We start from the raw sequence: 115343 nt of genomic DNA, 5'->3' as shown, positions 1-115343 counted from the left end.
CCCATTCCAGCAGCTCCGTCTTCCGCTCTGCCGACAGCTGAACGCCCGTCGGGAACTGTCTGCTCGGTGTCACGAATAAGAGCTTCGATGCCCAATCCTGCGGCACAATGCCATCGTCATCGACTGTGCCTTCTATTACTACTCCACCTGCCGCACCAACCGCTCGGCGGATACCGTCATAAGACGGATTCTCCAGCACGACATGATCGCCGGGATTAATCAGCAGCATCGTCAGCAGTCCTATCGCATACATAGAACCGCTCGTAATGAGAATATCATCTTGATCCGCAATAATGCCTCTATCCCTGCGCAGCTCATGCATGATCGCTTCCCTCAGCGGCTGATGCCCTTCCGTCTTGAAGCTGTCCTCTCGATGCCGTTCCAACATCTCACGCACCTGCTCGAACATCACCGTCTTCCACTCATCCAGAGGAAAAGACTGCTTATCCGCCTGTCCAATTGTAAAGGAGATGCCTGCTATCGGTTTATTCGCATCGGCTGTTCGCTCAGGAATAGCCGTCAGCCTCTCCGCCCATGCGGACAACGTTAGCTGAGCATGTGGCGCTGTAGACTGCTGCAAACCGAAGTCCGGCAGACGGTAGGCAACGAACGTTCCGCTTCCCGTATCAGAGCGCACGAAGCCCTCCGCGTACAGCATATCATAAGCCTGATTGACCGCACCGCGAGACATGCTGTACTGCTCCGCTAGCTTGCGGGTTGACGGAAGCCGGTCTCCATCCACTAGCACACCTTCCACAATCTGTTCCCTCAATGCTGCGAATAACGCTTCGGCCTTTCTACCGGTGTCCGCATAATAACGTTCATATGCCAATCGCGTCCGCCCCTCCACCTTAACATTCCCCCCAGTCTTTCAAATTAGAATTGGTCTATAAATACTAGGCTAAATTGGATCTTTCTAGATGTCAATATTCCAGTTAAGCTATCCCATATAAAAGAATAAGGAGTTGCCCGCCATGCGCAGACAAGAATTCCAAGTAGAACACATGGAGGAGACCGAGCAGTTCCTACAAGAGATGAGCTTCGGCTTCCTTGCCACCGTCCTCGAGGATGGTTCACCGGCCGTTACACCTCTGAACTACGTGTATATGAATGGGGCCATCTATTTCCACGGCAGCCGGATTGGACAGAAGATGACAAGCCTCTCCGCTGATCCGAGAGTTTCATTTTCCGTTGCCAAGGAATTCGCCGTCATTCCCTCTTACTTCACCGATCCTGAGCTGGCATGTCCAGCTACGTCATATTTCAAATCCGTTCTCATTACAGGTAACGCCTCTATCGTCGAGGATCTATCGGAGAAAGCGGAGGCTCTGCAAGCGATGATGATCAAGCTGCAGCCAGAAGGAGGGCATAAGCCGATAGAAGCAGCTTCTGCCGAATATCGAGGCCGGGTCAAGGGTGTCGCTGTCGTGCGAATTGATCCCACGTCTATCACAGGAAAGTTCAAGTTCGGACAGAACCTCAACGAAGACAAACGAGAGCATTTCATAGAAGAGCTGGGCAAGCGAGGTCTCGAGTATGATGCTGAGACGATCGAGCTAATGCGCAAGTATTGTCCCCATCATCAAGCTCAATCGGACTAATGATTGCATCTACAAATAAGAGCCCTCAGGCTCACCGATGCAGCTTAGTCGGTGAATCTTAAGGGCTCTTATCTTATTTCCGATGGACTGCGTCCTGTATACTGCTTGAACTGCCTGCTGAAAAAGAAAATATCGCGGTACCCAAGCGCATCCGCAACTTCGGTAACATTCATGCCTGCATGCATCAGCAAATGCTGAGCACGGTCGATGCGAGTTCGGATCATGTATGTCTGCACCGACATCCCGATCATTTCCTTGAATTTCATCGAAAAATATCGTGGTGACAGCTGCGCTCTTTGCGCTAAATCCTCCACCCGGTGGGCAATACCTGGATTTTGGCGCACATAGTTGGCTATCTCATGAATAGCCTCAGTCAATTGATTGCTCGCCTTCTTCTCTACAGGCGTCTGCCTATCCTCACGCAGGAGATGGATCATGAGCTGCTTGAGCACCAGCTGTGCCTCTTCCTCAGCGGCATAGGTCTGGACTAAGAAGAGACGAACATACCGTGAGAGCATATATTCGAAATCGACCGTATCATTCAATTCACGATAGGTTTCCGGTACGTGATCCGGCTTTTCCTTCGTATCGAAGTGAATATAAGTGAGCACAAGCGGCTTTTGCGGATTATGGGTAGCACTCGTATGGTCACCAGGCCGGAACAAGAAACAGCTCCCTTTGCCGACTGCGTAATGGTTGCCGTTCACTTCGACTTCACCTTCGCCGCTCCATACATAAAATAAATCATAATTCGCCATCGGCTTCTCCCGCCGCAGCCACTTCCAGCCCGGCTCGCAAACAATCTTAGCGATAGGCGGCAGTATAACATAGGAATCCGGAGATAAATGCAGCATAAGAACCTCCTTGATTAAGTGCTCGCTGAACAATCCTATTAAAGTGTATAAAAGCAAGGAATGACTCGTGGTAACAAGCTTAATTAGCCTATCCGTCATCATACAACAGCCCGAAACTTCTATGCAAGCTTCTGAGGCTTTAATTGCAAATTACGAAAAAGTTTGAAATTGGAATGGTTTGCTGTGAATAAAAAATGTTATAATAGCACCCGACAAGAACAATTGTATTAACTTTTCGGAAGGATGGGAATGAAGTTCATGAACCCACTTGCTCAGCAGTTGAATGATACGTTGGAAGCAGACCATTCTAACGTATACGCCATGTTGTCCACTCTAGGAAAAGAGATTTATTTTCCGAAGGAAGGCATTCTAAGCCAGTCTGCAGAGGCTAAGGCTAAGGCAAAGAAATTTAACGCTACAATCGGCATTGCAATAGAAAACGGACAACCGATGCATTTGAAAGTGATTCAAGACACGTTGACCTCTTACAACCCGAAGGATCTATATGAATATGCACCGCCAGCAGGTAAGCCGGAGCTTCGTTCCGCATGGCGCCTTAAGATGGTGAAAGAAAACCCTTCAATTGAAGGTAAAAGCTTCAGCAATCCCATCGTGACGAACGCCCTGACACACGGACTCAGCATCGTTGCAGATTTATTTGCAGATGTTGGTGACGCGGTCATTATTCCGGACAAAAACTGGGAAAACTATGAGCTTACCTTCGGTATTCGCCGTGGCGCAGAGATCGTAGAGTACCCGCTGTATAATGATCAGAACCAATTCAATAGCGAAGGCTTACGTGAAGCTTTGTTCGCACAGCAAGACAAAGGCAAAGCAATTGTCGTTCTGAACTTCCCGAACAACCCGACTGGCTACACGCCAGGGCCGCAAGAAGGCGATGCAATCGTCGCTGCTATCCGTGATGCCGCTGAAGCCGGTATTAATGTTGTGGCAGTAACCGATGATGCATACTTTGGCCTCTTCTTCGAAGACTCGGTACATGAGTCGTTATTCGGCAAGCTGTCGAATATCCACCCGCGTGTCCTTGCTATCAAAGTCGACGGTGCAACAAAAGAAGAATATGTATGGGGCTTCCGCGTTGGTTTTATTACGTATGCAGCTTCTTCCGATAAAGTACTTACCGCTCTAGAGCAAAAAACGATGGGTATTATTCGGGCTACCATCTCAAGTGGACCACATCCGTCGCAGACGTTCGTGCTGCATGCTCTTCAATCGCCAGAATTCGAACAACAGAAAGCTCAAAAATACAATATTATGAAATCCCGTGCCAACCGAGTCAAGTCCTTGCTCGATAGCGGCCGTTACGGCGATGTTCTGAATTACTATCCGTTCAATTCCGGGTACTTCATGTGCCTTAAGCTCTCTGGTGTATCGGCAGAAGCTGTCCGCACTCGTCTGCTCGATGAATACGGCATCGGTACAATCGCTCTTGGCGAGACCGACCTGCGTGTTGCTTTCTCTTGCATCGAAGAGCAAGATATTGAGGAATTGTTCGATACCATCTATAAAGCGGTGAACGAGCTAGCAGGCCGCTAATATCTACTACAACCGCAGAAGCAGTTAGTTGAACCCTTGTTGGTTCCGCTAACTGCTTCTTTTTTGCTGCAATCAACTCTCTGCCAAGCTCCTTCATATAGCCGATGCTTATGAGCTTATAGGCAAAGGGTCTTGGACGTCTGCGGATCGCACAGCTACAGTTAGATTAATTAAGCTGTGGAAGGGTCAGAGTCTATGCTACTCTCTTTTTGGTTCATCATCTATAAAGTATTCATCCCGATTGCATTGCCTGTCCTCGGAGGAGTCACTCTACAGCGCTGGAGAAAGCTGGATACAAAGCCACTCTCGACTTATTATCCCCTGTACTTGCAGCGCTCATCTTGTGGCTTCTGCAAGTACAGGGGACCTTGTTCGCCGTTCTGCTCATCTTAGCTTCTATGCCAACAGCGGTTAATGCCGTCATTATGGCAGAGCAATTCCAAGCATCACCGAAGCTGGTATCCCGCTGCATATTATGGACAACACTTATTTCCTTCGTGCTGCTGCCCATCCTTATCGTTATCGTTCAGCCAGCCTGAGAAGCTGATTATTCCTCATCTGCATCGGACTGCAGACTTCGCTTCATTCGCCCAGCGCGAATGAACCAAATATAGACGAATGCAGCCAGCAGAGCGACAAAAGCAGACATAAGCAAGCCCTGCCAGATCAGCAGCATTCCTGCCGGCAGCCAGATCAACACGGAGATAATAAGGAGCGCCCATCTGTCCACCTTAATAAGGCTGTCCGTTCTTTGCGAATCCGGCAGTGGATACACATGGCGCCATACGGAATAACGATGCGTGTGGCGCAAGCCGCTTAACTGCGCAGATACGATTAAGATCGCAGCAATATACGATACAGCAGCTCCCCATCCAGACAACCAGGCTGCTTCTGCGAACCAATAGACGATTAGTGCGCTCAGCAGCAGCAGGCGAATAATGATGCCGCCTATTTCTGTTCGAAGCAGTGATCCCGTATAGAGGTAGACATACGTGTTCGAGAAGCGGAATGGAATAAGCTTCAGCAGCCAGGCTAGATAGGGACGAGAGGCAGCCTTGGATGGCATAGTGGGCACATCGATAAATAGGCCAAAAAACGAATAATAGCTTCGTCTCGTCCTTGACTCCTCCTCAATCAACCTCTCCCATGGCAGCGGATGCTTACTAGGAATACGGTACAGCAATATGAATAACACACAGATTAACAGAATAAAAGCCGCTGCCTGCCAAGGCTCACGAAGAAGCACAGCCGCCCATGCAGCACCCGTTGCTGTATAGCGAAGCAGCCTGAGCATAAGTCGCACATTCGGCCATGCGAGCTGCCGCTCCCGCCATGCTCCCCATGTATTCGCCGCGCGCAGAGCCACTGCGAATACAATTAACATCCATCCACTTGCCAGACCTGGTCCTTGCTTGTAGATTGGCCAATATACCAGTAAGACGAATGCGCATAATACTGCAGTCAGCTTAATGCTGCGGCGGAAGGATCTGCGCAGATAAGCTGCCATCTCTGACTCACGAGGCATGTGGAACACAATATCCGCGGCAGCCAGCCATGTTCGAAGAGGCGCCCAGCACAGAACTGGAAGCATGATAAGCACTCCCACCCATGTAATGGGGAACGCAGGAGGCAGATCTTTTATCAGCTTGAAATAACCAAGCGTCGTGGAAATAACGATAAGCGATACAAATAACGGAAAGCCGCTTTGCCCCATATAACCGAGATACGGTACGATCTCCTTGCGGAATTCCTTCGCTCTCTTCAGCCACACTGCCTCAAGCGATCGATTATCCGCCGTCATAGATTGGTGCCTCCGGTAACCAGCTTATAGAAAGCATCCTCCAGAGCTCCTGCGCGTGCCTCCACACCTGCTGCATCGCAGACCTCCTCCAATGTACCTTGAGCAGCTATCTTTCCTTGATGCATGACAATATAACGATCGCAATAGGCTTCGACAGTTGCCAGTATGTGCGAGCTCATTAGGATTGCCGATCCCTTCTGCTTCACCTCAACTAGCCTGTCGAGCAGTGATCGGATACCTAGCGGATCAAGCCCAAGAAACGGCTCGTCAATAATGTACAATGGAGGCTCCGACAGCAGTGCGTTCATAATCATCACCTTCTGCTTCATCCCCTTAGACAAATGGGAGGCAAATGCTCCGCGTTTCGGCGTCATCTGGAACTCATCCAGCAGCTGTTCCTTCCTCTGATCAAAAGATTTCTCGGCTACGCTGTAAGCCATTCCCGTTAAATGCAGATGCTCCTCAACTGTGAGCTCATCGAACAGTACCGGAGACTCTGGCACATAAGCGAATGCAGAGCGATAACGTTCTACATTCTCCTCAAGCGTGACTCCGCTCACCTTAATATCACCCTGCTGCGGCTTCATTAGACCAAGCACATGCTTGATCGTCGTACTCTTCCCCGCGCCGTTCAGGCCAATTAATCCGACCATCTCGCCAGCCCGCACCTCGAATGTGACATCATGAAGCACAGGACGTCTCGGACTATATCCGCCTGTTAAACCATCAACTCGCAGTATTATTTCATCCATTCCTTCACCTTCAATACGATAGATAGAGTTCTCTTCTACAAGCATACCGAAAACCCAGACAAATTTCAAAAAAATGGGCTCCGTTGTTATACATAGAGCTGCGCAGACGAATGTTCTTTCGATCGCTGTTGTTTCCGAATGACTTGAACGATCAGCCAAGGCTGTCATCCGGAAACAAAGGCGCACACTTACGCTTCTACAGAATCATTCGTCTGCTCCGCTAGCGTCTAACACTCCGTGACAAAAAAAGAATGGCATTGCCGGGGGGATGTCCCCCTAACAATGCCATTTCTGCATTACTGCGAATTAGCCTATTTATTTAATGGTGATTGCTTTCACCGTACCGTTATCGCCTTGCAGCTGTACAAGCTGGTCTTTCTTGATCAGTGAAGCATCACCGCTAATTTGCACGTCAGCTGAGACATTATATATGATCGTATAAGTCTGGCCATTCACAACCTTCGTAATGGCAATTGTGGATAGCTTGCCTTGTGAATTAAGCGTTACTGTACTAATATTTCCAGTTTCCACGAAGACCGTTGATTCCGGTGCGTTCTTCGTTACTTCGATGAAGACGATACGGTTCTGATAGGTGCGGACAAGTACCTCATCTCCAGCCTTGAGTGCGCTGACAGCCGATTTCTTATCATCGCGGAATATGAATACGTTGGCATCAAGATCAAGCGATACTTCCGTTTTATCGGCTTTGACCAATGTCAGTTTATTGCCAGATACGGCACCCTTCAGTGTCCCTGTAATCGCTTGAGCGTCATGATCCGGCAGCTCTTCATCCGTACGATCAAGCAGTGCCGCAAGCTCAGCTCTTGATACCGGCTGGTTAGGACGGAACGTGCTGTCATTGTAGCCGGTAATAATGCCCTTCTCCAACGCCAGAGCAACATATCCAACAGAGCCTGCAGGAATATTCTTGGCATCCTTGAAGTCCAGCTTTGTATTGTTCAAAGCTTTCGCTTCATCTTCCAGTTTAAGCGCTTTAATAAGGATAGTCGCAGCCCACAATCTTGTTGCATTAGCCTGCGGCTTCACTTCTGTCTCGGTCTCTGCGAACAGATCATTCTCGACAGCTACAGCCACATATCCGACTGCCCATGGATATTTCTTCTCGATCAAGCTGCTATCACGGAAATTAAGCTCTGTACCTAGCTCCTCTGTTGATTCAGCTTCCTCGCGAAGTCCCATTAGTCGAACAGCAGCTACCAGCGTTTCGATACGGGATATTTTCTGATTCGGCTTGAACGTACCGTCCTCATAGCCAGTGAATACGCCCTTCGATGCCAGACGCATGATGTGCTCTGTAGCCCATTTCAAATCATCTTCATCTTCGAATTTCCATGTTACCTTGGTTTCTTTTTTATCTTTGTCTTTATCGTTTTTACCGCTCTCTTGCTTGTGATCTTTATCTTTATTGCCACTATTATTCCCTTGATTGCTTCCATTTGCGAATGCCGAAGCTGCTCCGCCAGTCAGCATCAATAATGCAAGTGAAGACATTGCCGTCTTTTTCCAAATTGCTTGTTTCGTCATAAAAGCCACTCTCCCTTATTAACGATTATCGCGGATCATTGCCGCTTGTACCTTCGCCTATACCTTTCGGAGAGGGTTCGTCGTTTTGGGAGGGTGGCTCTATAATTTATTTATTACATGAATTTATTCGGTCTCTTTGCTCTCACGTTTGGCCTTCAGCCATTTCGGTGCGCCTTTATCCTTCTTCTCGCGCTTCCGCTCCTGCTTAGCCTTAGCCGTAACAGCAGGCTTCTTCGCGGTTGGCTTGGCTGCCGGGCTTATTTCTCTTGGTTGCTTCTCAACAGAAGAGACAGTCGCCTGCACGGCATCCCGAGCAGCAGCACCAGCTTCAGCCCGCGGACGAGGAGTGAAGGTGCGGCGCTCTCTCGCTTCAGATTCTGGGCGGGCTTCTCTTGCTTCACGACCTAAGACAGGCTTGTCTCCACGCTCCTCACGCTTGAACGGCGCATTATGCTTAGGCACCTCATCAGGCGAGACCAGCTTGCCCTTGAACATTGCCTTCTCTGGGAATGAGATACCGAGCTGCTTACGGAACTTGTCCATTATGAAATGCTCTTGCGGTGTAACGATAGACACCACTGTTCCCGGACGTCCCATACGTCCCGTTCTGCCCGCACGATGGACATAATGGTCAGCATCAATCGGAGGGTCAAGGTTAATAACGAGAGGCAGACCTTCAATATCCAGTCCCCTTGCCGCCACGTCAGTAGCCAGCAGCAGCTGACAACGACCGTCACGGAACCGTGCCAGTGTCGCAGCACGACGCTGCTTATCCGCATCCCCGTACAATGCTTCAACCGTGAAACCCTCGTAGCTCAGCTTCGATTCCCAGTTCGCGATATTCTCAGTCGTGTTCAGGAACAGCAGCGCAGACTTCGGATTCAGCAGTCTAATAAGACGTCTTGCAGTAGCGGTCTTATCCCGTTTGTCGCTCACCAGATAATAGTTATCGATCGTCTCAGATACACGCTGCTGGGGAGCAATCTGAATCCGAACAGGGTCTTTCATCCAACGTCCTTCGAACCTTGCCATCTGATCGGGATAAGTAGCTGAGAAGAAGGCGATCTGGCGTTCTTTATTCATCGAATGGAGAATAGTCTCCACTTCGCGAGTAGAGCCCAGCTCGAATACCTGATCAGCTTCATCAATAATGACGAACTTAACATCATGCAGCTTCAGCTTGCGCAGCTTCAGCAGCTCATGAATCCGTCCTGGTGTCCCGATTGCAAGCTGCGGACGCAGCTTCAGCTTCTCGACCTGCCTCTTCAGTGCAGCTCCGCCAATCAATTGCTGCACGCGAAGATTAAGCGGCTCCGCATACGATTCCGCGACTCTAACAATTTGCATCGCAAGCTCCTGCGTTGGAGCAAGAATAATGCCCTGCAGAGAGCCTGACGAAGCATTCATCTGCTGCAGCATTGGCAATAAATAGGCAAGGGTCTTGCCTGTGCCTGTCTGGGATCTTGCTGAGACATCATGTCCTTGGAGAAGGATAGGCATCGCTTCTGCTTGGATCGTTGTTGGCTCCATAATTCCACTAGACGCAAGCTTCTCGCTTAGCGCCTGATTAATTCCTAGGTCATTCCATGTTTGCTTACTCATAATCTGTCCTCTCTATTCCAACCACTATTTTCGATTTAACACCCTGCCAAATATTCGATCAATCCATCTCGGGAACAGCTGGTACAGCTTAATGCCAGCTGCAGCCGTCTTCGGCAAATCCACCTCAGCCTTGCGCTGCTGCATAACACGTATAATCCACTTGGCCACATATTCTGGCTTCATCATAAACCAACTAATATTTTTAACGTAAGAGCCGGATGGATCAGCTATTGCAAAAAACTCAGTCGCAATCGGTCCTGGATTAACCGCTGACACAACTATGCCTGTACCCTTCAGCTCCATTCTGAGCGAATTGGTAAATCCGAGCACCGCATGCTTGGAAGCTGAATATCCAGTCGACTTCGACGAACCGATCTTGCCAGCCATAGAGGCTATATTAATAATATGTCCGGAACCTCGCTTCAGCATATAGGGAAGAACCGCTTTCGTACAGCGAACGACGCCCATGTAATTCGTGTCCATCATTTGCTCGAAGCTCTCTACCGGTGCATCCACGAAATATTCGAACTTGCCGAATCCCGCATTATTAAGTACAATATCAATTTTTCCGAATTTATCCACGATGGAATCGACGGTCTGCTGAACCTCCTGCATATTCGTTACATCCATTTGGTACACGGGACAATCCGGAGCAATCGCTGCCGCGTTCTCGCGAAGCTTAGCCGCATTACGCCCTGTCAATATTGGAATTGCTCCATGCTTAGCCAGCATTTGTGCAGTCATGGCACCGATTCCACTAGATGCTCCAGATATGAGCACAACTTGGTCCTTCAACATCGAATATCACCCTTAGGATAAGCGTAGACGGCAATTGCCGCATCATTAAGCTTTATGCTTCAAGTTTACTTGATCGAGCCTTTTTAAGCAAAAAAAAAGCTCCCGAGGGAGCCACTGCCTTAAGCTACTCTGTATGACTATGCTACTAATACTTGAATGTCCAGCTCACCGATACCTTCCATAATCAATGGAATTGTCAGTGCTTGCTTAGTGTCAAATCCCGCTGAGCTCGCCGAATGAATAACCTTTGGAGGTGTAATATCAACCTTCACGCCCTGATTGAACAGCAATGTGCTGGCATTACCGCTAATCATATTACCAAGCTCGGATATTGCACTACGACTAAGATCATCCATCTCGGAAATTGTGAAGCCGCCCATCATGGCCGATACCATCTTCATGGCGACCTCTTCACTTAACCCGAACACAATGTCTCCGTTCATTTGACCGTTTAATCCAATTTGAATCCAAATATAGTTTTCAACGAATTTGATATCCTTCAGGCTCAGCTCTCCTGTGGAAGGCCGAATTTGGATCACCTGTTCTATAACGAGTTTTGCAGATTCAAGAAACGGATTAATATATTCTGCCTTCATATAGAGGAAACGCTCCTTTTCGACAAAATTCGCGTGGTCATGTATTGCTATTATTATACTTAATTATGTAGGACAAGTATACTACTAAAGTAAATATTGATTCTATAGACCTAAGTATTTAGTCATTATTTTGCGGGTAACTTTGTCATAATTAAGAGAAATCTGTAATTTCTATTGGAAAGCCGTGCCCATCCCAGTCATGAGGAGGAACACCATGTCCACGAGCACTTCACTCATCACGATTGATGCATCTGGAATGGTCAAGGCGCGCAAGGGCTTACTTGCCCAAAAGCTTAACAATAGAAAATAGCAGGACAGGAATAGCATCCTGTACTGCTATTATTCAAGTTATTCACTATTAAGCTACATCGCCTGCCGTTTGCTGCCTCTGCGATAACGAATTCTTAACAGTCGAAGTCGCTCGTACAATACATCGACCTGCTTATCGCTGGCCCCCTCCGATCCGTAGATTTGCTGAAGCACAGGCTTCAAATACCGGTCTCCTGCCTGCTCGAATGCTTCCCATATCTGCTGCTGCTCCGTTTCAGGCATATTCGCCAGCTCCCTCGCAATTAACGAATCGAAGTCATACCCTTCCGTCTCAAGCTGCTCAATCCGATCCATGATTTCCCTGCGCGGCATCTCCAGCTCAGATTGAAGCTGTTCAAGCGTCCCGCCTTCATTAATAAAGCTAAGTATTCTCTTCTTCTGCTGCTGCCTCAGCATATCATTCTTATATTTGGTTTCCTTCTGCTTGTACAGCCATTGTGTGAATAGGCTGGGATCCAGCTCATCTACAACCCATTGCAACGGGAAGCCTGTCTTACGTGCATATTTGCTCGTAATTTCGATAATATCCTGCCCGTAAGCCTTGTGCTTACTCTCACCCCAGCCCGGTATTTGCATCAGCTCCTCCGATACATGGGGTACGAATGCGCTAATCATCCACAACATCCGATTCGTCGCCACCAAATAAGCCGATCTCTTCTCCGCAATCGCCTTATTGCGACGCCATTCCCGCAGAACCTCGAACAGATCCTCATTCTTGTGAAGCTCGCCATAGCACTGCAGCATGGATAGCAATCCCCCGCCCGATCCGCGCTTTTCCTCCAGCATGCCATCAATGACGGGTGCATAGCCATCCCCCATCGCAACAGCCACACCATGACGGAAGGCAAGCATCATTTCCTCCCAAGAGGTCCCTTCGAACCAAGTAGCTGGATTGCCTTGCTCCTCGGCCCACATGACAGCCCAAATCCCCTCCTGCTCAATAATCGACAGCCTGGCCGTACTAACATTGCCGTCCGAGGACGGTTTATCGAACGTATTCAAAAAAACGATCTGCACCTGCACTTCACTCCCCTGATTGGATTATAGTGATCAGAATCCTATAAACGACAAAAAGCACCCCTCCTGCAATAGCAGAAGAGGTGCTCCCTCACGTTCAATGATTCGATTAGATTCAATCTATCATACTGCTCTATTTATTACAAGCCTTTTATTGGTGTATAATGGAAGAAATTACGCAAGTGAGTGGAGGCTCAGCACCATGCTGTTACCTGATTTTGATTTTATGTCTGATACAACAGAAGATACCTCGACGAGGTTCGTTACATTTATCGTTCCGAGCATGAAGCGCTTCGACCTTGCTATTATGTCTACCAGCCGCTTTTATGGAAAGAAGCTGATCACTGATCTGCAATCGGGACGTACCGCAATAATCGGGCCAGATGATCTAGAGGAAGAAGGCTACTTGGAGCATACCTTTAAGGTGACAGAAGAAGAGGCTGCAGAGCTCACCCAGTTTTTATATTTTGTGGTCGGAACTGTGAATTTTACCGATTGATTGGGGCACACTGAAGTGGCAAGCAAAAAAGCAATCTGTCATTTCAGGAGGGATTTTGGATGGATGGGTTTATTGATGAGAAACGTAGTGAGTACTCAGATTTAGCTACTGTGGAATCACAGCGCAATGACCTCATTCCGGAAGAATTTCCGGAAGGTCCTTACGGTGCCAGCACCCTGTCAGAATCACTTGGCAAGAGCTCACCCTGGCGTATTGATCAACGGCCCTCTAACCGATTCTATTATGAGAATCGAGCAGAGCATGCTGGCAATGAGCGGGATTATCCCGGTGAAGATGATTATGAATCCATTCATGATGCAATGGATGAGCCTTAACAACCAAGATGCCCTTGCTGGTACACCTATCGCAGGTGTACGCGGCAAGGGCATCTTTTTTTCAAGCCTACCACTTGATCTGATTACCGAACATTAACCCATTGCTTATCAGACGACCTGGAGTCGTGATCTGCTTACCTAGTGCATACAAGCCCGAGGAAGCTCCTCCGTCCATGTTCATCGCTTGATTGGCGCCTAGCTTAAGCATAATATTGCCCCACTGCTTCACCGTAGCACTTGGTACAGTAGCCAGAATGATGGAGCCATCCTTCTTAATCGCAATACCGCTGCGAGCTCCTCCAGCAGTTAATATTTTGGGACTGCTGAATCCTTCTTTGGCTGGATCAACTGCCAGCTTGCCGTCCTTCACAAGACGCGGTCCAGCACCGATTGCAGTATGAACATTACTCCAGTCGATCTCTTGTCCAGCGACATTCGTAAAGGTAATTCTGTAGTCTACAGTCGTTCCCGTCTTGAAGCGGTTCGCAAGCTTCTCCTCGGAGCCTGTGAATACCAGCACGTAGCCATCCTTCGGAATATCGACGTTCGTGTTCTTGCTTACCTTCGTTACAACACCTTGGCGAACAGTGACAGAGGAGCCGTAGGCGAAGCCGATTTTGCTGCCGCGTTTGGGCGTATAGAGAACAGCCGAGGAAGCCCCCTTGGTAGGAGTGCGATTAACGAAATACACATACCAATTATTCGGCGAATTGTAGGAGCCGTTCGTTGCTCCCCTAACTTTAATGCGTAGTGTATCCATCACTGCACTGCCGTCCCATTCGAAGCCGATGCTCGTTCCTGTGTTCCCAATGTGCTCCACAATGCCATCGCTGATCACAGTTCCATAGGGCTCAGGAATGCCGCCATAAGCTTCGAAATAGGTTCCGTTAATAGCAGCGTCAGCCCGATAAGACTTTGCCACCTCCTGCAAGGACTGAACAACACCGACTTTCCGTCCTGACAAGCCAGCTGTTACTGGCATTCCTTTGGGAATTGTGACGGTCTGTACCGAGAAGGTTGTGCCTGATACTGTAACCTTCTTCACCGCATGTACGACCTTACCAACAGCTGAACCAGCTTGTACAGTCAATGGAAGCTTCAACTGACCTGTGTAGCCAGGAGAAGTCACTTTAATCCATATATTCGTTTTACCCGCCGCGACCGGTATGATTACACCGCTATTGTTGACACGCGCTACTGCGCTGTTGCCAGATTCATAGCTGACCGATACTTCGGATGAAAGCTTCAGCTTCTCCGCTAGCGGCAAGCGTTTGGTAACAGCCAAAGATATGGATGCGGTTGGATAGGATACCTTCACCTGCTTCACTGCTGATTCAGCTGCCACCACTTCCTTCATATTCGTTCCTACCCCAGTAAGAGATGCCGTTAAAAAGAATGCAGCGGCAGCGGCTGTTAACGCCGTCCGTCTTATTGTTGATTTCCAAGATGCCTTCATCATCTGTTGATCCTCCTCGTTTGAATTCTGAATGCTAACCCAATTGTCTATATCGACGAATTGACCTTAAGAATGAATATCTTCCAAAAGACAATATAGACGGATATTAGGTAGATCTTCCCATAATATTCGGAGGCGGCCTTTACTATAGGGGGATAGTAGGCCTTCATTATTTCTCTAGTAAATTGAAAAAAAGACCAGCTTCGTTGCCCGACAAAGTCAGAGCAAGCCTTCTGATCCTTCTATTCTAGTTATGGATGATGGCTAGACTGCGAACAAATCCTGCGCTTGCTGTACATGATTCTCCAGCACTTTCACAAGACCACCGAATTCCAGCTCTTCGAACTTTCTTACCGCCGCTTCCAGCTGCAATTCCCACAGACATTCTGTAAGCCCGCATGATACTGGAACATCTAATCTGATTGTAGCCAAATCTCTCGACAAGTGGAGCATATCCAGGTTAGCTTCAATCTTGGATCGAACGCCTTTAGGCAGCTTGTCCAGATTATCCAGCACGCCTTCGATCGTCTGATAATCGAGCAGCAGCTTGAGGGCAGTCTTCTCGCCAATTCCTTTGACGCCAGGATAATTATCGCTAGTGTCCCCCATGAATCCTTTGATATCAATGACTTGATGCGGGGCAAGCTGGCGTTCTTCAAGCAGAAAAGCCAGGTCATAGACAGCGTAGTTCAGCTTGCCTTTTTTCATAATAATGACTTTGACTCGTTCAGCTACCAGCTGCAGCATATCATGATCTCCGGTCAGAATAAGCACCTCGGAATCCACGCTCAATTGCTTCGCCAACGTTCCGATACAATCATCTGCTTCATAGCCGACCAGCCCGACATTCGGAATGCCCATCTCAGCTACGACTTCTTTCACCAGATCGAACTGTGGAATGAGCTCAAGCGGCGCCTCTGCGCGATTGCCCTTGTATTCCGCGTACTGCTCGGTTCTGAACGTCTTGCTTCCCATATCCCAACAGCAAATGACATGAGTGGGCTGGAACGTATTTATCGCATCGAAAAAATATTGGATGAAGCCATAGACGGCATTCGTCGGCAGTCCTGCACTAGTCTTCCGAATATATCCAGTATAAGAGGTGGCATAAAAAGCACGGAACAATACGGCCATACCATCAACAATCAGCACTCTATTTGGGGTTTCAATCAACTGAATCTCTCTCCCGTCTCTACTGCTTCCATTAAAAACTATCCTTTCATTCTACCACGAGCAACTATTTGCATCCACAGTAAGATATTAGAACCCTCCCTAGTTAAAAATTAGAAGAAGACTGCCAGCATGTTGGCAGCCTTCTATATTTATAACCAATATTCACAGCCTCCGCGCGCTGGCGCTTTCACGCTCCTTATGCTGCTCTTTCTGCAACATTCCGGCACTCTCAGCTGCCTTACGCATTAAGCCTGCGAATAAATTCGCCGATCCGCCTAACGGCTTCCAGCAGCCTCGATTCTTCCTCGACAAGTGCAATTCTGACGTAGCCCTCGCCTTCCCTCCCGAATGCTTCTCCCGGGATGACGACTACACCGGTGTGACGCAGCAGCTCCTGCGAGAACCGCCGGGAGGTCCAAGGCTCCGAGCCCTCCCGCTTCAGCTCGGGCAGTGGTGCCCATACGAACATCGTAGCCCTCGGCTTGTCTACCTGCCAGCCTTCCTCAGCAAGCGCCTCGACGAAGGCATTCCGTCTCTGCTCATACAGCTTCCCTGCTTTCGGTGCAGCATTATCGGCCATTGCTTCTCTTAGCGCTACTACGCCAGCTTCCTGCACCGCGCCGAACACGCCATAATCAATGTTTTCCTTCAGCTCGCGCAGCGCACTAATGGCCTCGCGATTGCCCGCAAGAAAGCCGATACGACAGCCTGCCATGTTGAAGCTCTTGGACAAGGAATGGAACTCCACTGCGCAATCGAGTGCACCTGATACCTGGAATATGCTCGGAGGCTCAATGCCATCGAATGCCATCTCCGAGTAGGCTGCATCCTGTACGACTAACACACCATAGCTGCGTGCTTTCGCAAGAACCCGCTCGAAGAAGCTCAAGTCAGCAACGGCAGACACGGGATTGCTCGGATAATTAAGCAGAATGAACTTCGCACGCTCCCATACCGATGCTGGAATAGCCTCAAGATCAGGAAGGAAACCATTCTCCGCCTTCAGCGGCATGAGAACAGCTTCTACCCCCGCAAGCGCAAGTGCCGCGGTATAGATGGGATAGCCAGGATCGGGTACCAATGCCACATCCCCAGCATTACACACCGCCATAGCCAAATGAGAGAGCCCATCCTGAGAGCCCATTAGCGATATCAATTCTGCGTCTGCATCAAGCTGAACACCGAAGCGGTAATCCATCCAAGCAGCAGCCTCCTGACGGAACGCTGGGCTGCCATGAGTGCCAGGATAAGCATAAATATCCGTACGCAGCGCAGCCTTGCTTAGTGCTTCTCTTACTGCCGGGGATGGAGGTTTATCTGGGCTGCCTATGCCAAGGTTGATAATATCTCTCCCAGACATTGCCGCTTCCTGCTTCCACACTCCAACCTCTGCAAAGATAGATGAACCTAGCAGCGATAACCGATCAGACCGCCATTTTTTCAACGTCATAATCGAATCACCCGTTCCACTCTTGCTCATACTGATCTTCCTTATAGCCGATGGTAACCTTTGCTCCATCTGTTACAATCGGACGCTTGATAAGCATACCGTTCGATGCAAGCAGAGCTAGCTTCTCGTCCTCAGTCATCGTCCCAAGCTTGTCCTTCAGACCAAGCGCTTTATATACATCCCCAGATGTGTTGAAAAACTTCTTCAGCTCTAGACCGCTGTTAGCCACAAGCTGCTTCAGCTCTGCAGCAGTTGGCGTCTCCTCCACAATATGCTTTAATTCGAGCGCATTGCCTTTGGCCTCCAAAGACTTAACCGCACTGCGGCAGGTTCCGCATTTGGGATATTGATACATAGTCAGCTTGCTCATAACGTATAATTCCTCCTAAAATATGAAAGCTATCTCTTATCCTGCTTTCTTGCTTCTCAGAGCTCTGTGTCCTCTGCTCTCAGCACCCGCTCCAGATGCTCAAGCTCTGGCGGCAGATCCGCATGCCACTCCATCCACTCCCGTGTAATCGGGTGAGTCAGGCCCAGCGTCTCCGCATGTAGCGCCTGTCTGCCGGCAGCCTTCTCCCATTCCTCTACCCTATCTGAATCTAAGCCATACAGCCCATCACCTATTAGCGGGCAGCCGATATGACGCATATGTACACGAATCTGATGTGTTCTGCCTGTTTCGAGCTTCAAGCGAACCATGGCAGCCGCTCCATTCCCGAATGTGGCGCCCAGCTTATAATGAGTAACCGAAGGGTACCCGCTCGGAGTGACAATCCGAATATGCGGCTGATCTGGGTTCCGATCAATCGGCTCATTGACGGTTCCCTCTACAGGCTCCGGATTGCCATATACATATGCTCGGTACAGCTTCATAATCGTACCGGCCTGCAGTTGCTCAGATAGCTGCTGATGGATGTAAGGAGTCTTCGCAATAGCTACGAGACCCGATGTCTCCTCATCAAGTCGATGCACCGGACGGAAGCGCACCCGCTCCCCTTGCATTTGCCAATGATATACGACGCCGTTCGCCAGCGTCCCCGTATAATGACCATGCGTTGGATGAACAACGATGCCTGCCGGCTTATTGATAATAAGCAGGTCTTCATCCTCGAACACGATATTGAGCGGTATCGGCTGTGGTAGAATATCCTCCGAAATTTCTTTCTCCATTCGAATGGTCACCTGATCGCCAGCCGATACCTTGGCTGTCGTGTAGGCGCGCGCTCCGTTCACCGTAATACCTTGCTCTGTCAGTTTCAATCGTGACAACAATGTACGGGAGACGCCTAGCTTGCGCTCAAGCACGGTCCGAACCGCCATCCCATCCTCGCCCTTGCCTACTACGACTGAGAGCGGTCTGTAATAATCCATATGGTCTGCTTCAATCATTTTTTGGGCTTGCGGAATACTTCCGCACTCCGTACATACTCTGTGTCCGGCACATTAAGCTTCGCATTAGCAACTCTTGCAGCAGCGAAGAAGAAATCCGACAGCCTGTTCAAATATTTGCGCACCTCTGGATTCGCAGGATGCTCAGCTGCCAGAGTGACCACCCGGCGTTCGGCACGGCGGCATACAGTACGGCAGACATGAAGCTGTGCGGACAGAGCACTGCCTCCCGGCAGAATAAATCTTGTAATTTCCGGCGCCTCGTTAATGAATTGATCAATGATACCCTCCAGCCTTACAGCCGGCGCTTCTGTAACTTTGAGAGGAGCGCCTGGCTGCGCATAGGCGAGATCGGAGCCGCAATCGAACAGCTCCTGCTGGATATCAATGAGCAGCTCCGTCATATCAGCCAGCTCCTCATGCTTCGCAGACTCGGCTGCTGCCAGACCTACGAATGAATTCAGCTCGTCAATCGTGCCATATGCCTCTACACGCACATCATCCTTGCGTACTCTGCCGCCAATGAGCGAAGTCTCACCGTTATCGCCTGTCTTCGTATATAATTTCATGGCTTCCCAGCCCCTTCCCCGCAATTGAAATCATTCGAATAGCTCCCTACACTATATCATAAAACAAATCCTCATCGAAGCTGGATCAGCGCCTGGCTAAGCCAGATTCGGCCAAACAATAATATTAGTTAGCTGCCACCAAAAAAAAAAAAGCAGGCCTGGGAACATCCCCGCCCGCCTGCTTGCTTTCATTCATTACGTCCTAGCCCTGCTTCACCTTATGGACGAATTGTCCAATTCGATCCAGCGCCTCAGTAATCTGCGTCACTGATGTGGCATAGGAGCAGCGCAAATGTCCTTCTCCGCCAAGCCCGAATACATCACCAGGTACAGCTGCAACATTAGCTTCCTCCAGCAATCTCTCCGCGAACATCCCTGAGGTAAGTCCGGTAGATTGAATGGACGGGAAAGCGTAGAATGCACCTTGCGGCTCGTGGCATTCAAGTCCGATCTCTCGGAATCCCTTGACAACAAGACGTCGCCTCTGATTATAGGATTCCATCATCCGATCCTTCTCCTCCAAGCCATGAGGAGTTAATGCTTCAAGCGCTGCATACTGACCCATAATGGGTGCGCACATCACCGTATATTGATGAATTTTGAGCATAGCTGCAATAATATCAGAATGTCCGCATGCATAGCCCATCCGCCATCCCGTCATAGCGAACGCTTTGGAGAAGCCGCTCACGAGAATCGTGCGATCCTTCATCCCCGGAATTGCAGCGAAGCTCACATGCTTCGAGCCATACGTCAGCTCCGCATAAATTTCATCAGAAATAACGATCAGATCATTATCTTCTACGATCTTGGCAATCGGCAGCCAATCCTCGTACGTCATAATACCACCGGTAGGATTGCTTGGATAACATAAGATAAGAACCTTCGACTTCGGTGTAATGGCTGCTTGCAGCGATTCCGCCTTCAGCTTGAAATTATCTTTGGCGAATGTCTCGATTCCAACCGCTTTGCCGCCACTAAGTGACGTAATCGGCGAATAGGAAATGTAGCACGGCTCCGGAATCAATATTTCATCACCGGGTGTGATCAATGCTCGAAGTGCCAGATCAATCGCTTCGCTGCCGCCGACAGTTACAAGAATTTCGTCCGCCGGATTGTATTCTACCTTGAACTGGTCATCCAAATATTGCCCAATTGATTCGCGCAGCTCCGGCATGCCTGCATTCGAGGTATATTGGGTTTTGCCTGTCTCAAGTGCATACACCGCTGCTTCACGCACATGCCATGGCGTTACATAATCAGGCTCTCCTACCCCTAGCGTAATAACATCCTTGCGGGTGCTCACCAGGTCAAAAAAGCGCCGAATGCCCGACGGCTTAATGCCCCGTGCCAGAGGAGACAAATAGTCAGCCATCGACTGGCGATTAGCCGGGGTGGAGGTCAATATCTCTTTGTCTTTTATCATAGCCATCACCCTCTTACGGCGAAATCATCAAACGATGGTCACCTTCATGCTCCTCGAAGATAATTCCGTCTTGTTTGTATTTTTTGAGAATAAAATTCGTCTTAGTCGAAAGCACTTTATCAATTGGAGATAATTTATTGGAGACGAAAGAGGCAACCTCTTTCAGGTTTTTACCTTCAATTTCTACAAGCAGATCATATGCTCCAGACATTAGGTAAACGGATTTCACTTCTGGGTACAAGTAAATGCGTTCCGCGATGCCCTCGAAGCCTCTTCCACGCTCAGGAGTAATCTGTACCTCAATAAGCGCTGTCACCTTCTCATCATCCACTTTGCTCCAGTTAACGACTGTCGCATACTTGACGATGATATGCTCGCTTTCCATAGCAGCGATTGCCTGCTTCACATCCTCTACTGGATGATCAAGCATCGTCGCAATCAATTCCGCATCTCGTCTAGCATCTTCTTTCAGCAATTCCAATACTTTCAGCTGTAGTTCGTTCATCGCCAATCTCCTTCCAACACGCCTGCGGTTATACAGATTATATTACATGAAAAGACTTTTATAATCTAGAGTAATCCATGGAACCACTGGGGCTCTGTATTTGAATGAGGTGGACCTTTGATCGTGTAGTCAGGACTCACCTCTCCCCTGCTATTTCACCCCAAAAAGAAAAGACCCCGAAGGGTCTTCAAGGTGCTAGCTATAATAAGGTTGATTCGGTTGATGCTGATGCATCGGCTGCTGGTGCTGCCCATATGGCACGAATTGGGAGCCACCGAGTCGTTGCTGTACGAACTGCGAAGTCTTCTGCTGTGTCTGTTGATACTGCTTCGTCTGCTTGTCCAGATCTTGACGCAGCGCAGGCGAAGAGGTGTTATACATATTTTGCGACTGCATAGTCTGGAACAAATCTCCTTGAAGCTTCAAAGTGCTGTTCAACAGCTGAGTGAACATGGCGCGAGCCTCTGGGCAAGAAGATTCTGTTGCGGCTGTTGCGTACTCTCTAACGACACGCTTGAGATCAGACAGGACCGTGTATGCCAAATCCTCATCGGGTAACATCTGTTGCATATTCTGCTGGTACATAGGACTGAATTCCTCCTTGATCCTGTTATGATTTATTGTTGAGGCTGCGTAGGTGCCATCTGCAAATGCTGCTGCATGGATTGCAGCAGTGTTTGGTAATGCTGCTGATGGATTTGAAGCTCATGCTGACCTGCTTGACGAAGTGTCTGGTTAGAGGCAGACGTCGCAAGAAGCGTACACTGCTTAATCAGCAAATCTTCATTCGACATAGAGTCTGCAATATACTCAACCTCTTTGCCTGTTAAAGGTTGTAACATGTTTGTAGTCTCCTTTATTCCCAATTTAATGAACCCTCTGTATTATGATCGCTTTGGCGGTCGAATATGTACTATGCTTTACCTATTTATCTCCATCTCTCCAGAATGGGTAATGATACTTTTCACCTCAATTACTAGATCCTCGGCTCGCGGCTTCCATGTCCCCTTTGCTTTCAGCTTCTTCCATTTCTGATTATGATAACGATACAGAGTATGCTCCAGAGGAAACAGGTCCATCCCCTTCTCCACACCTGCCAAATACGTTTTTTTTATTTGCTGCTTGGCGGTCTCATTCAATAGAGCAGTCAGCTGCTCTTTCCCTTCTTTCCCATTTATCTCAACAAGATGACCTTTCAAAGATACCACCAATCGAAACCGCGGCTTCCCTTCTGCCCATGAAGCTGTAATATCCGTATGGGCCTGATCAACCATAATCGTAGCTACCTGCTCACTATCCTTATAGATACTTATGATCTTTTGTGAGAATTTCGGATCATCCCACACGATGCCGTCCACTTGGCTATTAGGAAAATACACGGCATGCTTGGCACCTTTGAATGCGAATACACCTGCGATCACATTCAGCTTCAACGGCTTGTCCTGGTTGTTCCAATTATTTGTCGTTCTTTCAATTGCCGGCAATATCGTCGTCAATCCAGGCTCGGTAGCTGATCGAATAAACTTCTGCATCGTTAGCGGACGGACGACACTTCTCTGATCATAGGTAATACGAGGAGAATACAGCGTGCTGGTTAATGGTGTGGAATCAAAAAACGAATCCATATTGAAAATCTCCATAATCGGTTGCTTGGTCCCAAATATCAGCGCAGTAAACCTGGTCGCACGCAATCGATTAAGCCCATCGATAATCTGTTTCATATGCTCAAAGGCATGCTCATGAATAACGACCGTTTTCAAATGATCCAAACTAATGGCATACTGTGAGCTTTTCGTTAAATTGAATATCGCTTTCAGTGTAGAGCTCCCCTCAGCATGACCAATCCAGATCGGCTCAGAGCTTGCTGCTGCACTTTCTTTCTTAGCAACAGAATCGAACGAAATGACTTGTGCATAAGCAACAAACTTCTCATCGACATAATCAATCCCGATTGCTGAGACGTAACTGACATCCTGCAGATCGATTTCGTCCCAGCATCCCGTCGTGCTCATCAGCACAACAACTGCAAGCAGCAGCTTTGTCAGCCTTCTGTGACTAATAAATCGCATAATAATGATCTCCCTTCTGCCTAACGCTTCCATGGCTTCTGTAGAAAAGCAGACATGAGCTCTTTCCATTTAATTGGAGCCATTGGAGCCATGTAGGGGCGCCCGAAGGATTCTAGTGAGCATAGGTAGATCAACAAGAAAAAAATACCGACAAAAAAACCAAACATTCCTAGAACGGACGATATCAGCAGAATGATGTAGCGAATAATGCTAACTGTACCGCCTAAGGACTGGTTAACCAGTGTAAAAGTCGCCACTGCGGTTACCGCGGCCGCAACGAGCATTGTCGGGGAGGTTAATCCCGCGCGTATGGCCGCGTCTCCTACAATTAGTCCGCCAACGACGGATACCGTCTGCCCAACTGGCATCGGAAGTCTGATGCCTGCTTCTCGGAATAGCTCGAACATCGTGAGCATGAGGAACATTTCCATGGTTGAAGATATCGGCAGCCCAATTCGGGAAATGGTAATAGTGGCTAGTAGTGTGAATGGTATTTGATCCGTATTGAACGATGACAGAGCGACCCAGAAGCCTGGCAAGCAAATTGCCAGTGCAAGCCCCACCGTACGCAGGAATCTCTCGAGCGACACGAAATAATAAGGGAGATGCGCATCCTCCGGCGACTTCGTCAGCAGAGTCAGGTTAGCAGGGGCTAGTATAGCTGAGGGGGAGCCATCCACTAATATAGCCACCTTGCCCTTCATAAGGGACTGTACAACATAATCAGGACGTCCAATATAGTCGACTAGCGGGAATAGCGAGTAGGGGCGATCAGAGAGCAGCTCCTCCAATTCAGAAGCGCCATGCAGAGTAGAGATATCTATGCTTCGCAGACGCCTCTGTGCTTCTTCCACCAGCTCCGGCGCTGCCTCTCCTTCGACATACATAAGAGCAATATCGGTCTGCGACTCCCTTCCCAGCTTCCAATACACACAATGCAAATCCGGCGTTTTCAGCCTTCGACGAACCAACGCTATGTTAATTCCTATTCTCTCTACGAAGCCATCCCGAGGTCCTTTTAGCGACAGCTCCATCGTTGATTCTTCCGGCTGTCTGCCAGGCTGACTAGAGATATTAAACTCAAACACAATGCCCCTATCTTTGCATATAGCCAGAACGTTCCCCGAGAACAGGCTTGCATACAAATAATCCTCATCCTTTTTGTTGTCCAAGGGCAGCTTGCTGCCGAACGATCCTGAGAAATGGCGATAATGCTCGCGATTATGCCCTTCCTCCTCTGTCTGCTGAGCTTCAAATTGATCAAGCTTGTCAGCCAGCTTGTCCAGCTGCGGCAGGAATGCAATAAACATCGTTTGCATATCGACCATCCCAGAGCAAGTAAGGACATGGAACAGCTGCTGCTCCTCGCCCGCCACAAACTCTTGAATCATGACATCATCGGAGCATTCCAATTTTTTAATGATGAGCTTTAGCCTCTCCCGAGGACCTAATTCATCTTTTTTCATTTGCTTGTCCTCCTGTGTGAGAGTACTTAGATGTTGCTTTCCTGAAAGACAGCGCCCACAAGAGGAGCAATATAGCTAACAAGAACATCCATCCATAAGAAAAATAGTACACGATTACCTTCTTATAAATGAGCAAGTTCTTGAGCATGAAGTAAGTAGCAATAACCAATAAGATGAATAGAAATGTGGACCCGATCCACGGACGTTTGAGCTTGTGCAAAGGTCCATATTCCAGAATGAGGTACATCGTTACGGATACTCGAATAAGCGCTCCAGACAACCATTGGAATATGGCAAAAAAATCAACATGCTCAAAGTATTTTCCAATCTTAACCATCCTCCATTGTGAAAAAGCCGGGAAACGCAGCAATTCGGATTCCATTGGTCCAAATAACGTAATTGCTCCCATCGTAGGGCCAATCGTCAACAGCATAAGAAATACCGTTAGACCTACAAGATGCCATCTCTTGAACCTTCCACGAAGATGATGCTGAATAAGCAATAGAAACGTTAGCTCCATAAACGCGGTTAAGCTGTACATGGCCCCCTTGAGTACAGGTGAGAAACCCTGCTCGAGAATCGGCATCAAATAATGATAGTCCTTCGCAGGCATGTTGGCTGACATGACAAAGTCTCCGAGAACGACGACCAGAGGCAGTAGAATACAGGACACATAGGCAATGGTTCTTAGACCTGATATCGTTGCATATAAACAGACACTGCAGAAGACAACAGCCGTTACAATTGGAGGTGTTTTGGGCAAATAAGTCGTTGAGGTCCACGAAACGACATCGATTAGCGCACCGAATGCCACTATAAGCATCATGATAAGAATGATAGTCATAGCTATCCAGGAAACAAATCGCGGTGCCCTCCCGCTCATCCATTCATCAAGCCGCTTCCCTTTCAGTTGAATGAGTACTCGATGCAGAGGGAATGCCGCAATAGGCAGCGCGATAATGAGCGATACAGGAACGCATAGCCAAGCATCACGATGCGCAGCATCAAGCAATAACGGAATAACAATAACATGATTAATAAGGCCGACCGTAAGAATCGTCATCATAACGACTGGCCATAGCCCAAATGGCTTGATTATTGTTGTAGACATCGCTGCACCTCCATCCTTTTCTTCCAGCTTTCCCCTCGCCTAGAAAAGTAATGCATCCCATGCAGCGCAAAATGCCCTCCGACTCGCTTAGCAGCGGAAGGAAGGCCATTCACGTTAAGGGATATGGACCGTTTTCACATGGTCGAAATGGAGAAATACAGAATTGCCGCTTGCATTAGCAAGCTCAATCATGCTCTGGTCTACACTCTTTAATACACCGGTCTTATTCGGATTCTCACCCAAATCCAGTACAACAAACTCTCCGATTAATTTGCGTAATTGTTGATCGAACGTTCTGGATAAGGTTATAGGAGAAGGCTTCAATGGGAATTGCTCTGGGGTCAGCGCATAAGGGGTAACGTTGGGATTATAAGGGATCAAGTATTTCAAATGATGCAACGAAATGATGACAGTATGGTACACCGGTGAATAGAAAACGAAGAAGTCATTCATTACCGTTGTCAGATATCCATGGATAGACTGGTTGCCTGAGATATAAATTTCGGAGAACATGCCTTTGGCATTCATGAGAATTTTACGGTAGGATATCGGATCATTGAATGGCTCAATAGGCATCTCCAGCACTTCCGCTATTACGTCATCAGAAGATGATATTCGCAGCTGCTGCAAATGAATAAGCGGCACATAAAAAAACTGGGTTCCATTATGAATAACTAATATGTCCTGGCCAAATTCAATCAACTTTCCACGTATAGGCGTCATCTTGCCTGAAATCTCTAACTCGACCTGCTGGTCCAGCAGCGGATGACGGTTTTTCATACGATCAACCTCCTTTCATCCGACGTCTTATTGACTTGATAGTAGAACCGGGCACAAGCGGGAAGCCGCCGATGCCCGGCAATTCTATCAGCATTATTTCATCGAACGTTTGGAAGAAGTTGATTTCGTAGCCGCGTTTGCACCGCGACCTTGACCACCTGAGCGTCCGCCACTTTGGCTGCCTCCAGAACGGTTGCCACCGGCATTGCTCTTGTTGTTATTTTTGCTATTTGATTTATTGTTGTTTTTGTTGGATTTATTGTTGTTCGATTTGTTGTTGTTATTGTTGTTGTTTCCGGACTTGTTGCCACCTGATTTGCTGCCTGCTTCTTTGATTGTTTTGATGTGGAACAATGGAATTTGCATTACCTCTTTATTGAATACCAACAGGATCGATTCATTGCCAACCTCTGCGAGGAAGCCTTCTACTTTCTCAGGGCCGCCCCAGTTCACTTGAACGAACTTTTGATTCAAGCCTCTAATAACGCCATTGAAGTTCGAAGCATTAACGACATCCCGCTGACGTCCGCCACTGCCATTGCTTGGCATATCCGTAATACTTTTTACGTGGCTAGTACTTACATACACAATTCCTTCAACGTTATCTAGTACGAGGTAATCGCTTTTTACAGCCAGCATCTTACCTTGGAAGGATTCAGGGCCTCCGCGGTTAATTTTCACCGTTTGACCAACTAGATTAGTTAAATACGTTTTCGTGTCTACTTCAACTGTGTTCCCTTGGTTTCTGTTGCTTCTGTGACTTCTGTGGCTTCTGTGGCTTTTATCTTTGCAGCTGTGACCTTGGTTAGCATTCCAGTAATTGCAGCAGTAATTCATTAGTAAATCCCTCCATTAAGTGGTTGTTAATTCGTTTCCTATGACTACCTGACAGTGGACGATGAAGTCTAGTAATGCTATCAACTTAATCTAGCAAGCATCCCTCCAGTACTTTATTCAGTTCATCTGTCATGGAAGACGATTTGTAATATATTTATATGTATCCCGTATATAAGAGGTACTAGATTAATATCTATTTATTCGACAATAAGGTATGAACCTATACGAATTTCATAGAGTCACCTATGTGATCGCAACGGGAGCTATATAAAAAAATGGTGTCACTCCGCCTATAGTCGGAATAGGGTAAATAAACACAAAAAAGCCTGTCGTCTGACGATAGGCTTGATCTTTTGCCCGAGGGGTGGGACTCATCATGGAGGAACTGCCAATTCGAAAAATCAGCATTAGTGAGGCAGATCTAGAAGAGCTGCAGCAGGATGCTTGGAGTAAAACATTCAAGACGGTAACGCTTGAGATCGGCAACAAAACCTATTCAGCCAAGTTCGGCTATCGGGGCGGTCACACTCTAGGCTATAGCAAGAAGTCTTATGAGGTAAGAGTTATTGGAGGGAAAACCTATCATTGGAACGCCGAATTTGATGACCCTTCCATGATCCGCAATGCATTGTCCTTCCATTTCTTCAACCAGATCGGAGTACCGTCACCGGAAACCAAACATATAGAGGTTGAGATAAATGGTATTACACAAGGTGTTTACTTAGAGATCGAGGCCGTCGACCGGAGTTTCTTCAAAAAAAGAGGAATTTCGTATCGTTCAATCGTGTATGCTGTCAACGACAGTGCTGATTTCAGTCTGATTGATCCTATCTCCAACACAACCAAACAATCCTTGTTAGACGGCTATGAGATTGTCCAAGGGTATTCCAAGACCAAGCTTCGCCTTGTCAGCTTCGTCCGCAACATTAATCGACTGTCTGGCAAAAGCTTAGGGACGCTTACTGCCAAAAGACTGGATGTGAATCAATATTTGCTGTGGCTTGCCGGTGCTGTATTAACGGGGAATTATGATGGCTTCGATCAGAATTACGCGCTGTATGAGCATAAGCTGACTGGCAAATACCGTATCATACCATGGGACTATGAAGGCACTTGGGGACGTAACTGCTACGGCAGACCTTGCGGCAGTGATCTTGTTCGATTGCAGGGCTACAACAGACTCACAGATAAGCTCTTCTCCTTCGCTAGCTGCCGCAGACGTTATCGCAGCATCATTACTCGGCTGTTACGAACGAAGTTCACCGAGGAGCAGATCGAAGCGGTCGTCACGGCCATGTATGACCGAATTACACCAGCCATTCGTAACGACTACACACGCAAGAGCAGCTTCCATACGTATCTCGGCGAACCAGCCTTTATTATTAACTATGTCAGAGAAAGACGTACGCTCATAAAAGAAGCCCTAAAAGCATGGAATGCTTAAAGGGCTTCAAGCTTATTCTAGAAAATATCCATGCTCAAATATCTCTCTCCTGTATCCGGAGCTATGCATAATACCCGTTTGCCTTCGCCAAGCCTTCTAGCCACTTGCATTGCAGCCCATACAGACGCACCCGATGAAGGACCTAGCAGAAGTCCTTCCAGTCGGGCTAGACTGCGCATCGTCTGTAGGGCATCTTCATCAGATACCTGAATAATCTCATCATATACGGATGTATTCAATATAGCAGGAACGAATCCTGGACTTGTGCCGACAAGCTTGTGGGGCCCTGGTTCTCCTCCAGACAGTACCGGCGAGCCAAGCGGCTCAACGACGGTCACATGCAAGCCCGGAATCGCTGCCTTCAGCGTCTCGCCCGTACCTGTAATCGTCCCCCCTGTACCGGAGGTTGCTACAAAAGCATCCAGCTGGCCTTCCGTTTGCTCTATAATTTCGGCAGCTGTCGTTACACGATGAATATCCGGATTCGCTTGATTCTCGAATTGATTCGGAATGTAGCTGCCAGGGATTTGCTTCTGCAGCTCCATTGCTTTGCGGATCGCACCCGGCATACGCTCCGCTGCAGGTGTAAGCACGACATCTGCTCCATAAGCTTGAAGCAGCTTAATTCGCTCAGCAGACATGTTGTCTGGCATGATCAAGATCAGCTTATAGCCTTTGGCTGCGGCATTCATCGCAAGTCCGATGCCCGTATTGCCGCTGGTTGGTTCAATTATTGTGCTTCCTGCCTTAATATGTCCGCTGCGTTCCGCAGCTTGTATAAGTGAGGATGCGGCACGGTCCTTCACACTGCCGCTTGGATTGAAGCGCTCCAGCTTCACAAGCACCTCCGCGCTTCCTGCCTCAGTCAGCCTATTCAGCTTAATGACAGGTGTCTCACCAATCAATTCAGTAACACTCGATACAATACGCATAGTCGATCTCCTAACCTAACGGATCTATTTTATGAGCCTTCTCTTTGACTTACGGTTAGAAAAGGCCTCATCAGCCACCAGCCAACAATCGGGACGATACCTACGGCGAACATGAGCCATACGATAGCTGATGGAGTGGAATTGTAAGATAATAACACGAGATAGCAGGATAATCCGATAATTCTGCCCAGTGTAAGCCCCGCCTCACGCAGTACGATGAACTCCACCCGCTCCTTGGCGCTTTGCTCTGTTTGTCCAATCAGATCGAATACTCTTGAGGTCATCGGAATAATGTAGAGCGGCATAAATAGTGAGGTTCCTATTCCGAACAACAACAGCGTACCGAAGCTGACTTTCCAGAACAGCGGCAGGATGACAACTCCAAGCATAATCGTTCCGATCAGCATGGATAGCTTCCGATTGCGCGGCTTTAATCTTTTACCCACGATTAAGAAGCTGATTAATGCCACCAATGAAGTGATGAGCGTGTAATTGCCCAGCTTGCTTTCATTGGAGGTAGCGATATAGACAGTGAGACCGACTAGGAACATGAAGACCCCTTCGCGAACACCTTGGGATACAATAGCCGGGAACATCCGTCTCCATGGATTGCCACGCTCGGTCAGCTGCGCAATCCCATGTCGCCAATTATAGCGTTCACCCTGCTCCTCTCTTTTCTTCAGCCAGAAGCTGAAGACGACTCCTATTGCAAAGATCACGAGCGACAGTGTAAAAATCAACTGATAGCCGCGTTCTCCATGCATCCTCGTGATGAGAAAGCCTGAGGTCCAAGGGGCAATGATGCCGGCTACTGAGCCGAGCAGTCCGGCCCAGCCGTTAAAGCGGTCTCGATTATCCGGCTCGGTAATTTCGAAGTATACAACGTTGAAGGCAATCCAGAAAAACCCGAGTGCCATGCCGTTAAGCATGCCTAACGGGAATACGAATGTCGTCGCCTGCTGCCCTAGCATAAGTACAGTGAAATAAAACGCCCCCGACAGCACGATGCCTAGACGGAGGCTGTTCATCTTGTTATGTTCCTTCACCCATTTGCCAGCAAGCCAGAAGGTTAATCCACTTGTGGCATATTGTCCGAATGCATACCAGCCTATCAACAGGTAAGATTGGCTAGCTTTCCACAGGTATACAGGAACAAATGTCCCTGACAGGGCATTCGCTATTCCGAAGAGTGCTTGTACCGTCAATAATAGAACAGCTTGCGAGCCTAATGCTCCATCTACCTTACGAGTAGAATCCCTTCTTCCTCGTATTGAGGCCGCAGCTGCAGGATATTTGCCATGTTCCAGAACGAATTCCCCCTCAAGGAATCATACAATGAATCCCGAATGAAATACGTTGTGTAACATTCCCTAAAAAGGCTAAGCACATGCCTTTCCTAGGCTTCCATATCCTGCTGCCCTATTCTTTCGGAGCGAGCGCTTCAAGCATGTGATTCCGATCCTCACTGCTGAGAACACTTGAAGTGGTGAAGCAAGAAGGACATACATACCATTTCACACGGAAAGGCGTCTGCAGAAGAGGCTGCCCTACTGCTGTATGAATCGTTGGCTTGAACTGCCCCTCAATCGTCTGCTCCCCTGCTTCAAGCATATACTCTCTGCATGAAGGGCATTCTGGTACTTCCTCTTGCATATCAATCACCTGCTGAAGTTTGCCCTCCGCCGCAATGCGAGACAAATTTCGGCCAATGAAACCGTTCGCTGGATCTAGATTATCGCTATTGTTGTAAGAATCCTCATCCTCTTCTTCATCCCACTGCTGCTCATTGAGTTTCACTTCGGCCTGTTCATCTTGCTCATCACCCAAACCGATTTGCATCGTCCGGTAGCCGCTAAGCTCATTGTCACAATGCGGACAATGCTTCTCTGGTCCAAGCTCCTCATCCCATATAATTTCTGAGGAACACCAAGGACATATCGTTTGCTCTTCCATCTATTAAACCCTCCACTTAATTATTCATGACATACATAATTCCCAGCGCAAAAAAGATAACCGAGCATACCAGCAGAATTCCCCATAAATACTTCACGCTCTGCCTCCCTAACCTACAAAGTCACCGTAGCCCCAATTACATAAGACAGAGCTATCGAGATAATCATTGCAATGAAGCCAACGGCCTTATTGTCATTAGCAACCTCTTCATCAATCCGAAAGACAGGAGTCAAAAACTCGAACAGAAAATAAGCTGCGAGCAGTATAACAAACCCAAATGCACCGAATATCAAGCTTTGGTATACAGAGTCATTCGCCTCAATAGAAAACCTGAAAATATTGCATATCCCAAAAATTTTCCCGCCCGTTGCCATAGCAACCGCTAGATTGCCCTTCTTAATTTCTTGCCAACAGTTATAGCGGGTAACCAGCTCGAATAAGGACAAGAATACGATTAACGATAGAACGACAAGCGACACATATACTAGGGATGCCGCATAAGAGTTGCTGAGCAATCGATCGATTTCATTCTCCATCTTTAATCACTCCCCATACAGAAGTGGAGGCGTCTAGTAGCTATGAGCAGAGCTTATTTCAGCTCTGCTACCGTTACACCAGCGCCGCCTTCCCCATATTCTCCTAATCGGTAGGTCCTCACAAGACTATGCTTTCTCAAATATTGCTGGATACCGGTCCGCAGAACTCCCGTCCCCTTGCCATGGATGATATGCACCTGTCCCATGCCTGCCAAGTAGGATTCGTCAAGGAAACGATCAACCTCCATAATGGCCTCCTCCAGGTTCGTGCCTCTAAGATCAAGCTCAAGCTTGACGTTCTCTTCCTTCGAGCGTTTCAGCGTTGCCCCCTGCTTCGGCTGCTGCTGCTTCAGAACGGTCTGCTGCTTGAGCAGCTCAAGATCATCCAGAGCTACCTTCATCTTCATGATACCGAGCTGTACGGTAGCATCGGAACCACTAATATCTATAATGATTCCTTTCTGATTAAGGCTATAGACCATAACCTCATCGCCTGCTCCAATCTTCGCTGGCTTCTTCACCGCGGAGCCAGCTGAAGCCCGCTTCTTCTTCGTTAGCTCTGGAGCTGCTTCGTCCAGCCTGCGCCTTGCTTCAATAAGCTTATGCTCCTTGACCGAAGCACCTTCTTCAAGCGCAAGCTTGCGCAGATCAGCAATAATCTGCTCGGCTTCGCGCCGCGCTTTGGCAACGGCCTCATGAGCTTCTTCCTGTGCCTTCAGCAGCAGCTTATCGCGCTGGTCCTCGAAGCGCCGCAGCTCATTCTCATGGCGAGTACGCTGCGCTTCCATCTCTTTGCGTAGAGACTCCGCAGTCATACGCTCGGACTCTGCGCTAAGCCGATCTTCCTCAAGAGAAGCAATCATGTTCTCGACGCGCTGATCCTCTTCGCTTACTTCTCCGCGTGCGTGATCTATAATGCTGCTATCAAGTCCTAGACGCTCTGCTATCGCGAATGCATTACTTCGGCCAGGCACCCCTACGAGCAGGCGATACGTTGGGCTTAATGTGGCAACATCAAACTCCATACTCGCATTAATGATGCCTTTGCGGTTATATGCGAAGGCTTTGAGCTCGCTATAATGCGTAGTAGCTACGATCCGGCTGTCGAGGTGGTGAATATGCTCCAAGATGGCAATAGCTAAGGCAGAGCCTTCCGCCGGGTCTGTACCTGCGCCGAGCTCATCGAGAAGCACCAAGCTTTTGGAGGTCATCGATTTCAGAATTCGAATAATATTCGTCATATGGCTTGAGAATGTACTGAGACTTTGCTCAATGCTCTGCTCATCGCCAATATCAGCATAGATAGCGTCGAATACACATAGCTGGCTGCCATCCTCGGCTGGCACGAATAAACCAGACATCGCCATCAGGCTGAGCAGTCCGATTGTTTTGAGCGATACGGTTTTACCACCCGTATTCGGTCCCGTTACGATTATGGCCGTATAGTTGTTGCCAAGCTCAACATCAAGTGGTACGACTTTGTCCGCCGCAATAAGCGGATGACGGCCGAGCTTCAGCTTAAGGAAGCCTCTATCATTCATTCGCGGCAGCGTTGCACGCATCTCATGAGCCATGCGCGCTTTGGCATAGGCAAAGTCCAATCTTCCCAGAAGCTCCAGCGTATAGAGCAGATCCTCTACATGCTCGGCCGCTTGAGCGGTCAGCTGCTGCAATATTTTCTCAATCTCGCGCAGCTCTCCTGCCTTCAGCTCGCGAAGCTTATTGTTCATTGTAACCATCGCTTCCGGCTCGATGAACAAGGTCGCTCCAGACCCAGACTGATCATGGACAATTCCGCCAAAATGAGAACGGTATTCCTGTTTCACGGGAATAACATACCGTTCATTACGAAGCGTTATGATAGCATCCTGCAGCATTTTTTGAACAGAGGACGACCGGATCATTTGCTCCAGCTTCTCACGAATACGTGACTCACCGCTGCGGAGCTCTCTTCTAATGGAAGCAAGCTGAGGGCTTGCGCTGTCCATTACCTCGCCCTGATCATCGATGCAATCGAATATCGCATCCTCCAAGGGCTTATGCTCCGACAGCTCCTCCGAGGTCTGGTGCAGAAGTGGAATTGGATCATCCTCATGCAGAATGTCGAGATGCTTCTTGACGCGCCGAGCCCCTCTTGCAGTAGCCGCAATATCGAGAAGCTCCACTGGGTTGAGAGTTCCACCGATACGAGCACGGTGCAGAGATGCGCTTATATCAACGATACCGCCAAAAGGTGCGTTGCCTTTCAGTCTGTCCGCTTTGTAAGCCTCATCAGTCGCCTGAAGCATGAGCTTGACCGTCTCCAAATCTGTAACTGGTTCGAGACGCTGGACTTCCATTTTTCCTAATGAAGTTGCAGCATGCTGCTCTAATTTATGTTTTATTTTATGAAATTCAAGTGTTGATAATATTTTACTATCCAAGCTAACACTCCTCTCGCCTTTATATTATAGCCGAACAATGATCTGGATGCACGGTGAACTCAACAGGGATATACATGTTTTAATGAAATCTGGTCAAAATAGAAATGAAATATACGCAAGCTTAGCCTTCACAGTCGATAAGGAGGATTGTTCATGAAGAGTTTTCTCGGTCATGTCGTGCGTTTTATCGTCTCAGCCATCGTACTAATGGTGGTTGGCTGGATCGTCCCGCAATTTAGTGTCGGCGGTTTCTGGAGCGCCTTTTTCCTTGCGCTTGTCATTGCCGCTCTTGGTTGGATAATTGAAGGAATTTTTGGCAAAAGGGTCACGCCCTTCGGACGGGGCATCGTCGGATTCATTGCCAGTGTTGTCGTCATATGGATCGCTCAGTTCATCGTTGGCGGGGTATCCGTTACTTGGCTAGGAGCGATTCTCGCCGCTCTGGTTATCGGGATCATTGACTTATTCATCCCGGTCAGCACTCCCTATGATACCGCTCGCAGCGGTGATCGGCACAGAAACTAGGCAGTGGCGGACATCCCATAGCTTATGTTCTTCAATATTTTGTCACCAGACTGTCACTGCATGAAGCTTGGCAATACGGTACAATAGCGTTGATACAAGCTATGAGGAAAATGAATCTAAATAACCAAAGAAGGGAGGAGTATAAGAGCAATGAAAAAGTGGCTGTTATTTGCCGCTACATTATGTTTGGTATTCGTTATTGCAGCTTGCGGAGCTGCAAATGAAAGTAATAATGAAGCTGGCAACACGAACGCTGGCACGAATGATGGTGCTACGAATGCCGGCTCTGCTGGCGGGGAAGTCGTCATTAAGGCGACGAACTGGGAATTCGATTCCACAGAATACAAGATCAAAGCAGGCGAGCCTGTCGCAATGAAGCTCGAGTCCACTGAAGGCGTGCACGGGATTGAAATTAAGGGCGGCAATGTCAAAATTGCCAACAACGCCTCAAAGACAGTTACACTGGAAGCAGGCGAGTATGAGATCATATGCAACGTTCCTTGTGGAACAGGGCATTCTCAAATGAAATCCAAGCTTATTGTAGAATAGTCTACTACATTAAGCTCGAAGCATCCCCTTGGTCTTTCCGTGTTCGGGAGGAGCAAGGGGATTTTTCATGTCGATATATAGCTGTACTAAAGCAGGATTCAACTGTATAAATTCCAGTATAACCTTCTAGATGCTGCTGGCTGCTTGGAATGGAAATATAATAATCACTTTGCAAATACGCAAAAAAGACTGATACTGCGAGACCTTCCCCTTCCTCCCACCCTCTGTTAATATGTTCTTCATACATGATTGCACATTAGGACCTTGGATACCCTGCGAACCGCAGCCTATGCTTACCATGGCAAACCCTGAAGGAGGAAACAAAATGAGCTTATTGAACGGTCGTATTGCTATTGTTAGCGGAGCAGGCAGTGGGCTGGGAAGAGCAGCCTCCCTTTCTTTTGCGAAGGAAGGGGCTCAAATCGCCTTACTCGGGAGACGTCAGAACAAGCTTGAAGAAACGAGCCAGCTGATCAAAGCACAGACTGGACGCGATACACTTGTGATTCCTACCGATATTACTCAGGAGGATCAAATTCAAGAGGCGGTGCAGCAGGTGCTGGCTGAATGGGGTGCTGTTCATATTCTCCTCAATAATGCAGCGGTCTATGAGCCGGGCTCCGTATTAGAGCTTTCTTCCGAAGAATGGCATTCGCAGGTAGCGACTAATCTAACAGGGCCATTTTTGCTTACAAAAGCAGTTCTTCCTGTTATGCGACATGCCAGGTATGGGCGAATTATTAACATCACCTCTGGGCTTTCTTGGAATGGAGCTGGCGGATATGCCGCATACAGTGCTGCCAAGGCTGGCTTGGAATCATTGACAAGAACGTTAGCGGATGAAGAGCACGAGCATGGAATATTGGTGAATCTATATAACCCTGGAACTTTACGCACAGAAATGCATGCAACCGGCAAAGATCCCATCGTTGTAACACCTGACTTAATACGTCTCGCCAGCCTTCCTCCAGGTGGTCCAACGGGAACGATAGTGAGCTATGGTTAGCATTCTCTACTTATACGATAAAGGCCGAATAGAAGAAGCCCACAGGCTCCCTTGATCAAGAAGGGAAACTGCGGGCTTCTTCTGCTTCTGTCTTAGCTCTGTTCGATCAATTCGATCCACTCATTATATTCCGTCTGAAGCTTCGTATATTCCTGCACAAGCTTCTCATGCTTGTCAGCCAGCAAGCGATGCTCTTCCCGTATACGGTTCGCATGCTCGGCAGCCTCGTCTCTTTCTTGCTCAAGCAATTGTCTGCGCTCATCACTCAATCCGCTGAGATGTGAGGCAGCCGCAGCTTCAGATTGAGCAGCTAGAAGCAGCTCTTGCAACTCAGCTTCCGCTTCTATTCGCTCCTGCTCCACCGCTGCGAGACGTTCTATCTCTTGCTTCACCTGCTCCAGCTGCTGATGCTCAGATTGGAGTCGCTCGCTTAGATCACGCTCACGGGCAGCCGCAGCTTCGAGCTGCTGTGCTGCAATTCGTTCTCTTGCAGCTGTCCATTCCAGCTGCTGCGTTAATTCTTGCTCCCGCTGTGCAAGCGTATCAAGCTTCTCGCTGTATTCCAGCTCCCGCAGCTCTGCATCATCCACCGTATCCTTCAGCGCTGACAATTGAGCAGATAAGGAGCTGTGCTCCTCTTCGTGCTTCTGCTTGAGCGCTTCATAACGCTGCGTTGCTTCCTGCTGATTAGCTGCATATTGCTCTTCCAGCTTCTGCTTCTGCTGTTCTAACCGTTGCTTACTGTCTTCTTGCAGCTTATCCAGCTCGCGCTCCAGCTCTTTGTGTCGAATCTCTAATTGATCATACTGCTCCATATGCTGCAACTGCAGCATTTCAGCCTTCTCATGGAAGTCATGCTCTAGCTGATGTTGGAGTTCATTGCGCTTGCGCTCAAGTACAGCGAGCTCCTCTTCATGCTGAAGCAGCTGACTCTGATGTTGCTCCTCATACTCACGCCTTGCTGTCTGCTGCTGCTTCTCCTGTTCAGCAAGGCTTGCCCTCAGCTCCTGGACACTCTTCTCGTACTGTCGCTCTTGCTCCTGCTTACGTTCTAACAATTCCAGCTTCTCTTGCAATTCACGCTTAACAATCTGCTGCTCTTCTTCATGCAGCAGCTCCTGCTCAAGCTGCTTTTCTTCCAGCTGCTCCAGCTGTTCCGCGAATAGTCGCTCCTGCTCTTCCAGCTTCTGCGCCACTTCACTATAGCGCTCTGCGTGAAGACGCTCCAGCTTATCACGCTCTTGGTCAAATTGCTGCTTCTGGCCCGCCAGCTCATTCAACAGCTGCTCGTACTGGCCTTCAAGTGCTGTAAGCTTCTCTATGAGGACTTCTTCCTCGGCCTGTGCTGCCGCCTTCTGTTCCAGCTGCCTTGCAATCTGACGCTCCAACTGCTGTACCTTCTCGGACGCTTGCTCGACCTGCAATTGCAGCTCTGAGGTATGCTTAAGGGATTCTACCAATAAGCTCTCCTGCTCCTGCCCTTGCTGCGTAAGCGCCAGAATGGAAGCCCGCAGTGCTTCCTCTTGCTCCATCGCCTGCATCAGATGATCATCTGCTGTCTGAATGCGCTGCTCCATCGCTTCTTTGTCCTTATCCCAGCCAAGCTGAATATCCGCTGCTTGTGCCATAAGACGGGCTCTTTCCTCCAGCCAGCCATTACGTCTGCGCTCTAGGTCTGCTTTCAGAGCCTCCTCAAGCTTCGAGATCTGCTCCTGCCAGTGCTGCTCAAGCTCAGCTGTGACCCGCTGTGCTTCATCCGCTGCGGCAGCCGCTGCTTCTTGCCATTTCTTCTCGCGCTGCTCCCATCTGCCGAGCCAGCTTCTCTCAAGCTCCGCACGTTCCAGCTCAACCTTCGACAATGCTTCCGCAGCCTGCGCTGCCGCAGCTTGCTGCTCCGCTAACGCCAGTTCAGACTGCGCTTCCTGCTCTGCCAGAGCCTCTGCAGACTTAGCTTCCAATTCGGATAGCAGCTGTGCGGACCTTGCCCCTTGCTCTGCCAGCAGCTCCGCTGCTTTCACTTCTTGCTCGACCAGCGCCTCAACGAGCTTCTCTTCCTGCTCCGCTAGCGCCTGCGCCGCCTTCGCTTCCTGCTCCGCTAGCCCCTGTGCCGACTTCGCTTCCTGCTCCGCTAGCGCCTGCGCCGCCTTCGCCTCCTGCTCCGCCAGCGCCTGCACCGACTTCGCCTCCTGCTCTGCTAGCGCCTGCGCCGACTTCGCCTCCTGCTCTGCTAGCGCCTGCGCCGACTTCGCCTCCTGCTCTGCTAGCGCCTGCGCCGACTTCGCCTCCTGCTCTGTCAGCGTCTGTGCGAGCTTCGCATCCTTCCCTGCCAGCAGGCGAGCCAACTTCGCTTCTTGCTCAGCCAATGCTTGTGCGGACTTCGCTTCCTGCTCCGCCAGTGCCTCAGACCACATGCCTTCCTGTGCTGCCAGCTCCCCTGCCGCTCTTGCCTCCTGCTCCGCTAACGCTTCCGCCGTTCTCGCTTCCAGTTCAGCTAAGGCTTCAGATGACCTTGCCTCCTGCTCCTCCAATTCCTTAGCCGACTTCGTTTCGAGCTCAGCTATCGTCTGTGCAGACTTCGTCGCAAGAGCTGTCAGCTGTGCCCGCAGCGCTTCCAGCTCCTCTGCAGCCCGCTCTCGCTGCTCATTGGCTTCAGATTCCTGAAGCGCAAGCAGCTCTGATGCTTCCGCCAGCTTCGCTGAAAGCTCCTCCGCTGCCGACAATTTCAGCGCTGCCAGCTCCTCATCGAATGCAGCCTGCCGCTCTGCCAAATCTGATTTGGCCTTCACGGACAGAGCCTCCAGATCATTGCGCAGCCCTGCTGTTACACGATCAGCCTCCTCCAGCTGCTCAGCGAGAATAAGCCGCTTCGCTTCCGCATCATGAAGCGTATCGTTCTCCCTACGCAGACGGAACACTTCTTCCGTAATCTGGACAGCAGCAAGAACCGCCAGCTTAGGCATGTCCAGCCGCGGATGTCCTTTCGCCAGCTTTTTCATACTTTCGTCGATTGCACTGGCAACCCGCTTCATATATTCCACATTGCTATGGCCTTTGAGCTTATATTGAATTCCGTATATATCAACTGTTACGACAGTTTGGTCAGTTTCCATTCAAGGGTATCCTCCTAATTGTCTATCTCGCGTCTCTTAGGTGCTAAGCATAATGAATCAGTTAGTAGTCCTTGCCCGTATCCGCAGACCGGATTGTTCAAGGCTGGGTATTGGCTGCAACCCGCTGGACTGTCCCTTTGCAATGCAAAAAAGCCGCATCGAAAGTTCTCAAGGAACTATTTCGATGCGGCTTTGAAGGTTTCCTGCCTACTTTCTCAATTCTGCTGCAAAAGATTGTTCTAATTCAGCAACAACCTTGCTATGCAGCTCCGTAACCTCTTCATCAGTCAGCGTACGCTCTGCATGACGGTATACAAGTGCTACAGCTACGCTCTTCTTGTCGTCACCAAGCTTCTCACCGGTGTACACGTCGAACACCTTAACAGACTCCAGCAGCTCGCCTGCCGTCTCCCATGCAGAAGCCGTAAGCTTCGCTGCCGGAACCATGCGATCGAGCACCACTGCAATGTCACGGCTAATAGCCGGATAGCGCGGCAATACACGATATGCAATGTCAGAATCAGCAAGCCGGTACAGCTCATCGAGCTCAATCTCTATCACGTAAGTGTCAGCTAGATCGTTCTCATGCTGGAGTGTCGGGTGCAGCTGTCCAACATATCCGATAGTCTCAGCACCATGTGCAGTGTCAATAACGACCGCCGCTGTTCTTCCCGGGTGGAAGTTCGCCGGCTGTGCAGATTCATAGCGTACACGAGCGGTTAGTCCAAGCACATCGAACACCGTCTCGAGAATTCCTTTTGCATCATAAAAGTCAACGGCCACAGCCTTGCGGTTCCATTGCCCCTCTGTGCGGTTGCCCGTCAGCAGAGCAGCGAAACGATGCTTCTCCTGCGGCAGTCTCGTAAGCTGCTCCTCGTCGGTATGGAAGACACTCCCGATCTCGAATACAGCCGCGGATTCATTTTTACGATTGCGGTTATAGGCAGCTGTCTCCAGCAATTGTGCGATCAACGTCGTGCGCAGAACGCTGCGATCCTCGCTCATTGGCATTGCCAGCTTAATCGCCTTCGTAGCTGTGCCAGACAATTCAGGGAACAGGCCTGTGCGATCCGGTGACGTGAATGAATAGCTAATGACCTCATGCAGACCAGAATCAGTCAATCTCCGGCGCAATTCGCGGCGGATCGCTTGCGGCTTACTCAGCGCGCCAGGCGTCAGATCCCCATGGATAGGCGTAGTCGGAATATTGTCATAGCCATACAGACGAGCGACTTCTTCAATGAGATCAACATCATGTGTAATGTCACCGCGGCGTGTTGGTACATTCACAGTGAATTGCCCTGCATCGCTAACGCTGTAACCGAAGCTCAACCGCTCGAAGATCGTCTGAACCTCCAGCGTGGAGAGCTCCGTTCCAAGATAACGATTGATTTTGTCTAGCGTAATATCGATAGCCAATAGCTTAACGTCAGCAGTAGCCGCTTCAACGATGCCTTCCGTCACAAGCCCGTCAGCAAGCTCAGCAATAAGCGAAGCCGCACGGTTCAGCGCAGGAATGACTCTGCTTGGATCTACTTCCTTCTCGAAGCGAATGCTCGACTCTGAACGAAGTCCAAGCTGACGAGAGGTTTTGCGAACCGTACCTCCGTCGAATCTTGCTGACTCGAGCAGGATGTTGACCGTTTGCTCGGTTACCTCGGAATTCGCTCCGCCCATAACGCCTGCAAGCGCAAGCGGCTTCTCGCCATCTGTAATAACGAGCATATGCGGCTCAAGACGTCTTTCTTGGTCATCAAGCGTAACCATCGTCTCACCTTGCTTCGCAAGACGTACATCGATACGGCCGCTTGCTACTTGGTCAGCATCAAAGGCATGCAGAGGCTGGCCGTATTCGAGCATCACGAAGTTCGTTATGTCCACGACATTATTAATCGGACGAATGCCTGCGGCGATCAAGCGATTCTGCAGCCATAGCGGAGACCCGCCGATTTGGACCCCTTTAATATAACGAGCGCTGTAGTGCGTACATTGCTCCTCCGCGCTAATCGTCACTTGAATATGGCTATCTGTGCGTTCAGCGGAATGGTTAATCGTTGGCTCCGGAACAGTCACTGGGCGCCCTGTCAAAGCACCGATCTCATAAGCGACACCGAGCATGCTGAGGGCATCGGAGCGGTTAGGCGTCAGATCTAGCTCGAGCACTTCATCATTAAGACCAAGCACATCAGCGATAGGCGTGCCGATTGGTGTCGATTCTGGAAGCACCAGAATACCCTCCTGTTGGTCCTTCGGCAGCAGCTTATCGTTCAGACCCAGCTCCTTCGCTGAGCAGATCATCCCTTGCGACTCAATGCCGCGCAGCTTCGCACGTTTAATGTGAAGATCGCCTGGAAGCTTAGCTCCAACTGTAGCAACCGGCACAAGCTGACCTGCATCAACATTCTTCGCTCCGCACACGATTTGAAGCTCTTCACCCGTACCAACGTCTACCTTGCACACGTTCAGCTTATCCGCATCCGGATGCTTCTCACGTGATTTCACATAACCGACAACAACGCCGGTTACGCCTTTGTTCCGATTCTCAACACCGTCAATTTCGATGCCGCCGCGTGTCATTTTCTCAGCGAGCTCTTCTGCAGTGAAGCCTGCTAGATTGACATATTCATTCAACCATTTATAGGATACTTTCATCGCTTATTACCCCTTCCTTTCCCGTTACATTCTTCCGAATTGGCTTAAGAAACGTAGATCGTTCGTGTAGAAATGACGAATATCATCGATGCCGTATTTGAGCAGCGCGATCCGTTCAACACCCATACCGAAGGCGAATCCGCTAACCTCTTCCGGATTGTATCCACCCATCTCTAGCACACGCGGATGAACCATCCCGCAGCCTAGAATTTCAATCCAGCCTGTATGCTTACACATCCGGCAGCCATGTCCGCCGCATTGCGCACAGCTTACATCAACCTCAGCGCTTGGCTCAGTGAACGGGAAGAAGCTTGGACGAAGACGAATATTCGTCTGTGAACCGAACATTTGCTGTGCGAATTGCAGCAGCGTGCCTTTCATGTCACTCATGCGGATATTCGGGCCAACAACCAGACCTTCAATCTGATTGAATTGGAACGAATGCGTCGCATCATCGTCATCGCGGCGATACACTTTACCTGGACAAATGACCTTGATCGGCTGTCCATTCATTTGCTGCATCGTCCGAACCTGTACTGGCGATGTCTGCGTACGCATCAGAATATCTTCTGTAATGTAGAACGAATCCTGCATATCACGGGCAGGGTGATTCTTAGGCAGGTTAAGCGCTTCGAAGTTGAAGTAATCAGTCTCCACCTCTGGTCCTTCAGCAATGGTGTAACCAAGCCCAATGAAAATATCCTCAATTTCTTGAGCGACCTTGTTGAGTGGGTGTACAGCACCGGTAGGAAGTGCTTTACCAGGAAGAGATACGTCAATCGTCTCTGCACGAAGTCTGTTCTCCGTCTCAGCCTGCAAGAATGCCTGCTGCTTCTCTTCAATAACCGATTCAATAGCTGCACGAACATCATTGCCTACTTGGCCGATAATTGGACGCTCTTCAGCGCTTAGTCCGCCCATCCCTCTCAGAATCTCAGTTAACGCGCCTTTTTTACCCAAATATTTAACACGTAGATCGTTCAGCAGCTGTGGATTATCAACCTGCTGCAGCTCTTGCAGCGCTTCGACGCGCAGTGATTCCAAACGCTCTTTCATTGTGTCTCGCCTCCATTATTAATTTACAAATATTTGATGTATTGCTGGTTATTATCTCTTGTTGTCTGAAGAGCTCAGGGACGCTTCCAAAGCAACAAAAAAAGGCCTTTCTCCCCGTAAGGGACGAAAGAACCGTGGTACCACCCTAATTCGGACTGCCGTCATTGTTCCTCCTCGAAGCAACAAGCGTGCAATCCCTTAAGCCCCATAACGGCGGGAACCGGACTTCCCCTACTTACACTGCAGAATAACCAGCCCTCTGCGGCGTTTCAGGAGTCTGCTCCGGAGTGAACTTGGGCAGCCTTATTTCACGAAGATGCTCTCAATCAACGGCATCTTCTCCCTGTGCGAAAGCACTGCTTACTCTTCTCCATCTCAGCTTTATTACGTAATAGTTCAACAATAATCTATATTATATGCAATTGCACCAGCTGATGCAACAACGGCTTACTCTGATTAGCCTTATTTTTTCAATAGTCCCTTCTCGAAGGCATAGCGAGTTAGCTGGACACGATTATCCAAATGAAGCTTTTGCAGAATGTTTTTCAAATGATTCTTAACCGTATGCTCCGACAATCCGAAGTTATTAGCGATCTCACGATTGGATTCCCCTGTAACGACTCGTTCGAGAATATCCTTTTCCCTTACAGTCAATGGGGTTGTAGACGATTTCCCGTGATCAGCCTCAGGCTCCGACTTAGCTGCTGAGCTGTCATTCTTAGCCGCAGAAGAGAATTCCTGCAGCAGTCGAAAAGCGATCTCCTTGGACATCGGCGCTTCGTCGAAGGCTACTGCCCTAAGATATTCCATCCACGCAGACGGAGCGAGATTTTTGAACAAATAGCCCTGAGCCCCTCGCTTAATCGCTTCAAACAAATGTGTTATGTCATCCGAGACGGTCACCATAATAATCTTCAAGGTAGGATATAGAAATTTCAGCTGCTGCGTGGCCTCAAGACCACCCATTCCTGGCATGTTGATGTCCATAAGCACCAGATCAGGAAGTATATCATCGATCCGGGCGAGCGCCTCCTCGCCGCTTGCTGCCTCTCCGGCCACCACGAACTGTCGATCCGTCTCCACGATATCGCGTATCCCTTCCCGTCCATGCGGATGATCATCAACGATAAATACACGGATTGGGGTTCTATTATCTGTCATGCTATTCCCTCCCACTTATAATTTCTATGGTCATACCTTGATTCGGCATACTCCTTAAGCTCATGGACCATCCCATTCGCTCTGCGCGATCACGCATCATCTTCACACCGTAACGTCCCTTGGCCTCAATCGCAGATTCGGATGCTCCGACCCCATTATCGGATATTTCGCACTTGAACATACCAGTATCATCGATAGAAACACAGCGAACGACAGCCCTGGTGGTCTTCGCATGCTTCCTCACATTCATCAGAGCCTCTCGAATCATGGCGAGCAGCTCGACCTTGCCTTTATTCGAGAGAGGCTCATCGGAGATGCGCCAATCGACAACAACCTCAATACCGCTGCTGATCAGCATTTCATCAGCAAGGGTATGGAGGGCATTCATCCAAGCTGGATCTGTCGTGACAACATTGGATTGCAGATTCGCGATAGACTGCCGAACATCTTCATATACATGCTTAACGGTTCCTCGGATTTGCTCAGTCGTTCGCTGTACCTCTTCGCTCGACTCCGCCTGCTCCAGCCGATCCAGCTTGACGGACAACAGGAATAAGGATTGCGAGATGCCATCATGCAAGTCGCGCGCCAGCTGCTCCCTCTGTTCGAACGATGCCTTCATCATTCGCTCCTTCTGCAACGCCTCTTGTGTCTGTTCCATCTTAACGAATAGTCCGCGAAGCAGCGTAACCGTTACGAGCAATACTAGTATAGGGGCTAGAATATTGCCAAGCTCCATCGATATGTAGGATAAAAGAAAGGTATGCCGGACATATTCCCATATTCCGATTGTTATGGTTGGTATCCATAATATAAAAAACTTCAGCCATTTGTAGGGCATTCTCGATCACCTTTCACGATTAATAGTTGCGGAATACAATCTTTTCTTCCCATTGCACGCCACCATTGTCGACAATTTCAACCTCAGCTGCCCATTTCCCGGGAAATGGAATTTGTGCTGTATTAGATTGATAGGTCCATTTCATAAAGCCTGGAAAAGAGTCCTTTTGCTCATCTTGATAGGCTTGAAGCGCAATTGGAATCGGTTTTTCGTCTGGCTGATCCACAGAATATAGCGTTAAAGCGACTGACTCAGGAGCACCTTTCTGTTCAGGAAACCATACTTTTACCATTATTCGATTGTTCCCTGACTCATTCGGCGTAATGACCACCGTTAAATGTTTATCCGTTACCATTTTATGGTAATTAACAGCTTCATTATTCGGGACCGGGCTTACATTCGTGAATGCGGCAACGATAAGGATAACCGCGCTCATGAGAGAGAGATCCAGCTTCAGAAGAAAGGCATGCGGAAGCTTGCCGCGACGGACTCGAAGTCTCATCATGAAGCCAACAATGAGAATGAGGACGACAAGACCACATTTGATAAGCAGCAGTGTTCCCCATAAGCTATACCTCACATAGTGAACGCTGGGCAGCAGCAGTAAGGTAATTGAGACACCTGTCACTACGAGTACAGCCATCGATATCCATGCAGCTGTAGTAAAGCGCTCTGCGAACCTGCCTGCCTCTTGGCGATTAACCATCCATAATAGAAGCAAGAACACCAGACCTCCGCTCCACACAGCAGCACAGAGCAGATGAACAAAATCTAGAAAGACACCTACCCACTCATCGGAGCCGAGTGATCGCACATGTCCATTCCAGCTCTCAGCTCCAACTATAAGGAGACCCCATACGACTTTCGCAGGCGCTTTCATCCTCCATGCTGCAAAGCCTAGGAATGCTAATACAAGAGCTGCTGTCCACGACAACCCTATTCTTGTCTCGGTGAACAGCTGCAGCCACTCTCCGGCAGACCTTGCTGCATCGTCCATTAGCTCTCGCGATTGTACGAATACATGCAAGATGACGGCTATGACTAGCAATCGAAGAGCTGGCAAGCTATATTGGTGCAGCATTTCACGCTGAGAATGGGCAGCATGCGTGCTTCCCAGCCCAGCGAACCACAGCATGAAGCCAGAGGATACGAGCAGCGCAGCATAATACGCCGTTCGAACCATATACGAAGCAGCTTGTCTGATTGTCATTCCATTCTATCCCATACTATGTATAGTATCGCTATGCATGTGGCTGCCTGCTTCTGAGGCGGAAGCAATCGGTAATTCAGCAAGCCCGGCTGCAGCCGCTGCTGTAAGGAAGAACAGCAGCATGCCAAGACGAAGCCATTGCCGCCATGACAGGAGCTTACGATTTAATGGAACAATATGCATCAGCCTCACGTCCTTCTCATGAATCCTCTCAAGTGTACTAGACGTTAATTGAAAGAACAATGCAGGAGCGATATTCCTCGTATAAGATAATCGGTTTGCGAGCATGATGAGGATGAGATACGCCTATACGCCCAGACAAGGAAGTGATACGTATGTTTGACGGTAATTACAGAATTGCCGAGCTGAGCGGACGAGATGAAGCAGTCGACGCCATACGCAAGCTAGAGCAGAGCTTAACGGAGCAATTCGGCTCCTCTATTACATTAATCGCCTACGAATCAGAAGATGAGCAGCAATAGCAGACCTGCCAAAGAACCTTCCTAACCACGCTTCTGTGGAATGGAAGGTTCTTTAATAACCGTATTTGGAGCTATGAAATCAGGTGACCGTCTGCCTGAGCGACACTCCTCATTATGATCTCACGGCCATGTAGGCAATCCAATCGTTCACGCTAATGGAAGGGCGCCCCCGATCATCACTCCATACGTATACCCAGCCTTCGATGGCATGATTGTCCTTGTCGTGTATCCATACGCGTTCATAATCGTTCTCCTCTTCAATCCCGAAGAACTCCTCCAGCCGATCAATCGCCGCAAGCCCTTCACGGTTAATCGTTATCCACTGCCCCTTCACAGCTGTATGGTTCAATCGCGACCATGAATCTCTGACGGCAGCCGGGTATAGCCCTTCGTCTGCATCAACAAGCCGCGCTGCAATGCTTCCCGGTTCAGAATGAAGAATGAAAGGCGCTGCCACATGATAATTGCTCTGCCCTGGCAGCAGCGTTCCGTAGATGAATACCTTCACTTCATTCATGGCTGTACATACCGATTAATAACTTCAACAAGCAGATCATTCAGCAGCTTCACTTCATATTCGCCTGCAGCCGGCTCCAAATGATCACCGCCAATGCCGCTATCATCGGTTAGGAATAAATAAGTGCCTCCTGTTGTAACAGCCAAGAAGCGCATCAAATATTCGGTCTCCACATCCACTCCGCTTGAAGCAACTGGGATGATGCGGATACCCTGCGAGGCTGCCTCAGCGATTAAACCATGCAGCTCATCTACGATCTGTCCCTCATCGTGCGGAGGAGCATCCAGCACGAGAAAGAGCAGCCTAGCCCGCGCCTCTTCACTCCAGTCATGCTCATGCACCGCATCTCTCAGCGCCTGCTCCACAGCTTCTGGATAGTCGCCTCCGCCTTGCGCCTTCTGCTTGGCAATCTGATCGACAGCTTTATCGATATTCCGTGTAAAAGGGAAAGGCTTCACGATATAATCATCGTATTTATCGCGATAAAAGTTCGTGCTTACCCTAACATCCAATTGATTCGCATGCTGCTCCCCTACTCTTGTAATGACATCCTTGAGCTCCGCTTCCAAATAATTAAGCTCATCCTCCATAGAGCCCGTCGTATCCACGACGAACATCACATCGACCTGATCAGACAGCTCCTCCGCACCCTCTCCCAAATCAAGCTTCAGTGTTCCCTGGCCTGGTATACTTATGGAGCTGAACGTTTTGCTCAGCTGTCCCGCTTTCACTTCAACGGTATATCCTGTTTGCCGCTCATCGCGATTGTTATTCTGATCAAACAAATTCACGAACAGATAAGCTCTGCCCTCTGTATTCGTACGGGCTTCCCATAACGATTCCTGCTGCCCCTTGATTTGCACTTGAGCATCCGATACTGCTCTGCCGTTAGCTGTGACAGCTACCTCCAGTCGATTAAAGCCTAGGAAGGACCAATGCCGCAGATTCGTATCTCCTTCATTGCTGTTAAGCAAATTTCCGAATTTCTCCCACGCCGCTAGATCGTCCCATTCTCCTGCTGTCAGTTGACCTGCCTGGGCTTCTACATCGTTCGAGCCATAGACACGCCCGCCGTTCTCTTCTTCTCTCTCACCCTCCGGCATCGGCTCACTTGCATCCGGTGCACGGTTGTCCGAGGACGACTCATTGGCCGTTGCTTCATTGTGTGAATCACTTCCTTGATTGGAAGCCGCTCTGTCTGAATTATTGGCGCTTGAGCAGCCCCACAGAAGCATAAGAGAGGCTAGTAGCAGCAACACTAACGTACGATTGAACAATATTTTTAACCCCCTCTATCTTTTTCCAATTAGACGAATGAAGCTTGGCTATTGTTGCATTATAAGGCGTTCAACATTACAATCGTTACAGGCACAGCAGCTTGTCCTACCTACAGAGACAAGAGCATCTGGCTAAGCATGGAGGTTCATAAACGATGGAAACGATACAATTAGCGAGAATCGTAATTGCTTATCAAGAGCTCACGAGCGAGCTGTCTTTCACTTCGGCAGAGCTTGTGGTTATTACGAATTATGGCTCTCGATTATGGTATGTAGATGTTAATGGCGTAGCGGACCGCGAATTGCTGCGATGGTTCGGGCAGAGCGAGGATATCGAGATTAAGCTGTCTGTGACGGCGCAAGACGGCCGTTCTTATGAGGGTACAGCTTATCTGCACCCGAACGAGCCTCATCAGGCCGCTGCTATTCGAGGAGAAGGAGAACTTCACGAGATTTAATGCAAACGTAGAATTGGAAGGAATGAATACACAGCATGTCCATAGAAGCAAGACGCATCACGAATAAGGAAGATATGGAAGCCGCCTATTCGATTCGCAAGCGGGTATTTGTTGATGAGCAAGGCGTACCGGCAGAGAATGAATATGATGAGCATGATGATACCGCAAGTCATGTCCTCGTTCTGTATGATCAAGTGCCCGCAGCTACAGGTAGATGGAGAAACGTCAATGGCGTAGCCAAGCTGGAGCGTATATGTGTGCTCAGCTCGCACCGGAGCTATGGCCTAGGCAAGGCTATCGTTGAAGCGCTCGAGCAAAGCGCTCGTGAAGCTGGCCTCACTTCAGCCAAATTGAACGGCCAGACACATGCGGAACGCTTCTACCAGAAGCTAGGCTACCGCACGGTGTCGGATATTTTCATGGAAGAGGATATTCCTCATGTGACCATGACCAAAACCTTCGAGTAATGCACGATCAGCAAGAGACCCATGCACGTGCTGCATGGGTCTCTTGCTGTCTCTCATATGAACACCAAGTCCGCCCTTACTGATGTCTGGCATCGATAAGGGCGGACTTATTATTTGCTATTACTTGCTGTGGGCAATCTCAGGCGTTGTCAGACGATCGTAGAAATCTACGCTCTTGTCTTTGTCTTCTGAATCGCGCAAAGCCATTGCCGAGCGCGGATGCTCATCGAGAATTCCTGTAATCATGTAAGGAATGATATAGCCCCATTCTTCTTTCTCGCGAAGAGGTATCATATATTTCTCAATCATATCGAGAACTGGACGCAGGTTGTATTTCGGGTTTTTAATCTCAGCTACTAGAAGCTCTGTGTTGCAGTTACCTGCAGCGCGGCCCATGCCGTATACGGAAGCATCCAGAAGCTCAACACCGTTCTCAGCAGCAATCAGCGTATTCGCGAACGCGAGCTGCATGTTGTTATGAGTATGAACACCAAGACGTTTGTTAGGCAGATGAGTACGGAACTTCTCAACCAAATAAGTGAAATCGCTTGGCTTCAGGCTGCCGTAAGAGTCAACGATGTACACGACATCAACGACGCTGTTCTTAATCAGCTCGAACGCTTCGATCAGCTGGTTCTCCATAACATTGGAGAGTGCCATGATGTTAAGTGTCGTCTCATAGCCACGGTCATGGAATACTTGTACCAGCTCAAGCGCTTTGTCTACATCTTGAATGTAGCAAGCAACGCGGATCAGATCAAGCAGGCTCTCGCTGCGTGGCAATATATCGTTCTCATCAACACGGCCGATATCTACAAGTGCAGACAGCTTCGTATTTCCTTTGTTCGGAATAATTTCTTTCAAGAAATTGTCATCCAGGAAGCGCCAAGGTCCTGCGGATTCGGCACCTTTCAGCAATTTAGGCGAGTTTTTGTAACCAATTTCCATATAGTCGACGCCGGCTTCATTCAGGCTTTTGTACAAATGCTGAACGAACTCGACACTGAAATCCCAGTTGTTTACTAGCCCGCCGTCACGGATCGTGCAGTCTACAATTTTACAATGGCTTGTTTTCGATGAATTCATGCGCTTGCTCCTTCTAGTCCTATGTCTCGTATTTTTATCTTCCATGATACTTGAAAAGCGGTCAGAACGCAAAGTATTTGTCGGGTTTTTGTCGATATATGGATGCTAAGACGCGCTGTCATTAGAACGAAGCATGTCCTCTGCATCGGATCGGAACGACCCGTGGAATTGGCTCACAAGAGCAATTTGCTTCTGCTCACCATTCACCTTCTCGAACACACGTCCTTCGGTATGCGACAGAACACCTAGAAACCTCTGCACAGTGGCTGCGGTAATCGATTCCGGATCATGCTGTATAAGCTTCTCATAGCTCAATCTGACCTCATCTAGCAGTCTGAATGTGTCATAATCGAATACCGGTGTGTTGTTTAACCCGAATATGTACATCGACAAATAGCTGTCCAAATAAAGCCGCTTGATCTCCTCGTACTCTGGAGAATCAGGATAATAACGCAAGAATGCTTCCGCCATAATCGTCCGCTCAGCCAGATCATCCCATGAGATAACCAGTCCGCCATCCTTAGCTGACATTTGATTAGATTCGACTGCCTTCAAATAAATGAAATCAATTAATGGCTCGGACAAATAGGTGCGGTAAATTTTTTGCATCTCGTAATCCACGATCGGATAGACAGAGCCTTCAACCTCAACAAGCTTGTATCCGCCGGAAAGCTTAGTCACGACGAGCTGGCGAATCGATTCATCACTAATAGCTGCTGCATTCGAAGAAGTAATCGGCGCAGGCAGCGCGAGCAGCGCTTCTTGAACATTGTTCTCAAAAAAAGCATCCTGAGTCGTTTGCTGATCGCTCTGGTAGAACGAATTCAAGTCCCGGATCATCATATCGGCGTTGTCCTGTCCCGCCTTGTTTATATTCTCATTAAGGAACGAGACGATGTCCGAGGCTTCCTTCGCTTCCTTAACTACGGTATGGAATTGCTTAATAAGACCATCTTGATTGTCATCCTCTTCGACAGCTGATACTTCAGCTTTGCGCGATTCGTCTGCCAGCTTGTTCTCGCTTACCTTGCTTCCGCATGCCGTACACACGAATAAGACACATATAGCAATCATCGTTAATCGGTGCATTCTGCTCTTTACTATAGGCCTATTCATGTCCACCCACCTTCCTCTTTGTATTATATGCCAGTTTGTCCATATCCATTAGACATTCCGGAACGAAACAAGTTGCGCAGCTGATCCTATAAAAAATAAAGGGGGTTTCCCATAAGTCATTAAAATGACTTTGGGACGCCCCCTTTTACTTGGGTTAAGCAGCAACCTACGCATTTGAATGTTCTTCCGATCGCCATTGCTCAGGGATTCCTTTGAATCAACGTGTCAAGGTAGGAATCCCTTCACAAAAGCGACCGCTGTCGCTTCTCCAGAATCATTCAAATTGCTCCGTTTGCCATTAACCGGTCAATTAAATGCGTAAATGACAAACAAAAAGATGCCATTCCTTATTAAAATGGAAGTGCGACCAACCACTAACAAAGGAGAGGCTTCTTTTGTACAAGGAATATACCATGGATCAGCTGTCTTTGCCAAAGGACTTGCAAGAAGACATTCCTCAAAATCATCTTGTTCGCGTCATCAACGACGCGGTCAATTGCTTAGATATGAACCTTTTTACCAAAGCCTATCCCGGTGGTGGCCGTCTCGTTAAATCGCAAAAGCGATATGCAGTGTCTCAAGCCACATTTGGACAAAATGAAAGCTACACTTGGTCAACCGGGAACGATCATTACAGATGCAGGTTATGGGAGCGAGGAAAACTACACTTATCTGGAGTCTGAAGAACAACGGGCACTTGTGAAATATAATACCTATCACAAAAAAATGGGTCGTACGACGAGTTGGAAGACACTTGGACCTGTGCAGCAGGACAAAAACTCAATAAAGGTCAGCCTGGAGGTCGGGCGGCTTTCCTTTGCCTATAATTTGCCAAATAAAGAAGTGAAAGACCAAAATTGCAAAATAGCGATGCAGGGGTAGTGTCCTGCGTCGCTATTTTTATGCATTTTCAATCTTTAGTTGTTTATGCGAGCCTTTTCCTTAGCGAGCAAACCCCTTTTGAGACGGCCCGTTGCATCCTCGTTATATCACTAGCTCAGGCTCATAATGTCCGGAGCGCGCAACCTTAGTCGATAAATATTTCTCATTATAGACCGAAGCATCGCCCCATAATGGCACACGCTTCAAGATATTCATGCCAGCTTCACGCAATGCTTCTACTTTACGCGGGTTATTGGTAATAATGGATACGGGCTCTGTTCTAAGGAGACGCAGCACTTGTATAGCCTCTCCATAGTCGCGGGCATCCTCAGGGAAGCCGAGCTCCAGATTCGCATCAACTGTATCCAACCCCTCTTCTTGGAGCAGATAAGCCATTGCCTTACTGAACAGACCTATGCCCCGACCTTCATGATTGGCCAAATAGAACAATGCTCCAGTACCATGCTCGGTAATCATCTTCATCGATTGCTTGAGCTGGTAACCGCAGTCGCAGCGCTGACTTCCAAAAATATCACCTGTATGGCATATGCTGTGCATACGAATAAGGGCTTCGTGCTCAAACGCGAAGTCGCCATACACTAGCACGCTAGATTGCTGCATTTCGGCATATTGAACAGCATTCAGCTTGCTGAGAAGCTCCTCTATCGATTGATCACTGCCCTTCTCTGTACGAAGCCAGCTGTACCATTGGAATATTTTCGTCTCCCCATCAAGATCAACTGGAAGCTGAATTGGACCCACAACATGTATTTGATCGTTGTTGCCGCTGCCTTCAACCGTTTTTATTTTGTTTTTCAGAATAGATATGATCTGCTCATTCATACAAACTTCACCTTCTTAACCGAATATTATTTAGAATTGTAGAGAAAGATTGCTTAAAGTCCCCATTGCGTAGCTGCGATGAATAATTTGAACATCTGAATCTGGGTTGGCACTGCCATAAGCGACATACAAGGGAACGAAATGTTCGGCTCTTGGAACAGCTGCTCTTGCGTTAGGAGCCAAGGAGTCATATTGGAATAGCGAAGGGAGATCTCCTTCACTAAGCTTTTCAATTAGCCAGTCATCGAACTGGACCGCCCATGGCTCGGCCTCTTTCTGCCCCCAATTCACAGCCCGCAGGTTGTGGACAGTAACGCCACTGCCAATTACTAATATATTGCGGTTTCCGAGTTCGCGCAACGCTAATCCAATTTTATAATGCTCCTCCACTGAACGATAAGGGTTCACAGAAACCTGGACAATAGGCACATCTGCCTTCGGGAACATATGCTTCAGCATCGTCCATGAGCCATGATCAAGTCCTCTCTCCGTGTCGAATGCGGAAGGAATTCCACTTGCTCCAAGCAGATGACCGACCAGAGCCGCTACCTCCGTCGAGCCTTTGGCAGGATATTTCACCTGGTAGAGCTCATCGGGAAAACCATAGAAATCATATATCGTCTCATATACATCGTCTTTTGAGCTAATCGTTGTAATATCTGTTTCCCAATGTGCCGTAAATATAACGACCGCATCCGGTTGGAGCTGTGCTGCAGTTGAAGCAAGAAAAGCTGTATATTCATTCTGCTCGATAGCCAGCATCGGTGAGCCATGCGCTAAGAATAAAGGGTTCATAGGTGTACCTCCTGAATATTAAGGTTACTAATAGTAACTGATTATATATTAATAAACAAGTGACGTCAAGTTAACGGATATACAAAAGTGTGGTTGTATATATTCTATATTAAGGATATAATGTTGAGGAAATCAAAAGAGGTGATAGCAATGGAGCAGTCTAACCTTTGTCCACGCCTGCAAAAGGGAATGGACATGATAGGTAAACGGTGGATGGGCTTAATCATCTATCAACTGTTGTCCGGACCACAGCGGTTCTCAGAAGTTCAAGCCGCCCTTCCTATTAGCGGCAGACTCTTATCCGAACGATTCAAAGACCTTGAGAACGAAGGGATTGTAACGAGAGCCGTGTATCCTGACATTCCCGTTCGTATAGAATATTCGTTAACGGAGAAAGGCCGAGCACTGGAGCCTGTCGTAAGAGAGATTCAGAAATGGTCACAGGATTGGATAGAGCCTACCTTTTTCCAATAATCCATACACAATAAACCACAACAGAACCTTAAGCAGGAGCTGCCTGCTAGTCATAATGACTAGCAGGCAGCTCCTTGTCTATTTGTAAACACTCCATTCCAATAGCCTTGCGGATTTATTGTCATATAGCATCATCTGTCTAGCACTCTCAAACTAGCAGACACATATGAATATACTATCAATATCCACTAGTGATAGATGTCGATATGCTAGTCAACGGCAGAGAGGAGGAATGACATTGATTACAGTCATTATCATTAGTCTAGCGGGGATCGCTTCCTATTGGCTTCTTAAGCCTGCTGGAGAATATGTACAGCAGCCCGTTGTCCAAATATCGGTAAAAGCAGCTACACGATATAATCGAGATCTCATCGAACCTACTGGGCCGTCTGCCGTTAACGAATAGCCGGCAGCAGGAATAAGACCGAATTCGAGGTGATAAAATTTTGTTGCATTCTACTGCAGCTACGCTAACCATCTTTGCCTTTCTTTTTACCATTCTACTCATTCTTTGGCGTCCCAAGGGCGTGAACGAGGCGATACCTGCAACCTTTGGTGCAATTGTCGTTCTCATTAGCGGTACGGTCTCGCTATCTGATCTGGCACAGATCAGTGCTACGGTCAGCGGGGCTGCTATTACAATAATGGCGACCATTGTTATGGCAATCGTTCTTGAGAGCTTCGGATTTTTTGTATGGGCAGCCGAAGGATTAGCGATGAGAGCCCGCGGCTCCGGTATCCGATTATTCTGGTACGTCAATCTATTATGTTTTCTCATGACTCTCTTCTTCAACAACGACGGCAGCATCCTTATTACGACACCGATTCTACTAATTATGCTCAAACATATGGGACTCAAAAACCATCAAAAAATTCCGTACCTCCTATCCGGTGCTCTAATCGCCACCGCGTCGAGCGCTCCTATCGGTGTCAGCAATATCGTCAACCTAATCGCACTCAAAATCGTTGGTATGGATCTGTACATGCATACGATCATGATGTTCGTCCCCGCCACACTCGGCCTGCTGTTTCTCGTTACCGCACTATTCCTCGTACTCTATCGCCAGCTTCCTAAGAAAGTGCCAACCAACATCACTATCCCCGCCTACAAGCCAGGCCAGCATCCCTTAAGCAGTGAGCCCTGGCAAGGCAGCAAGCATACTAACCGCTTCATGCAATCTATTCTATTGTTTGTATTTGCTGTTCGAATTAGTCTGTTCGGCGCTTCTTATCTGCAAATTCCGATCGAGTGGATCGCCATTCTCGGATCGTTATTGCTGCTAAGCTGGCGATGGGTGTATTTGAAAATATCGCCGAAAGACATTATTGGCAAAATCCCTTGGTATATTCTTATTTTCGCCTTCGCTATGTATATCATTATCTATGGCTTGAACAACATCGGACTGACCAATCAGCTTGTCACACTGTTCCGTCCGCTTGTCTCTGGTGATCTGATGAACGCCAGTCTCTTAATGGGTGCTCTGCTCTCCTTCATGTCCAGCATATTCAATAATCATCCTGCACTCATGATCGGAACGCTCACACTCACTCAGATGGGACTAGATCCTTTAACCTTGAAAATTTCCTATCTTGCCAGCGTAATCGGGAGTGATATCGGCGCCTTGCTGCTGCCAATAGGTACTCTTGCTTCATTAATTTGGATGCACATTCTTAAGCAATATAAAGTGAAAATCAGCTGGAAGGACTATATCAAGGTAACGATCCTCGTCATTCCGCCTACAGTCGTCTTCACCCTTGTTCTTCTAGCTGTATGGGTCTCCCTGATTTATCCATCACATTAGCTAGGAGGTTAATCTATGAAGCTATTCCATGATTATATTGGCAAGGAGGTATTCATCGAGCTGCTGGGGAGCGGCAGGCATTCCGGCATCCTCCTTGAAGCTGGCTCCAGCACCACCGTTCTTGCTCAAGACAATAAATATATGTATATGGCCACTGAGCATATTCAATACGTAGAGCTTACGAACAGCACTACCTCAGCAGCCTTCACTGTGCCCGCTAGAAAACACCCTCCTGACATGCCGTTCAAGAAGGTGTTGAGCAATTCCCTCGGCATTCCTGCACAAATTCAACTAGAACGCCATTTAACGATGCATGGCCAGGTTACTGCTGTGTATGACGATTACTTCACATTCACCACATTCTTACACGGCAGACACTTCATCCCCTTCACTCATCTCAAATCTATTAGTCCTATAACGGGGAAAAAGGAATGGATCACCACTTCGGCTGACAACCAACGATCCGAAGCTAACCCAGCAGATCTCCCTCTCACCTTTCAAGGTCTACTGCTAACTGCCCAAGGCAAGCTTGTATCACTAGATTACGGTCTCACTCCAGAGAAAAATGGACTACTCCTCGAGATCAATGATTCTTTCTTGAAGCTGCTGACTGCGGACAACAAACAGCTCCATATCAATATGAAGCATATCAAATGCTTCAGTGCCGCAATCTACTAAGCCAGCATTACCTTATCTCTCGGCTGCTATTAGCACATCCATATGCCTTCCTTTGCGCAATAACCTCTGAATGATGTTCCCGCCCGGCAACCACGGAGAACGACTGGATTGACCGATAATGATCTGTGTAGCCTTCACCTTATTAGCGGAAGCCAGCAGTGCTTCAGCAATGCCACTGCGACTACTTGAATCCGAGCTTTCGAATGTACCACCCATCCGACTGACGAGGGCCTGCAGTGAGCTGCGTCTGCTCACTAGTCCCTCACTTAGCGGGTTGCCATCATGCACATAATGAACGTACCAATCCGCCTTCAATCGATAAGCTATGCGGAAGCCCCTTCTAATAAGCCTCTCGGCTGCATTTGTACGAATATTGATGCCCACGAATATCACCTCGCGTCTGCGCAGCGGCCCTCGCAGCGACTGATTCCGATCCCATGCCTCCAGTCTTTCATCGACATCGTCAGCAATTTCGCGCAGCGCCAGCTCACGAAGGGCAATCAAATTGCCTGTGGTAAAAAAAGCGCCAAGTGCCTGCTCTACTTTATCTCGAGCATAAATCTTGCCATCACGCATTCGCTGCTGAAGCATTTGCGGGGTCACATCAATCAGCTCTACCTCATCTGCGAGTCTCAGCAGGGCATCGGGAACCGTTTCCCTTACCCTCACGCCAGTTAGCCCTTCTACAGCATCATTCAAGCTCTCCAGATGCTGCACATTCACCGTGGATATGACCGTTATTCCATGCTCTAGAATTCGGATCACATCCTCATATCTTTTCTTGCGACTGCTGCCAGGCATATTTGTATGCGCGAGCTCATCCACGAGCACAACGTCTGGATTAAGACGAATAATGGTCTCCGTATCCATCTCAGCAAGAGAAGTCCCCTGATAGGTGAACGTATGACGAGGAATGAGTGGCAGAGCACCGACCTGATCCGCCGTTTCCTGCCTTCCGTGTGTCTCAAGCAGTCCAATGACTACTTGTATGCCCTTGCTCAGCAGCTCATTTCCTTCCCGCAGCATCGTATAAGTCTTCCCCACACCCGGTGAAGCTCCAATATACACCTTGAAGGTTCCTCTGCGAATCGTCTGCACTCTGCGTTCAAGCTCCTCCGCATTAAGTCTTCGGAACCATTCACGCTCCTCCTCATGCCTCTGCTTGACGGGCAATATACGTTCCCCATCATGCTCAGCAGAATCGGCCATAAGGAACAGATCAATTCCCTTCATGGAACGAAGCGCTTTATCTGCAATGGAGCCTTGCCAGAGCTGCTTCAACCGGCTCTGCTTCGAATGCCCCATCACGATGCGGGTTGCATGATGCTCATAAGCGTATCTCACCAGAGCCGAAGGCAGCTGCCGGCGGCTAATGAAGGGCAGTTCATAGAACTGCCCTTCGACCTTTTCAACCAGCTTCACAATGGACCTCTTGAAGCTCAGCTGCTCTTGCGACAGCGGCTTCTTCGGATTGTTGAAAGAGAGGACGACCAGATCACCATTCAGTCGCTTGGCTATCTGCTGTCCTCTTCTTACATAAAGTGAGCCATTCCAATGGTATTGTGCCGCGACGAGAATTCGCTCAGCAGTGCCGGAGGGCCCCGCCATGCCAAGCTCCTCGCGATGCTTCTCCAGTGATTCGTTCACACCCTCAGCAACAAGCCGAAGAGAAAGCTCTCGCAGCACCCCAAGATTGCCCTTCTTCGATATAGCAGGATGTGGACGTTCGCCCAAAACCCCCTGCTCCACCCGCTTCAGCATCGTTTCAGGAGAGACATCAATGAGCCGCACTTCATCCGCCATCTCAAGCGTCTCAGCTGGCACGGTCTCCTCCGCCTGAATTCCTGTCCATTTCAACGCGATTTCATGAGCGCCTTCAAGCTCATAGACGTTGATCGTCGTCATTACATTAATGCCATGCTCCAACAAATAGATGATATCCTGCAAGCGAGTGGCATGCAGCGCCCCTTGCCGATTGCGGTGAGCTAGACCATCAACAAGAACAACCTCCGGGTTACGCAGGAGCAGCGCATCCAGATTCAGATCCTTCTGCGTCACTCCTTTTTTAACCCAGTGAATGCTTGGCACCCGTTCCAGCTCCCCCGCCTGCTTAACCGTCTCCGGTCTTTGCAGCGTCGATACTCCGCATAACACGACATCTACGCCTTGAGCAGCTAGCTGTACACCTTCTTGCAGCATATGATAGGTTTTTCCTGTACCGCTTACGGCACCTATAATAATTTTGAGCTTGCCTCTATGCAGCTTGGAGATGGACAGCAGTATTTCTTCAGGCGTTTTTCGTCGATAATGCACCACTCGCTCACCTTCTCTCCATAGCCTTAATTATTCAGACAGACGCTTCTGCAGCTGCACATTCAGCTCTAGTACATTCACTCGCGGTTCTCCGAACAATCCTAGATCCCTGCTCGCCGTATTCGCATTCACCATCTCCTGCAGCTCACTTGTCGACAGACCTGTCAGCTTGCTAATTCGCGGAATTTGCACAACAGCCGATTGCGGAGTAATATGCGGATCAAGTCCAGAGCCTGAGTTCGTTAGGAGTGCTATCGGCACCTTAGCTGCAGGCACATCTGGATTAGCCAGCTTCCAAGCGTCTATCGACTCCTCCATTCTCTCCAGCAGGGCCGGGTTAGATGGCGCAAAGTTGTTAGAGCCCGAGCCGGCCGCGTTATAATCAATGCTCGATACACGACCATGGAAGTACATGGGATCCGTGAAGCTCTGTCCAATTAATTCCGAGCCTATCACATTTCCCTCACTATCCTTAATTAGACTTCCGTTAGCCGCATGGGGGAAGAGCAGCTGGGCTGCTCCGGTGCTGACTAGCGGATAGATGATGCCACATACAACGATAAACACTAGACTTGCGCGTATAGCAATCCAGAGCACAGCTCCTATAGATGATTCTTTTTGTTCGACAGCTGTCGTATTCATAACACGACCATCCCTTCTTCTTCCTTCTAATGGTTACACCCACAAATGAACAGCCAGATCAATCAGCTTGATGCCTATGAACGGAGCAATAATGCCGCCTAGTCCGTAGATGAGCAAATTACGGCTTAAGAGGCGTGATCCGCTCATTGGCTTATAAGCCACACCCTTCATCGCAAGCGGAATGAGCAGCGGTATAATAACGGCATTGAATATAAGGGCTGACAATATGGCGGAGTACGGAGAGCCCAGCTTCATTATATTAAGAACATTCATCTCCGGAATAACAACCATGAACATCGCCGGTATAATGGCAAAATATTTGGCTACATCGTTCGCAATACTGAATGTCGTAAGGGCACCACGTGTCATGAGCAGCTGCTTGCCAATAGCCACCACTTCTATAATTTTGGATGGATCGGAGTCCAGATCGACCATATTGGCCGCTTCCTTCGCTGCGATCGTACCGCTATTCATTGCTATTCCGACATCCGCCTGAGCAAGTGCAGGAGCATCATTCGTTCCATCGCCTGTCATCGCAACGAGCTTACCCTCCGCTTGTTCACGGCGGATAACGGCTATTTTATCCTCTGGCGTACTCTCAGCAATATAACCGTCCACCCCTGCCTCCTTAGCTATCGTCGCTGCAGTTAGGGGATTGTCGCCTGTACACATAATCGTCTTAATCCCCATCTCCCGGAGCTGCTCGAACCGCTCTTTCATCCCCGGCTTAACGGTATCCTTCAAATAAATAAGACCGAATATCTTATTGTCTACTGCAACAGCGAGCGGAGTACCACCGAGTGAAGAAATGATATTACCCTTCTCCTCCAGATCATCCGGAATAATGCCTCCCTGAGCAGCAACCCATTTGCGCACAGCATCTACTGAGCCTTTGCGAACCTCGCGGCCATCTGCAAGATTGATACCACTCATTCTCGTCTCTGCTCTAAATTCCACGAATTCACCAGCCTCCGCAAGCGTTGGCTCATAGCTCAGCTCGTTTCTTCGCATCCAATCCAAGACTGAACGCCCTTCCGGCGTCTCATCCCGGAGTGAGCTAATGGCTGACCATGCCGCCAAATCCTCCTTGCTCACCTTATCAACAGGAATAAGCTCGCTTGCCATCCGATTGCCGAATGTTATCGTACCGGTCTTATCCAGAATGAGCGTATTAATATCACCTGCAGCCTCTACCGCTTTACCAGACATCGCGAGTATATTGAATTGTGTCACACGATCCATGCCAGCTACACCTATAGCTGACAGCAGACCGCCAATGGTCGTAGGTATAAGGCAGACCAGCAGCGCGATAAGCACGGGAATCTCAAGCTTAATGTTTACGAAATTCGCGATAGGACCGAGTGTAACAACTACGATAAGGAAAATGAGTGTCAAGCTGGTCAGAAGCGTCGACAGCGCGATTTCATTCGGCGTTTTTTGACGTTTGGCTCCTTCAACCAGCGAGATCATTCGATCGATAAACGATTGGCCGGGATCACTTGTAATTCGTACTTTAACGGAGTCGCTAACGACCCTTGTTCCACCCGTTACCGAGCTGAAGTCACCCCCTGCTTCCTTAATGACCGGAGCTGACTCTCCTGTAATAGCCGATTCATCTACAGAGGCAAGACCCTCGATCACTTCACCATCACCGGGGATCATCTCTCCTTGCGAGATGACAACGATATCTCCTTTACGCAGCTCTGTCGAGGGCACTATGCTTACTCCGTCTGCTGTCACGAGATTCGCCATTACCTCCTGCTTCGTTTTCTTCAGCGAGTCCGCCTGTGCCTTGCCCCTGCCCTCAGCCAGTGCCTCAGCAAAGCCCGCGAATAATACAGTGAGCAGCAATATAACAAATACAGTGAAATTGAAGGCGACTCGATCCTCAGAATGGAAGTAGGCTGGAAAAACCGTCATAAGCAGAACTAGGAACGTCCCTACTTCAACGACGAACATGACCGGATTCTTCATCATCAGCGCCGGATTAAGCTTCACGAAGCTTGCTTTTATCGCGTGATTAATCACGTCTGAGGTCAGACTTTTATTTCTATTTCTATTTGAGCTAGTTGAACCATTCATATCGCTTCACCTCATCCATTAGCGGAGTGTCAAATGTTCAGCAATCGGACCAAGTACGACCGCCGGTAAAAAGGTTAATGCACCAATTAATAGGACCGTCCCAATCAGCAGGCCGGTGAATAGAGTATTGTCAGTACGGAATGTCCCGATCGTCTCCGGAACCGGCTGCTTGCGCAATAGGGAGCCTGCAACAGCCAGCATAGCAATTATCGATATATATCTGCCGGAGAGCATGACCAGTCCCGTGCTTATATTCCAGAATGGCGTATTATCTGCAAGTCCCTCGAATCCAGAGCCATTGTTCGCTGCTGATGACGTATACTCATAGAGCACTTGGGAAATACCGTGGTAGCCGGGATTCGTAATGCCCGCCTGCCCCGCGTCTGTTAGCAGCGCAAGCGCAGTCGGGGCGAGAATGATGAGCGGATGCGTCAAGATCGCGATGGCGATCAGCTTCATCTCTCGCGGCTCGATTTTGCGGCCCAGAAATTCCGGCGTTCGCCCTACCATCAACCCGCATATAAATACAGCCAATATGGCGTACATCAGCATATTGATTAAGCCAACACCTTTGCCCCCGAACACGACATTCAGCATCATTTCGGCTAGCGGCACCAAGCCGCCAAGCGGGGTTAGCGTATCATGCATGTTATTGACCGTTCCTGTCGTAGCCGCCGCCGTAACCGTTGTGAACAATGTCGATTGCGCAATGCCGAAGCGCACCTCTTTTCCCTCCATACTGCCCTGCGAAGCGTCTATTCCCAGCTCATTCATGACAGGATTGCCGTTTTTCTCCGACACGTATGCCATACTCAGAAAGACGAGGAATAAGCACATCATAGCTGAGAAAATGACCCATCCTTGCTTCTTATTGCGGGCAAACAAGCCGAATGTATACGGAAGTGCAGCAGGCAGCGCCCACATGGACAGGATCTCAATGACATTCGTTATCGGACTCGGATTCTCGAACGGATGCGCAGAGTTGACACCGAAGAAGCCGCCTCCGTTGGTTCCAAGATGCTTAACCGATTCGAGCGATGCTACAGGTCCGATCGCAATCTGCTGCACAGCACCCTCGAACGTCTTAATGGACAGCGTAGGATCTAGTGTCTGAGGCACTTGCAGCATGACCAGCACAAGTGTAAAACACAGCGATAACGGTAAAAAAATCCGGGTATGCGCTTTGACAAAATCCTGGAAGAAGTTCCCGATCGTCTGTCCTTTGCTCGTTATCCCTCTAATGAATGCGATAGCCACTGAGAAGCCGGTAGCTGCCGAGGTGAACATCATCATCATAATGACAATCATCTGTGCGAAGTAGCTCAGCGCGCTCTCACCGCTGTAATGCTGCAGATTCGTATTTGTCATGAAGCTAATAACCGTGTTGAAGGTTAATGTAGGCTCCATATTGTCTATCCCGTTCGGATTGAGCGGCAGCGCTCGCTGCAAGCGAAGAATAAGGTAGCTAACCGCAACTAGAACGATATTCGTCAGCACGAAGCTGAGCGCATATTTGCGCCAGCTCATGCCTGCCGCATGCTTCAATCCGATAAGCTTGAAGATTAGCTTCTCAACTGGCCCGAAAACCTTGTCTGTCCGATTAGCCTCATTCGAGAATACATGAAAGACATATTTGCCGAGCGGCTTGACCAGTATGAGAAGAACGGCCACAACGACCGCCATTTGTACAATATCCATGGGTTAACCTCCTAGAACTTCTCCGGATTAATCAGTGCATACGCAAGATATAGGAATAAGATCACTGTGACAGCAATAATGACAATCATTCATGAGCTCCTCCCGACTGTTCGATCGTATGACTGCACCAGCGCACAAAACTGCCGACTATTGCAAAACAAGCGGCCAAGCTTGCTATCATATATATATCCGTCACCTTAGTGACCTCCTCTTATAGATGCTGTTCATCCCTGTTGCCCGCGTTCTCGCAATAGAAAGCCTACCTCTGCTGCGCGCGTATAAATGACATGATTGGCACCAAGCCCCGTATAGATAGCTCGCGGATTCCAATGCTGGGTAATGATATAGACAGGCTTCAATGTCCAGGGCCTGCAGCATCGAACATAGCGACAGCTCAGTGCCAAGCTGATTTCAAAAATGTAAACCTCTCCTACCCGCACCTCCGGCATGCTCCAGCTATCCGAATCATTCGTATTCACTAGAAGGACTGCATGAGCACCTGCTTGTCGCAGCCGCTTCTCCTCCTGTCTATTATTCGTCAGAACCAGATAGGGAAGCTGTAATACATTCAACTGCCGGATGAAGGACATAGAGGCCTCATTCCAGCCAGCCACGATCAACCATTCCTCCCCCAACCTATTACCTCCATAATTTCAATATTTTTGGAGAAAAAGACAACAAAAAAGAAGCCTGGGGAGCAGAGGTGCTTCTCCCGCGGCTTCTTCTGTCATGAGTCTAGCTAATCATCGTTATCACCGTCCTATGACGGCGTGGCGACGTTCAGCGTCCAGCGATATGCCTGACAATAAGACTGTGCTGCATCTTATATCGACGTATTGCTGAACAACCCCATAATCGGATTGGCTCGCGACGAATGTCGCCTCTCTCAATAACGCTTACGAGGTTAGCTGTCGGATTCGGGCGTGAGAGTCGCCCTACGCTTGGCTGCAAGCCAAGCGATTCACCCCATGAGCAAGACATGCTCGCTCGGTTGGTTCCCCCGTTCCCGCATCCAGCGGGACTCAGCGATAAATCTGTTATGCTGCGCGGCAGCAGCAAGTCTTCATGCATAGCCGCGATAAAACCACAGATGTGGCTCCTATTCATCCATTACTAGCTTCATCATTCCTCTCTCCATCTAGGCTTACGAGGTTAGCTGTCGGATTCGGACGGTGAGAGTCGCCCTACTTGGCCGGAAATCCATGGTTCCCCGGTCCAAGATTCACCCCCGCGGCAACCGTCCTCGACTCTCACATCGAATTCGGATCCGCTATGCAGATTGCTCTGCCTGGTTTCCCCGCTCTCCGTCATTCAGACGGAAACTCAGCCCTATTGCTGGAGGCAGCGACAGCGTGTCGCACCTTCCCAATTGGTAACATTTAACGTAACCACGCTTCGAATCATACTCCCATGCCCCAATTGATGTAAAGCGAAGCCGCATCTCGAATACGACGAAAAAAGATGCATGCAGCTTGTTTAACAACGCTTACACTAATAATTATCTCTAGAATACTCTCAATTTCTCTTTATTTCTTCGTTTTACATAAAAAGTGTAAATCCTGAGCATAAGCGAGCATTCTCACGAATATACAGGTTTTATTGGCACAAACACCGATATAATATCCTTTTTGACGAAAAAAAGGCTGAAAACGAGAGATTTAAGGTTTACAAAACTTTTGTATCGGTTTAAGATAGACGGCAAGCCATAATTGGCTATTTAATAATCGCTGAATTCTTGTATGCAAGAAGCGGGGGAACCAACGCGGAGGATAATCCTTATCTGTAGGGAAATCTGACGCAAGGGGTGAATCCAGCACTACCCAAAGTGCTGGTAGGGAAGCTCTCTATCCCGAATCCGACAGCTAACTCCGTAAGCGAACATGAGGAGAGAATAATATGATAACGTCTCACAATGCTGCATCCTTGAGCGATGCTCAGCAGCAGGTTCCCCTGCAAGTAACCCATATTGAGTTATTTATTATTCCTTCTTTGGACATTGATGCAGCTGGCTGCAGAGCTTGCATGCGAGTGACATCGAATCAAGGTGTAGGCTGGGGCGAGCAATTTATCGCCGAGCAAGAACGTCCCTCCGATTGGGGAGCATGGAGCTCCGCCGTGCCTCATTTCATCGGCAGCATCCAGAACACAGCGACCGAAGCTCCAGCTGAGGAGCATACACAGCATAAAAACAAGCATTTGCACCAATTATTCGCCGATGCTATCCATTATTTAAGAAGCTTGCCTACTCAGCATCAGCAAGCCGAGCAGATGAGAGATGAAGTCGTATTGATTAATCGTTCTATTTTTTACTTATCCTTATATTAGAACAGGGCAAAAGCTGGGTAACCGTCACTACTTGTGAACGGCTGCCCAGCTTTTGTCTGTACGGATTATTATTCTGTTACAGCAGCAGGCCGCTGCTTCGCTTTGTCAGATTCCCCGCTATTCCGATTCGCTTCATCGCGATTGCTCTGCATTTCTTCCACTGTCTTCACCTTCAGCCTTGCTGCGCCTTCATAATCTCTTGTCGGCAGCAGAGGACCTGTCGTCAGACGCTCTTTGGCAGCTGCAATGGCTTCTGCATATTGTGGAAGCCACTGCTCCTGAGCTACGAGCATCTCATCGACCATCTGCCATATTTCGTTAGGATTGCACACAGCACCGACAAGCGGGTCCATCATCATCGCCTGGCGAAGCAGCTGATCATCACCATGCACAGCAGCCTCTACAGCAAGGCGCTGAACCGAGATGCTGACATTGCACACCGCTGCTGGGCCGAGCGGCAATTCACCCACATGCGGCATACTGATGCCATTGCGGTCTGCATAGCCTGGTGCCTCAATAATAGCATCAGCGGGAAGGTTGGAGATTACGCCATTGTTCACAACATTGAAGTGTCCACGGTAGACACGCCCTGTCTCCAGCCCTTCAATAATATAAGAGCCATGCTCATGTCCGCGTTCCTCCGCCGTATACGCGAACGCCGGGTCCTTCATCCAGTTCGGGAAATCCGTCTCGAACCAATTCCGTCCTTCTGTACATACGCGCAAATAGCCGCCGGTCTCCCCGTTGATCCACGATCCCAAATCAATCCAATCCTTGATTTCCTCCGGACGCTTACGATACCAAGGCACATATTCGCTCAGATGACCGTTCGATTCTGTGCTGTAGTAGCCGAAGCGCTTCAGCATATCTATACGAACCTTCTCCGTCTTGCTGAATTCCGGATGCTTCTCGAACGCTTCCAGCAGCTTGCCCGTCATATCTTCGCCATTATGCTTAATCTGAACGTACCAAGTCTGATGGTTAATGCCTGCGCATATGATGTCGACCTCTTCCTGCTTCAGGCCGAATGCTTCGGCAATCTGCCAGTGACCGCCTTGAACGCCGTGGCAGAGCCCAATCGTACGTACTCCTCCATATTTGTTACAGGCCCAAGTGAGCATAGCCATCGGATTGGCATAATTCATCAGCAGACAATTAGGTTCTGCAACCTCGCGGATATCTTTGCAAATAGTAAGCATCTCCGCTATGCCTCGTTGACCATACATAATGCCGCCAGCACAGATCGTATCCCCTACGCATTGGTCAATCCCATATTTGAGCGGGATATCCACATCGGTTTTGAACGCCTCAAGGCCGCCAATGCGAACCGTAACGAATATATATCTGGCATTCTGAAGAGCTTCTCTTCTATCTGTCGTCGCTTGAATGCGGATATTCAGCCCATTTTCTTCTATGTCCCGTTGGCAGAGTCGAGACACCATCTCCAGATTATGGAAGTTAATATCATGAAAGGCTACCTCAATATCCCTGAATTCCGGTACCGTCAACAAATCCCGCAGCAGCCCTCTAGTAAACCCAATACTTCCTGCTCCAACAAACGCAATTTTGAACGACATCCTCACCAGCGCCTCCTCGATTACTGTTTCTTCAAGACCGAAACTTAACCATATTGTAGCACCAGCAAGGAATAAAACGTTTCCAACATTGTGACCAGAATAGACGAAGAATGTATAAAATACTAACTTTATTCCTCCATCAGTCTTCCCTCGGCTTGCTTCTGTCCACCTCTTTCAGGACCGATTGACGATAGGATTTCGGTGTTGCTCCTGTATATCGTTTGAACAGCGTGCTGAAATATTGCCGGCTATTCACGCCGACATAACTGCATATTTCAATTACCGGAATATCCGTCTGCTCCAGCAGCATCCGAGCTTTCTCCATACGCAGGCGCGTCAAATAATCCATCATCGTACAGCCCATTCCTGCCTTGAATATGCGGTGCAAATAGCCGGGATGCAGGCTTATTGCCGCTGCTATCTCTTTTACTTGAATATCGCAGTCATAATGATGATGAATATATTCGACGCTCTGCTTCACATATTGGTCAGCTGAATATGGAATAGAGTGAACAGCCTCCTCTGCCAGCCTGCCGATTCGAATCAATAGCTGAGATAGCTGAAGCTGCACCATTAGCCCGTCTCCTACTGTGCGGTTATCAAGCTCTAGCACGAGGGATTTCAGCGTGTGATACACCTCGCTCGGATCGCTGAGCAGCAGATAGGAATGCTTCATCTCGAACAGGGCACGAAGCGCATGATCGGACGACGCAAGCTCCCCTAGTGAGGGAAAGACAGCTGCAGAACGCGGTACGAAGTTGAACTCCACATTCAGCATCCGGCAGGGCCTGTCGGCTTCAACAATTAAGCGATGCTCCACGTAGGCGTCGATGAGTATAAAGCTTCCCTTCTCCATCGAGATGGCCGCTTCTAGCGTCTCTACTACACATTTGCCGCTAATGACGTACATGATTTCCACCTCGCGATGCGAATGGTACGCCATCTCAAAGCCATCCCATTGCTTGAAGTAATAGGCTGCCACGCGTGGGTGCATATCTGCCTCCGACAGCCTGCCGTGAAATACCCCTATCCCTTCCATCTTCCTCCCCCTCTAGCTTGGCAGCAGCCTCTCGTCCTTGGTGAACCACAGCTTATAGCTAATCTGGCTCAGCACCATAGCCGTCATCGCCGCTGATGACGCAAGCACGAACATAATGAGAATCTGATAGCGTACGGCCTCAATCGGATCAGCGCCTGCTACAATCATGCCCGTCATCATCCCCGGAAGCTGAACGAGACCAACCGTCTTCATTCCATCCAGTGTCGGAATCATACTGGAACGCACGGAGCGCTTAACCGAGCCGTGAATCGCCTGCTTCACCGCAGCGCCAAGGGCTAGCAGCGTCTCAATCTCTCCCCTTGCTGTCTCCAGCTCCCGCTTCATCTGGTTCAAGAAGAGGCCGCTAACGACCATCGAGCTGCCGATGACAATGCCGCTGACCGGGATGATGTACTGCGGTGATTTTTCAATAATGCCTAACCCTAGCAGAAGAGCCATCGTCAGCGCCTCGGTACTTGCAAGGGCGATGGCAATTCGAAGCCTAATGCCTCGGATATGCTTCGCCCGGGAGCCTGCATTCCATGATGCAACTACAATCATACAGACAATAATAGTCACAATAAATAACGGATGGCTCGTCTCGAATACAAAATGCAGCACATAACCGATGAACAACAGCTGCAGAGCCGATCTAACCGTTCCTATTGCTATTTCCTTCTCAAGGCCGAGCTTCTTCTTAATCGAGACGAAGATGGTTACAACTACAAAGACTAACGTACAGATCAAAGCGAGGTTACTCATGCAGAGCCTCCTCACTGATAGACTGACTATTCACGAAATTACAAGCCTCTTCAGTCGTTGGACTGTGAAAAAAGACATCGCTGGCACTTGCTTCTAACAGCTGTCCCTTCGCCATAAACCATACTTGGCTGCTTACTGTCCTAGCTTGCTCCAAATCATGTGTAATCCAGACCAATGATGTGCCTTCCTGCATCGCCCAGTCATTCATGAACTGCTCTACAGCATGCTTGCTGCCAGGATCGAGTGAGGAGGTTACCTCGTCAAGCAGCAGTATAGCGGGACGCAGAAGCAGCGACCTGACAAGCGCCAGCCGCTGCTTCTCACCGCCGGATAAATCAGCGGCTGATTTGCCAGGCTCCACATGTGCCAAACCAAAAGCCGACATACAGTGTCTTGCGAGAGACTCGTCGTATGGAAGACCATGAAGCACGCTCACTATTCGCAGGTTGTCCTCTACACTGCCTGGCAGCATGACCGGAGACTGCGCGACATAGCTTACTTTTGCACGCCAATTCTGGGGCTTCCATTTCTCTGATGCTCGGCCATCAAGCACCAGCTCGCCATCATCTTTGCTATCCAGCAAAGCGACTATTCGCAGCAGTGTGCTTTTCCCTTGCCCTGAGGCTCCCAAGAGAGCGATCCGATCTCCAGCGTTAACAACAGCCGATACATCAGCGAACAAGCGTTGTTCAGGCTGATTATGCCTATTCTTCGTTACATGATCCAGACGTAATATTGTAGACAAGATGCTGCCCCCTTGCTGTGACCTTACTCTTCATTATGCGCTTGGCAGTGTCATCTCTATCGTAGTTCCTTCATTCTCCTTGCTGATGACCCTGATCCAGCCATCATGCGATTCAACAATTTTTTTGCTCACCATGAAGCCTAATCCGGTTCCCTTTTCTTTCGTCGTATAGAAGGGCTGACCCATCTTCGACAATACATAATCAGGGATTCCATTACCCTGGTCGATGAAGCGCACTACAATATAGCCTGCTCCTGCAGAAGCCACTTGTATACGGAGCTCACCGCCTGAAGTCATAGCTTCAATCGCATTTTTTATGTAATTGATACACACTTGCTTCAGCTGATTATCATCGCATCTAATATAGGCGTGCTCTTGTTCGAACTCAAGGACGATCTGCACATTGCTTATAATAGCTTGCGTGTTCAGAAGAGGTACAACTTGAGCCAGGAGCTCGCAAATATCGCTCCGCTCATAGCGACTAGTCTGAGGCTTCGCAAGCACAAGCAGTTCGCTAAGAATCAATTCGATACGCTCAATCTCAGAGGACATAATATCATAATAGCGTTGTTTCTCAGAATACCCTGAGCGCATAAGCTGTAAGAAGCCTTTGATCGCCGTAATCGGATTCCGGATTTCATGAGCAATGCCTGCTGCAAGCTGGCCGGCAATCGTCAGCTTCTCAGAGTTAAGCATGAGCTCCTCGGTTTTTTTACGTTCCGTAACGTCTCTACCCACTCCGATGATCTGCTCAACCTTACCCGATTTCCCTCTTATTCTGCGAATCGTGCTTTCAACCCACACATAGTGACCCTGCTTATGAATGAATTGTAAGGTGAACGTCTCGTGATCCATTACTGCATTCGTACTCTTCGGAATGACGCCTTCTCTGTCCAATCTCATATAATCGTAGAAACACGTCCCGAGAACTTCCTCCAGCTTATAGCCTAGAATCCGTTCCACCGCAGGAGACGCGTACAGTATGATACCATCAGGCGATAAAGAAGCAATCATGTCTTGAGCATTGTCCGAAATCAGCTGATAGATTTGCCTGCTCTGCTTCAGCTCGCTCCACAGCTTCATCTGCTGCCCCATATCCCTTGCGAACCCATAAGCGCCAGTAATGATTCCTCCAGAGAACAACGGCACCGCCACAACGTCTAATATGAGGGATTGATTAGTCTTGCTGAGCCCTATCGTTCGAAAATGGACCGTATTCCCTATCAACGTAACCAATTGAAAGTTTCTTTCGGCTATTTCCAAGTGATCGGGATGAATCATCCTCCGAAAATGGATCGAGCCTTGCAGTATTTCTTCTGCTGTATAGCCTGTCGCATTTTCCAATATGTCATTAACCTCAGTAAATACTCCACTGGTATTCAAGGAGAATACGAGATCCTGGTGTATGACCTGATGCGAATCGGTAAGCGTCCTGTTCTCTGTAGAGAATGAACCTTCATTCGTCCATCGCGATATATCTCGTATAACGGCAATGATCTCGATTATGTTCCCATATTCATCCGTTACGCCTTTTCCTGACATCACTACCCAGCTATAGGAGCCATTCTTGCGATTCAACCGGATAGGCAAGGTTCTCATCGGATGGCCATGCAGCACATTCATCTGTTGGGTTCGCAGCTCTTCGACATCCTCAGCATGCAGCAGCGACAGTAAAGTGCGATCCTGCAGCTCATCTGGCCTATAACCAAGCATATCTAGAGAGGCAGAGGATACATAGAGAATCGCTCCATCGGGGCGTAGTCTGGCGATGAGATCTGGGCAGTATTCGGTAATGTTATGAAAAGCAGACTCTTTCTCTCCTAGATGCAGCAATTCAAGCTTATAGGCATGAATCGTATCTGCATGGACTAGAAGAGAACGAAGCCCTCCCTGATCGTCTTTCATAATAGAAATACTCATACGTGCCCATATGATCTGTCCCTGTTTATGCAATAGCCTTTGCTCCTGCTGATAATTCATCCGTTCCCCCGCTTGCAGCTGCTGCATGTAATGCATCTGCTGCATCTTGTCATCCGAATGGGAGAATCGATAGATCATTAGACCCTGTAGCTCCTCCTGCTGATAGCCGATAAGCCGACTGAACGATTCATTAACCCACGTGATGATTCCATCGGGCGTTGTTAAGGCCATTCCAACGGAAGCATATTGAAAAGCTTGAACGATTAGGGCTTCATTGCTAGAAAGATCATTATTAGACATCGCTCTCCTCCATCATCCCGCAGATACTTGGGTAAGATTTCTAGAGGAATTAGTTAATTTCCTGCTCATTACATAAATATTAAAAAAAGGAGAGTACCACACCTACCGCGAATCCGCACAAAGCGCCATTTACTCGTATCCACTGCAGGTCACTTCCGATCTTCTCTTCCAGCATGGAGACGAGAGCTTGGTCATCCAGCTTGTTCAGATTGTCTCTGACTAGAAGACCAATGCGGTAATGATTCTTCTCAATCATATTCACAACAAAGCTAAGAATCGATTTCTCGGAGCGATCCAGAAAATCTTGCCTTTCTCGCAAATAGTTAATCGCATAACGATATCCCTTAACGATGATGGGACCGCCTTGCTGCCGTTCCTCCTCCAGCTTATCAAGCAGCAATTGGCGCAGCTCCTCCAAGCGAAGATGAATAAAGCGCTCAAGCTCTATACTGTCTGCACCGTTCTCAAGCCATTGCTTCACTTTATCCATTAATTCCTCGTTAGCCGGCAAGCCTTCCACCTGACCCCGAATTTCATGCAGCAGCTTCTCTCGATTCTGACTTCCCGGCATGCTTAGATCACGAATACCGGAAAGCAGCATGTTCTGCACCATTGGCCCAAGCTTCTCAGGACTCATGAAGCCGACGAATGCTTGCACCGCGAAGCCCATGAAGCCGCCTACCTGCAGCTCCTCCAGCTTACTGTGCGCAAGATTGCCGAGAAGCTGCTCCGTTTCCCGCTTGCTGACCCATTGCTTGCCTTGACTCAGCACATAATCAAGTGCTTTCTCATCCCAGCTGTCGGTTATCAGCTTATCGGTAAGCTTGTTGACAATCGGCTTAATATCCTGCTTGCGGACATAATCAGCCAGCAGAGAGCGGACAACACCGCTCAGCTTCTCAAGCGGCAGCTGTTCGATCGCTGATTGAGCGAACTCGATGGCTGCAACTCTTGTCTTCCGCTTCCGAATAATACGCGTCGTACCCGAAGCAAGACCTTGGAACAGCTTCATATCAGACAGCTTCTGAGTGATGCTCTCCTTCTTAAGAAGCTCATTCTCCATCGCAGAGATGAGTGCATTAATAATTTTATTCCTATTCTTGAGCAGCAAGGCTGTATGAGGAATCGGTATGCCCATGGGATGACGGAACAATGCCGTCACGGCGAACCAGTCGGCAATCCCCCCTACTAGCCCGGCTTCAAAGCCGCTTTCCAGCAATTGCACCCATCCGGTATCTGGCAGAGCGTATTTCGTCGTGATATAGCCTGCACCCATTACAGCAAGCGATAAGCCTGCAATATATCTTGTTTTCATCCGTATTTCCTCCAATACCGCAAGCAGCTGGAACAAGCTCAGCCCTCGTCAGTTGCATATATGATAATTATACCAGATAATAAAGTGAACTTTGAATCGGACAACTTTTCTGTTTGTATATAAAGGAGATACCCATAGTGGCGAAGACTAAAAAATCTTTATTCCGAATAACCCCTCCTCAAATTCTAACATTCGGATTCATTATTATTATTGCCATCGGCTCGCTGCTGCTATCATTACCGTATGCTACAGCCGATCAGCAGCCCACGCCTTTTATTGATGCGCTGTTCACAGCTACCTCCGCTGTCTGTGTAACTGGACTCGTTGTGGTGGACACAGGCACGCACTACTCCATGTTCGGCCAGCTGGTCATACTCGTTCTGATGCAAATAGGCGGACTCGGATTTATGACTATGGCTACCCTGTTCGCGCTGGCCTTTCGCAAGCGAATCTCCCTGAAAGAGCGGATCGTTCTTCAAGAGTCGATGAATCAATCCTCTCTGGAGGGCATTGTTCGATTCATTCGCAGAGTGCTCATCTACGCGTTCGCTATCGAAATTATAGGTGCGCTAATTCTGACGTTACGCTGGTCACTCGTGATGCCCTATCAGGATGCGCTTTACTTAGGTATATTCCATAGTGTATCCATGTTCACCAATGCTGGCTTCGACATCATGGGCACACTTCATGGGCCATTCAGCAGCTTCGTCAGCCATGTCGATGATCCCATCGTGAATGCGGTCCTCATGCTTCTGATCTTTCTAGGAGGTATCGGCTTCATTGTACTGGCAGAGGTGTGGGATTATCCGAAGCTTCGCAAGCTGTCCTTCCACTCGAAGGTCGTGCTTCATGCTTCAGGTCTGCTGTTTGTTATCGGAGCGGTGATCATCTTTATATTTGAATTTACCAACCTGAAGACGCTGCAGCCGTTAAGCCTGCCGGGCAAGCTGTACAGCTCTCTGTTCCAATCCATATCACCACGCTCCGGCGGAGCCAACACCTTGGATATTGGAGCACTGCGGCATGCTACGCAATTTCTGCTCATTATACTGATGTTCATCGGTGCTTCCCCAGGCTCGGCAGGAGGCGGCATTAAGGTGACGACCTTCGCCATTCTAGTCGGAGCCGTCATCTCGATGATTCGCGGAAAAGAGGATGTTGTCTTCTTCCACCGCAGGCTGGCGAAGGACCGTGTCTATAAAGCTTTAACGATTACCATCGCCTCGCTCGCTGCTATCGTGTTATTCACGATGATTCTATCAGCGACTGAGAATGCAGAATTTCTAACTTTGCTATTCGAGGTTACCTCCGCATTCGGCACTACAGGCTTATCGATGGGACTTACACCTCATTTAACTACAATTGGCAAGGTGCTTATCATTATCATGATGTTCATCGGCAGGCTTGGCCCTCTGACACTTGCCTTCTCCCTCGTTCCCACGCAGGAGAAGGAGCTGTACCGCTATCCCGAAGGCAAGATTATGATTGGCTAGATTGACAAGACATGAAGGGGCAGGCTCGTAAGATGAGCCTGCCCCTTGTCATGCTAGGATCGAACGCTTGGCGGCGCTCCCCATTCTATAACTCTGCTGCATAGCTGATCCAGCAGCTGCCGATCATGGCTAATAATGAGCATACCAAGCTGCCGCTCCTTCGCAAGCTTCAGTAAACTATGCCAGATCTGTGCCTGTGTTACGGCATCCAGCATGGTCGTCATCTCATCAGCAATTAAGTAACGGGTTCGCGGACCAAGCGCTCTTGCAATACAGAGCCGCTGCAGTTCACCTCCGGACAGCTCTCTCGGCAGCCTGTCCAGCCATTCACTCTCCACTCCCATTGCGCCTAGAAAAGCTTCATCCGGCTCCCAGCCCTCCCTAACGATTCGGCGCATTCGCCAGCGTGGATTAACCGCCTTCTCCGGATGCTGGAACACCATTTGTACAGGACTATAGCCCGAGGAAGGCAGTGGCTTTCCCTCGAACATGACTGTTCCTTCACTCGGAGCTGCACAGCCTGCGAGCAGCTTGCCTAGCGTAGTCTTCCCGCATCCGCTTGGACCTGCAAGACCCACTATAGCCCCCGCTTCAAGAGCGATATCCAGCCCCGCGAAGGTCCATGCCGACTGCCGATTATAGCGAAAGCTTAATCCTCGTCCCTCAAGAAGCATAGCTGCACCTCACCATTCCGCCGCGCAGCTCCCGCTTCTGCGGCTTAGCTGCTAAGCATTCAGCTGCTGCATGCTCGCACCGGTCAGCGAAGGAGCACCCCGGCGGCCGTGCAGCTGGATGCGGCTGCACTCCTCCAAGCGGGATGAAGCCATTGCTTGGCAGCGCTCGCCAAAGCGCTCTTGTATAAGGATGACGGAGACGCTCCCCATCACCGGTGAAGTCGGCTGCTGCCGCTTCCTCAACCGCCATGCCGGCATACAGCACAACAACCCTGTCCGCAACCTGGAGAGCAAGCTCAATATCATGCGTAATGAACAGCAGCGCGCAGCCATCATCGGCTAGCTCACGGAACTGACGCACCGTTTCCTGTGCTGCTGACTCATTCAAGCCAGGCGTTGGCTCATCAGCAACGATAAGCTTCGCACCGCTGACGAGCGCAGTAGATACAAGCACTCTGCGGGCCATTCCGCCGGATAGCTGATGCGGATACATCCGATCAACTTCAGGCGCGAGACCATTGCGGGCGAATGCCTCTCTCTGCAAGGAGGCCGCGGCTAGCTTACCATGACTCTCGGCAGCGGACAGGCGAACCTGAGCCCCCACCTTCATGAGAGGGTCAAGGTAATTGACTGATTGCGGAACGAGCGCAAGCTCCTTCCCGCGCAGCTCCGCCTGCTTAGCAGCATCCAGCAGCCCCCCCTGATAACGGATAGTACCGCTCATCTGGGCATTATTAGGCAGGATACCCATAATCGCATGAGCGAGCAGGCTTTTCCCTGAACCACTTGAACCGACCACAGCTACAATCTGCCCTGCATCTACCACCAGATCAAGCCCATGAATAATGTCGATTCGCTTCTTCTTGAACAATCCAGAGGACCGGACAAAAGACACAGTTAAGCTGTCGATTTCTAACACTGCCATTGGTGAAGCCTCCTTTCCTATGTGAATACTCACTAACCATTTTTGTTCCTTCATTCAGTAACGGTGTTCCTTAATTCCCATCAGACAACTCACTATCAAGCTGATTCGCAGCTTTAACGCAACTAATGCAGCAAGAGCGGTAATCAATTACCTTATAAGGAAATAATAGAAGCAAGACTCTACATGTAAGATCTTTCTGCAAGGTAAAGCGAGGTCAAATACTCACACTCATTCATTCACTCATTCATTCATTCATTCATGCACCCGATCTGGACTCCATAATTGCTTCATATATTCACCAAGCACATCGAATGAGCGTACTGTGAGCAGCAAGCCTAGCCCAGGGAAAAAAGCGAGCCACCACATGCCCGTTGATAAATATCGCATCGATTCCGACAATATAATCCCGATAGCCGGCTGATGCGGAGATAAGCCTAATCCGACGAAGGTGATAGCTGCCTCATGCAGAATGGCATGAGGGAACATAAGCAGCAAGCCCACGAACAGCTGCGGCAGTAGATGAGGCGTCAGATGCCTCATTGCAATCCACAGGCGTGATCGCCCTAGACGCCGAGATATAAGCACGTAATCCGAGCTGCGCAGCTGCAGCATCTCGGCACGTATCAGCCTTGCTAAGCTCGGCCAATGGGTACAAGCAATCCCAATGACAATGCCTTTCACCCCGCCCCCGCATACGAATGCAATTAATATAAGGGTAACGAGATGCGGTACGCTAAGGAATAGATCAATAAGCCAAGAAATCATTCGGTCAACTGTCTTCCCCATCGTAGCTGCCATTAAGCCTAGAGCTCCTGCAATGAGACAGCTGGAAGCCGCGCCAATGAAGCCAACTTTTATGCTTAAGCCAATTCCTTTAACTGTTCTAGTGAACATATCTCGGCCTAACCAATCGGTTCCGAACAGATGAGTCAACGATGGAGCTAAATTACGGCTTCCTAGATGAGTAGTTAGAGATTCATTCCCCATGAACAGTCCACCCAGCCCGGCAGCAAGCAGAAAGATCACCGCCGAGAGAAAGGTTAACAACGGCCACAATCGCCCATACACTAGACGGGATTGAGGCTTTGCTGCACGAACAGCTTCATTCAGCATCCGCTATAACGCCTCCCGTTCTCTAATTCTCGGATCTACCAGGCGATAGATCAGATCGGCAGCTGCGTTCCCTGCGAATACGAATAAGGAGGTGAATAATACTATGCCGAGCAGCAGTGGAACATCGCCGCGCAAGCCAGCATCAACGGTCGCTTGACCAAGCCCAGGGTAAGAAAATACCTGCTCTGCCAATACAGCACCTCCGAACAATTCACTAAAGTATGTGAATTGCAGCGTAATAGCAGGCAGTGCTACATTGCGAAGACCATGACGCATAAATAGCCGAATCCCCTTCTCTCCTCTTGCTCTAGCGAATGTTATATAGTCGCTGTCAAGCACATCGATCAACTTCTGCCTCGTATGCAGAGCAATGCTGGAAATACCGACAATGCTGAGCGTCAGAGCGGGCAGCACTAGATGCTTAAGCCGATCCAGCCAGGTAACCTCCTCCGCAAGCATTCCCGCTGGCACACCGAGTCCAGCTGGGAACCAGCCTAACCAGACCGCGAAGACGATCAGCAGCAGCAAGCCCATCCAGAACGTCGGCGTTGAAGAGAGCGTATAACAGTACCATTTGATCATTCGATCCAACCACGTATGGCGATTCATCGCTGCAATGACACCCGCAGCGAAGCCCACAATACCAGACAACACCCAAGAAACTGCCATCAGTGCAAGAGAGCTCATGAAGCGTTCGCCAATAACCTCTGAGACAGGCTGCCGATAGATCATTGAGGTGCCCATGTCTCCTTGCAGCAGCGCAGCCCCCCAACGCATGAATTGTTCAACAGGAGAGTCGTTGAGGCCCCAATACTCCGCAATCTGCTCCTTCTGCGCTTGACTCACTGTCATCATATCCGCGCCAATATACGCTTGAATCGGATCAACCGGGGAGCTGCTTACTAAGACAAACGATACAATACTAATCGCAAGCAGGAGTGAAGCAAGCCGCAGCAGCTTCATCCCCAGCATAGAAGTCACTTGTCCGATCAATGACAGGCTGCTCGTCTTATTCATTCGTCCAGCGCCATTGCTCAATGTTGTCCGTTACCGGCCAGCCATGACCGTGGGGATGGATTTTCTGCTTGCCAATATCAAGACCGTCCTTCACCAGATACAAATGGTCAATATTGACCAGCCATGCCCAAGGCGCATCTCCCTCCACGCTGAAGCCAGATGTTCCGTCCCACTGCGCTTTTTTCCAATTCATAATTGCTTCTTCTTCCGTCGTTGCCCGAAGCGCCTTCTCCATCCACTCATCCACAGTCGCATTGCTATAATAGCCGCTGTTATAATAATCGACGCCTCTATATTTGCTGCTGTATAGATTGTACATTTCAATCGGGTCTTGACTTCCCCAGCCGAACATTACGGCATTCGAATACATCAGCTTCTCAATGTCATCCCAGCTTTTGCCCTCTACATCCATCTGAATGCCAATTTCCTTCACTTTATCTGATGCAGCTAAAGAGAGCGATTGGCGAGTCACATCCCCAGCTGCATAGAGCAGCGTAAATTGTGCTTTCACGCCATTTTTCTCGACGATACCATCTCCATCTACATCCTTCCAGCCACCAGCCTCCAGAAGCTGAAGCGCTTTGGCCGTATCCCCATCCTCGAACACCGTAGCAGGATTCCACCAAGGCAGCCCATCATTAACCGAATAAGCTGGGGAGCCATAGCCCTCTAGCAAGCCATCGACCAGCTCTTGACGATCAATCACATAATTGATAGCTTGGCGAATGGATAAGTCGGATGTGACTGCATTACCGATAGGATAGCCCTGTTCTGTCTTCTCACCAGGCTCAGCGATAGAGAACAAGATACCTCGATTATCTACGGACTTTACAGCTTCCAGCCTCATCCCGCTGACAGACTGCTGGCTGAACGCCGACGGAATATAAGCCATGTCGACTTGACCAGCTTGCGCTGCAGCATAAGCAGCATCCTCTCCGAGGAACAGGAATGTCAGTTGTTTAAAATAAGGCTCCGTGCCATAATACAGCTCATTATAGGTAACAATCGCCTGCTGTCCCCGATCCCATTGTACTAGCTTGTATGGACCCGAACCGATTGGCTTCTCTGCATACTGATCCCCATATGCGTGCTTCGGTACAATACCTAGCGTCGTTAACGTAGTAATGAAGGTGGACTGTGGCTCCTTGAGCACAAATACGATTTCGAATTCAGATGCTGCATCCACACTTGCCAAATTTGTCAAATCAATAATGGAGCCTTTATCTCCAGCCGTCTCGAACGTGAACTGCACATCCTCCGCCGTTAATGGCTCACCATCCGAGAACTTCACATCTTCCCGCAGCTTAATAGTCCACTGCTTCCCGTCCTCAGATACTTCGAAGCTCTGGGCCAAATCATTCACAATATTCATGTCGCTATCGCGCTTCATTAACGTGCTCTGAAAAATCGGGGAGCCATAGCGTCCCCAGCCAGTCGTCGGATCGAAGCCGTCATCCGGCTCTGCTCCTACTGCTAGCAGCAGCTCATCCTTCTTAGCTGTCTCAGTCTCATTACTAGTAGTAGTGGCAGCTGTCGGTTTAGTAGAACAGCCTGCTACGAATACGAGAAGCACCGTTATAGCTATAAAAATAAACTTATGTAGTCCGTTTGTTCCCACTCTTCATCACCATATCCTTTTTTAATTATTATGTATGTCTATATTTCGTGTTACTTTTCATAAGAATTGTAGCACAGCATACAGGGAGAATCACTATTTTTTCTCCAAATTTACACATTTGAAGACAGAATACCTGACATGAGACCTTACTGGTATGACACTTTCAATGCGAGAACGCAAAAAAGCTGCTCCAACAGTCTATTAATAGACTCGGAGACAGCTATTTTGGACAGCTTATTCTGCATACCTGTTACTTGATGTACTTACTTAATCATGATGATGCCCATGCTCGAGAGAAGACTGCTCCTCCACATACGTGACGGATAGCTCGGCGTAGGTAACGCCCTTTTGCACCTGAATCTGCTGATGCAGCTTGCGAAGCCTAGCTAACTGACCGCGGACCGCAATAATCTCCAAGCATTGGTTATGATTCAGATGAACATGCATATTGGAAATAATATCATGATGATAATCGTGCTGGAGCTCCATCAATAGAAGCGGCAGCTCTCGCGCATGATGATCATACACCATCACGATCGTACCCGCGACAAGCTGCTCAGAATGCAGACGTGACGGCTCTAGCAATGCTTTTCTAGCTAAATCCCGGAATGCCTCCGAACGGTTCGTATACCCCTGCTCCACAATATATTGATCGAACTGCTCAATTAAGGGTGCTGGAAAAGATACGCCGAATCGGTTCAACTCTTCTTTCTCTGCCACTTGAACCACCCAGCCTTACCGCTATGATTGTCCAAAGTGTACCATAGTTCTAACGGTTCATCCAGCCGCCATCCACGCAGAGAACATGTCCCGCCATGTAATCAGAAGCTTGCGATGCAAGGAAAATAGCTGGTCCCATCATATCCTCAGCAGTTCCCCAACGGGCAGCCGGTATACGATCGAGAATTTGCTTGCTTCGCACTGGATCTTCACGAAGCGCTTCCGTATTGTCTGTGCTCATATAGCCCGGTGCAATGGCATTCACTTGAACACCCTTCGGTGCCCACTCATTGCCGAGTGCCTTGGTCAATCCTGCTACAGCATGCTTGCTCGCAGTATAGCCAGGAACGTTGATGCCGCCTTGGAAAGAAAGCATGGAAGCGATGTTGATGATTTTGCCTGAGCCCTGCTCGATCATATGCTTACCCGCCAGCTGGCACAGCGCAAATACAGAGTTTAGGTTCACATCAAGCACATCCTGCCAATCCTCATAACTGTGCTCAGCAGCAGGAGTTCGGCGAATAATGCCTGCATTGTTCACTAAAATATCTATTCTGCCCAGCTCCTGAAGCGTCTGCTCCACGATGCCTGGAAGCTTGCTGCGATCGGATACATCCGCTTGAATCATAATCACTTTACGGCCGAGTGCTTCAATTTGCTTCGCGACATCAGCTGCAGGTGTGCGGTTCGTCACAAGGGCAATATCCGCACCAGCCTTAGCTAGGCCAATTGCTATAGCAGAGCCAAGTCCGCGGCCCGCGCCTGTTACGATTGCTGTTTTACCTGACAGATCAAAAAAACTCATATTCGCACACTTCCTTTTCTTATGCTTATTCTAGTCTTTATGCCTGTAAAATCCGGACGCCCTGCTCCTCGTATTTGCGAAGCACATCCGCTTCAATCCGGTTATCCGTAATAATGATATGAATATCCTTCAGCTCAGCGAATGTAATAAGCGCTCCCTTATCGAACTTGCTATGATCAGCCAAGCAATAGATTTCTTTGGAGCATTCCATATAGACCTGCTTCAGCTTAGCCAGCTCTTCCGTGAAGATCGTTAATCCGTATTCGAGATGAATGCCTGTCGTCGATAAAAAAAGCTTATGAACATTCAGCTTCTTAATCCACTCATGCCATTCCGTCCCAATTAGGAGATTGTTCTGGCGATAGCCGCCAGGCACGATCAGACGAATCTGATCCTTAAGCGTCAGCTCTCGAATAATGAGCAGGTCATTCGTCAATACGGTGAGCGGTATGTTCTTAAGCCGTCTCGCCATTTCGAGCGTTGTGCTGCCCGCATCCAGTGCGATAATATCGTTCGGCTCAATTGCTGCGATTGCACGCTCAGCTATAGCAGCCTTCTCGCTCTGATGCTTGCTATTCGGATACTGCAGAGGCAGCATGCTGTCCTCATTATCTGGAGGCAGAACCGCACCGCCGTGTAGACGCTTCAGCAGCCCTTTCTCCTCAAGCTTCTCCAAATCCTCGCGAACGGTTTTCTCCGTTACCTGGAACTGTTCACTCAGCTCAGATACCTTGACGCTGCCCTTCTCTTCAAGCTGTTTAATAATGTGACGATGACGTTCTGCGGCTAGCATTTTACTTCAACTCTTCCATTTTGACTGCATCCATATCGGTGAATGTGTAGTTCTCGCCAGCCATTGACCAGCAGAATGTATAGTTGCTCGTACCTGCACCAGAGTGAATGGACCATGGCGGAGAGATGATCGCTTGCTCATTCGCTACGACAAGATGTCTTGTTTCTGAAGGCTCGCCCATCATATGGAAGACACGCGCATCTTGATTCAGATCGAAGTACAGGTAAGCCTCCATACGACGGTCATGAACATGAGATGGCATGGTGTTCCAGATGCTTCCTGTCTTGAGGCTTGTCACGCCAAGCATCAGCTGGCAGCTTTGAATGCCGTCTGCGTGAATATATTTGTACAGTACGCGTTCGTTAGACGTTTCAAGTGAACCCAGATGTGACGGATTTGCTTCCTCCATCGTCATTTTTTGAATCTCGATTTCTTTGTGAGCAGGTGTTGAACAGAAATACAGCTTCGCTGGGTTAGCTTTGTCCTTGCTCGCTACCAATACTTGGCGTTTTCCTTTACCTACATACAGAACATCAAGACGATTCAATTCATGCTCTTCGCCATCCACCGTAATAACAGCTGTGCCAGCGCTAATATTCAAGAAGCCAACTTCACGACGCTCCAAGAAATATTCGGTCTTGAGCGTTGCCGCATCCTCGAGCTCTAGTGGTTCATTAATTGGAAAAGCTCCACCAACGATCATCCGATCGTAATGGCTGTATGTCATGGAGATTTTGTTCTCTTGGAACAGGTTCTCGATTAGGAAATCTTGTCTGAGACGATCCGTTGTGTATTGCTTGAAATCGGTTGGGTTAGTTGCGTGACGTACATCCATGAATGAATCCTCCTCAAATTTCCTCCGGCTCGGCTAGTTTATTTAGAGATATTGGGTATAACTGCACCACACGAAGGTTTGTTTTTGTTTGTTTCTATAATAACACACATTTACGAACGAAAACAGACTTTATTTCCTCGGCCCTGCCCTATCCATAACTAAGGGATGTCCTTTTTTGGGGCAACCAAATCCACTGCGCAGTCGAATGTTCTTACGATCGCTGTTGTTCGGGGATTCTTCGAATAAATGGGCTAAGGTGGGAATCCCCTCACAAAGGCGAACGCTGGCGCTTCTCCAGAATCATTCGACCTGCTCCGTTTTGGTTAACCTTCTGTCCATTTTTAAAAGCAATACAAGCCAACCTTGTTGAAATGTAGCTTCAACCCTTTTGAGACTGCTCCCATTTTCCAACATGGTATCTGCGGCAGAAACGTTATCTTGAGAGATATATGAGAATATTTCATCCATATCATCAACTGCTGCTGGAGCATATTTGATTTAATCTTTTGCGGTATTTATTTTCCTCCGCATCCTTGCGATTACTCGATCATGATCGAGAAACTGTGTACCTTCGGAAATTTCCTTTTCTGCAATCAAAAGCTTAGATTGTAATATAATCTTGCAAAGCTACTACAACATAAATCCCCACTTCACATAAAAGTATAAATATACAAGTTTTCATCGTATACTTGGCGGAAGCAAAATAAACGATCAATAAGAAGGCACTCAGAATAGGAGGCTATGGAACGGATGAAATGGGTTAAAGTGATGATCGTGGACGACGAAGTACTCGCGATCGAGCATATGCGAAATCTAATTGCGTGGCAGCAGCTTGGCTATGAGATCGTCTGTACAACGACTAAGCCATCGCAGGTCCTGCGGCTTGCTCGGGAGCACCGACCAGATCTGATCCTAATGGATATTGTCATGCCGGGAACCGGCGGGCTGGCGCTTAGCAAGGAGCTGCTTACCGATGGAATGGCTGTAAAAATCGTATTTCTCACCTCATATAAGGAATTCGAGTACGCCAAGGAAGCACTGAAGCTAGGTGTATCTAACTATTGGGTCAAGCATGAGATGGATGCAAGCACCGTCAGACGTGAGCTTGGAGGGCTCAGGGAAGAAATCGTAAACGACTGGAAGCTGAGGAACCATGACCGGGACAGGCTGCTCGTTGATTGGCTTGGCGGGCGGCTTCTCTCGGATGCACAGTGGAGAACAGCAACCTCCGACCTTGGTGAGACGTTTGATCGACTTCATCTAATCGTTGTGGAGCCGGACCGGAACATCCCGTTGCTTCCCGGCATTCAACCGGATAACCCTCAGCTGCCGATGGAGTGGCCGGATCAAGGAGAAGCAAATCTATTAGCGTCCATCCGCTTCCTCGAACGCTACTTCGTCCTGATCTACGGAGATAATAGCAGCAGAGGCGATCGTAGAATGCGAGAGCTGCTTGAGGAACAAGCTGGCTCAGCAAGGCAAACGATGGAGCAGTTGACCGGTCGCCGAGCGTCAATGGCTATAGCATACGGCATGCTGAACCGATCAGACGTTCCCGGAAAGCTGGCTGAAGCCTTACAATGGCTGTCACTCTCACTTTTCTCTGGTTCTCGTCAGCTGTTCCGATTGAACGAGCTCGGGCGTGTCGAAGATAAGCCCACCGCGCATTTGGAGTGGGAAGAGGGCTTAAGCAGGCTCAAGGAGCAGCTGCCCGGCAACCAATATAAGGAGTCGGCTCAGGAGATAACAGCCTTATTCACTCTTGCTGCGGACGCAAAAGATGCAAGCGGTTTCAACGATATGTGCCGCCAATTGGTTATCACATTCAACCGTTCTCGTTCGGCTTGCCAGCTCCCTCCTCTCTCCGAGTCTTGGGCTGACGGACCCGGCGCCAAGGCTGATTGGACCTCGCTGGCAGGGATTCACGAATGGTTCCTGTCAGAGATAGACGTGATCACCGCAGCTGCAGCGACCTCTAGAATGCCCGCTGTGTCCCGAAAGGTTCGTCTGGCGCTCGAGCAGATGGAGCGGCATTACAACGATCCTGAGCTTGACGCGGATGTAATCGCGCGGCAGCTCGGCATCAGCCGCGATCATTTTCGCCATATATTCAAGCTCCAGACTGGCAAGACGGCACATGATCGGCTCACAGCGATTCGAATAGAGAAGGCCAAGCAGCTGCTGGACGAGGAAAAACTCAAAGTATACGAAATTGCTGACCGAGTTGGTTATCGCAACGGGCAATACTTCAGTCAGGTATTCCGCAAGGTTACGGGCATGACCCCGCTCGAATATATGGAGAAGCATAGGTGATTGAACAATGCGCATAAAGATTCGCACCAAAATTATCGCCAGTACCGTTCTCGTCGTCTCGATATCGCTTATCCTCAGCGGCTTTTTCATCTACGACTACGCTAAGGAAATTATCCGTGAGCAATCGATTAAGGACAGCCGAACGAAGCTGGCACAAATTTCTTTCCAGCTTAAAAAAATTCAGGAGCAAGTCGTCAAGACCGCGGAGTACATTATATCCGACGAAGAGATAACCGAGCTGATCAATGCCAAGGCGAGCGAGGATATCGAGACCAATTATTTCCGCAAGCAGACTGTGCAGGAGAAGCTCGGGCGGTTCGTGGCGCTCAGCAATTCCATTCTGAATGTCGTCATTATTTCACCAACAGGAGAATTCTACTCGAATTACAGCGGCTACGAGGAATATTTCTCCGATTACTTGCAGCAGGATTGGTTCGTCAAGATGAAAAACTCACGTGCCGGCTACAGTGAGCCGCATCCCTTCTTCTTCATCAGCGGCAATCGCCAGGTGTTCAGCTACTTACTGAAATACCGCCCTATCGGGCAGGAATCAGCGGGAGACAGCTATCTCGTAATCGATATCGCCTATTCAGAATTATCGAATGTCTTCTTGCAAAGCGCGCAGGATTTCGAGCAAATCGAGCTGTACACAGGATCAGGAGCTTTGCTGCTCTCCGCGAATGAACAACTGCCAGAATCGGATCGGTCGTTTATAGCAGACGCCTTGCTTACGGGCCAGTCTTTCGCCGAGGACGATCACAGAATCGTGTTAACTGACACTACGATGAACCAAGAATGGAAGCAGGCGGCGTTGCTCTCCAAGAACAAGCTGTTCAAAAAAATCAACCGCGTTTTCTTTTTCTATATCATCATCATTATTACCGCTATTATCGTTACACTGCTCGTCATGCTGCCGATTATCGTCAATCTGATGAAGCCGCTGATTAGACTGACGAACGCGATGAAGCGAGTTGCCGTCGGTGATCTGGGGACAAGCGTCCATATCCGCAGTGGAGACGAGCTCGAAATACTGGGCACAGGGTTCAATCGGATGGTCGAGGACTTAAGGAGCTTGATGGAAACCTCCGTACGAAATGAAGCTGTGAAACGCCAAATGCAAATTGATCTCTTGATGGCTCAAATTAACCCGCATTTTCTCTATAACTCCTTGAACACAGTCATTTATTTGTCTCATGCCAATCGAGGAGGAGAAGCAGCCGAAGTGACCCAAGCACTTATCTCGATACTGCAAAATACGATTAAAACCGGAGAAGGCGCTATACGAGCTCCGTTGTCAGAAGAGATGAGGATTGTCGAACAATATGCGATCATCCAGCAAACCCGATATCCCGAGAGCTTCCGACTTATTTGGGAAGTGGATGATGCGCTGCTAGAGCGTTCGGTCCCCCGAATGACGTTGCAGCCGCTCGTCGAGAACGCCATCGTTCACGGCATTATCCCGTCAGACCGTGAAGAAGGAACGATTATCATACGAGCTTACCGAGACGGTGAACAGCTCCTAATGGAAGTCGAGGACGACGGTCAAGGCATGACTGTACCCGAAGAGGGCTGGAAGCTGCGGGATGGACAGGAGCCTGGACATACAAGAGGAATAGGCTTGTCTAACATTCAAGAACGACTGCTTACCCATTTCGGTGCTTCGGCACGACTGGAGGCATTCGGAGCACCAGGCCAAGGCTCCCTAGTCAGAATTAGGCTGCCATGGGTCGATCTGCACAGGAAAACAATGTGATCGCCGGATTTTATACGAAATCGCCGTTTTGGCTAATTACAGCCTGATAGGGTCCTGAGTTACGATTACAGTGTAAGCACTTACAAATTTATCGATAGGGGGACTCATCATCGTGAACATCAAAAAGAAAGCGAAATGGATGGGCGGCTTCATCTCTCTTCTTATGCTGACCGGAATGCTCACAGCATGCGGAGGCAATGGCAATAATGGAGACAACGGCAACGCTGCAGCTCCATCAGCTGCGACCAATACGGATCCAACGCAGCTTAGCGGCACGGTTAAAGTATGGGATTGGGACGAAGCGTTCCAGAAAGGCATGATCACAGAATTCAACAAGAAGTACCCGAACATTAAAGTTGAAGTGACCGTGGTCAATCCGAATGACTACCTGCAAAAGCTGCAAAGCGGTATCGCTTCCGGCTCCGACGTTCCGGACATTATTTTGGGAGAGTCGGCCTACCGGGGCAAGCTGTTCGATCTGGACGTATTGGATAATCTGGAGGCTGCTCCTTACAACTTCGATAAAACCACGGTTGTGGATTATGCAGCACCTTACATCTCTAATTCCAAGGGTGAAGTTATCGCAGTCGATCAGGCACTCACACCAGCAGGGTTCGCTTACCGGAGAGATCTGGCGAAGCAATACTGGGGCACGGATGATCCGGCTGAGCTAGAGAAAAAAATCTCCACATGGGACGATTTCATCACCATGGGCAAAGAGTTAAAAGACAAAAGTGCTGGCAAGGTGCTCATGTTCCCTGGACTGGGCGATGCTTTTCTAGCCTTGAAGGGACAAAATTTCGTCTCCTATGTGAATGGCACTGAGATCGATTTAACGAGCAAGCTGCAGCAGCCGCTTAACAGGCTGTTCGAGATGCGCGATGCTGGCATTATCGGCAAGAACGAGCTGTGGACGCCAGCTTGGTCAGCTTCTATGGCCAAAGGCGAGTTCATGTTCTATCCGATGGCGCCATGGGGAGCCAAATGGCACATCTCGGCCAATGATCCGGATGGCTCAGGCCGATGGGGTCTCGTGAAAGCACCGGAAGGCGGGTTCACTCGTGGCGGAACGGCAATCGGTATCTACAAAGATAGCAAAGCTAAGGAAGCCGCTTGGGCGTTTATCCAGTATGCCTACTTGTCGGATGAAGGCTCTGCATACAACTTTTCAACTTTCGGCAACATGACCAGCTCTAAGTCATTCTACGAAACTCAGAAAGCACTCATTGATGCTCCTGGAGCTTATGATGCATTCTTCGGAGGCCAGAATCTCGCGAAATACTTCGTTGAGAATATCGTCCCGGATATGAAAGGCGAGGCGCAGTCCAAATACGATTCTGTCGTGGACTCTGTATTCAACGCTCTGTACCCTCTTTGGATGAAAGATGAGTCGGTTACCGCTGATTCCGCACTGCAGAAGTTCATTCAGGAAACGAAGAACAAAGCGTCGGATGCAACCGTTAAGTAAATACTCAAAAAAAGAGGGATGATCATGAGCGCGGAACGCATAAGCAAAGCTTCCGCCGCATTCAGCAAACGCAGATGGGGGTCACTCATGTGGCCCTATCTTTTCGCCTTACCGTTTGTGCTGACGTATGCGGCGTTTCAATTGTATCCAGTCCTATACTCCTTCGTGCTTAGTCTGCATGACTGGAATGGCATAGGCGCCAAGACGTATGTCGGCTTTAAAAACTACGTGCAGCTATGGACCAATGACCCTTTGTTCATTAAATCCTTGTGGAACACATTGATAATGATGGCTATGTTCATTCCACTGACCTTAATTCTAGGACTCACACTGGCGTATTGGACTTTCAATCTAACGCGCGGCAAGAGATTGTTCCAGACCATTAACGTTCTACCCTATATTACGACTCCAGTAGCCATCGGCTTTATTTTCTCCTACTTGTTCGATTGGCAGACGGGTATTGTGAACTTGCTCCTTACGAAATTCGGGCTACTTGAAGAAAGCTTTTACTGGCTTCAGGATCCATGGGGCTCCAGAGCGATTATCGCTCTAATGGTTATTTGGCGCAATTTAGGTTATTTCATGATTATATTCATGGCCGGCATGACGGTCATTCCACAAGACGTGTACGAAGCTGCCAAGGTAGACGGCTCTACGGGACTCCATACCTTCCGTAAAATCACGATGCCCTTGCTGCGGAACATTATCGTGTTTCTCGTCGTCACGTCCGTTATCGGCGGATTGCAATTATTCGATGAACCGAAGCTGCTATACGGCGGATGGTCAGGCTCCGCTCAGGTAGGTGGTCCTGACAACACGGCTCTTACTATCATTTGGAAATTCGTGGATGAATCGTTCGGGTCCAACACGCGTTTCGGCTATGCTTCGGCAATTGCCTACTCGCTGTTCTTGCTAATCGTGTTATTCTCCATTCTCAGCTATAAGCTCACAGCACCTAAGGAGGACAAGCGATGAGAGCAGCGATGTGGATTTGCCTGATTGTCATCTCCCTGCTCTCGCTGTTCCCGTTCTATATCATGATCGTGATGGGGACACATTACAGCGAGGATCTATTCAAGGGAATTCCTATCCTTCCAGGCCACTATCTAGGTGAGAACCTGAAGACGGTACTGCAAGCTGACTTCCTCAAAGTCTATGGGAATAGCCTGATTGTATCCATAGCATCGGTTGTCCTGGCGACACTGACCAGCACGTTGATCGGCTACGCGATAGCGAAGTTCGAATTCCGTGGGCGCAAGTGGCTTCAGACGTTCGTAATCATCACGATGATGGTACCGACTCAGGTCGGATTAATCGGTTATATTATTGAGATGAGGCATCTCGGTGTTGGTAATACGTTATGGCCCGTCATTCTCGTCTGGGCGGCATTCCCGTTCGGTGCATTCTTTATGATCCAGTTCATGCGCGATTCCATCCCCACTGACTTGTTGGAATGCGCACGTATTGACGGCTGCTCCGAGCCAGGGATCTTTGTCCGCATCGTACTGCCGATTATGAAGCCAGGCTTGGCAACTCTTGCAACCCTCGTCTTCCTATGGTCGTGGAACAACTATTTGCTTCCACTTGTCACCATTAACAAATCCGAGTGGTACACCCTTCCAATCTTTATCTCGAATCTGGGTATCGTACACCGAACCGATTATGCAGCGCGGATGGCCGCGTTAACGATGACGACGATTCCCGTGTTAATTCTGTTCATTCTTGGTTCAAAGACGTTTATGAAAGGTTTGACCGCTGGAGCAGTGAAAGGCTAAACGCGGGACGGCGGTCCTCCTGCTCCTTCACCTAGTGCTCTATCCGTTTGATATGAGGCTGTCTCATAAGTGAACTGCACCCCAATTGTAAGTTATGTCTAACAATTGGGGTGCAGTTCACAGTCGTCGTTGATGACGGGTCAGTCTCATATTTATGATGAAAAAGGTAAATAACGATCCTTCCTACGATCGTCTAACGTCAAATTTTCTTTCGTTAAGCAACTTATTTCTCTATCTTCCACACAGAATTGGGTATCAGAGATGATAAGGAAGAAAGAGCAGTAACAGCAGAACTTCATTACCTAACAAGGAAAAACAGCAGTAGTGGGTGGGTTTTGTGTTAATAGGGACTACATGAGTGAAATGGAAAGAAATAAAGTCATTAGCTAAAGAAAAAAGGTACTTAAGTACACCATTTACTAGTATTACAGTGGGTATTCCATTGTGAGGTCAGGTTAAGAAGATTGGGCTTGAAAGGATATCCATCATAGGTTTGATGGTCGATGTTGTGATTAGTAGATAATTGAAATTCGGATAAGCTAATCCCCTATTTATTAAATAACGATAGGGATCATAATCACAAATTCAGGATCTTCTGAGTACGGATTTTGATGCATTGGGTATTTTTCAAAATGGGTAATATCCTCTTTAAGCAGCTCATAGCCTTGTTTCTCAATCCATGCAAAAATGTTGTTATAGGAAATATCAATGTTCTGCCCTTTTTCATGTTCACATTCAGCATAGGTTAATGTCGGAAGTGTAATCGTTATCATGCCGTCTGGGACATTCTTGATTTCACCGACCTCGACAACAGCATAATGGGTAAATCCTCCCTCGATATTAAGATTGGACAGCCCGAGAAGTGTATCTGCATTAATGACATGCTTGATTTCTTGCAAGCGATCCTGCATGTTGGTCTGTACAGCTCGGATACCCCCTGCTCCTGCCTCAGCGAACGTTCCTGTCCATTTCAATCCAACTGCATGGAAAGACTCCTTTGTGACAATTCCAGTTTCATTTTTCTGTTCCACCTAATCGCCTCCAATAATATCGTTTTCTTTACGTGTTCTATTTCACAAAAAATTGTTGAGTTACAAGCCTTGTAGAAGTTCTAGGTCTAGACTCCTGAAATACTCCATCTTACTATCAATAAATCCATCATCAAAGTCAGCGGCTCCTATAAGCTCCGATTCACTGAAACATAAACCAAAGAGCCACAGCTGCCTCAGTACAACGAATATAGGAACGAATTTTACATCATGATCACTGATATATCTGACATTTCTGTAGCCATTTAAAAATGCATCCCATAGCTGTTCGATTTCTTCTTTATTATGGCCGCTATGAATTTCTCTGGCCAATCTAAACTCTGCGATATCATAGGCTCTCCAGCCATAACCACAAATATCGAAATCATAGTGTGTTAGTTTCCCATCATCCGCAAATGCTACATTCGTATTCCCATGCAAATCCCCGTGACATACTCCCCAATCTAACCGTGCTTCTGAATGGTGCATGATCTGCTCCTGTAATCGCATAGCAAGCTCATGTATAAAATCATAATCCACTTGACGATGCTCCATGTGCAGTTTGATTATGTTAAGCGGTGTTACAATCAGATGCTCCAAATCAAGATGACCTCGTACGTGTTCACTAGTGAAGCTGTCTGCTGCTTGATGAATTTGTGCAACGGCTTGTCCGAACAGATAACTATCCTCTATCGCACGAATAGGCTTTTCATTTCCTTCAGCGTAACTAAACATAACCCCATACTTCACACCCTCAGGAACTAGAAATGAATGAATATAAGTCCCGTCTTTTTTTGGGATTGGGGTTGAAACGTTTACATCATGCTGATCTAGAAAATCTAGTAAATCTAATTCGAATGCAATCTCTGCATATGTTCTCCTATCCGCACGATAAACTCTAAATATATATTTTGCTTGTTTCGTTACTAGCACGTAAGTGTCGTTCATTCCTCTAAGGAAATACTGAAAACGAACAGGTTCATCGATATCATAGCTACTTTTAATATGTGATAATAATGCTTCTTTTGACAGAAGTGAGTATGATACAGGGAAAAAGCTCAATATAATCCCATCCTTTTAGCTTTGTTGTGAAAATGTAGTAAGCTCGTTCAAAGATAGTTCATTCCTTTTCCAGGCACATCACCACCGATTCCGCGCTGCGCGGCTTTCCTGAATCTATTGCTTCATTTTTTTCTTAAGCTAATGACTTTAATGAATTTCTGCTCTTGCTGTTATTTGTTCCTTATCATCTCTGGCACATCATTACTGTGCTGAAATAGCGTAATTAGTTACTGAGTGAAGGGACATTTGACGTTAATGCGCCTTAAGCAGTCGTTGTCGGTCATTCGTGCAGTTGTCCCTGTCATCTTTGAACAAATGTTTTATCTATTATCTTCCCATTCAGATCGGAGGATCCCCATCATTAAACGGTCATACGTTCGTCCGTCTCGACACACAGCCTCCCTTACTCTACCCTCGTGTTGAAAGCCTACTTTTTCATAGGCACGGATTCCACTGGCATTGTATTCTATAACTTCAAGACCAATTCGGTTTAAATTCAATTCATGAAAAGCATATCGAAGAATAAGCTGCAGTGCATCTGTTCCGTAGCCCTTATTTCGATTGTCGGCTTCACCAATACCAATAGCTAGGCTTCCAATACGGTTGTTCCATTCAATACTATGAATGCACACAAATCCAATTAGTTCATCCTCGCTCAAGGTTCTCAGTCTGAAATATACCTCTTTGTGATTAGGCTCTCCTTCTGATTCCAATTGTTTTTCTGAAATAGGCAAGGCTATGTCAGTATCCACATTTCGAAGATATTCAGAATCCTCGACCCATCTTGCCATTACTGCAACATCTTCCTCTCTAGCTGCCGTAAGTTTTACAGAGTTACCGTGAAAAAGATTGCCTCTTAATGTCATGTTAATCTCCTTTGAATTTGTTCCGTCACTGTTATGAACCCCTATTCAACAGTTGCAGACTGTACACAACAACTTTACCATATTTATCAATTAAATGACTGTTTTACAGATACCTTTGAATGATATTGAAAGAAAGAAAGTCGAGCGTTGGAAACAACGTGTTGTCAACTTAGATGAAGAGCATCTACGGACCTATCATCGGGAATACGCCAAACTTTGGATAAGTCCATTTTACGCTATTCCCATAAGACCGAAGTTATTCGGCTTGCTGGAGATATATATAGAATATATAGCGTGAAAGTTGGCGATGTGTGGGTCGGTTCCATCAACACTACGATAGACAATCCATATTTAACAGGCATGAGGCCGGTATAAATTCCGAGCTCATGCCCAACAAGCCTTTCTATATTCCTTGGAAAATACAAAAACTCCAAGTCCACTAGTAGTGGCTTGGAGTTTAGGTCCTGTCATATGAACGGTCTTATGCTTAGCACAAGAATCCAACTGCTCGTACATAGTTACTTTCCATATGTTTCTTTGATTATTGAAACAGATAATGCTCCTATAACGAGCAATATACCTGAAATCAGAATCATTACTGACATCGACGAACCTAATGCAGGGAACAAAGCAAAGCTTAAGCATGAAGCAATAATTTGCGGTATACAAATACTTCCGTTAAATAGCCCGAGATATGATCCCATATTTTCTCCTGACAATGCATTAGTAAGCATGGTGAAAGGATATGTCATCATTGCAGCCCAAGCAACCCCTATAAGAGCAAATGAGATAACCAATACGAATTGATCCTGTATAAAGAACACAGAAGCAAATCCAATGCCGCCTAACAATAAACTAATGGCATAACTCGGTTTATGCTTGTCATTGGGTACTCGCGATAATACAAGTGACCACAATACCGCTGCGATTGCTTGCACAGCCGATAAAATACCGAACCAATTTCCAGCTTCTTGATAAGCTGAGCTAGATGGGTCGACCGTATCCCAAACATTTGCAGCAACTGCTCCAGTACCATAAGTCCAAAGATATTGAAAACCCATCCAGCAAAATAATTGAACCAAAGAGATCGTCCAGAACACTTTTGGTGCTTTGCGAAGCAGAGTAAGGAAGTTTGTTTTTCTTTTGTTAGCATCTTCAGTAATGCCGTGATATCGTGCATACTCTTCTGGTGAGTATTCCTTAACTTTAAATATGGTGAACAGACTACAAACGATTAGGACAAATGCTCCACCATAGAATGAAAAGACAACAGATTGAGGTACAACTCCTTCTGCAGCACTATTCGATACACCAAGCATAGTTAGAATAAAAGGGAAAATGCAAGCCAATACAGCTCCACTGTTCGATAGGAAGCTTTGTATAGAATAAGCAAAGCCTTTTTGCTCTTCATTAACCATATCAGCTACCATCATCTTGAATGGCTGCATCGCTACATTCGATGATAAATCCATAAACAAAATAGCAACTGCTCCAAATGTTAAAGCTGCTGTTGCATTAAAACCGAAACTACCGGAATTAGGCAATAAACACATGACGATAACAGCCACTATCGTGCCACCCAATAAATAAGGGATACGTCGGCCAAGCCTTGGAAGCCATGTTCGATCAGAAAAGTAGCCTACTAAAGGTTGAACAATTAAACCTGCTAACGGAGGTAAGATAAAATAGAAACCTAACTGGGTTGGATCAGCACCAATGGTTTGAAAAATACGCCCCATGTTTGAGCTTTGCAATGAGAATGCCATTTGTACACCCAAAAAACCGAAACTAATTAACCAGATCATACTTAGTGGCAAATGGGGTAATTGATGCCTCGAGCTCTTTTCTTTAGCCTGAATACTCTTTTGTACAGACATAAGTTCCTCCTACAAATTTAAGTAACCTTAGCTAAATAGCTGAATATCACTAATATATTATAAAAAGTAGTGCAAACGTTTGCATTTTAAGCAATAGTTAATTGCTGTTATCCTTACAAAAGCAATTAATAGTTTTCTAGTAGATGCTTTCTCTAGTTGCACACATTCATATAAAAGAGACCCTAATACAGCTATTTACGCATTATTTCATTATACATGAATCCATTATTAATTAATTCATATCAATTAACAAAATATTTGAATGCTTTACTAAGATTTTTTATTTATTATATTATAGACTTGAAAAATGTGCAATCGATTGCATGAATTACTCGAATTATTGTTTCTCTCTAGCTTCAACCATTACCGTCTATTTTATTCAAAAACATCTGCTTTGACTCCTTTATACCAAGTTCGCTCTAATATATTTTCGATATTTAGGAAATACAAAAAAGGTTCGATCAACTTTTCAAACAAGTTAATCGAACCTTTTTTTATGTTACTTCTCACCATTATCCTTAACTAGGATTCAATCAACTGTTCTCCGTCGTCACTCTAAGTGCCAATGGCATGATCGATAGAAGCTTCTTGAATATAACCGAATGCCCAATGCGTCATAGGAACATCCTTCCACTTCGGAGCCGCAACAGTCAGCGGTCCTCTGCCTAGCAGCTTAATGATCATCGTAACAGCTTCCGCACGGGTCAATTGTGCTTCCGGACGGAAGGTCCCATCCGAATAGCCACTAATGAGACCAGCTGCTTGCGCGCTTTCAATCGCTTCTTGCGCCCAATGGCCGGCTATATCAGAGAAGTTCTCTCCACTCGCAGCAGCTTCAGTATCGCCTTTCAAGCGGGCGATCAAAGCTGCCATTTCTGCACGTGTGATGGTTTGCTCCGGTTTGAAGCTGCCATCCGTATAACCCTGCATGAATCCTTGACCAATCTCATTCTTCGCCCAATGTGTCGCGGATACATCGGTGAAGCTGATCCATGTGCCAGTCGTTTGAGTCTGGATTACTCTTGCAGCAATTGCTGCGATCTCAGCGCGGGTAATGCTCTTGTCTGGATTGAATAAGCCACTCGCATAACCATTAATAAAAGCTTTGTGAGTGGAATCTGTATTTGAATCTCCCATTTGAACAATTGTAAATGTACTGAATTTGCTGATTGTGATACGCAAGCCTAACTTGCCTGACTCATCGTAAGTAACAACCTCACCTTGTACAAACTCTTTTGTACCATCGCTATGCTCGATGTATACGCCTAATTCGTCTAATTGCTGCTCAGTCAGCGCTGCATCACCAAGAGGCAATACCAGTGTAACTGGATGGCCTTGCAGATTCGTTTCAATCGTTACCGGACGACTAAGCAGAGCGGCACTCTTGCTGCCAATGGCAAGCTGTGCTCCTTGCTCTGTGGCACGCTGTTCAATCCCCTCACGCTCCGCATCATCTTTCACAGGAACAACACGGAAGTAAATGTCATTCTTCCAATCCTGCAAGGATTGGCTTGGAATATCGATGCGAACATTAGGAGAAGCAAGCTCAAGTGATACATTATTTTTCGCCAAAAGCGAAGTAGAGGCCTGCTGCAAGGTATCGACCCACCCGGATGTGCACATTATTTTTACAACGGCATATGCCGAATATGCGATTGAAGCTTTCGAGCTGCATTCACTCGATTATTTATTGAAGCCGATTAAGCTGAAGAGGTCGGACGGCTCGTGCAACGTCCACACCCTTCATTCCCGGCATTTCTATATCTAAGAAAACAACATCTATGTGCAGCTGCTTCATTTCCTCAATAGCTTGCAGCGGATTCCTATATCTACCTAAGATCTCCACATTGCCCAGCTGCTGAAGCATGATTTCTAGCATTACCAGCGCGTTTTCCTCATCATCAATCATTACGACGCGAATCATAGATGCTCCTCCAGTTTCCGTATGATCTTGTTCATCGCGACTGTATAATTCGACAATCTTCGAGAATTTCCTGCTCTCCCTGTTATTAATTCCCACCCCCCATTTCTCTCAAATAAAAAAACTACTCCCGATAACGAGAGTAGTCACAATGCCAGCTTCTTGGTGGGGGAGGGCTTATTCCCTTACCCACAGCATCATTTCCCCCTCGCCTCGGTTAGCCCAGGCAAAGTAAGGAATGAACGTCAGCTGCTCTTGCCGTGAATCCGCCGGATCGCTGCTATATATGCTTGTCGCTGCTTCAGTTGTCGTTCGCAGCCCCTGCGCTTCAATAACAGGGATGCCATCAAGCAGATTTTCTTCATCTCTCACATGTAAGGCAGCCTGACGCGGCAGCGATAACTCATGCAGATTCGCACCATTATCAGCTTCTTCTAGGCAGTATACGAGCGGTCCGCGCTGGAGCGCGACTTTACCAATATTGCCACGAATAAGGGGATGGCTGTACACTCGGCTAATTGGCATATCAAGCAGCAGCTCCACTGTATCGCCTGGCTGCCATATTCTAACGATAGGAGCATAGCCTTTCTCCAACTGAACGCTATAAGTTTCCCCATTCACAGCTATCGTGGCATTCGAGCACCAGTTCGGTATTCGTAGCGCAAGCGTGAACGCCAGAGCTTCATGTACATCTACCTCGAAGCTAATCCGTCCGTTCCAAGGATACTCCGATTGCTGCTTAAGCTTCACTTCATGGCCATCCTCTAGCAGCAGTTGAGCTTCTCCTCCTACATACAGATGGGTATATATCGTATCTTTCTTCATTGTATACACATATTCTCCGAGCGATGCCAGCAGACGCGCCACATTCGGTGGACAGCAAGCGCAGCCGAACCATTCCTGACGAACCGGCTTCACATGGTCGAACTTCTTGTTCATGCCTCCGCAAGCCTTCGGGTCTACCTCTAGCGGGTTTACGTAGAAGAAATGCTTGCCATCCCGCGACATTCCAGCAACCACTGTGTTGTAGAGCGCCCGCTCCATTACATCTGCATACCGGCTATCTGGCTCAATCAGAAGCATCCGATTAGCGAAGAAGATTAAGCCGATTGAGGCGCAGGTCTCTGCATAGGCCGTGTCGTTAGGCAGGTCGTAATCGAAGGAGAACGCCTCTCCTTGTGCCATTGAGCCAATACCGCCCGTGATATACATCTGCTTGTTCACCATGTTGTCCCACAGCCTGCGGCAAGCCTCCAGCAGCTGGATATCTCCCGTCTCCGCGGCAACATCTGCCATCCCAGCAAGCATATAGACGAATCTTACGGCATGTCCGACTGCTTGATCCTGTTCACGAACAGGCTTATGTGCTTGAAAATATTCATAATTGACTGTCTGTGATACGCCGCCCCATATCGACTTTCCTTCGCGATTAGCCAGCTCCTGCTGGTAAAACTCCGGATTCTGACCGCGCTGATCGATAAAATATTGACCAAGCTTCATATATTTCTCATTACCTGTAGCTTTATATAGCTTAACGAGTGCCAGCTCTATTTCCTGATGGCCGTCATAGCCTTGAAGCTTGCCTGGCTCTGTTCCGAATACGGTATCGATATAGTCCGCGAAGCGACTCACAATATCAAGAAGCTTTGTTTTGCCCGTAGCCTCATAATACGCAACTCCCGCTTCAATCATGTGGCCCGCACAATAAAGCTCATGGCATTCATTCAGGTTGGTCCATTTGCCCTCCGGCTCTTTGATCGTGAAGTAGGTATTCAAGTAACCGTTCTCATGCTGTGCCTGCTCAATAATATCGATCATGCCATCGGCAATCTGCTCAAGTGTCGGGTCCTTCTCGGTATTCAGCAAATACGCAACAGCCTCCAGCCATTTGGCAACATCGCTGTCTTGGAACACATAGCCGTGAAATTCACCCTGCTCCATACCTGCAGCAATTTTGAAATTCCGCACAGCGTGGCTCGGCTCCGCACCCTCTACAAGGTCATTCAGAGCATCCCATTGATAAGGCACTACGACATCGCGAACCAGCTTAATATAATAACTCCAGAATGGATCGTTAATTTGAACATTTTTAAGCGGAACCTTATGTGCTTTCTCTATCACTGCTAACTGCTTCATCCGTGATCGCCTCCATACAACTCTTATAATATTTCATACTGACATCCATTATTGTATTCTTTATAATAAAAGTTAAAAACGAATATAATCACCTTATTTATTATAAAATATCACACAGTATTGGAGGCTTGTGTCGATGCAGTATTCCTCAGAGCAGCTGCTCTTCCTAGCACCTCCCGCCCCTTATTTTCTAGAATGCGGAAGTGTCCGATATTTGCCAGGAGAAGCACATCCCAGCCGTCGCAATCTGGGTGTATTCGATCTTATTATTATCGAATCTGGATGCTTGCATATTGGCGAAGAAGACACAGAGTGGAGCTTGACTGCTGGTCAATCACTTCTTCTCCTTCCCAATCGTTATCATTATTCCGTTAAGCCTTGTACGGAAGAAACGACATTCTTCTGGATTCATTTCCACACGGTATGCGATTGGGTTGAGACGAATAGTGACAATATGATCATGGATATAGAGGGGCATGCCAGCAGGTTCCTCACCGCTCCGTATTCGCTTACCATTCCGAAGGTATGGACCCTTCCTCATCCCGAACTCATTCAGAAGCTAACACTGAAGCTGCTTCGTGCTTCAAGCGAGCGCCGCTCCAGCGCCTTCTGGATCAAGCAGCAGACGTTCGAGGAACTGCTGAAGCTGCTGGACTTACGTCAATTCGAGCAATATGAGAGTCCAGCCGTAACCGTAGCAGAAACAACGGAAGCTTATATTAAGAATAACTACCGCTCTGTTATTACGAGCGCTCTATTAACCGAAGAGCTGCATTTTCATTACAACTACATTACTCGCTGTATGAAGCAGGTGTATGGCATGACACCAATCGCCTTCTTGAGCCATTATCGGCTGGAGCAAGCGAAGCTGCTTCTGCTCAAGACAGATTGGCCCGTAGCAGAGATCGCCCGGTATGTCGGCTTCGAGAATACCCCTTATTTCTCCAGCTGCTTCACGAATGAAATCGGCATATCACCGATGAAGTACCGCAAGCAATTCATGCAAGGCTCAGCATCCGCACCGTCCACATCATCCCAGACAAAAAGAAGGTGAAGCAAATGGCTCCAACTGAGGAGTATGGCATATTCGGTTATCGATTCCAGGACACGGCTGTGCAGCCTGTCTATCAGCTATTCGCTGTCGGCTATGATAGAGTGACTGATCCTTCCTATGACTGGGATGGAATGAAACGAATAGACGGTCCGCTCTACTTATTTCAATATACACTGTCTGGCTGCGGCCATATCGACATTGGAGATCAGACCTTCAGCGTTCCAGCAGGAACGGCTTTTATGGTGGAAATCCCCGGACAGCACCGCTATTACTTGCCGCCAACCAGTCCGGAGTGGGAGTTTTATTTTATTTTGTTCAGGCAGCGTTATTTGGCAGAGCTGTGGGAAGAGCTCGTTCGCACCCTCTCTCCTCTTCCGCAGCTGGAAGCAGGGAGCGCACCTATTCGTATGCTTCAGCTCATCTATTCCGAAGCTCGGCTTGGACGGATTCAAGACACCTACCGCGCGTCATCACTCGTCTATCAGTTCATCATGGAGCTGAGCCGCTATGAGTCTGCACAACGCAAAGAGCGAGCGGGATGGCCTGATAAAGTAAAGCTTGCTGCCAATTATATGGAGCTTCATTATCATCGTCCAGAGAGCCTGGATGACATTGCCTCTGCCGCTGGCTCCTCCAAATTCCATCTGACGAGAACATTCACAGAGGCAACAGGCATGACACCGATCGCTTATTTGACCAAGCTTCGAATGGAACGCGCCGTACAGCTGCTTCGCAGATCTTCCTTGACCGTCGATGAAGTCGCCAGGGCAGTAGGCTTCGCCAGCGGCAGCTACTTCAGCAAAGTATTCCGCAGCTGGATCGGCTTCCCGCCAGGCGAATTTCGCAAAGCGAAAGAGCTTCCTTCTATTGACCGGTTTATGTTCGACTAACCAATGTGACCGCAATATTTTACATAGTACCGCAATACATTATGCTAGTATCGCTCTTCTACAGCCTATACCATAGGGATAAGGCTAGCTTATTACAGAAGGGAAGATTGCAAGCGATGAACCATCATACATTAGCATCAACACCACCAATGGGCTGGAACAGCTGGGATTGCTACGGAGCAAGCGTGAAGGAAGAGGAAGTACGCGCTAATGCGCAATATATGGCAGAGCACCTGAAGCCTTACGGCTGGGAATATGTCGTGGTCGATATCCAGTGGTATGAGCCTGGCGCTTATTCTTCAGCCTACCGTCCTTATGTGCCACTTGAGATGGATGAACATTCACGGCTCATTCCGGCAGTGAATCGCTTCCCATCCGCAGCGGACGGCAATGGCTTCAAGGCGCTTGCTGATTATGTTCATGGCCTCGGCTTGAAGTTCGGCATTCATATTATGAGGGGCATTCCTAGGCAAGCCGTTCATGCAGATACGCCTATTCTCGGCACTACTGCAACCGCACGCTCCATTGCTCAGACATGGACAGGCTCTATCTGTCCTTGGAATACCGATATGTATGGGGTAGACGCAAGCAAAGAAGGCGCTCAGAAATATTACAATTCCTTATTCAATCTCTATGCTTCGTGGGAAGTCGATTTCGTAAAAGTCGATGATATCGCCGCATCCCGCCTCTACGGAATTCGGATCGATGAAATTCAATTGATCCGTAATGCCATTGACCAATGCGGAAGGCCGATGGTACTCAGCCTATCACCAGGTCCTGCTCCAGTAGAGCATGCAGAGGAGCTTATCGCGAACGCGAATATGTGGCGGATAACCGATGATTATTGGGATCTCTGGCCGCTTCTGCATGATATGTTCGATCGCTGCGAGAAATGGGAGCCTCATGTTGGCGCAGGCCACTGGCCGGATTGCGATATGCTGCCGCTAGGCCATCTTGGTATCCGCTCCGTCGATGGCGGCGGTGCTGACAGATGGACACGGTTCACCAAGGATGAACAGCTGACGATGATGACGCTATGGTCGATCTTCCGCTCTCCGCTCATGTTCGGCGGCGAGATGAACGATAACGACGAGTGGACGCTGTCCCTGCTTACGAACCGTGAAGTGCTAGCCATGCACAGGACTAGTCATGGTGCTAGATTAGTATCGCGAGATATCGACCGGATCGTATGGACCGCGTCTAATGATGAAGGCAGCGTCTATGTCGCCCTGTTCAATGCAGGAGAAGAAGCCGATACGGTCAGCGTAACGCTTGAGCAGCTTGGTCTTAGCGGAGCAGCCGCTGTACCCGTGCGCGATCTCTGGAGAGGCGAGAGCCTCGGAGTTGTTGACAGCGAGCTGTCATTCGAGCTTGCCCCTCATGCTTCTATACTTGTGAAGCTATCTATATAGCTTATTTCTCCCCTCAGCGGCTTCGAAGCTGCTGAGGGTTTTTCTTTTTATCCTCACCGAAACAGAATCTAGATTTATCTAGCAAGCGTGTCTCTTAACCAGTCATAGGAATGTCTGCCGCTAATTTCATGTGCACCCGGGAATATATCCGTTGCCAGCTTCTCCTCTGCCCCCTCGGCTTGGTAGATGTCCCGAATGTCGGCAGCTGCCTTGCGGAATCCTGCTACCGGGAATATCGGATCATGCTCCCCTGACTCCAGAAACAGCGGGCGAGGAGCGATCAACCCAATCAGCTCTGGCAATTCCGCATGGACGAGCAGCCCTGGCGTGTAATTATCAATGCAATGATGAATTCCTAGAATACTGTCCTTGAAGGTATTGCTGAAGCCCGTTAGCACTGCAGCACGAATACGCTCCTCCAGCACCGCAGCAACATATCCGATCAATCCTCCGCCTGAGAAGCCCATTACGCCGATGCGTTCCGAATATACTTCTGGTCTAGCTGCGACATACTCCAATGCCTTTAATGCTTCCGCAGTCCGCAGCCCAATCAAGGTTTTGCCTAGCATCATAAGCTGAGTCGACAGCTTATAACAGGAGTTAGGGATATTGGGATTGCCTTCAACCTCTGATAGCAGTCGGCGTTCCCCGAAGCCGATAACATCTGGAGCAATGACCACCATCCCTCGTCGTACTAGCTGCACGGCAAAATGCTGATGGATGTTAGGCTCCCCTTCATCAACAGAGCCATCTGGCAGCAGTCCTACAATTTCTCTGCTTCCATAGCCATGTCCATGTATAGCAAGTACAGCTGGAAGTGGTCCTTCCACATCCTGCGGCAGCAGCACATAGGCACCGAATGTCAGATCCGGTGTAGCTGACAGCTCAATTCGTTCTCGAACATAACCGTCGCACTGCACACGCTCCAGAAGCACTGGCGTATGACCTTGGTTCGGCTCAAAGCTGCCTATCGCTTCCTGCAGCGCTCCCTTCAGTCTCGCCTTTCTTTCTACAGCTGTGCACGCTTGCCTGCTCTCTTCATGAGCAGCAATAGCCTCTTCATATAACCGATTTAATAATGAATCCCCATTCCACATGGATGGCAGCCCCCTGACCAAATAAGTAGTCCTTACGAGTAAGCTTGTTCTAGCCTAATACGTCAAATGAGTATGCGCTTTCATTGTACTTCATATTACATGTAACAGGAATGATGTTTTATCAGCTTTTTCAATGGTTATTAGTCCCGTCATTTGCCTGTTGTATTTTTATTAACATTAATGTATATTTATACATTATAACGTGCATACGGAGGTTTGATATTGATGTCCCAGCCTGTAACAGCCAGCTTGCTTGAGAAAGCTGAGCAATCTATACTTTTCACCATTAAGCGCCCTTCCCTCGTGATGGAACGCGGAGAAGGCATGTATTTGTGGGATACCGAGCATAAATCCTATTTGGATTTCATTGGCGGCTGGGCTGTTACTAGTCTAGGACATTCGCCAGCTATCCTGCGTGAAGCTCTGCTCAAGCAATCGGGGGAGTTAGTGAATGTAAGCCCTGCTTATCACAACAAACCCATGATTGAATTCGCCGAGCTGCTAACGAGCGTATCCGGCCTAGATAAAGTGTTCTTCGGGAGCAGCGGCGCGGAAGCTAATGAAAGTGCAATCAAGCTCGCACGTAAGCACGGGGCAGTGAATCTGAACGGGGCTTATGAGATTATTACGCTAACGAACAGCTTCCATGGAAGAACGCTGGCGATGATGTCCGCAACGGGCAAATCGCAGTGGGATAGCTTATATGAGCCGAAGGTTCCGGGCTTCAAGCATGTTCCCATTAATGATTTCGACGCTTGCTTCTCTGCTATTAATGAGAATACTTGTGCGATCATGTTGGAGCTTGTTCAGGGAGAGGGCGGCGTTCATGCTGTAGATGGTCCTTACCTGCAAGCCATACGCAAAGCATGCGATATCTACGGTATCATGCTCATATTCGACGAGGTACAGACCGGACTCGGAAGAACAGGCGAGCTGTTCGCTCATGAGCATTATGATATTAAACCGGACGTAATGACACTTGGCAAAGGAATCGGCGGCGGCTTCCCTTTATCTGCCATGCTTACGAGCAAGAAATTCGATCTATTCGAGCCTGGCGATCAAGGCAGCACCTATACAGGTACTCCGCTCGCAATGGCAGTTGGCAAAGCGGTTGTTGAAGAAATTATGAAGCAGGATTTATCCGGCAATGCCGAGCAGCAGGGCAGCTACATCATCAGCCAGTTGCAGAAGCTGTCCACCGAGTATCCGATAACGGATATTCGCGGTAAGGGCTTAATGCTTGCTTTTGAAGTGCCAGAGGGCTATGCTCCCATTCTAGTAGACCTCTGCTTAGAGGAAGGACTGCTCATCAATTCACCCAAGGCCTCTACAATTAGGCTCATGCCAGCATTAATCGTGACGAAGCAAGAATGTGATAGAATGCTTGAATTATTGACGTTATGCTTGAATAAAGCCGGACTCAGGGCCAAGACCCAACTAGCCTTATAAGGAGTGAATAATTATAAAAAAACAGCTGAAGGAGTCGAAGCTCCATCAGCTGTTTGTTCTGCTATAATCTAGCCTACAATATGGTAACCTGCATCCACGTGAAGAACCTCGCCAGTAATCCCTCTCGACAGCTTGCTGATCAAGAACAGCGTAGCATCGCCGACTTCCTCTTGATCCACATTGCGGCGGAGCGGCGCTTTCTCTTCGATCGTCGACAGAATGTCGTTGAAGCCCGAGACTCCCTTGGCCGAGAGGGTCCGAATAGGACCAGCAGAGATTGCATTGACTCTAATGCCATACTTGCCGAGATCCTCAGCCAAATATCTCACATTCGCTTCAAGAGCAGCTTTGGCAACTCCCATGACATTGTAGTTTTTCACAGCACGCTCAGCCCCGATATAGGATTGCGTCACGATGCTGCCGCCCTCTGTCATCAGCTTCTTCGCTTCCCGCGCTACAGCTACCAATGAATACGAGCTGGAATTCTGGGCTTGTAGGAAGACTTCTCTTGATGTCTCCGAGAATCCGCCTTGAAGTCCCTCTTTCTCCGCGTATGCCACAGAATGAACCAAACCATGGATCGTGCCTACCGATTCGCCAATACGAGCGAAGGCAGCTTCTACACTGCTGTCATCAAGCACATCACAAGAGACAGTGAGCAGTGGTTCAATCGTATGTTCATTCAGAAGCTTCGTCAGCTTCTCCAGTGATCTCTCTTTGCGATATGTAAAAATCAGCTTAGCTCCCTCAGCATGCAGCGACTTCGCTATGCCCCAGGCGATACTTCTCTCGTTGGCAACGCCCATTACGACAACGATTTTATTTTCCATCAAGTTCGACAATTGTTGTTCCTCCATCTAGGTTGAGAATGAAATCTTACACTGTACCAGCTTGATCCATTATATGCTCTATAACCGCTGTAATCAATCAATAGTCGGATAGCGGACGACCCTCTTCCCCATAGAAACGCCAAAAAACCGCATGGCAGCTGTTTCCCCTAAGGGTCAACAAGCGCCGATGCGGCTTCCAGCTATTCAATTAGAATCTGAAATAGTGCTTCGCATTATAATAAGACACATTACGAACGATTTCCTCTAGCAGCTCTGTATCATTAGGCGCTTCGCCATTCTCCACCCATTCACCGAGCAGATTGCACAGAATTCTGCGGAAGTATTCATGTCTTGTATAAGAGAGGAAGCTGCGCGAATCCGTAAGCATGCCGACGAATCGGCTGAGCAGACCAAAATTCGCTAATACCTTCATCTGTGTGAGCATGCCATCTTTCGTATCATTGAACCACCAAGCCGAGCCTAGCTGTATTTTACCTGGAATGCCATCACCCTGGAAGCTTCCGATAATGGAGCCTAACACCTCATTGTCCATCGCATTCAAGGAATACACGATCGTACGAGGAAGAAGATCCTCAGAAGCCAAGGCATCCAGCAGCTTAACTAGCGGATAAGCAACTGGGCTGTCATTAATAGAATCATACCCCGTATCCGGACCTAGACGTGCAAGCATGCGTGAGTTATTGCCTCTAGCGGCATTAATATGCAGCTGCATAGCCCAGCCTCGCTCCGCATACTGCTTGCCAAGAAAGATAAGCGTGTAGGTCTTATATTTCTTCTCTTCTTCCAGAGTAACGGTGCTTCCGGTCAACGCTTTGGAGAAAATAAGAGCCGCTTCCTCCTTCGTCGTCTCCGCGTAAGGCACATAATCAAGCGCATGATCGGATACGAGACAGCCTGCTTCATGGAAGAAGCTGACTCTCGCCTCAAGCGCCGATAGTAGTGCATCATAGCTGTCTATCTTACTGCCAGCTGCTTGCGCAAGCTTCTCAACCCATTCTAGGAAGCCCGCACGATTAATCTCAAGGGCTTTGTCTGGACGGAATGAAGGCAATACTTTCATGTTGAAATCAGGCAATTCTTTGATCAGAAGATGGTATTCCAGTGAATCCGCCGGATCATCTGTCGTACAGATGACCTCTACCTTGGAGTTCACAATCAAATCTCGGGCACGGAAGCCATCACCTGCAAGCTTGGCATTAACCTTCTCCCAGATCGCAGGAGCATTCTTCTCATTAATCAGCTCATAGACGCCGAAGAACCGCTGCAGCTCGAGATGAGACCAATGATAGAGCGGATTGCCAATCGTCTGAGGTACGGTCCTCGCCCATGCTGCGAACCGGTCGTAGTCAGACACGCCCTCGCCGCCAGTAACGAATGCTTCCTCAGTGCCATTCGCACGCATAGCCCGCCATTTGTAATGATCGCCGTACAGCCAAGCCTCCGTCAGATTAGAGAAGCTGATGTTCTCATAAATTTGCTGTGGACTAAGATGGCAGTGATAATCAATAATCGGCAAATCCTTCGCTACATGGTGATAGAGATGCACCGCTGTTTCATTCGTTAACAAAAAGTTATCATCTAGAAATGATTTCACTTGTACCTTACCCCCTCCCAAACTTCACCAAATCATCAACCTTGACTGCTTCACCAGTCTGAATGGAGCGATTCGCAGCAATCCCTGTCAATATCGATCTAGCACCATCTACATGATTCGCCGCACGATTGAATGGATCCTCTACTGGAGTGCCAAAAAGATCGTTCAGCAGCACAGGATCGCCGCCGCCGTGACCGCCAATGCCTTCCTCGACCTCAACCTCATAGGGAGCCGCGAACATCGGATATACGGTCATCGTCTTGCCCTTCAGCGCGCCCTCTTGTGATTTCTCACCGCCTGCGTTCACGTAAGACTGCTCAACGATCGTCATTTCCATCCGGCCCTTCGTTCCGTTGAAGGCAATGCGATACCCTTCCCAAGGCAGATACGCGTTAAGGGAATACGTCAGAATCGCATTATTCTTATATCGCACCATGACACCCATCGTATCCTCAATGTTAATACCATCTCCGAACACGCTTTGGTCACGACGGTAGCCATCCTCATGCTCAGCATCCAGATACAGCCCTTTCAACTGCTCATTGGAATCCAAATGGAGGGCAAAAGGATCATCCTTCGCATGCGGATTGCCTGTTGCACGTTCATAGAACTGCGTCACACCGCGCTGCTCAGCATTTTCTCTACCGTAATAGAGCAAATCTCCGAATGCGAATACGGTTTCTGGCTGCGAACCAATCCAGAAGTTGACCAGATCGAAGTGATGCGTGGATTTGTGTACGAGCAGGCCCCCGCTATTGCGTTTGTCGCGGTGCCAACGACGGAAGTAGTCTGCTCCATGCTGCGTGTTCAGCAGCCATTCGAAATGCACCGAATTGACTTTACCGATCACACCACTCGCAATCAGCTCTCTTGCCTTCGTATGATGCGGCGCATAGCGGTAATTGAACGTTACTCTCACGTTCTTGCCCGTGCGCTCTACAGTATCGATAATTTCTTGGCATTTCTTCTCATCAACAGTCATTGGCTTCTCAGTAATAACGTCACAGCCAAGCTCAAGCGCGCGAATAATGTACGTATGATGCGTGCGGTCTACGCTTGTCACGATAACGGTATCAGGCTTCTCCGCTTCAATCATGTTATCGAATTCGTCGGATTTATAAGTACGAACAGCATGATAGTTATATTTGTCCGTCAGTCTTTTGTTCGCATAGTTCATACGAGTCTGGTTAATATCACAAAAAGCGAGCAGCTCCGATGTGTCCTTGAAATCGGTTGCAATCGCGGAATAAAAAAACTCGGCCCTTCCTCCGGTTCCGACTAATACATACTTTTTCTTTGCACTCATTGCAGCTCACCCTTTTGGTTTTATTTATGATTATAGTGCTATCTTAACGCATATGATGCTATAATTCTCCTCAAATAGTGCTTGAAAATGACCAAACCCCGCTTTTCTTGCGATTGAGAGATAGAAGAAAGGGCTGATTACGATAGCGAACACACTCGAAGCACTGCTGAGCTATGGAAGCATTAATGACCTTTTCATTGAATATGTGAAGCGTCCCGAGCCCTATACAATGGATGATGACCATTATCATGACTATTATGAAGTCTACTACCTATTGTCCGGCAAGCGGATATACTTCGTAAGAGACCGCTCCTATTCGATTGAACAAGGCGATCTTGTGTTTATTCCCAAGCATCATGTTCACAAAACATTGTTCGCAGGAGCTGCCGCTAACGAGCGTGTCCTCATTCATTTGAATGACCGCTTTATTCAGAGCATTGCCTCTGAGCCGGGACATGAAGCGCTTCTGCTCAGCCCTTTTCAGCAGGATATTCATGTTCTAAGGCTTCCCCGTCAAGAGCAGCTGATGATGGATCAGCTCATCCGGCGCATAGTCAGTGAGATTCAAGACAAGCCGCCTGGCTACAGCCTATATCCAAGGGCTGCCGTTACCGACCTGCTGCTGCAGGTTGCCAGGTATTTGCTCCTGCATGAGCCCGTTCCATTGGATCACGCTACACCTACGCATGCCAAAATCTCTGAAATCGTCCGCTATATCAATAACCATTTTGCAGAGCCGCTGCGACTCGGCTTACTCGCCGAGCAGTTTTATATCAGCTCCTATTATTTAAGTCGAATGTTCAAGGAGATTACCGGCTTTGCATTCTCCGATTATGTATCCATTACACGAATCAAGGAAGCTCAGCGCTTGCTGCGCGAGACGGATCTGCCGATCACAGACATTGCTGCTGCTATCGGATTCGATAATTTCTCCCATTTTGGCAAGACATTCAAGAAAATAACGCATTCCTCTCCACGCGACTATCGCAACCGTCTATGATGTCGTAATTTTATATAGTGCAAGTCATATATTTGAACTAAAATAATAGCGAATAATATGTTAGATTTACTGTGTTGTCTCAATATTGTATATTATGGCGCCTAAGGGAGATGGACAAATGCTACGAATTGGTAAGATCAGCTATTGGCATGTACACGCTTGGGATTATACAAAGCAAGCACAGCAGCATCCGGATACTGAAATTGTAGCCGTGTGGGACGAGCTTCCTGAACGTGGCCGTGCAGCCGCTGATAAGCTTGGCGTTACCTTCTACGAGAATCTGGAGGAGCTGCTGCAGCAGCCTGATATCGATGCTGTTATCGTAGACGCGCCTACTCATATACACCGTGACGTTATGATCGCCGCGGCGCTTGCAGGCAAGCATATTTTTACAGAAAAGGTTATCGCTCCAACTATCAAGGAGGTCAATGAAATAATTGCTCAGATTACGAGCAGCGAAGTGAAGCTGACCGTATCACTGCCGCGGCTTAATGAGCCCTATACCATTGCCATTCGTGATATTCTGCAGCAAGGACTGGTGGGCAAGGTTACTCAGGTAAGATGTCGACTATCGCATGACGGGGCCGTAAGAGATTGGCTTCCGCAGCATTTCTACAATCTCGAACAATGTGCAGGCGGAGCCTTAATCGACCTAGGCTGTCATCCCATGTACCTGACCAGTCTGTTTCTTGGAGAAACGCCTGTCGATGTATCCGCACAATTCGGTTATATCACTGGCAAAGAAGTTGAAGACAATGCGGTAGCGCTTCTGTCTACAGAGTCTGGCGCGATCGGTATTGTGGAAGCAGGCTTCGTTAACCCTTACTCTCCATTCACGATTGAAGTACAAGGCACCAAGGGGACCTTGCTCTATGGGACGCCTGATGCCAAGCTGCTTATTCGCACGAATGCTGACCCAAACCGATTCGCCCCAGAGCAATGGCATGATCTACCGCTTCCTGCACCAGTAGTAAGCGCTTTCGAGCAATGGGTCGAACATATTCAGAATGACACGGTTGCTGAGGAAAATATTGCGGTAGCCGTACAGCTTACCCAGCTGATGGAAGCAGCGAACCGATCTGTGCGCGATAATCGTGCGGTCAAGTTATCCGAGCTGGAGCAATAAGCCATGTTTCCCTATGAAGTTATGGAGGAGCGTCAGGACGCATTGGAGCGGCTGGAATTGTGTATTCGCTGGGGATATTACGACATTCATGTGCTTCGCTTCCATCTTACTCAGTTCCCGCCAGGCAAAATTCTAAACTTCCATAAGCATGCCGAATTTGAGTTTCATTTCATCCCAAGAGGCAAAGGAACGGTCATCCTTGTTGATGAGCCTTACTCACTAAGAGCAGGCCAATTCTATCTGACTGGGCCAGACGTGCTCCATTATCAAGAAGCCGATCCTAATGAAGCCATGGATGAGCTGTGTCTACACGTAGACTTTATCGACCGCAGGAACGAGCAAGCTGACGGCTCCCTACCTGAGGAGATTGATCAATGGGAAATAGCTGAGGCTGATGATTGCATCAACAAGCTTAGAACACTCCCGCTCTTCCCAACCTTCGACGTGCATCAGGCCATGCCACTGTTCCTGCAAGCTTATGAAGCTTGCAGCAGTAATTTCACAGGAAGCTACACGACGATTAAGCAGAATGTCATTCAAATTTTGCTCAGAGCTGTTCGCGCATACGACACGGTTAAAGCACAGGAGCAGCCTCAGCTGCCAACTCGCGATATGAAGGCTTACCGCTATCGTCTTGCCCTTGAATATATGCAGGCCAATTATGCAGGCATCGTGACGCTTGAGGATATTGCAGATAAGCTCAACCTAAGCTCGCGGCATATTCAAAGAATATTCAAGCAGGCAGGAGATGGCAGATCGTTCAGCGAAACGCTGGAGGAGATCCGATTAAAGGCCGTGTGCCGCACACTGGATGAGAGCACACAGCCGATTGAGCAAATCGCCAAAGTAACAGGCTTTGCCAACGGCAACTATCTGCATGCCGTATTCCGCAAGAAATTCAGAATGACGCCTTCAGAATATCGCCTTCGGCAAGCAGTCAGCTCAACAAATTAGAGGAGGAAATCATTATGTCTCATACACATCGAATTGGAATTATAGGCTGCGGCGGTATCGCGAACGGCAAGCATCTGCCTAGTCTTAGCAAGCTGAACCATGTAGAAATCGTAGCTTTTTGCGATATTGAAGTACATCGCGCAGAAGAAGCAGCTGCTAAATATGGCATCGAGGGCGCCCTTGTAACGGCCGATTACCAAGAACTGCTGAAGGACAGCTCGATTGAAATTATTCACGTCTGTACGCCTAATGACTCCCACGCCGATATCGCTATTGCCGCTCTGGAAGCTGGCAAGCATGTGATGTGCGAGAAGCCAATGGCCAAAACAGCCGAGGATGCAGCGCGTATGGTCGAAGCAGTGAAACGAACCGGCAAAAAGCTGACCATTGGCTACAACAACCGCTTCCGTGCAGACAGTCAATATCTGAAGACCGTATGCGAGGCTGGTGAGCTTGGCGAGGTTTATTATGCCAAAGCCCATGCGATTCGTCGCCGCGCCGTACCGACTTGGGGCGTATTCCTGGACGAGGAGAAGCAAGGCGGCGGACCGCTTATCGATATCGGAACGCATGCGCTTGATCTGACGCTGTGGATGATGGACAATTACAAGCCTAAGGTTGTGCTTGGCACAGCTTATCATAAGCTATCCCAGCGTGAGAATGCGGCGAATGCTTGGGGACCATGGGACCCTGCTAAATTCACGGTAGAAGATTCGGCATTCGGCATGATTGTTATGGAGAATGGCGCAACGATTGTGCTTGAGTCCAGCTGGGCTCTCAATACGCTAGACGTTGATGAGGCCAAGTGTACGCTCTCCGGAACAGAAGGCGGAGCGGATATGAAGGGTGGCCTTCGCATTAACGGCGAGAAGCACAGCCGCTTGTATACGAATGAGATCGAGCTTAAATCCGGCGGAGTTGCCTTCTACGATGGAGCGACAGACAATGCCCCTGAGCTTGAGATGAGAATGTGGATCAAAGCGATTGAAGAGGATACGGACCCGGTTGTTACTCCTGAGCAAGCTTACGTTGTATCGCAAATTCTTGAAGCGATCTATGAATCATCCCGCACAGGCAAAGCCGTATATCTGTAGCAGCAAGCTCGCTTGCTAACGGTCCTTCTTATGTCCTACTATTAGAAGTAATCGGGAAGCAGACAAGGAGATTGAGCCTATGATCACAACGCTGGCACTTATCGTGCGTCCTACAGAGATCGACGTCAACGGCCATGTGAATAACGCCAAATATTTGGAGTATCTCGAATGGGGCCGCGAGGAATGGTACGAGGCAGGCAATCTGCAGTATGATGTGCTGAAGCAACTAGGCTGCCAGACGGTTACGGTTAACATTAACATCAATTACCGCAAGGAATGCCTGCAAGGCGATTGCCTGACGGTGTTAACCTCACCGCAATCCGTTGGACGCAGCAGCTTCGTCCTCTCCCAGAGAATCGTCAATGAAGCCGGCGAGCTCTGTGCCGATGCTCTGATTACAAGCGTCGCACTGGACGTGGAGACGAGGCGCAGCCGGCCTGTTCCGGATCAGCTTCGCCAGCTGTTCAGTTAAATATTTCACTAGAAAACGGTCAATTCTCCCGCCATGCCTAGATTAATTTGCGGGAGATTGGCTGTTTTTTTCTATCGCTAACTCTGGCTGTTAGGGTGTTGACCGCTAGCCATTTTCTCAAGTCTTGAGCAGCTGCAGCCTTTAGTATCCAGGTTCGGATTCAGCTGATTTGACTGTATTCTATACAATCTAATTAGGTTTTCGTCCTTAACAGCATCCATAGATTGTATTCTTGCAGCTAGAATAAAAAGTGGACACTCGTTAAGTGTATGAGGATAATGACAATAACGAGAAGGGGTGTCCTGTATGGAGAAACAACCACGTAATCAATATACAGAAGAGTT

The 115343-nt window shown here is 48.4% G+C and carries 107 protein-coding genes, 2 pseudogenes and 3 riboswitches (1 of these 112 running past the window's edge); of the genes and pseudogenes, 34 read left to right on the top strand and 75 right to left on the bottom strand.

The annotated features are described in order from the left end of the window. Positions 1 to 850: the 5' portion of a MocR-like pyridoxine biosynthesis transcription factor PdxR gene (pdxR, locus tag AC6ESP_RS00545; protein ID WP_497094718.1), read on the bottom strand. It extends 623 nt beyond the left edge of the window; 850 of the gene's 1473 nt are visible here — the first part of the coding sequence; its start codon is at positions 848 to 850; its stop codon lies beyond the left edge, outside the window. Positions 851 to 974: 124 nt separating this feature from the next. On the opposite strand from pdxR, the gene AC6ESP_RS00540 reads away from it, so the two are divergent. Beyond that, positions 975 to 1601 (top strand): pyridoxamine 5'-phosphate oxidase family protein, encoded by a 627-nt coding sequence (locus AC6ESP_RS00540; protein WP_497094717.1) that lies wholly within the window; start codon positions 975 to 977, stop codon positions 1599 to 1601. A 68-nt stretch (positions 1602 to 1669) separates the two neighbouring features. On the opposite strand, the gene AC6ESP_RS00535 is transcribed toward AC6ESP_RS00540, so the two are convergent. Beyond that, positions 1670 to 2455: a helix-turn-helix domain-containing protein gene (locus tag AC6ESP_RS00535; protein ID WP_497094716.1), complete on the bottom strand. Its 786-nt coding sequence runs from the start codon at positions 2453 to 2455 to the stop codon at positions 1670 to 1672. A 258-nt stretch (positions 2456 to 2713) separates the two neighbouring features. On the opposite strand from AC6ESP_RS00535, the gene AC6ESP_RS00530 reads away from it, so the two are divergent. Then, positions 2714 to 4012: an aminotransferase class I/II-fold pyridoxal phosphate-dependent enzyme gene (locus AC6ESP_RS00530; protein ID WP_497094992.1), complete on the top strand. Its 1299-nt coding sequence runs from the start codon at positions 2714 to 2716 to the stop codon at positions 4010 to 4012. Between the two features lie 311 nt (positions 4013 to 4323). Beyond that, positions 4324 to 4551: pseudogene (locus AC6ESP_RS00525) on the top strand (AEC family transporter); the annotation flags it as partial. A gap of 8 nt (positions 4552 to 4559) precedes the next feature. Here the strand turns inward: AC6ESP_RS00525 and AC6ESP_RS00520 are convergent. The 7 genes from AC6ESP_RS00520 to AC6ESP_RS00490 all read right to left on the bottom strand — a co-directional run bounded on the left by AC6ESP_RS00520 (position 4560) and on the right by AC6ESP_RS00490 (position 12453). Beyond that, positions 4560 to 5813 carry an ABC transporter permease gene (locus AC6ESP_RS00520; protein ID WP_497094715.1) on the bottom strand — a complete coding sequence of 418 codons (1254 nt, stop codon included), beginning with the start codon at positions 5811 to 5813 and terminating at the stop codon, positions 4560 to 4562. After that, a complete protein-coding gene (locus AC6ESP_RS00515; protein ID WP_497094991.1) occupies positions 5810 to 6565 on the bottom strand; it encodes an ABC transporter ATP-binding protein in 756 nt (251 codons plus the stop codon). Before AC6ESP_RS00515 ends, AC6ESP_RS00520 begins: the two co-directional genes overlap by 4 nt. Before the next feature lie 315 nt (positions 6566 to 6880). After that, the gene (locus AC6ESP_RS00510; RefSeq protein ID WP_497094714.1) at positions 6881 to 8110 is read right to left on the bottom strand and encodes an S-layer homology domain-containing protein; all 1230 of its coding nucleotides are present in this window, start codon (positions 8108 to 8110) and stop codon (positions 6881 to 6883) included. Between the two features lie 123 nt (positions 8111 to 8233). After that, positions 8234 to 9712 (bottom strand): DEAD/DEAH box helicase, encoded by a 1479-nt coding sequence (locus AC6ESP_RS00505; RefSeq protein ID WP_497094713.1) that lies wholly within the window; start codon positions 9710 to 9712, stop codon positions 8234 to 8236. Positions 9713 to 9736: 24 nt separating this feature from the next. Beyond that, positions 9737 to 10510 carry an SDR family NAD(P)-dependent oxidoreductase gene (locus tag AC6ESP_RS00500; protein ID WP_497094712.1) on the bottom strand — a complete coding sequence of 258 codons (774 nt, stop codon included), beginning with the start codon at positions 10508 to 10510 and terminating at the stop codon, positions 9737 to 9739. A 137-nt stretch (positions 10511 to 10647) separates the two neighbouring features. Next, a complete protein-coding gene (locus tag AC6ESP_RS00495; RefSeq protein ID WP_497094711.1) occupies positions 10648 to 11106 on the bottom strand; it encodes a chemotaxis protein CheX in 459 nt (152 codons plus the stop codon). Positions 11107 to 11469: 363 nt separating this feature from the next. Then, on the bottom strand, positions 11470 to 12453 hold the full coding sequence (locus tag AC6ESP_RS00490) for an HRDC domain-containing protein (RefSeq protein WP_497094710.1): 984 nt from the start codon (positions 12451 to 12453) through the stop codon (positions 11470 to 11472). 202 nt (positions 12454 to 12655) lie between these two features. Here AC6ESP_RS00490 and AC6ESP_RS00485 point away from each other — a divergent pair, with 202 nt between their 5' ends. Next, the gene (locus tag AC6ESP_RS00485) at positions 12656 to 12952 is read left to right on the top strand and encodes a DUF3055 domain-containing protein (RefSeq protein ID WP_497094709.1); all 297 of its coding nucleotides are present in this window, start codon (positions 12656 to 12658) and stop codon (positions 12950 to 12952) included. A 59-nt stretch (positions 12953 to 13011) separates the two neighbouring features. Then, positions 13012 to 13287 carry a hypothetical protein gene (locus tag AC6ESP_RS00480; RefSeq protein ID WP_497094708.1) on the top strand — a complete coding sequence of 92 codons (276 nt, stop codon included), beginning with the start codon at positions 13012 to 13014 and terminating at the stop codon, positions 13285 to 13287. A 67-nt stretch (positions 13288 to 13354) separates the two neighbouring features. Here AC6ESP_RS00480 and AC6ESP_RS00475 read toward each other — a convergent pair whose 3' ends face one another. The 15 genes from AC6ESP_RS00475 to AC6ESP_RS00405 all read right to left on the bottom strand — a co-directional run bounded on the left by AC6ESP_RS00475 (position 13355) and on the right by AC6ESP_RS00405 (position 27359). After that, positions 13355 to 14746 carry a phosphodiester glycosidase family protein gene (locus tag AC6ESP_RS00475; protein WP_497094707.1) on the bottom strand — a complete coding sequence of 464 codons (1392 nt, stop codon included), beginning with the start codon at positions 14744 to 14746 and terminating at the stop codon, positions 13355 to 13357. Positions 14747 to 15007: 261 nt separating this feature from the next. Beyond that, positions 15008 to 15895 (bottom strand): 5'-3' exonuclease, encoded by an 888-nt coding sequence (locus AC6ESP_RS00470; RefSeq protein ID WP_497094706.1) that lies wholly within the window; start codon positions 15893 to 15895, stop codon positions 15008 to 15010. A 259-nt stretch (positions 15896 to 16154) separates the two neighbouring features. Next, positions 16155 to 17396 (bottom strand): aminotransferase class I/II-fold pyridoxal phosphate-dependent enzyme, encoded by a 1242-nt coding sequence (locus AC6ESP_RS00465; protein WP_497094705.1) that lies wholly within the window; start codon positions 17394 to 17396, stop codon positions 16155 to 16157. Then, on the bottom strand, positions 17374 to 17736 hold the full coding sequence (locus tag AC6ESP_RS00460; protein WP_497094704.1) for an arsenate reductase family protein: 363 nt from the start codon (positions 17734 to 17736) through the stop codon (positions 17374 to 17376). Before AC6ESP_RS00460 ends, AC6ESP_RS00465 begins: the two co-directional genes overlap by 23 nt. Positions 17737 to 17792: 56 nt before the next feature. Then, a complete protein-coding gene (locus AC6ESP_RS00455; protein WP_497094703.1) occupies positions 17793 to 18755 on the bottom strand; it encodes an RluA family pseudouridine synthase in 963 nt (320 codons plus the stop codon). Then, entirely contained in the window at positions 18752 to 19324 is a 573-nt protein-coding gene (locus AC6ESP_RS00450; RefSeq protein WP_497094702.1) for a cob(I)yrinic acid a,c-diamide adenosyltransferase, read from the bottom strand. The genes AC6ESP_RS00455 and AC6ESP_RS00450 overlap by 4 nt, the downstream gene beginning before the upstream one ends. 202 nt (positions 19325 to 19526) lie before the next feature. After that, complete coding sequence (locus AC6ESP_RS00445; RefSeq protein WP_497094701.1) at positions 19527 to 20747, bottom strand: aminotransferase class I/II-fold pyridoxal phosphate-dependent enzyme; 1221 nt, start codon at positions 20745 to 20747, stop codon at positions 19527 to 19529. A 13-nt stretch (positions 20748 to 20760) separates the two neighbouring features. After that, positions 20761 to 21252, bottom strand: coding sequence for an Lrp/AsnC family transcriptional regulator (locus AC6ESP_RS00440; protein WP_497094700.1), 492 nt, complete (start codon positions 21250 to 21252; stop codon positions 20761 to 20763). Positions 21253 to 21447: 195 nt separating this feature from the next. Then, positions 21448 to 21837 (bottom strand): spore coat protein, encoded by a 390-nt coding sequence (locus tag AC6ESP_RS00435; RefSeq protein ID WP_497094699.1) that lies wholly within the window; start codon positions 21835 to 21837, stop codon positions 21448 to 21450. Between the two features lie 32 nt (positions 21838 to 21869). Further along, positions 21870 to 22094 carry a hypothetical protein gene (locus AC6ESP_RS00430; protein ID WP_497094698.1) on the bottom strand — a complete coding sequence of 75 codons (225 nt, stop codon included), beginning with the start codon at positions 22092 to 22094 and terminating at the stop codon, positions 21870 to 21872. Between the two features lie 78 nt (positions 22095 to 22172). Further along, positions 22173 to 23321, bottom strand: a complete 1149-nt coding sequence (locus AC6ESP_RS00425) for a Ger(x)C family spore germination protein (RefSeq protein ID WP_497094697.1) — start codon at positions 23319 to 23321, stop codon at positions 22173 to 22175. Positions 23322 to 23341: 20 nt separating this feature from the next. Continuing rightward, positions 23342 to 24787: a spore germination protein gene (locus tag AC6ESP_RS00420; RefSeq protein WP_497094696.1), complete on the bottom strand. Its 1446-nt coding sequence runs from the start codon at positions 24785 to 24787 to the stop codon at positions 23342 to 23344. Beyond that, the gene (locus tag AC6ESP_RS00415) at positions 24774 to 25898 is read right to left on the bottom strand and encodes an endospore germination permease (RefSeq protein ID WP_497094695.1); all 1125 of its coding nucleotides are present in this window, start codon (positions 25896 to 25898) and stop codon (positions 24774 to 24776) included. Before AC6ESP_RS00415 ends, AC6ESP_RS00420 begins: the two co-directional genes overlap by 14 nt. 114 nt (positions 25899 to 26012) lie before the next feature. Then, positions 26013 to 26678 (bottom strand): YwrJ family protein, encoded by a 666-nt coding sequence (locus AC6ESP_RS00410; protein WP_497094694.1) that lies wholly within the window; start codon positions 26676 to 26678, stop codon positions 26013 to 26015. Positions 26679 to 26771: 93 nt separating this feature from the next. Next, positions 26772 to 27359, bottom strand: a complete 588-nt coding sequence (locus tag AC6ESP_RS00405; RefSeq protein WP_497094693.1) for a hypothetical protein — start codon at positions 27357 to 27359, stop codon at positions 26772 to 26774. Between the two features lie 532 nt (positions 27360 to 27891). Between AC6ESP_RS00405 and AC6ESP_RS00400 the strand changes: the two genes are divergently transcribed. Beyond that, a complete protein-coding gene (locus AC6ESP_RS00400; RefSeq protein ID WP_497094692.1) occupies positions 27892 to 28959 on the top strand; it encodes a CotH kinase family protein in 1068 nt (355 codons plus the stop codon). A gap of 17 nt (positions 28960 to 28976) precedes the next feature. Here AC6ESP_RS00400 and cysK read toward each other — a convergent pair whose 3' ends face one another. From cysK to AC6ESP_RS00375, 5 genes are all read right to left on the bottom strand, one after another. Beyond that, positions 28977 to 29891 carry a cysteine synthase A gene (gene cysK / locus AC6ESP_RS00395; RefSeq protein ID WP_497094691.1) on the bottom strand — a complete coding sequence of 305 codons (915 nt, stop codon included), beginning with the start codon at positions 29889 to 29891 and terminating at the stop codon, positions 28977 to 28979. A 29-nt stretch (positions 29892 to 29920) separates the two neighbouring features. Beyond that, positions 29921 to 31096, bottom strand: a complete 1176-nt coding sequence (locus tag AC6ESP_RS00390) for an MFS transporter (RefSeq protein WP_497094690.1) — start codon at positions 31094 to 31096, stop codon at positions 29921 to 29923. A gap of 214 nt (positions 31097 to 31310) precedes the next feature. Further along, positions 31311 to 31844: a hypothetical protein gene (locus AC6ESP_RS00385; RefSeq protein WP_497094689.1), complete on the bottom strand. Its 534-nt coding sequence runs from the start codon at positions 31842 to 31844 to the stop codon at positions 31311 to 31313. 113 nt (positions 31845 to 31957) lie between these two features. Then, positions 31958 to 32380 (bottom strand): DUF350 domain-containing protein, encoded by a 423-nt coding sequence (locus tag AC6ESP_RS00380; protein ID WP_497094688.1) that lies wholly within the window; start codon positions 32378 to 32380, stop codon positions 31958 to 31960. 53 nt (positions 32381 to 32433) lie between these two features. Continuing rightward, positions 32434 to 34803: an endonuclease MutS2 gene (locus AC6ESP_RS00375; RefSeq protein WP_497094687.1), complete on the bottom strand. Its 2370-nt coding sequence runs from the start codon at positions 34801 to 34803 to the stop codon at positions 32434 to 32436. A 153-nt stretch (positions 34804 to 34956) separates the two neighbouring features. On the opposite strand from AC6ESP_RS00375, the gene AC6ESP_RS00370 reads away from it, so the two are divergent. The 3 genes from AC6ESP_RS00370 to AC6ESP_RS00360 all read left to right on the top strand — a co-directional run bounded on the left by AC6ESP_RS00370 (position 34957) and on the right by AC6ESP_RS00360 (position 36883). After that, positions 34957 to 35328, top strand: a complete 372-nt coding sequence (locus AC6ESP_RS00370) for a phage holin family protein (RefSeq protein WP_497094686.1) — start codon at positions 34957 to 34959, stop codon at positions 35326 to 35328. A 150-nt stretch (positions 35329 to 35478) separates the two neighbouring features. Beyond that, entirely contained in the window at positions 35479 to 35877 is a 399-nt protein-coding gene (locus AC6ESP_RS00365; protein WP_497094685.1) for a cupredoxin domain-containing protein, read from the top strand. A 325-nt stretch (positions 35878 to 36202) separates the two neighbouring features. Next, on the top strand, positions 36203 to 36883 hold the full coding sequence (locus AC6ESP_RS00360; RefSeq protein WP_497094684.1) for an SDR family NAD(P)-dependent oxidoreductase: 681 nt from the start codon (positions 36203 to 36205) through the stop codon (positions 36881 to 36883). A 92-nt stretch (positions 36884 to 36975) separates the two neighbouring features. Here AC6ESP_RS00360 and AC6ESP_RS00355 read toward each other — a convergent pair whose 3' ends face one another. From AC6ESP_RS00355 to AC6ESP_RS00325, 7 genes are all read right to left on the bottom strand, one after another. After that, the gene (locus tag AC6ESP_RS00355; RefSeq protein ID WP_497094683.1) at positions 36976 to 39993 is read right to left on the bottom strand and encodes a cell division protein ZapA; all 3018 of its coding nucleotides are present in this window, start codon (positions 39991 to 39993) and stop codon (positions 36976 to 36978) included. A gap of 207 nt (positions 39994 to 40200) precedes the next feature. Continuing rightward, positions 40201 to 42645: a phenylalanine--tRNA ligase subunit beta gene (pheT, locus tag AC6ESP_RS00350; RefSeq protein ID WP_497094682.1), complete on the bottom strand. Its 2445-nt coding sequence runs from the start codon at positions 42643 to 42645 to the stop codon at positions 40201 to 40203. A gap of 24 nt (positions 42646 to 42669) precedes the next feature. Continuing rightward, positions 42670 to 43701 (bottom strand): phenylalanine--tRNA ligase subunit alpha, encoded by a 1032-nt coding sequence (gene pheS, locus AC6ESP_RS00345; RefSeq protein WP_497094681.1) that lies wholly within the window; start codon positions 43699 to 43701, stop codon positions 42670 to 42672. A 462-nt stretch (positions 43702 to 44163) separates the two neighbouring features. After that, positions 44164 to 44862, bottom strand: coding sequence for a response regulator (locus tag AC6ESP_RS00340; protein ID WP_497094680.1), 699 nt, complete (start codon positions 44860 to 44862; stop codon positions 44164 to 44166). Between the two features lies 1 nt (position 44863). After that, complete coding sequence (locus AC6ESP_RS00335) at positions 44864 to 45703, bottom strand: sensor histidine kinase (protein WP_497094679.1); 840 nt, start codon at positions 45701 to 45703, stop codon at positions 44864 to 44866. Between the two features lie 19 nt (positions 45704 to 45722). After that, on the bottom strand, positions 45723 to 46913 hold the full coding sequence (locus AC6ESP_RS00330; RefSeq protein ID WP_497094678.1) for a CopD family protein: 1191 nt from the start codon (positions 46911 to 46913) through the stop codon (positions 45723 to 45725). Between the two features lie 6 nt (positions 46914 to 46919). Beyond that, on the bottom strand, positions 46920 to 47201 hold the full coding sequence (locus AC6ESP_RS00325; RefSeq protein ID WP_497094677.1) for a hypothetical protein: 282 nt from the start codon (positions 47199 to 47201) through the stop codon (positions 46920 to 46922). A 38-nt stretch (positions 47202 to 47239) separates the two neighbouring features. Between AC6ESP_RS00325 and AC6ESP_RS00320 the strand changes: the two genes are divergently transcribed. Beyond that, on the top strand, positions 47240 to 47395 hold the full coding sequence (locus AC6ESP_RS00320) for a hypothetical protein (RefSeq protein WP_497094676.1): 156 nt from the start codon (positions 47240 to 47242) through the stop codon (positions 47393 to 47395). Positions 47396 to 47507: 112 nt separating this feature from the next. Here AC6ESP_RS00320 and AC6ESP_RS00315 read toward each other — a convergent pair whose 3' ends face one another. After that, on the bottom strand, positions 47508 to 47912 hold the full coding sequence (locus AC6ESP_RS00315; RefSeq protein WP_497094675.1) for a gamma-glutamylcyclotransferase family protein: 405 nt from the start codon (positions 47910 to 47912) through the stop codon (positions 47508 to 47510). Further along, entirely contained in the window at positions 47909 to 49189 is a 1281-nt protein-coding gene (locus AC6ESP_RS00310; protein ID WP_497094674.1) for a vWA domain-containing protein, read from the bottom strand. Before AC6ESP_RS00310 ends, AC6ESP_RS00315 begins: the two co-directional genes overlap by 4 nt. A gap of 155 nt (positions 49190 to 49344) precedes the next feature. On the opposite strand from AC6ESP_RS00310, the gene AC6ESP_RS00305 reads away from it, so the two are divergent. Both AC6ESP_RS00305 and AC6ESP_RS00300 read left to right on the top strand, forming a co-directional pair. Further along, entirely contained in the window at positions 49345 to 49647 is a 303-nt protein-coding gene (locus AC6ESP_RS00305) for a hypothetical protein (RefSeq protein WP_497094673.1), read from the top strand. Positions 49648 to 49682: 35 nt separating this feature from the next. Beyond that, complete coding sequence (locus AC6ESP_RS00300) at positions 49683 to 50114, top strand: GNAT family N-acetyltransferase (protein WP_497094672.1); 432 nt, start codon at positions 49683 to 49685, stop codon at positions 50112 to 50114. Positions 50115 to 50234: 120 nt separating this feature from the next. Here AC6ESP_RS00300 and AC6ESP_RS00295 read toward each other — a convergent pair whose 3' ends face one another. After that, positions 50235 to 51200 (bottom strand): aldolase catalytic domain-containing protein, encoded by a 966-nt coding sequence (locus tag AC6ESP_RS00295; RefSeq protein WP_497094671.1) that lies wholly within the window; start codon positions 51198 to 51200, stop codon positions 50235 to 50237. A gap of 105 nt (positions 51201 to 51305) precedes the next feature. Then, on the bottom strand, positions 51306 to 52316 hold the full coding sequence (locus tag AC6ESP_RS00290; protein ID WP_497094670.1) for a hypothetical protein: 1011 nt from the start codon (positions 52314 to 52316) through the stop codon (positions 51306 to 51308). A gap of 395 nt (positions 52317 to 52711) precedes the next feature. On the opposite strand from AC6ESP_RS00290, the pseudogene AC6ESP_RS00285 reads away from it, so the two are divergent. Beyond that, positions 52712 to 52861 (top strand): annotated as a pseudogene (locus tag AC6ESP_RS00285) (IS5/IS1182 family transposase); the annotation flags it as partial. 52 nt (positions 52862 to 52913) lie between these two features. Then, on the top strand, positions 52914 to 53198 hold the full coding sequence (locus AC6ESP_RS00280) for a hypothetical protein (protein ID WP_497094990.1): 285 nt from the start codon (positions 52914 to 52916) through the stop codon (positions 53196 to 53198). Between the two features lie 102 nt (positions 53199 to 53300). Here the strand turns inward: AC6ESP_RS00280 and AC6ESP_RS00275 are convergent, their stop codons facing one another. Then, positions 53301 to 54041 (bottom strand): GTP cyclohydrolase II, encoded by a 741-nt coding sequence (locus tag AC6ESP_RS00275; RefSeq protein ID WP_497094669.1) that lies wholly within the window; start codon positions 54039 to 54041, stop codon positions 53301 to 53303. 30 nt (positions 54042 to 54071) lie between these two features. Continuing rightward, positions 54072 to 54836, bottom strand: coding sequence for a dioxygenase family protein (locus AC6ESP_RS00270; protein ID WP_497094668.1), 765 nt, complete (start codon positions 54834 to 54836; stop codon positions 54072 to 54074). Positions 54837 to 54986: 150 nt separating this feature from the next. Here AC6ESP_RS00270 and AC6ESP_RS00265 point away from each other — a divergent pair, with 150 nt between their 5' ends. From AC6ESP_RS00265 to AC6ESP_RS00250, 4 genes are all read left to right on the top strand, one after another. Beyond that, the gene (locus tag AC6ESP_RS00265; RefSeq protein WP_497094667.1) at positions 54987 to 55310 is read left to right on the top strand and encodes a winged helix-turn-helix transcriptional regulator; all 324 of its coding nucleotides are present in this window, start codon (positions 54987 to 54989) and stop codon (positions 55308 to 55310) included. A 238-nt stretch (positions 55311 to 55548) separates the two neighbouring features. Further along, positions 55549 to 55716 (top strand): hypothetical protein, encoded by a 168-nt coding sequence (locus AC6ESP_RS00260; protein ID WP_497094666.1) that lies wholly within the window; start codon positions 55549 to 55551, stop codon positions 55714 to 55716. A gap of 37 nt (positions 55717 to 55753) precedes the next feature. Beyond that, entirely contained in the window at positions 55754 to 57112 is a 1359-nt protein-coding gene (locus tag AC6ESP_RS00255) for an arsenic transporter (RefSeq protein WP_497094989.1), read from the top strand. 15 nt (positions 57113 to 57127) lie between these two features. Next, positions 57128 to 57790, top strand: a complete 663-nt coding sequence (locus AC6ESP_RS00250) for a YwrJ family protein (RefSeq protein WP_497094665.1) — start codon at positions 57128 to 57130, stop codon at positions 57788 to 57790. A 12-nt stretch (positions 57791 to 57802) separates the two neighbouring features. Here AC6ESP_RS00250 and AC6ESP_RS00245 read toward each other — a convergent pair whose 3' ends face one another. The 7 genes from AC6ESP_RS00245 to AC6ESP_RS00215 form a co-directional block, all read right to left on the bottom strand. Then, complete coding sequence (locus AC6ESP_RS00245; RefSeq protein ID WP_497094664.1) at positions 57803 to 60106, bottom strand: histidine kinase; 2304 nt, start codon at positions 60104 to 60106, stop codon at positions 57803 to 57805. Between the two features lie 27 nt (positions 60107 to 60133). Then, complete coding sequence (gene kdpC, locus AC6ESP_RS00240) at positions 60134 to 60745, bottom strand: potassium-transporting ATPase subunit KdpC (protein ID WP_497094663.1); 612 nt, start codon at positions 60743 to 60745, stop codon at positions 60134 to 60136. 33 nt (positions 60746 to 60778) lie between these two features. After that, entirely contained in the window at positions 60779 to 62827 is a 2049-nt protein-coding gene (gene kdpB, locus AC6ESP_RS00235; protein WP_497094662.1) for a potassium-transporting ATPase subunit KdpB, read from the bottom strand. Between the two features lie 18 nt (positions 62828 to 62845). After that, a complete protein-coding gene (gene kdpA, locus AC6ESP_RS00230) occupies positions 62846 to 64525 on the bottom strand; it encodes a potassium-transporting ATPase subunit KdpA (protein ID WP_497094661.1) in 1680 nt (559 codons plus the stop codon). 11 nt (positions 64526 to 64536) lie between these two features. Further along, entirely contained in the window at positions 64537 to 64614 is a 78-nt protein-coding gene (kdpF, locus tag AC6ESP_RS00225; protein WP_497094988.1) for a K(+)-transporting ATPase subunit F, read from the bottom strand. Positions 64615 to 64749: 135 nt separating this feature from the next. After that, a complete protein-coding gene (locus AC6ESP_RS00220; RefSeq protein ID WP_497094660.1) occupies positions 64750 to 65160 on the bottom strand; it encodes a hypothetical protein in 411 nt (136 codons plus the stop codon). A 117-nt stretch (positions 65161 to 65277) separates the two neighbouring features. After that, positions 65278 to 65415, bottom strand: coding sequence for a hypothetical protein (locus tag AC6ESP_RS00215; RefSeq protein WP_497094659.1), 138 nt, complete (start codon positions 65413 to 65415; stop codon positions 65278 to 65280). Then, positions 65404 to 65563, bottom strand: a riboswitch (cyclic di-AMP (ydaO/yuaA leader). Its footprint overlaps the gene before it by 12 nt. A gap of 88 nt (positions 65564 to 65651) precedes the next feature. Then, positions 65652 to 65864: riboswitch (cyclic di-AMP (ydaO/yuaA leader) on the bottom strand. 376 nt (positions 65865 to 66240) lie between these two features. Then, a riboswitch (cyclic di-AMP (ydaO/yuaA leader) is annotated at positions 66241 to 66417 on the top strand. A 4-nt stretch (positions 66418 to 66421) separates the two neighbouring features. Between AC6ESP_RS00215 and AC6ESP_RS00210 the strand changes: the two genes are divergently transcribed. After that, entirely contained in the window at positions 66422 to 66850 is a 429-nt protein-coding gene (locus AC6ESP_RS00210) for a hypothetical protein (protein WP_497094658.1), read from the top strand. Positions 66851 to 66918: 68 nt separating this feature from the next. Here AC6ESP_RS00210 and AC6ESP_RS00205 read toward each other — a convergent pair whose 3' ends face one another. From AC6ESP_RS00205 to AC6ESP_RS00180, 6 genes are all read right to left on the bottom strand, one after another. Further along, entirely contained in the window at positions 66919 to 68427 is a 1509-nt protein-coding gene (locus AC6ESP_RS00205; protein ID WP_497094657.1) for an alpha-glucosidase/alpha-galactosidase, read from the bottom strand. 139 nt (positions 68428 to 68566) lie between these two features. Then, on the bottom strand, positions 68567 to 69466 hold the full coding sequence (locus AC6ESP_RS00200; protein ID WP_497094656.1) for an AraC family transcriptional regulator: 900 nt from the start codon (positions 69464 to 69466) through the stop codon (positions 68567 to 68569). Positions 69467 to 69478: 12 nt separating this feature from the next. Beyond that, positions 69479 to 70228, bottom strand: a complete 750-nt coding sequence (locus AC6ESP_RS00195; protein ID WP_497094655.1) for an ABC transporter permease — start codon at positions 70226 to 70228, stop codon at positions 69479 to 69481. Beyond that, a complete protein-coding gene (locus tag AC6ESP_RS00190) occupies positions 70221 to 70973 on the bottom strand; it encodes an ABC transporter ATP-binding protein (RefSeq protein WP_497094654.1) in 753 nt (250 codons plus the stop codon). Before AC6ESP_RS00190 ends, AC6ESP_RS00195 begins: the two co-directional genes overlap by 8 nt. Before the next feature lie 33 nt (positions 70974 to 71006). Continuing rightward, complete coding sequence (locus AC6ESP_RS00185) at positions 71007 to 73193, bottom strand: PAS domain-containing sensor histidine kinase (RefSeq protein ID WP_497094653.1); 2187 nt, start codon at positions 73191 to 73193, stop codon at positions 71007 to 71009. Positions 73194 to 73272: 79 nt separating this feature from the next. Continuing rightward, the gene (locus AC6ESP_RS00180; protein ID WP_497094652.1) at positions 73273 to 74508 is read right to left on the bottom strand and encodes a DUF445 domain-containing protein; all 1236 of its coding nucleotides are present in this window, start codon (positions 74506 to 74508) and stop codon (positions 73273 to 73275) included. A 137-nt stretch (positions 74509 to 74645) separates the two neighbouring features. Between AC6ESP_RS00180 and AC6ESP_RS00175 the strand changes: the two genes are divergently transcribed. After that, a complete protein-coding gene (locus AC6ESP_RS00175) occupies positions 74646 to 76001 on the top strand; it encodes a TrkH family potassium uptake protein (RefSeq protein WP_497094651.1) in 1356 nt (451 codons plus the stop codon). A gap of 53 nt (positions 76002 to 76054) precedes the next feature. Here AC6ESP_RS00175 and AC6ESP_RS00170 read toward each other — a convergent pair whose 3' ends face one another. From AC6ESP_RS00170 to kduI, 9 genes are all read right to left on the bottom strand, one after another. Beyond that, positions 76055 to 76675 carry an ABC transporter ATP-binding protein gene (locus tag AC6ESP_RS00170; protein WP_497094650.1) on the bottom strand — a complete coding sequence of 207 codons (621 nt, stop codon included), beginning with the start codon at positions 76673 to 76675 and terminating at the stop codon, positions 76055 to 76057. Then, positions 76665 to 77600, bottom strand: coding sequence for an ABC transporter ATP-binding protein (locus AC6ESP_RS00165; RefSeq protein WP_497094649.1), 936 nt, complete (start codon positions 77598 to 77600; stop codon positions 76665 to 76667). Before AC6ESP_RS00165 ends, AC6ESP_RS00170 begins: the two co-directional genes overlap by 11 nt. A 252-nt stretch (positions 77601 to 77852) precedes the next feature. Further along, positions 77853 to 78713, bottom strand: a complete 861-nt coding sequence (locus AC6ESP_RS00160; RefSeq protein WP_497094648.1) for an ABC transporter permease — start codon at positions 78711 to 78713, stop codon at positions 77853 to 77855. Positions 78714 to 78716: 3 nt separating this feature from the next. Then, positions 78717 to 79730: an ABC transporter permease gene (locus tag AC6ESP_RS00155; protein ID WP_497094647.1), complete on the bottom strand. Its 1014-nt coding sequence runs from the start codon at positions 79728 to 79730 to the stop codon at positions 78717 to 78719. After that, positions 79723 to 81348, bottom strand: coding sequence for an ABC transporter substrate-binding protein (locus AC6ESP_RS00150; protein WP_497094646.1), 1626 nt, complete (start codon positions 81346 to 81348; stop codon positions 79723 to 79725). Before AC6ESP_RS00150 ends, AC6ESP_RS00155 begins: the two co-directional genes overlap by 8 nt. 267 nt (positions 81349 to 81615) lie before the next feature. After that, on the bottom strand, positions 81616 to 82068 hold the full coding sequence (nikR, locus tag AC6ESP_RS00145; protein ID WP_497094645.1) for a nickel-responsive transcriptional regulator NikR: 453 nt from the start codon (positions 82066 to 82068) through the stop codon (positions 81616 to 81618). Between the two features lie 49 nt (positions 82069 to 82117). Next, on the bottom strand, positions 82118 to 82873 hold the full coding sequence (gene kduD / locus AC6ESP_RS00140) for a 2-dehydro-3-deoxy-D-gluconate 5-dehydrogenase KduD (protein WP_497094644.1): 756 nt from the start codon (positions 82871 to 82873) through the stop codon (positions 82118 to 82120). 37 nt (positions 82874 to 82910) lie between these two features. Next, the gene (locus AC6ESP_RS00135; RefSeq protein WP_497094643.1) at positions 82911 to 83666 is read right to left on the bottom strand and encodes a DeoR/GlpR family DNA-binding transcription regulator; all 756 of its coding nucleotides are present in this window, start codon (positions 83664 to 83666) and stop codon (positions 82911 to 82913) included. Position 83667: 1 nt separating this feature from the next. Continuing rightward, positions 83668 to 84501 carry a 5-dehydro-4-deoxy-D-glucuronate isomerase gene (gene kduI, locus AC6ESP_RS00130; RefSeq protein WP_497094642.1) on the bottom strand — a complete coding sequence of 278 codons (834 nt, stop codon included), beginning with the start codon at positions 84499 to 84501 and terminating at the stop codon, positions 83668 to 83670. Positions 84502 to 85251: 750 nt separating this feature from the next. Between kduI and AC6ESP_RS00125 the strand changes: the two genes are divergently transcribed. The 5 genes from AC6ESP_RS00125 to AC6ESP_RS00105 all read left to right on the top strand — a co-directional run bounded on the left by AC6ESP_RS00125 (position 85252) and on the right by AC6ESP_RS00105 (position 91810). Then, on the top strand, positions 85252 to 86814 hold the full coding sequence (locus AC6ESP_RS00125) for a response regulator transcription factor (RefSeq protein WP_497094641.1): 1563 nt from the start codon (positions 85252 to 85254) through the stop codon (positions 86812 to 86814). 7 nt (positions 86815 to 86821) lie between these two features. Next, complete coding sequence (locus tag AC6ESP_RS00120; RefSeq protein ID WP_497094640.1) at positions 86822 to 88567, top strand: sensor histidine kinase; 1746 nt, start codon at positions 86822 to 86824, stop codon at positions 88565 to 88567. A 112-nt stretch (positions 88568 to 88679) separates the two neighbouring features. Beyond that, a complete protein-coding gene (locus AC6ESP_RS00115) occupies positions 88680 to 90035 on the top strand; it encodes an ABC transporter substrate-binding protein (protein ID WP_497094639.1) in 1356 nt (451 codons plus the stop codon). Positions 90036 to 90059: 24 nt separating this feature from the next. Next, entirely contained in the window at positions 90060 to 91010 is a 951-nt protein-coding gene (locus AC6ESP_RS00110) for a carbohydrate ABC transporter permease (RefSeq protein ID WP_497094638.1), read from the top strand. Then, positions 91007 to 91810: a carbohydrate ABC transporter permease gene (locus AC6ESP_RS00105; RefSeq protein ID WP_497094637.1), complete on the top strand. Its 804-nt coding sequence runs from the start codon at positions 91007 to 91009 to the stop codon at positions 91808 to 91810. The genes AC6ESP_RS00110 and AC6ESP_RS00105 overlap by 4 nt, the downstream gene beginning before the upstream one ends. A gap of 554 nt (positions 91811 to 92364) precedes the next feature. Here AC6ESP_RS00105 and AC6ESP_RS00100 read toward each other — a convergent pair. The 7 genes from AC6ESP_RS00100 to AC6ESP_RS00070 form a co-directional block, all read right to left on the bottom strand. Next, positions 92365 to 92841, bottom strand: coding sequence for a GyrI-like domain-containing protein (locus AC6ESP_RS00100; RefSeq protein WP_497094636.1), 477 nt, complete (start codon positions 92839 to 92841; stop codon positions 92365 to 92367). A gap of 60 nt (positions 92842 to 92901) precedes the next feature. Then, positions 92902 to 93900, bottom strand: a complete 999-nt coding sequence (locus tag AC6ESP_RS00095; protein WP_497094635.1) for a phosphotransferase — start codon at positions 93898 to 93900, stop codon at positions 92902 to 92904. A gap of 320 nt (positions 93901 to 94220) precedes the next feature. Beyond that, a complete protein-coding gene (locus AC6ESP_RS00090; RefSeq protein ID WP_497094634.1) occupies positions 94221 to 94766 on the bottom strand; it encodes a GNAT family N-acetyltransferase in 546 nt (181 codons plus the stop codon). A 518-nt stretch (positions 94767 to 95284) separates the two neighbouring features. Continuing rightward, positions 95285 to 96643 carry an SLC45 family MFS transporter gene (locus tag AC6ESP_RS00085; RefSeq protein WP_497094633.1) on the bottom strand — a complete coding sequence of 453 codons (1359 nt, stop codon included), beginning with the start codon at positions 96641 to 96643 and terminating at the stop codon, positions 95285 to 95287. A gap of 555 nt (positions 96644 to 97198) precedes the next feature. Continuing rightward, complete coding sequence (locus tag AC6ESP_RS00080) at positions 97199 to 97780, bottom strand: S-layer homology domain-containing protein (protein ID WP_497094987.1); 582 nt, start codon at positions 97778 to 97780, stop codon at positions 97199 to 97201. A gap of 550 nt (positions 97781 to 98330) precedes the next feature. Beyond that, complete coding sequence (locus tag AC6ESP_RS00075) at positions 98331 to 98510, bottom strand: LytR/AlgR family response regulator transcription factor (RefSeq protein ID WP_497094986.1); 180 nt, start codon at positions 98508 to 98510, stop codon at positions 98331 to 98333. Positions 98511 to 98741: 231 nt separating this feature from the next. Further along, positions 98742 to 100700 carry a glycoside hydrolase family 127 protein gene (locus AC6ESP_RS00070; protein ID WP_497094632.1) on the bottom strand — a complete coding sequence of 653 codons (1959 nt, stop codon included), beginning with the start codon at positions 100698 to 100700 and terminating at the stop codon, positions 98742 to 98744. Positions 100701 to 100836: 136 nt separating this feature from the next. On the opposite strand from AC6ESP_RS00070, the gene AC6ESP_RS00065 reads away from it, so the two are divergent. From AC6ESP_RS00065 to AC6ESP_RS00055, 3 genes are all read left to right on the top strand, one after another. After that, complete coding sequence (locus tag AC6ESP_RS00065; RefSeq protein WP_497094631.1) at positions 100837 to 101754, top strand: helix-turn-helix transcriptional regulator; 918 nt, start codon at positions 100837 to 100839, stop codon at positions 101752 to 101754. Between the two features lie 5 nt (positions 101755 to 101759). Beyond that, a complete protein-coding gene (locus tag AC6ESP_RS00060; RefSeq protein WP_497094630.1) occupies positions 101760 to 102644 on the top strand; it encodes an AraC family transcriptional regulator in 885 nt (294 codons plus the stop codon). Between the two features lie 116 nt (positions 102645 to 102760). Continuing rightward, a complete protein-coding gene (locus AC6ESP_RS00055) occupies positions 102761 to 104056 on the top strand; it encodes a glycoside hydrolase family 27 protein (protein ID WP_497094629.1) in 1296 nt (431 codons plus the stop codon). Positions 104057 to 104130: 74 nt separating this feature from the next. Here the strand turns inward: AC6ESP_RS00055 and AC6ESP_RS00050 are convergent, their stop codons facing one another. Beyond that, on the bottom strand, positions 104131 to 105153 hold the full coding sequence (locus AC6ESP_RS00050) for a dienelactone hydrolase family protein (protein ID WP_497094628.1): 1023 nt from the start codon (positions 105151 to 105153) through the stop codon (positions 104131 to 104133). A gap of 225 nt (positions 105154 to 105378) precedes the next feature. On the opposite strand from AC6ESP_RS00050, the gene AC6ESP_RS00045 reads away from it, so the two are divergent. Continuing rightward, complete coding sequence (locus AC6ESP_RS00045) at positions 105379 to 106602, top strand: aspartate aminotransferase family protein (protein ID WP_497094627.1); 1224 nt, start codon at positions 105379 to 105381, stop codon at positions 106600 to 106602. A 68-nt stretch (positions 106603 to 106670) separates the two neighbouring features. On the opposite strand, the gene fabI is transcribed toward AC6ESP_RS00045, so the two are convergent. The 3 genes from fabI to AC6ESP_RS00030 all read right to left on the bottom strand — a co-directional run bounded on the left by fabI (position 106671) and on the right by AC6ESP_RS00030 (position 110353). Further along, entirely contained in the window at positions 106671 to 107459 is a 789-nt protein-coding gene (gene fabI, locus AC6ESP_RS00040; protein ID WP_497094626.1) for an enoyl-ACP reductase FabI, read from the bottom strand. Positions 107460 to 107640: 181 nt separating this feature from the next. Next, positions 107641 to 109047, bottom strand: coding sequence for a glucuronate isomerase (uxaC, locus tag AC6ESP_RS00035; protein WP_497094625.1), 1407 nt, complete (start codon positions 109045 to 109047; stop codon positions 107641 to 107643). Positions 109048 to 109054: 7 nt separating this feature from the next. Beyond that, the gene (locus AC6ESP_RS00030; protein ID WP_497094624.1) at positions 109055 to 110353 is read right to left on the bottom strand and encodes a Gfo/Idh/MocA family protein; all 1299 of its coding nucleotides are present in this window, start codon (positions 110351 to 110353) and stop codon (positions 109055 to 109057) included. A gap of 205 nt (positions 110354 to 110558) precedes the next feature. Here AC6ESP_RS00030 and AC6ESP_RS00025 point away from each other — a divergent pair, with 205 nt between their 5' ends. The 5 genes from AC6ESP_RS00025 to AC6ESP_RS00005 all read left to right on the top strand — a co-directional run bounded on the left by AC6ESP_RS00025 (position 110559) and on the right by AC6ESP_RS00005 (position 114999). Continuing rightward, a complete protein-coding gene (locus AC6ESP_RS00025) occupies positions 110559 to 111353 on the top strand; it encodes a helix-turn-helix domain-containing protein (protein ID WP_497094623.1) in 795 nt (264 codons plus the stop codon). A 118-nt stretch (positions 111354 to 111471) separates the two neighbouring features. Continuing rightward, positions 111472 to 112479: a Gfo/Idh/MocA family protein gene (locus tag AC6ESP_RS00020; RefSeq protein ID WP_497094622.1), complete on the top strand. Its 1008-nt coding sequence runs from the start codon at positions 111472 to 111474 to the stop codon at positions 112477 to 112479. A 3-nt stretch (positions 112480 to 112482) separates the two neighbouring features. Beyond that, entirely contained in the window at positions 112483 to 113433 is a 951-nt protein-coding gene (locus tag AC6ESP_RS00015; RefSeq protein WP_497094621.1) for an AraC family transcriptional regulator, read from the top strand. 14 nt (positions 113434 to 113447) lie between these two features. Then, positions 113448 to 114527 (top strand): Gfo/Idh/MocA family protein, encoded by a 1080-nt coding sequence (locus tag AC6ESP_RS00010; protein WP_497094620.1) that lies wholly within the window; start codon positions 113448 to 113450, stop codon positions 114525 to 114527. 79 nt (positions 114528 to 114606) lie between these two features. Further along, positions 114607 to 114999, top strand: a complete 393-nt coding sequence (locus AC6ESP_RS00005) for an acyl-CoA thioesterase (RefSeq protein ID WP_497094619.1) — start codon at positions 114607 to 114609, stop codon at positions 114997 to 114999. Positions 115000 to 115343: the final 344 nt, after the last annotated feature.

The sequence above is a fragment of the Paenibacillus xinjiangensis genome (assembly GCF_059686975.1).
Note: the sequence above shows the minus strand (reverse complement) of the source record. Positions and strands in the feature narration are given on the sequence as shown.

Bases quoted from the DNA above. Each gene is read 5' to 3' on its own strand.
- AC6ESP_RS00540 (WP_497094717.1), top strand. From the start codon at position 975: ATGCGCAGACAAGAATTCCAAGTAGAACACATGGAGGAGACCGAGCAG.
- AC6ESP_RS00535 (WP_497094716.1), bottom strand. From the start codon at position 2,455: ATGCTGCATTTATCTCCGGATTCCTATGTTATACTGCCGCCTATCGCT.
- AC6ESP_RS00530 (WP_497094992.1), top strand. From the start codon at position 2,714: ATGAACCCACTTGCTCAGCAGTTGAATGATACGTTGGAAGCAGACCAT.
- AC6ESP_RS00520 (WP_497094715.1), bottom strand. From the start codon at position 5,813: ATGACGGCGGATAATCGATCGCTTGAGGCAGTGTGGCTGAAGAGAGCG.
- AC6ESP_RS00515 (WP_497094991.1), bottom strand. From the start codon at position 6,565: ATGGATGAAATAATACTGCGAGTTGATGGTTTAACAGGCGGATATAGT.
- AC6ESP_RS00510 (WP_497094714.1), bottom strand. From the start codon at position 8,110: ATGACGAAACAAGCAATTTGGAAAAAGACGGCAATGTCTTCACTTGCA.
- AC6ESP_RS00505 (WP_497094713.1), bottom strand. From the start codon at position 9,712: ATGAGTAAGCAAACATGGAATGACCTAGGAATTAATCAGGCGCTAAGC.
- AC6ESP_RS00500 (WP_497094712.1), bottom strand. From the start codon at position 10,510: ATGTTGAAGGACCAAGTTGTGCTCATATCTGGAGCATCTAGTGGAATC.
- AC6ESP_RS00495 (WP_497094711.1), bottom strand. From the start codon at position 11,106: ATGAAGGCAGAATATATTAATCCGTTTCTTGAATCTGCAAAACTCGTT.
- AC6ESP_RS00485 (WP_497094709.1), top strand. From the start codon at position 12,656: ATGCTGTTACCTGATTTTGATTTTATGTCTGATACAACAGAAGATACC.
- AC6ESP_RS00480 (WP_497094708.1), top strand. From the start codon at position 13,012: ATGGATGGGTTTATTGATGAGAAACGTAGTGAGTACTCAGATTTAGCT.
- AC6ESP_RS00475 (WP_497094707.1), bottom strand. From the start codon at position 14,746: ATGATGAAGGCATCTTGGAAATCAACAATAAGACGGACGGCGTTAACA.
- AC6ESP_RS00465 (WP_497094705.1), bottom strand. From the start codon at position 17,396: ATGAGCAAGAGTGGAACGGGTGATTCGATTATGACGTTGAAAAAATGG.
- AC6ESP_RS00460 (WP_497094704.1), bottom strand. From the start codon at position 17,736: ATGAGCAAGCTGACTATGTATCAATATCCCAAATGCGGAACCTGCCGC.
- AC6ESP_RS00455 (WP_497094703.1), bottom strand. From the start codon at position 18,755: ATGATTGAAGCAGACCATATGGATTATTACAGACCGCTCTCAGTCGTA.
- AC6ESP_RS00450 (WP_497094702.1), bottom strand. From the start codon at position 19,324: ATGAAATTATATACGAAGACAGGCGATAACGGTGAGACTTCGCTCATT.
- AC6ESP_RS00445 (WP_497094701.1), bottom strand. From the start codon at position 20,747: ATGATAAAAGACAAAGAGATATTGACCTCCACCCCGGCTAATCGCCAG.
- AC6ESP_RS00440 (WP_497094700.1), bottom strand. From the start codon at position 21,252: ATGAACGAACTACAGCTGAAAGTATTGGAATTGCTGAAAGAAGATGCT.
- AC6ESP_RS00435 (WP_497094699.1), bottom strand. From the start codon at position 21,837: ATGTACCAGCAGAATATGCAACAGATGTTACCCGATGAGGATTTGGCA.
- AC6ESP_RS00430 (WP_497094698.1), bottom strand. From the start codon at position 22,094: ATGTTACAACCTTTAACAGGCAAAGAGGTTGAGTATATTGCAGACTCT.
- AC6ESP_RS00425 (WP_497094697.1), bottom strand. From the start codon at position 23,321: ATGCGATTTATTAGTCACAGAAGGCTGACAAAGCTGCTGCTTGCAGTT.
- AC6ESP_RS00420 (WP_497094696.1), bottom strand. From the start codon at position 24,787: ATGAAAAAAGATGAATTAGGTCCTCGGGAGAGGCTAAAGCTCATCATT.
- AC6ESP_RS00415 (WP_497094695.1), bottom strand. From the start codon at position 25,898: ATGTCTACAACAATAATCAAGCCATTTGGGCTATGGCCAGTCGTTATG.
- AC6ESP_RS00410 (WP_497094694.1), bottom strand. From the start codon at position 26,678: ATGAAAAACCGTCATCCGCTGCTGGACCAGCAGGTCGAGTTAGAGATT.
- AC6ESP_RS00400 (WP_497094692.1), top strand. From the start codon at position 27,892: ATGGAGGAACTGCCAATTCGAAAAATCAGCATTAGTGAGGCAGATCTA.
- cysK (WP_497094691.1), bottom strand. From the start codon at position 29,891: ATGCGTATTGTATCGAGTGTTACTGAATTGATTGGTGAGACACCTGTC.
- AC6ESP_RS00385 (WP_497094689.1), bottom strand. From the start codon at position 31,844: ATGGAAGAGCAAACGATATGTCCTTGGTGTTCCTCAGAAATTATATGG.
- AC6ESP_RS00380 (WP_497094688.1), bottom strand. From the start codon at position 32,380: ATGGAGAATGAAATCGATCGATTGCTCAGCAACTCTTATGCGGCATCC.
- AC6ESP_RS00370 (WP_497094686.1), top strand. From the start codon at position 34,957: ATGAAGAGTTTTCTCGGTCATGTCGTGCGTTTTATCGTCTCAGCCATC.
- AC6ESP_RS00365 (WP_497094685.1), top strand. From the start codon at position 35,479: ATGAAAAAGTGGCTGTTATTTGCCGCTACATTATGTTTGGTATTCGTT.
- AC6ESP_RS00360 (WP_497094684.1), top strand. From the start codon at position 36,203: ATGAGCTTATTGAACGGTCGTATTGCTATTGTTAGCGGAGCAGGCAGT.
- AC6ESP_RS00355 (WP_497094683.1), bottom strand. From the start codon at position 39,993: ATGGAAACTGACCAAACTGTCGTAACAGTTGATATATACGGAATTCAA.
- pheT (WP_497094682.1), bottom strand. From the start codon at position 42,645: ATGAAAGTATCCTATAAATGGTTGAATGAATATGTCAATCTAGCAGGC.
- pheS (WP_497094681.1), bottom strand. From the start codon at position 43,701: ATGAAAGAGCGTTTGGAATCACTGCGCGTCGAAGCGCTGCAAGAGCTG.
- AC6ESP_RS00340 (WP_497094680.1), bottom strand. From the start codon at position 44,862: ATGACAGATAATAGAACCCCAATCCGTGTATTTATCGTTGATGATCAT.
- AC6ESP_RS00335 (WP_497094679.1), bottom strand. From the start codon at position 45,703: ATGCCCTACAAATGGCTGAAGTTTTTTATATTATGGATACCAACCATA.
- AC6ESP_RS00330 (WP_497094678.1), bottom strand. From the start codon at position 46,913: ATGACAATCAGACAAGCTGCTTCGTATATGGTTCGAACGGCGTATTAT.
- AC6ESP_RS00325 (WP_497094677.1), bottom strand. From the start codon at position 47,201: ATGCTCGCAAACCGATTATCTTATACGAGGAATATCGCTCCTGCATTG.
- AC6ESP_RS00315 (WP_497094675.1), bottom strand. From the start codon at position 47,912: ATGAATGAAGTGAAGGTATTCATCTACGGAACGCTGCTGCCAGGGCAG.
- AC6ESP_RS00305 (WP_497094673.1), top strand. From the start codon at position 49,345: ATGGAAACGATACAATTAGCGAGAATCGTAATTGCTTATCAAGAGCTC.
- AC6ESP_RS00300 (WP_497094672.1), top strand. From the start codon at position 49,683: ATGTCCATAGAAGCAAGACGCATCACGAATAAGGAAGATATGGAAGCC.
- AC6ESP_RS00295 (WP_497094671.1), bottom strand. From the start codon at position 51,200: ATGAATTCATCGAAAACAAGCCATTGTAAAATTGTAGACTGCACGATC.
- AC6ESP_RS00290 (WP_497094670.1), bottom strand. From the start codon at position 52,316: ATGAATAGGCCTATAGTAAAGAGCAGAATGCACCGATTAACGATGATT.
- AC6ESP_RS00280 (WP_497094990.1), top strand. From the start codon at position 52,914: ATGAAAGCTACACTTGGTCAACCGGGAACGATCATTACAGATGCAGGT.
- AC6ESP_RS00275 (WP_497094669.1), bottom strand. From the start codon at position 54,041: ATGAATGAGCAGATCATATCTATTCTGAAAAACAAAATAAAAACGGTT.
- AC6ESP_RS00270 (WP_497094668.1), bottom strand. From the start codon at position 54,836: ATGAACCCTTTATTCTTAGCGCATGGCTCACCGATGCTGGCTATCGAG.
- AC6ESP_RS00265 (WP_497094667.1), top strand. From the start codon at position 54,987: ATGGAGCAGTCTAACCTTTGTCCACGCCTGCAAAAGGGAATGGACATG.
- AC6ESP_RS00250 (WP_497094665.1), top strand. From the start codon at position 57,128: ATGAAGCTATTCCATGATTATATTGGCAAGGAGGTATTCATCGAGCTG.
- kdpC (WP_497094663.1), bottom strand. From the start codon at position 60,745: ATGAATACGACAGCTGTCGAACAAAAAGAATCATCTATAGGAGCTGTG.
- kdpB (WP_497094662.1), bottom strand. From the start codon at position 62,827: ATGAATGGTTCAACTAGCTCAAATAGAAATAGAAATAAAAGTCTGACC.
- kdpA (WP_497094661.1), bottom strand. From the start codon at position 64,525: ATGGATATTGTACAAATGGCGGTCGTTGTGGCCGTTCTTCTCATACTG.
- kdpF (WP_497094988.1), bottom strand. From the start codon at position 64,614: ATGATTGTCATTATTGCTGTCACAGTGATCTTATTCCTATATCTTGCG.
- AC6ESP_RS00210 (WP_497094658.1), top strand. From the start codon at position 66,422: ATGATAACGTCTCACAATGCTGCATCCTTGAGCGATGCTCAGCAGCAG.
- AC6ESP_RS00205 (WP_497094657.1), bottom strand. From the start codon at position 68,427: ATGTCGTTCAAAATTGCGTTTGTTGGAGCAGGAAGTATTGGGTTTACT.
- AC6ESP_RS00200 (WP_497094656.1), bottom strand. From the start codon at position 69,466: ATGGAAGGGATAGGGGTATTTCACGGCAGGCTGTCGGAGGCAGATATG.
- AC6ESP_RS00195 (WP_497094655.1), bottom strand. From the start codon at position 70,228: ATGAGTAACCTCGCTTTGATCTGTACGTTAGTCTTTGTAGTTGTAACC.
- AC6ESP_RS00185 (WP_497094653.1), bottom strand. From the start codon at position 73,193: ATGTCTAATAATGATCTTTCTAGCAATGAAGCCCTAATCGTTCAAGCT.
- AC6ESP_RS00180 (WP_497094652.1), bottom strand. From the start codon at position 74,508: ATGAAAACAAGATATATTGCAGGCTTATCGCTTGCTGTAATGGGTGCA.
- AC6ESP_RS00170 (WP_497094650.1), bottom strand. From the start codon at position 76,675: ATGCTTCTTGAGGGACGAGGATTAAGCTTTCGCTATAATCGGCAGTCG.
- AC6ESP_RS00165 (WP_497094649.1), bottom strand. From the start codon at position 77,600: ATGGCAGTGTTAGAAATCGACAGCTTAACTGTGTCTTTTGTCCGGTCC.
- AC6ESP_RS00160 (WP_497094648.1), bottom strand. From the start codon at position 78,713: ATGCTGAATGAAGCTGTTCGTGCAGCAAAGCCTCAATCCCGTCTAGTG.
- AC6ESP_RS00155 (WP_497094647.1), bottom strand. From the start codon at position 79,730: ATGAATAAGACGAGCAGCCTGTCATTGATCGGACAAGTGACTTCTATG.
- kduD (WP_497094644.1), bottom strand. From the start codon at position 82,873: ATGAGTTTTTTTGATCTGTCAGGTAAAACAGCAATCGTAACAGGCGCG.
- AC6ESP_RS00135 (WP_497094643.1), bottom strand. From the start codon at position 83,666: ATGCTAGCCGCAGAACGTCATCGTCACATTATTAAACAGCTTGAAGAG.
- kduI (WP_497094642.1), bottom strand. From the start codon at position 84,501: ATGGATGTACGTCACGCAACTAACCCAACCGATTTCAAGCAATACACA.
- AC6ESP_RS00125 (WP_497094641.1), top strand. From the start codon at position 85,252: ATGAAATGGGTTAAAGTGATGATCGTGGACGACGAAGTACTCGCGATC.
- AC6ESP_RS00120 (WP_497094640.1), top strand. From the start codon at position 86,822: ATGCGCATAAAGATTCGCACCAAAATTATCGCCAGTACCGTTCTCGTC.
- AC6ESP_RS00110 (WP_497094638.1), top strand. From the start codon at position 90,060: ATGAGCGCGGAACGCATAAGCAAAGCTTCCGCCGCATTCAGCAAACGC.
- AC6ESP_RS00105 (WP_497094637.1), top strand. From the start codon at position 91,007: ATGAGAGCAGCGATGTGGATTTGCCTGATTGTCATCTCCCTGCTCTCG.
- AC6ESP_RS00090 (WP_497094634.1), bottom strand. From the start codon at position 94,766: ATGACATTAAGAGGCAATCTTTTTCACGGTAACTCTGTAAAACTTACG.
- AC6ESP_RS00085 (WP_497094633.1), bottom strand. From the start codon at position 96,643: ATGTCTGTACAAAAGAGTATTCAGGCTAAAGAAAAGAGCTCGAGGCAT.
- AC6ESP_RS00080 (WP_497094987.1), bottom strand. From the start codon at position 97,780: ATGGGAGATTCAAATACAGATTCCACTCACAAAGCTTTTATTAATGGT.
- AC6ESP_RS00075 (WP_497094986.1), bottom strand. From the start codon at position 98,510: ATGCTTCAGCAGCTGGGCAATGTGGAGATCTTAGGTAGATATAGGAAT.
- AC6ESP_RS00070 (WP_497094632.1), bottom strand. From the start codon at position 100,700: ATGAAGCAGTTAGCAGTGATAGAGAAAGCACATAAGGTTCCGCTTAAA.
- AC6ESP_RS00065 (WP_497094631.1), top strand. From the start codon at position 100,837: ATGCAGTATTCCTCAGAGCAGCTGCTCTTCCTAGCACCTCCCGCCCCT.
- AC6ESP_RS00060 (WP_497094630.1), top strand. From the start codon at position 101,760: ATGGCTCCAACTGAGGAGTATGGCATATTCGGTTATCGATTCCAGGAC.
- AC6ESP_RS00055 (WP_497094629.1), top strand. From the start codon at position 102,761: ATGAACCATCATACATTAGCATCAACACCACCAATGGGCTGGAACAGC.
- AC6ESP_RS00050 (WP_497094628.1), bottom strand. From the start codon at position 105,153: ATGTGGAATGGGGATTCATTATTAAATCGGTTATATGAAGAGGCTATT.
- AC6ESP_RS00045 (WP_497094627.1), top strand. From the start codon at position 105,379: ATGTCCCAGCCTGTAACAGCCAGCTTGCTTGAGAAAGCTGAGCAATCT.
- fabI (WP_497094626.1), bottom strand. From the start codon at position 107,459: ATGGAGGAACAACAATTGTCGAACTTGATGGAAAATAAAATCGTTGTC.
- AC6ESP_RS00030 (WP_497094624.1), bottom strand. From the start codon at position 110,353: ATGAGTGCAAAGAAAAAGTATGTATTAGTCGGAACCGGAGGAAGGGCC.
- AC6ESP_RS00020 (WP_497094622.1), top strand. From the start codon at position 111,472: ATGCTACGAATTGGTAAGATCAGCTATTGGCATGTACACGCTTGGGAT.
- AC6ESP_RS00015 (WP_497094621.1), top strand. From the start codon at position 112,483: ATGTTTCCCTATGAAGTTATGGAGGAGCGTCAGGACGCATTGGAGCGG.
- AC6ESP_RS00010 (WP_497094620.1), top strand. From the start codon at position 113,448: ATGTCTCATACACATCGAATTGGAATTATAGGCTGCGGCGGTATCGCG.
- AC6ESP_RS00005 (WP_497094619.1), top strand. From the start codon at position 114,607: ATGATCACAACGCTGGCACTTATCGTGCGTCCTACAGAGATCGACGTC.